125 protein-coding genes (2 of these 125 only partly in view) are annotated in these 115,343 nt (G+C 42.0%); 39 read left to right on the forward strand and 86 right to left on the reverse strand.

The window, feature by feature from the left end; translation table 11 throughout:
- The 4 genes from ACXAEY_RS13170 to addB all read right to left on the reverse strand — a co-directional run.
- On the reverse strand, positions 1-650 hold the start of the coding sequence (locus ACXAEY_RS13170) for an AAA family ATPase (protein ID WP_474812458.1). 2,692 nt of this gene lie to the left of the window's left edge; 650 of the gene's 3,342 nt are visible here — the first part of the coding sequence; the start codon lies at positions 648-650; the stop codon falls past the left edge of the window.
- Positions 651-668: 18 nt separating this feature from the next.
- Positions 669-1,829: an exonuclease SbcCD subunit D gene (locus ACXAEY_RS13175; protein WP_270181570.1), complete on the reverse strand. Its 1,161-nt coding sequence runs from the start codon at positions 1,827-1,829 to the stop codon at positions 669-671.
- Positions 1,830-1,904: 75 nt separating this feature from the next.
- Positions 1,905-5,624 (reverse strand): helicase-exonuclease AddAB subunit AddA, encoded by a 3,720-nt coding sequence (gene addA, locus ACXAEY_RS13180; protein ID WP_474812461.1) that lies wholly within the window; start codon positions 5,622-5,624, stop codon positions 1,905-1,907.
- Entirely contained in the window at positions 5,608-9,114 is a 3,507-nt protein-coding gene (gene addB / locus ACXAEY_RS13185) for a helicase-exonuclease AddAB subunit AddB (protein WP_474812463.1), read from the reverse strand. The genes addA and addB overlap by 17 nt, the downstream gene beginning before the upstream one ends.
- Positions 9,115-9,303: 189 nt before the next feature.
- On the opposite strand from addB, the gene ACXAEY_RS13190 reads away from it, so the two are divergent.
- The 5 genes from ACXAEY_RS13190 to ACXAEY_RS13210 all read left to right on the forward strand — a co-directional run bounded on the left by ACXAEY_RS13190 (position 9,304) and on the right by ACXAEY_RS13210 (position 11,007).
- The gene (locus ACXAEY_RS13190) at positions 9,304-9,501 is read left to right on the forward strand and encodes a hypothetical protein (protein WP_474812465.1); all 198 of its coding nucleotides are present in this window, start codon (positions 9,304-9,306) and stop codon (positions 9,499-9,501) included.
- A 114-nt stretch (positions 9,502-9,615) separates the two neighbouring features.
- Positions 9,616-9,825: a spore coat associated protein CotJA gene (locus ACXAEY_RS13195; protein ID WP_270181566.1), complete on the forward strand. Its 210-nt coding sequence runs from the start codon at positions 9,616-9,618 to the stop codon at positions 9,823-9,825.
- A gap of 2 nt (positions 9,826-9,827) precedes the next feature.
- Positions 9,828-10,094 carry a spore coat protein CotJB gene (locus tag ACXAEY_RS13200; RefSeq protein WP_270181565.1) on the forward strand — a complete coding sequence of 89 codons (267 nt, stop codon included), beginning with the start codon at positions 9,828-9,830 and terminating at the stop codon, positions 10,092-10,094.
- A gap of 20 nt (positions 10,095-10,114) precedes the next feature.
- A complete protein-coding gene (gene cotJC, locus ACXAEY_RS13205; RefSeq protein WP_270181564.1) occupies positions 10,115-10,684 on the forward strand; it encodes a spore coat protein CotJC in 570 nt (189 codons plus the stop codon).
- A gap of 176 nt (positions 10,685-10,860) precedes the next feature.
- The gene (locus tag ACXAEY_RS13210; RefSeq protein WP_474812468.1) at positions 10,861-11,007 is read left to right on the forward strand and encodes a hypothetical protein; all 147 of its coding nucleotides are present in this window, start codon (positions 10,861-10,863) and stop codon (positions 11,005-11,007) included.
- 330 nt (positions 11,008-11,337) lie between these two features.
- On the opposite strand, the gene ACXAEY_RS13215 is transcribed toward ACXAEY_RS13210, so the two are convergent.
- The 5 genes from ACXAEY_RS13215 to ACXAEY_RS13235 all read right to left on the reverse strand — a co-directional run bounded on the left by ACXAEY_RS13215 (position 11,338) and on the right by ACXAEY_RS13235 (position 15,152).
- On the reverse strand, positions 11,338-11,952 hold the full coding sequence (locus ACXAEY_RS13215; protein WP_270181563.1) for a TVP38/TMEM64 family protein: 615 nt from the start codon (positions 11,950-11,952) through the stop codon (positions 11,338-11,340).
- Between the two features lie 121 nt (positions 11,953-12,073).
- Positions 12,074-12,529: a pyridoxamine 5'-phosphate oxidase family protein gene (locus ACXAEY_RS13220; RefSeq protein WP_474812470.1), complete on the reverse strand. Its 456-nt coding sequence runs from the start codon at positions 12,527-12,529 to the stop codon at positions 12,074-12,076.
- Between the two features lie 210 nt (positions 12,530-12,739).
- Positions 12,740-14,095, reverse strand: a complete 1,356-nt coding sequence (locus ACXAEY_RS13225) for a hypothetical protein (protein WP_474812472.1) — start codon at positions 14,093-14,095, stop codon at positions 12,740-12,742.
- An 84-nt stretch (positions 14,096-14,179) separates the two neighbouring features.
- Positions 14,180-14,698, reverse strand: a complete 519-nt coding sequence (locus tag ACXAEY_RS13230; protein WP_270181560.1) for a hypothetical protein — start codon at positions 14,696-14,698, stop codon at positions 14,180-14,182.
- A gap of 235 nt (positions 14,699-14,933) precedes the next feature.
- The gene (locus ACXAEY_RS13235; protein WP_270181559.1) at positions 14,934-15,152 is read right to left on the reverse strand and encodes a transcription initiation factor IIE subunit beta family protein; all 219 of its coding nucleotides are present in this window, start codon (positions 15,150-15,152) and stop codon (positions 14,934-14,936) included.
- Positions 15,153-15,335: 183 nt separating this feature from the next.
- On the opposite strand from ACXAEY_RS13235, the gene ACXAEY_RS13240 reads away from it, so the two are divergent.
- The 3 genes from ACXAEY_RS13240 to ACXAEY_RS13250 all read left to right on the forward strand — a co-directional run bounded on the left by ACXAEY_RS13240 (position 15,336) and on the right by ACXAEY_RS13250 (position 18,226).
- The gene (locus ACXAEY_RS13240; protein ID WP_270181558.1) at positions 15,336-15,782 is read left to right on the forward strand and encodes a protease complex subunit PrcB family protein; all 447 of its coding nucleotides are present in this window, start codon (positions 15,336-15,338) and stop codon (positions 15,780-15,782) included.
- Positions 15,783-15,817: 35 nt separating this feature from the next.
- Positions 15,818-16,585, forward strand: coding sequence for a DUF3891 family protein (locus ACXAEY_RS13245; protein ID WP_474812475.1), 768 nt, complete (start codon positions 15,818-15,820; stop codon positions 16,583-16,585).
- 177 nt (positions 16,586-16,762) lie between these two features.
- Complete coding sequence (locus ACXAEY_RS13250) at positions 16,763-18,226, forward strand: SulP family inorganic anion transporter (protein WP_474812478.1); 1,464 nt, start codon at positions 16,763-16,765, stop codon at positions 18,224-18,226.
- Between the two features lie 51 nt (positions 18,227-18,277).
- On the opposite strand, the gene ACXAEY_RS13255 is transcribed toward ACXAEY_RS13250, so the two are convergent.
- The 18 genes from ACXAEY_RS13255 to ACXAEY_RS13340 all read right to left on the reverse strand — a co-directional run bounded on the left by ACXAEY_RS13255 (position 18,278) and on the right by ACXAEY_RS13340 (position 31,467).
- Positions 18,278-18,415, reverse strand: a complete 138-nt coding sequence (locus tag ACXAEY_RS13255) for a hypothetical protein (protein WP_270181556.1) — start codon at positions 18,413-18,415, stop codon at positions 18,278-18,280.
- A gap of 113 nt (positions 18,416-18,528) precedes the next feature.
- Positions 18,529-20,391: a PAS domain-containing sensor histidine kinase gene (locus tag ACXAEY_RS13260; protein WP_474812480.1), complete on the reverse strand. Its 1,863-nt coding sequence runs from the start codon at positions 20,389-20,391 to the stop codon at positions 18,529-18,531.
- A gap of 110 nt (positions 20,392-20,501) precedes the next feature.
- A complete protein-coding gene (locus tag ACXAEY_RS13265) occupies positions 20,502-20,741 on the reverse strand; it encodes a hypothetical protein (RefSeq protein ID WP_270181554.1) in 240 nt (79 codons plus the stop codon).
- Between the two features lie 69 nt (positions 20,742-20,810).
- The gene (locus tag ACXAEY_RS13270) at positions 20,811-20,960 is read right to left on the reverse strand and encodes an aspartyl-phosphate phosphatase Spo0E family protein (protein ID WP_270181553.1); all 150 of its coding nucleotides are present in this window, start codon (positions 20,958-20,960) and stop codon (positions 20,811-20,813) included.
- A gap of 638 nt (positions 20,961-21,598) precedes the next feature.
- Positions 21,599-21,769, reverse strand: a complete 171-nt coding sequence (locus ACXAEY_RS13275; RefSeq protein WP_270182040.1) for an H-type small acid-soluble spore protein — start codon at positions 21,767-21,769, stop codon at positions 21,599-21,601.
- Between the two features lie 63 nt (positions 21,770-21,832).
- On the reverse strand, positions 21,833-22,465 hold the full coding sequence (locus ACXAEY_RS13280; protein WP_474812481.1) for an HD domain-containing protein: 633 nt from the start codon (positions 22,463-22,465) through the stop codon (positions 21,833-21,835).
- Between the two features lie 46 nt (positions 22,466-22,511).
- Positions 22,512-23,237: a SurA N-terminal domain-containing protein gene (locus ACXAEY_RS13285; RefSeq protein ID WP_270181551.1), complete on the reverse strand. Its 726-nt coding sequence runs from the start codon at positions 23,235-23,237 to the stop codon at positions 22,512-22,514.
- Positions 23,238-23,379: 142 nt separating this feature from the next.
- Positions 23,380-24,057, reverse strand: a complete 678-nt coding sequence (locus ACXAEY_RS13290) for an amino acid ABC transporter permease (RefSeq protein WP_270181550.1) — start codon at positions 24,055-24,057, stop codon at positions 23,380-23,382.
- A 16-nt stretch (positions 24,058-24,073) separates the two neighbouring features.
- Complete coding sequence (locus tag ACXAEY_RS13295; RefSeq protein ID WP_442865160.1) at positions 24,074-24,919, reverse strand: transporter substrate-binding domain-containing protein; 846 nt, start codon at positions 24,917-24,919, stop codon at positions 24,074-24,076.
- Between the two features lie 161 nt (positions 24,920-25,080).
- Positions 25,081-25,335 carry a hypothetical protein gene (locus tag ACXAEY_RS13300; RefSeq protein ID WP_270181549.1) on the reverse strand — a complete coding sequence of 85 codons (255 nt, stop codon included), beginning with the start codon at positions 25,333-25,335 and terminating at the stop codon, positions 25,081-25,083.
- Positions 25,336-25,403: 68 nt separating this feature from the next.
- Entirely contained in the window at positions 25,404-27,242 is a 1,839-nt protein-coding gene (locus tag ACXAEY_RS13305) for an LTA synthase family protein (RefSeq protein WP_270181548.1), read from the reverse strand.
- A 132-nt stretch (positions 27,243-27,374) separates the two neighbouring features.
- On the reverse strand, positions 27,375-27,647 hold the full coding sequence (locus ACXAEY_RS13310) for a hypothetical protein (protein ID WP_270181547.1): 273 nt from the start codon (positions 27,645-27,647) through the stop codon (positions 27,375-27,377).
- A 90-nt stretch (positions 27,648-27,737) separates the two neighbouring features.
- Positions 27,738-28,526, reverse strand: a complete 789-nt coding sequence (gene fdhD / locus ACXAEY_RS13315) for a formate dehydrogenase accessory sulfurtransferase FdhD (RefSeq protein ID WP_270181546.1) — start codon at positions 28,524-28,526, stop codon at positions 27,738-27,740.
- 5 nt (positions 28,527-28,531) lie between these two features.
- Positions 28,532-29,551 (reverse strand): GTP 3',8-cyclase MoaA, encoded by a 1,020-nt coding sequence (gene moaA / locus ACXAEY_RS13320; RefSeq protein WP_474812484.1) that lies wholly within the window; start codon positions 29,549-29,551, stop codon positions 28,532-28,534.
- Between the two features lie 119 nt (positions 29,552-29,670).
- The gene (locus ACXAEY_RS13325) at positions 29,671-30,153 is read right to left on the reverse strand and encodes a ribonuclease H-like YkuK family protein (RefSeq protein ID WP_270181544.1); all 483 of its coding nucleotides are present in this window, start codon (positions 30,151-30,153) and stop codon (positions 29,671-29,673) included.
- Between the two features lie 89 nt (positions 30,154-30,242).
- Positions 30,243-30,449, reverse strand: a complete 207-nt coding sequence (locus ACXAEY_RS13330; protein WP_270181543.1) for a DUF2188 domain-containing protein — start codon at positions 30,447-30,449, stop codon at positions 30,243-30,245.
- 48 nt (positions 30,450-30,497) lie between these two features.
- Positions 30,498-30,749, reverse strand: a complete 252-nt coding sequence (locus ACXAEY_RS13335) for a hypothetical protein (RefSeq protein ID WP_474812487.1) — start codon at positions 30,747-30,749, stop codon at positions 30,498-30,500.
- Between the two features lie 58 nt (positions 30,750-30,807).
- The gene (locus tag ACXAEY_RS13340; RefSeq protein WP_474812489.1) at positions 30,808-31,467 is read right to left on the reverse strand and encodes a DUF4397 domain-containing protein; all 660 of its coding nucleotides are present in this window, start codon (positions 31,465-31,467) and stop codon (positions 30,808-30,810) included.
- A 203-nt stretch (positions 31,468-31,670) separates the two neighbouring features.
- On the opposite strand from ACXAEY_RS13340, the gene ACXAEY_RS13345 reads away from it, so the two are divergent.
- The 6 genes from ACXAEY_RS13345 (at position 31,671) to ACXAEY_RS13370 (ending at position 33,641) form a co-directional block, all read left to right on the forward strand.
- Positions 31,671-31,892, forward strand: a complete 222-nt coding sequence (locus tag ACXAEY_RS13345; RefSeq protein WP_270181540.1) for a spore germination protein — start codon at positions 31,671-31,673, stop codon at positions 31,890-31,892.
- A gap of 71 nt (positions 31,893-31,963) precedes the next feature.
- Positions 31,964-32,575: a spore germination protein GerPC gene (gene gerPC / locus ACXAEY_RS13350; RefSeq protein WP_474812491.1), complete on the forward strand. Its 612-nt coding sequence runs from the start codon at positions 31,964-31,966 to the stop codon at positions 32,573-32,575.
- On the forward strand, positions 32,572-32,748 hold the full coding sequence (locus ACXAEY_RS13355; RefSeq protein WP_224881323.1) for a spore gernimation protein GerPD: 177 nt from the start codon (positions 32,572-32,574) through the stop codon (positions 32,746-32,748). Before gerPC ends, ACXAEY_RS13355 begins: the two co-directional genes overlap by 4 nt.
- Positions 32,745-33,152 (forward strand): spore germination protein GerPE, encoded by a 408-nt coding sequence (locus tag ACXAEY_RS13360; RefSeq protein WP_474812493.1) that lies wholly within the window; start codon positions 32,745-32,747, stop codon positions 33,150-33,152. Before ACXAEY_RS13355 ends, ACXAEY_RS13360 begins: the two co-directional genes overlap by 4 nt.
- Before the next feature lie 43 nt (positions 33,153-33,195).
- Positions 33,196-33,411, forward strand: a complete 216-nt coding sequence (locus ACXAEY_RS13365; protein ID WP_270181537.1) for a spore germination protein — start codon at positions 33,196-33,198, stop codon at positions 33,409-33,411.
- 14 nt (positions 33,412-33,425) lie between these two features.
- Entirely contained in the window at positions 33,426-33,641 is a 216-nt protein-coding gene (locus ACXAEY_RS13370) for a spore germination protein GerPB (protein ID WP_474812496.1), read from the forward strand.
- A gap of 73 nt (positions 33,642-33,714) precedes the next feature.
- Here ACXAEY_RS13370 and ACXAEY_RS13375 read toward each other — a convergent pair whose 3' ends face one another.
- The gene (locus tag ACXAEY_RS13375) at positions 33,715-36,579 is read right to left on the reverse strand and encodes a transglycosylase domain-containing protein (protein ID WP_474812498.1); all 2,865 of its coding nucleotides are present in this window, start codon (positions 36,577-36,579) and stop codon (positions 33,715-33,717) included.
- Between the two features lie 134 nt (positions 36,580-36,713).
- On the opposite strand from ACXAEY_RS13375, the gene ACXAEY_RS13380 reads away from it, so the two are divergent.
- Positions 36,714-37,553 (forward strand): superoxide dismutase, encoded by an 840-nt coding sequence (locus ACXAEY_RS13380; RefSeq protein WP_270181534.1) that lies wholly within the window; start codon positions 36,714-36,716, stop codon positions 37,551-37,553.
- A gap of 368 nt (positions 37,554-37,921) precedes the next feature.
- On the opposite strand, the gene ACXAEY_RS13385 is transcribed toward ACXAEY_RS13380, so the two are convergent.
- Both ACXAEY_RS13385 and ACXAEY_RS13390 read right to left on the reverse strand, forming a co-directional pair.
- Positions 37,922-38,248, reverse strand: a complete 327-nt coding sequence (locus ACXAEY_RS13385) for a hypothetical protein (RefSeq protein WP_474814825.1) — start codon at positions 38,246-38,248, stop codon at positions 37,922-37,924.
- Between the two features lie 112 nt (positions 38,249-38,360).
- Positions 38,361-38,564 carry a YuzI family membrane protein gene (locus ACXAEY_RS13390; RefSeq protein ID WP_474814827.1) on the reverse strand — a complete coding sequence of 68 codons (204 nt, stop codon included), beginning with the start codon at positions 38,562-38,564 and terminating at the stop codon, positions 38,361-38,363.
- A gap of 171 nt (positions 38,565-38,735) precedes the next feature.
- Here ACXAEY_RS13390 and ACXAEY_RS13395 point away from each other — a divergent pair, with 171 nt between their 5' ends.
- Together ACXAEY_RS13395 and ACXAEY_RS13400 are read left to right on the forward strand one after the other, a co-directional pair.
- On the forward strand, positions 38,736-39,209 hold the full coding sequence (locus ACXAEY_RS13395; RefSeq protein WP_474812500.1) for a glycine/sarcosine/betaine reductase selenoprotein B family protein: 474 nt from the start codon (positions 38,736-38,738) through the stop codon (positions 39,207-39,209).
- A 39-nt stretch (positions 39,210-39,248) separates the two neighbouring features.
- Positions 39,249-39,473 carry a hypothetical protein gene (locus tag ACXAEY_RS13400; protein ID WP_270181531.1) on the forward strand — a complete coding sequence of 75 codons (225 nt, stop codon included), beginning with the start codon at positions 39,249-39,251 and terminating at the stop codon, positions 39,471-39,473.
- A gap of 34 nt (positions 39,474-39,507) precedes the next feature.
- On the opposite strand, the gene aceA is transcribed toward ACXAEY_RS13400, so the two are convergent.
- The 9 genes from aceA to ACXAEY_RS13445 all read right to left on the reverse strand — a co-directional run bounded on the left by aceA (position 39,508) and on the right by ACXAEY_RS13445 (position 47,499).
- Positions 39,508-40,782, reverse strand: a complete 1,275-nt coding sequence (gene aceA, locus ACXAEY_RS13405) for an isocitrate lyase (RefSeq protein WP_474812501.1) — start codon at positions 40,780-40,782, stop codon at positions 39,508-39,510.
- A gap of 21 nt (positions 40,783-40,803) precedes the next feature.
- On the reverse strand, positions 40,804-41,718 hold the full coding sequence (locus ACXAEY_RS13410; protein WP_474812503.1) for an aldolase/citrate lyase/malate synthase family protein: 915 nt from the start codon (positions 41,716-41,718) through the stop codon (positions 40,804-40,806).
- Between the two features lie 17 nt (positions 41,719-41,735).
- Complete coding sequence (locus ACXAEY_RS13415) at positions 41,736-41,882, reverse strand: hypothetical protein (protein ID WP_270181528.1); 147 nt, start codon at positions 41,880-41,882, stop codon at positions 41,736-41,738.
- Positions 41,883-42,136: 254 nt separating this feature from the next.
- Positions 42,137-42,469 carry a thioredoxin family protein gene (locus ACXAEY_RS13420; RefSeq protein ID WP_474812505.1) on the reverse strand — a complete coding sequence of 111 codons (333 nt, stop codon included), beginning with the start codon at positions 42,467-42,469 and terminating at the stop codon, positions 42,137-42,139.
- 4 nt (positions 42,470-42,473) lie between these two features.
- Positions 42,474-43,316, reverse strand: coding sequence for a DUF1206 domain-containing protein (locus tag ACXAEY_RS13425; RefSeq protein ID WP_474812506.1), 843 nt, complete (start codon positions 43,314-43,316; stop codon positions 42,474-42,476).
- A 242-nt stretch (positions 43,317-43,558) separates the two neighbouring features.
- Positions 43,559-44,443: a metal ABC transporter permease gene (locus ACXAEY_RS13430; protein WP_270181525.1), complete on the reverse strand. Its 885-nt coding sequence runs from the start codon at positions 44,441-44,443 to the stop codon at positions 43,559-43,561.
- 2 nt (positions 44,444-44,445) lie between these two features.
- Positions 44,446-45,777 carry a metal ABC transporter permease gene (locus ACXAEY_RS13435; RefSeq protein ID WP_474812508.1) on the reverse strand — a complete coding sequence of 444 codons (1,332 nt, stop codon included), beginning with the start codon at positions 45,775-45,777 and terminating at the stop codon, positions 44,446-44,448.
- Positions 45,778-45,792: 15 nt separating this feature from the next.
- Positions 45,793-46,545 (reverse strand): metal ABC transporter ATP-binding protein, encoded by a 753-nt coding sequence (locus tag ACXAEY_RS13440; protein ID WP_474812510.1) that lies wholly within the window; start codon positions 46,543-46,545, stop codon positions 45,793-45,795.
- Positions 46,546-46,575: 30 nt separating this feature from the next.
- A complete protein-coding gene (locus ACXAEY_RS13445) occupies positions 46,576-47,499 on the reverse strand; it encodes a metal ABC transporter solute-binding protein, Zn/Mn family (RefSeq protein ID WP_270181522.1) in 924 nt (307 codons plus the stop codon).
- A gap of 395 nt (positions 47,500-47,894) precedes the next feature.
- Here ACXAEY_RS13445 and ACXAEY_RS13450 point away from each other — a divergent pair, with 395 nt between their 5' ends.
- The gene (locus ACXAEY_RS13450; protein ID WP_474812513.1) at positions 47,895-48,131 is read left to right on the forward strand and encodes a helix-turn-helix domain-containing protein; all 237 of its coding nucleotides are present in this window, start codon (positions 47,895-47,897) and stop codon (positions 48,129-48,131) included.
- A gap of 99 nt (positions 48,132-48,230) precedes the next feature.
- Here ACXAEY_RS13450 and ACXAEY_RS13455 read toward each other — a convergent pair whose 3' ends face one another.
- Positions 48,231-50,033: an ATP-binding protein gene (locus ACXAEY_RS13455; protein WP_474812515.1), complete on the reverse strand. Its 1,803-nt coding sequence runs from the start codon at positions 50,031-50,033 to the stop codon at positions 48,231-48,233.
- Between the two features lie 201 nt (positions 50,034-50,234).
- On the opposite strand from ACXAEY_RS13455, the gene ACXAEY_RS13460 reads away from it, so the two are divergent.
- Positions 50,235-50,519, forward strand: coding sequence for a hypothetical protein (locus ACXAEY_RS13460; protein ID WP_270181519.1), 285 nt, complete (start codon positions 50,235-50,237; stop codon positions 50,517-50,519).
- On the opposite strand, the gene ACXAEY_RS13465 is transcribed toward ACXAEY_RS13460, so the two are convergent.
- Positions 50,510-52,360, reverse strand: coding sequence for a helix-turn-helix domain-containing protein (locus tag ACXAEY_RS13465; RefSeq protein WP_270181518.1), 1,851 nt, complete (start codon positions 52,358-52,360; stop codon positions 50,510-50,512). The genes ACXAEY_RS13460 and ACXAEY_RS13465 overlap by 10 nt on opposite strands.
- A 30-nt stretch (positions 52,361-52,390) precedes the next feature.
- A complete protein-coding gene (locus ACXAEY_RS13470; protein ID WP_474812518.1) occupies positions 52,391-53,575 on the reverse strand; it encodes an amidohydrolase in 1,185 nt (394 codons plus the stop codon).
- A 231-nt stretch (positions 53,576-53,806) separates the two neighbouring features.
- Here ACXAEY_RS13470 and ACXAEY_RS13475 point away from each other — a divergent pair, with 231 nt between their 5' ends.
- Positions 53,807-54,424: an NAD(P)-dependent oxidoreductase gene (locus ACXAEY_RS13475; RefSeq protein WP_270181516.1), complete on the forward strand. Its 618-nt coding sequence runs from the start codon at positions 53,807-53,809 to the stop codon at positions 54,422-54,424.
- Here the strand turns inward: ACXAEY_RS13475 and ACXAEY_RS13480 are convergent, their stop codons facing one another.
- The 6 genes from ACXAEY_RS13480 to ACXAEY_RS13505 all read right to left on the reverse strand — a co-directional run bounded on the left by ACXAEY_RS13480 (position 54,425) and on the right by ACXAEY_RS13505 (position 60,580).
- Positions 54,425-55,513: a Ger(x)C family spore germination protein gene (locus tag ACXAEY_RS13480; protein ID WP_474814830.1), complete on the reverse strand. Its 1,089-nt coding sequence runs from the start codon at positions 55,511-55,513 to the stop codon at positions 54,425-54,427. It abuts the gene before it with no gap.
- A gap of 1 nt (position 55,514) precedes the next feature.
- The gene (locus ACXAEY_RS13485) at positions 55,515-56,600 is read right to left on the reverse strand and encodes a GerAB/ArcD/ProY family transporter (protein ID WP_474812520.1); all 1,086 of its coding nucleotides are present in this window, start codon (positions 56,598-56,600) and stop codon (positions 55,515-55,517) included.
- Between the two features lie 37 nt (positions 56,601-56,637).
- Complete coding sequence (locus tag ACXAEY_RS13490; protein ID WP_270181514.1) at positions 56,638-58,089, reverse strand: spore germination protein; 1,452 nt, start codon at positions 58,087-58,089, stop codon at positions 56,638-56,640.
- Between the two features lie 116 nt (positions 58,090-58,205).
- The gene (deoD, locus tag ACXAEY_RS13495) at positions 58,206-58,913 is read right to left on the reverse strand and encodes a purine-nucleoside phosphorylase (RefSeq protein ID WP_270181513.1); all 708 of its coding nucleotides are present in this window, start codon (positions 58,911-58,913) and stop codon (positions 58,206-58,208) included.
- Between the two features lie 423 nt (positions 58,914-59,336).
- A complete protein-coding gene (locus tag ACXAEY_RS13500) occupies positions 59,337-59,867 on the reverse strand; it encodes a DUF420 domain-containing protein (protein WP_270181512.1) in 531 nt (176 codons plus the stop codon).
- A 122-nt stretch (positions 59,868-59,989) separates the two neighbouring features.
- Positions 59,990-60,580 carry a putative periplasmic lipoprotein gene (locus ACXAEY_RS13505; RefSeq protein ID WP_270181511.1) on the reverse strand — a complete coding sequence of 197 codons (591 nt, stop codon included), beginning with the start codon at positions 60,578-60,580 and terminating at the stop codon, positions 59,990-59,992.
- 378 nt (positions 60,581-60,958) lie between these two features.
- On the opposite strand from ACXAEY_RS13505, the gene zwf reads away from it, so the two are divergent.
- Complete coding sequence (gene zwf, locus ACXAEY_RS13510; RefSeq protein ID WP_474812522.1) at positions 60,959-62,455, forward strand: glucose-6-phosphate dehydrogenase; 1,497 nt, start codon at positions 60,959-60,961, stop codon at positions 62,453-62,455.
- Positions 62,456-62,529: 74 nt separating this feature from the next.
- The gene (locus ACXAEY_RS13515; protein WP_270181509.1) at positions 62,530-63,153 is read left to right on the forward strand and encodes a cyclase family protein; all 624 of its coding nucleotides are present in this window, start codon (positions 62,530-62,532) and stop codon (positions 63,151-63,153) included.
- A 26-nt stretch (positions 63,154-63,179) separates the two neighbouring features.
- Here the strand turns inward: ACXAEY_RS13515 and ACXAEY_RS13520 are convergent, their stop codons facing one another.
- The 3 genes from ACXAEY_RS13520 to gndA all read right to left on the reverse strand — a co-directional run bounded on the left by ACXAEY_RS13520 (position 63,180) and on the right by gndA (position 66,574).
- A complete protein-coding gene (locus ACXAEY_RS13520; protein ID WP_270181508.1) occupies positions 63,180-63,797 on the reverse strand; it encodes a TetR/AcrR family transcriptional regulator in 618 nt (205 codons plus the stop codon).
- On the reverse strand, positions 63,751-65,019 hold the full coding sequence (locus ACXAEY_RS13525) for an MFS transporter (protein ID WP_474812525.1): 1,269 nt from the start codon (positions 65,017-65,019) through the stop codon (positions 63,751-63,753). The genes ACXAEY_RS13520 and ACXAEY_RS13525 overlap by 47 nt, the downstream gene beginning before the upstream one ends.
- Before the next feature lie 142 nt (positions 65,020-65,161).
- Positions 65,162-66,574, reverse strand: coding sequence for an NADP-dependent phosphogluconate dehydrogenase (gene gndA / locus ACXAEY_RS13530; RefSeq protein WP_270181506.1), 1,413 nt, complete (start codon positions 66,572-66,574; stop codon positions 65,162-65,164).
- A 226-nt stretch (positions 66,575-66,800) separates the two neighbouring features.
- On the opposite strand from gndA, the gene rpiA reads away from it, so the two are divergent.
- A complete protein-coding gene (rpiA, locus tag ACXAEY_RS13535) occupies positions 66,801-67,463 on the forward strand; it encodes a ribose-5-phosphate isomerase RpiA (protein ID WP_474812527.1) in 663 nt (220 codons plus the stop codon).
- Positions 67,464-67,493: 30 nt separating this feature from the next.
- Here the strand turns inward: rpiA and ACXAEY_RS13540 are convergent, their stop codons facing one another.
- Positions 67,494-67,928 (reverse strand): universal stress protein, encoded by a 435-nt coding sequence (locus tag ACXAEY_RS13540; protein WP_474812529.1) that lies wholly within the window; start codon positions 67,926-67,928, stop codon positions 67,494-67,496.
- 90 nt (positions 67,929-68,018) lie between these two features.
- Positions 68,019-69,290: a purine/pyrimidine permease gene (locus tag ACXAEY_RS13545; RefSeq protein ID WP_474814831.1), complete on the reverse strand. Its 1,272-nt coding sequence runs from the start codon at positions 69,288-69,290 to the stop codon at positions 68,019-68,021.
- 193 nt (positions 69,291-69,483) lie between these two features.
- On the opposite strand from ACXAEY_RS13545, the gene ACXAEY_RS13550 reads away from it, so the two are divergent.
- From ACXAEY_RS13550 to ACXAEY_RS13565, 4 genes are all read left to right on the forward strand, one after another.
- Entirely contained in the window at positions 69,484-70,761 is a 1,278-nt protein-coding gene (locus tag ACXAEY_RS13550) for an NCS2 family permease (RefSeq protein WP_270181503.1), read from the forward strand.
- A gap of 74 nt (positions 70,762-70,835) precedes the next feature.
- Positions 70,836-71,678, forward strand: a complete 843-nt coding sequence (locus tag ACXAEY_RS13555) for a polysaccharide deacetylase family protein (protein ID WP_474812530.1) — start codon at positions 70,836-70,838, stop codon at positions 71,676-71,678.
- A gap of 59 nt (positions 71,679-71,737) precedes the next feature.
- Positions 71,738-71,863, forward strand: coding sequence for a DUF6254 family protein (locus tag ACXAEY_RS13560; RefSeq protein ID WP_270181502.1), 126 nt, complete (start codon positions 71,738-71,740; stop codon positions 71,861-71,863).
- 77 nt (positions 71,864-71,940) lie between these two features.
- Positions 71,941-72,150, forward strand: coding sequence for a heavy-metal-associated domain-containing protein (locus tag ACXAEY_RS13565; RefSeq protein WP_270181501.1), 210 nt, complete (start codon positions 71,941-71,943; stop codon positions 72,148-72,150).
- 75 nt (positions 72,151-72,225) lie between these two features.
- On the opposite strand, the gene ACXAEY_RS13570 is transcribed toward ACXAEY_RS13565, so the two are convergent.
- The gene (locus ACXAEY_RS13570) at positions 72,226-73,071 is read right to left on the reverse strand and encodes a YihY/virulence factor BrkB family protein (RefSeq protein WP_474812533.1); all 846 of its coding nucleotides are present in this window, start codon (positions 73,069-73,071) and stop codon (positions 72,226-72,228) included.
- 478 nt (positions 73,072-73,549) lie between these two features.
- Positions 73,550-74,563, reverse strand: a complete 1,014-nt coding sequence (locus tag ACXAEY_RS13575) for an LCP family protein (RefSeq protein ID WP_474812535.1) — start codon at positions 74,561-74,563, stop codon at positions 73,550-73,552.
- A gap of 173 nt (positions 74,564-74,736) precedes the next feature.
- Here ACXAEY_RS13575 and ACXAEY_RS13580 point away from each other — a divergent pair, with 173 nt between their 5' ends.
- From ACXAEY_RS13580 to ACXAEY_RS13590, 3 genes are all read left to right on the forward strand, one after another.
- Positions 74,737-76,392 carry a PAS domain S-box protein gene (locus ACXAEY_RS13580; protein WP_474812536.1) on the forward strand — a complete coding sequence of 552 codons (1,656 nt, stop codon included), beginning with the start codon at positions 74,737-74,739 and terminating at the stop codon, positions 76,390-76,392.
- 111 nt (positions 76,393-76,503) lie between these two features.
- Positions 76,504-77,520, forward strand: a complete 1,017-nt coding sequence (locus ACXAEY_RS13585; RefSeq protein WP_474812538.1) for an SEC-C metal-binding domain-containing protein — start codon at positions 76,504-76,506, stop codon at positions 77,518-77,520.
- A 368-nt stretch (positions 77,521-77,888) separates the two neighbouring features.
- On the forward strand, positions 77,889-78,572 hold the full coding sequence (locus tag ACXAEY_RS13590; RefSeq protein ID WP_474812540.1) for a DNA alkylation repair protein: 684 nt from the start codon (positions 77,889-77,891) through the stop codon (positions 78,570-78,572).
- Between the two features lie 49 nt (positions 78,573-78,621).
- Here the strand turns inward: ACXAEY_RS13590 and ACXAEY_RS13595 are convergent, their stop codons facing one another.
- Positions 78,622-79,353: a CAP domain-containing protein gene (locus ACXAEY_RS13595; RefSeq protein ID WP_270181495.1), complete on the reverse strand. Its 732-nt coding sequence runs from the start codon at positions 79,351-79,353 to the stop codon at positions 78,622-78,624.
- Between the two features lie 300 nt (positions 79,354-79,653).
- Entirely contained in the window at positions 79,654-80,208 is a 555-nt protein-coding gene (gene lepB / locus ACXAEY_RS13600; RefSeq protein ID WP_270181494.1) for a signal peptidase I, read from the reverse strand.
- Positions 80,209-80,388: 180 nt separating this feature from the next.
- On the opposite strand from lepB, the gene ACXAEY_RS13605 reads away from it, so the two are divergent.
- The 3 genes from ACXAEY_RS13605 (at position 80,389) to ACXAEY_RS13615 (ending at position 81,847) form a co-directional block, all read left to right on the forward strand.
- On the forward strand, positions 80,389-81,051 hold the full coding sequence (locus tag ACXAEY_RS13605) for a haloacid dehalogenase type II (RefSeq protein WP_474812543.1): 663 nt from the start codon (positions 80,389-80,391) through the stop codon (positions 81,049-81,051).
- A 160-nt stretch (positions 81,052-81,211) separates the two neighbouring features.
- Positions 81,212-81,298 carry a YjcZ family sporulation protein gene (locus ACXAEY_RS13610; RefSeq protein WP_224882924.1) on the forward strand — a complete coding sequence of 29 codons (87 nt, stop codon included), beginning with the start codon at positions 81,212-81,214 and terminating at the stop codon, positions 81,296-81,298.
- Positions 81,299-81,511: 213 nt separating this feature from the next.
- The gene (locus tag ACXAEY_RS13615; protein WP_270181492.1) at positions 81,512-81,847 is read left to right on the forward strand and encodes a hypothetical protein; all 336 of its coding nucleotides are present in this window, start codon (positions 81,512-81,514) and stop codon (positions 81,845-81,847) included.
- Here ACXAEY_RS13615 and ACXAEY_RS13620 read toward each other — a convergent pair.
- On the reverse strand, positions 81,842-82,675 hold the full coding sequence (locus ACXAEY_RS13620) for an STAS domain-containing protein (protein ID WP_474812545.1): 834 nt from the start codon (positions 82,673-82,675) through the stop codon (positions 81,842-81,844). The genes ACXAEY_RS13615 and ACXAEY_RS13620 overlap by 6 nt on opposite strands.
- Before the next feature lie 597 nt (positions 82,676-83,272).
- On the opposite strand from ACXAEY_RS13620, the gene ACXAEY_RS13625 reads away from it, so the two are divergent.
- Positions 83,273-83,749, forward strand: a complete 477-nt coding sequence (locus tag ACXAEY_RS13625; RefSeq protein WP_474812546.1) for a sigma-70 family RNA polymerase sigma factor — start codon at positions 83,273-83,275, stop codon at positions 83,747-83,749.
- A gap of 34 nt (positions 83,750-83,783) precedes the next feature.
- Here the strand turns inward: ACXAEY_RS13625 and ACXAEY_RS13630 are convergent, their stop codons facing one another.
- The 4 genes from ACXAEY_RS13630 to ACXAEY_RS13645 all read right to left on the reverse strand — a co-directional run bounded on the left by ACXAEY_RS13630 (position 83,784) and on the right by ACXAEY_RS13645 (position 85,646).
- Positions 83,784-84,026 (reverse strand): type B 50S ribosomal protein L31, encoded by a 243-nt coding sequence (locus ACXAEY_RS13630; protein WP_270181489.1) that lies wholly within the window; start codon positions 84,024-84,026, stop codon positions 83,784-83,786.
- A gap of 359 nt (positions 84,027-84,385) precedes the next feature.
- Complete coding sequence (locus tag ACXAEY_RS13635) at positions 84,386-84,577, reverse strand: aspartyl-phosphate phosphatase Spo0E family protein (RefSeq protein WP_270181488.1); 192 nt, start codon at positions 84,575-84,577, stop codon at positions 84,386-84,388.
- Positions 84,578-84,759: 182 nt separating this feature from the next.
- Complete coding sequence (gene fbpA / locus ACXAEY_RS13640; protein ID WP_474812549.1) at positions 84,760-84,933, reverse strand: Fur-regulated basic protein FbpA; 174 nt, start codon at positions 84,931-84,933, stop codon at positions 84,760-84,762.
- Positions 84,934-84,950: 17 nt separating this feature from the next.
- Positions 84,951-85,646, reverse strand: coding sequence for a DUF421 domain-containing protein (locus tag ACXAEY_RS13645; RefSeq protein WP_474812551.1), 696 nt, complete (start codon positions 85,644-85,646; stop codon positions 84,951-84,953).
- Between the two features lie 147 nt (positions 85,647-85,793).
- Between ACXAEY_RS13645 and recQ the strand changes: the two genes are divergently transcribed.
- Positions 85,794-87,872, forward strand: coding sequence for a DNA helicase RecQ (gene recQ / locus ACXAEY_RS13650; RefSeq protein ID WP_474812553.1), 2,079 nt, complete (start codon positions 85,794-85,796; stop codon positions 87,870-87,872).
- A gap of 418 nt (positions 87,873-88,290) precedes the next feature.
- On the opposite strand, the gene ACXAEY_RS13655 is transcribed toward recQ, so the two are convergent.
- The 11 genes from ACXAEY_RS13655 to ACXAEY_RS13705 form a co-directional block, all read right to left on the reverse strand.
- Positions 88,291-89,478, reverse strand: a complete 1,188-nt coding sequence (locus ACXAEY_RS13655; RefSeq protein WP_474812555.1) for an ABC transporter permease — start codon at positions 89,476-89,478, stop codon at positions 88,291-88,293.
- Complete coding sequence (locus ACXAEY_RS13660; protein WP_270181484.1) at positions 89,475-90,164, reverse strand: ABC transporter ATP-binding protein; 690 nt, start codon at positions 90,162-90,164, stop codon at positions 89,475-89,477. Before ACXAEY_RS13660 ends, ACXAEY_RS13655 begins: the two co-directional genes overlap by 4 nt.
- Positions 90,161-91,279: an efflux RND transporter periplasmic adaptor subunit gene (locus ACXAEY_RS13665; RefSeq protein WP_474812557.1), complete on the reverse strand. Its 1,119-nt coding sequence runs from the start codon at positions 91,277-91,279 to the stop codon at positions 90,161-90,163. Before ACXAEY_RS13665 ends, ACXAEY_RS13660 begins: the two co-directional genes overlap by 4 nt.
- Positions 91,280-91,283: 4 nt before the next feature.
- Positions 91,284-91,958, reverse strand: a complete 675-nt coding sequence (gene yknW / locus ACXAEY_RS13670) for a YknW family membrane protein (protein ID WP_474812559.1) — start codon at positions 91,956-91,958, stop codon at positions 91,284-91,286.
- Between the two features lie 581 nt (positions 91,959-92,539).
- Positions 92,540-93,781, reverse strand: coding sequence for a DHH family phosphoesterase (locus ACXAEY_RS13675; protein ID WP_474812561.1), 1,242 nt, complete (start codon positions 93,779-93,781; stop codon positions 92,540-92,542).
- Between the two features lie 158 nt (positions 93,782-93,939).
- Positions 93,940-95,499, reverse strand: a complete 1,560-nt coding sequence (locus tag ACXAEY_RS13680; RefSeq protein ID WP_270181480.1) for a fatty acid--CoA ligase — start codon at positions 95,497-95,499, stop codon at positions 93,940-93,942.
- Positions 95,500-95,732: 233 nt separating this feature from the next.
- The gene (locus ACXAEY_RS13685) at positions 95,733-96,329 is read right to left on the reverse strand and encodes an LOG family protein (RefSeq protein WP_270181479.1); all 597 of its coding nucleotides are present in this window, start codon (positions 96,327-96,329) and stop codon (positions 95,733-95,735) included.
- Positions 96,330-96,472: 143 nt separating this feature from the next.
- Positions 96,473-97,183 (reverse strand): NAD-dependent deacylase, encoded by a 711-nt coding sequence (locus ACXAEY_RS13690; RefSeq protein WP_474812564.1) that lies wholly within the window; start codon positions 97,181-97,183, stop codon positions 96,473-96,475.
- A gap of 140 nt (positions 97,184-97,323) precedes the next feature.
- Positions 97,324-98,883, reverse strand: a complete 1,560-nt coding sequence (locus tag ACXAEY_RS13695; protein WP_474812566.1) for a glycine betaine uptake BCCT transporter — start codon at positions 98,881-98,883, stop codon at positions 97,324-97,326.
- 174 nt (positions 98,884-99,057) lie between these two features.
- Positions 99,058-99,342, reverse strand: a complete 285-nt coding sequence (locus tag ACXAEY_RS13700; RefSeq protein WP_474812568.1) for an HNH endonuclease — start codon at positions 99,340-99,342, stop codon at positions 99,058-99,060.
- A gap of 103 nt (positions 99,343-99,445) precedes the next feature.
- A complete protein-coding gene (locus tag ACXAEY_RS13705; protein WP_474812569.1) occupies positions 99,446-102,682 on the reverse strand; it encodes an SNF2 helicase associated domain-containing protein in 3,237 nt (1,078 codons plus the stop codon).
- A gap of 170 nt (positions 102,683-102,852) precedes the next feature.
- On the opposite strand from ACXAEY_RS13705, the gene ACXAEY_RS13710 reads away from it, so the two are divergent.
- Complete coding sequence (locus tag ACXAEY_RS13710) at positions 102,853-103,491, forward strand: LysE family translocator (RefSeq protein ID WP_270181474.1); 639 nt, start codon at positions 102,853-102,855, stop codon at positions 103,489-103,491.
- A gap of 21 nt (positions 103,492-103,512) precedes the next feature.
- On the opposite strand, the gene ACXAEY_RS13715 is transcribed toward ACXAEY_RS13710, so the two are convergent.
- Positions 103,513-103,707 (reverse strand): hypothetical protein, encoded by a 195-nt coding sequence (locus ACXAEY_RS13715; RefSeq protein WP_270181473.1) that lies wholly within the window; start codon positions 103,705-103,707, stop codon positions 103,513-103,515.
- A gap of 254 nt (positions 103,708-103,961) precedes the next feature.
- Positions 103,962-104,546, reverse strand: a complete 585-nt coding sequence (locus ACXAEY_RS13720; protein ID WP_474814833.1) for a kinase — start codon at positions 104,544-104,546, stop codon at positions 103,962-103,964.
- A gap of 138 nt (positions 104,547-104,684) precedes the next feature.
- Here ACXAEY_RS13720 and ACXAEY_RS13725 point away from each other — a divergent pair, with 138 nt between their 5' ends.
- Positions 104,685-104,816 (forward strand): hypothetical protein, encoded by a 132-nt coding sequence (locus ACXAEY_RS13725; protein ID WP_270181471.1) that lies wholly within the window; start codon positions 104,685-104,687, stop codon positions 104,814-104,816.
- A 33-nt stretch (positions 104,817-104,849) separates the two neighbouring features.
- Here the strand turns inward: ACXAEY_RS13725 and ACXAEY_RS13730 are convergent, their stop codons facing one another.
- The 5 genes from ACXAEY_RS13730 to ACXAEY_RS13750 all read right to left on the reverse strand — a co-directional run bounded on the left by ACXAEY_RS13730 (position 104,850) and on the right by ACXAEY_RS13750 (position 109,923).
- Positions 104,850-105,383 (reverse strand): GNAT family N-acetyltransferase, encoded by a 534-nt coding sequence (locus ACXAEY_RS13730; protein WP_474812572.1) that lies wholly within the window; start codon positions 105,381-105,383, stop codon positions 104,850-104,852.
- 58 nt (positions 105,384-105,441) lie between these two features.
- On the reverse strand, positions 105,442-106,158 hold the full coding sequence (treR, locus tag ACXAEY_RS13735) for a trehalose operon repressor (RefSeq protein WP_474812574.1): 717 nt from the start codon (positions 106,156-106,158) through the stop codon (positions 105,442-105,444).
- An 11-nt stretch (positions 106,159-106,169) separates the two neighbouring features.
- Complete coding sequence (gene treC / locus ACXAEY_RS13740; RefSeq protein ID WP_474812575.1) at positions 106,170-107,849, reverse strand: alpha,alpha-phosphotrehalase; 1,680 nt, start codon at positions 107,847-107,849, stop codon at positions 106,170-106,172.
- 108 nt (positions 107,850-107,957) lie between these two features.
- On the reverse strand, positions 107,958-109,361 hold the full coding sequence (gene treP / locus ACXAEY_RS13745; protein WP_270181467.1) for a PTS system trehalose-specific EIIBC component: 1,404 nt from the start codon (positions 109,359-109,361) through the stop codon (positions 107,958-107,960).
- A 61-nt stretch (positions 109,362-109,422) separates the two neighbouring features.
- Positions 109,423-109,923 (reverse strand): PTS sugar transporter subunit IIA, encoded by a 501-nt coding sequence (locus tag ACXAEY_RS13750; protein WP_270181466.1) that lies wholly within the window; start codon positions 109,921-109,923, stop codon positions 109,423-109,425.
- 250 nt (positions 109,924-110,173) lie between these two features.
- Here ACXAEY_RS13750 and ACXAEY_RS13755 point away from each other — a divergent pair, with 250 nt between their 5' ends.
- Positions 110,174-110,689, forward strand: coding sequence for a cupin domain-containing protein (locus ACXAEY_RS13755; RefSeq protein ID WP_474812578.1), 516 nt, complete (start codon positions 110,174-110,176; stop codon positions 110,687-110,689).
- 94 nt (positions 110,690-110,783) lie between these two features.
- On the opposite strand, the gene ACXAEY_RS13760 is transcribed toward ACXAEY_RS13755, so the two are convergent.
- The 4 genes from ACXAEY_RS13760 to ACXAEY_RS13775 all read right to left on the reverse strand — a co-directional run bounded on the left by ACXAEY_RS13760 (position 110,784) and on the right by ACXAEY_RS13775 (position 113,279).
- The gene (locus ACXAEY_RS13760) at positions 110,784-111,632 is read right to left on the reverse strand and encodes an aldo/keto reductase (protein WP_474812580.1); all 849 of its coding nucleotides are present in this window, start codon (positions 111,630-111,632) and stop codon (positions 110,784-110,786) included.
- 24 nt (positions 111,633-111,656) lie between these two features.
- Positions 111,657-111,935: a hypothetical protein gene (locus ACXAEY_RS13765; RefSeq protein WP_270181463.1), complete on the reverse strand. Its 279-nt coding sequence runs from the start codon at positions 111,933-111,935 to the stop codon at positions 111,657-111,659.
- A gap of 331 nt (positions 111,936-112,266) precedes the next feature.
- Positions 112,267-112,929, reverse strand: coding sequence for a type 1 glutamine amidotransferase domain-containing protein (locus tag ACXAEY_RS13770; protein ID WP_270181462.1), 663 nt, complete (start codon positions 112,927-112,929; stop codon positions 112,267-112,269).
- Positions 112,930-113,015: 86 nt separating this feature from the next.
- Positions 113,016-113,279: a hypothetical protein gene (locus ACXAEY_RS13775; protein WP_474812582.1), complete on the reverse strand. Its 264-nt coding sequence runs from the start codon at positions 113,277-113,279 to the stop codon at positions 113,016-113,018.
- A 191-nt stretch (positions 113,280-113,470) separates the two neighbouring features.
- Here ACXAEY_RS13775 and ACXAEY_RS13780 point away from each other — a divergent pair, with 191 nt between their 5' ends.
- Positions 113,471-114,271 (forward strand): peptidoglycan-binding protein, encoded by an 801-nt coding sequence (locus ACXAEY_RS13780; RefSeq protein WP_474812584.1) that lies wholly within the window; start codon positions 113,471-113,473, stop codon positions 114,269-114,271.
- 83 nt (positions 114,272-114,354) lie between these two features.
- On the opposite strand, the gene ACXAEY_RS13785 is transcribed toward ACXAEY_RS13780, so the two are convergent.
- Both ACXAEY_RS13785 and ACXAEY_RS13790 read right to left on the reverse strand, forming a co-directional pair.
- Positions 114,355-114,987 carry a VC0807 family protein gene (locus tag ACXAEY_RS13785; RefSeq protein ID WP_474812586.1) on the reverse strand — a complete coding sequence of 211 codons (633 nt, stop codon included), beginning with the start codon at positions 114,985-114,987 and terminating at the stop codon, positions 114,355-114,357.
- Positions 114,984-115,343: the 3' portion of a PadR family transcriptional regulator gene (locus tag ACXAEY_RS13790; protein WP_474812588.1), read on the reverse strand. 183 nt of this gene lie beyond the right edge of the window; only the last 360 of its 543 coding nucleotides appear in the window; its start codon lies beyond the right edge, outside the window — the gene reads right to left on this strand; the stop codon is at positions 114,984-114,986. The genes ACXAEY_RS13785 and ACXAEY_RS13790 overlap by 4 nt, the downstream gene beginning before the upstream one ends.

Below are 115,343 nucleotides of genomic sequence, written 5' to 3' on the forward strand. Positions count from 1 at the left end.
TTCGCTTCCTTCAGATGCTCTTTAGAAGCATCTCCAAGACCCGTTTGCTCTGCTGTAAGCTCATTCAACACGCTTTTTTCTTTATCGACTCGGGCCTTCAGTCTGCGGTTGAACTGATCGCCATATTTCTCTAACTGAAACAGCCTCTGAAGCATCTGACGCCTTTCAGTACCTTTTAACGAAAGAAACTCGGCAAATTTCCCCTGTGGTAAAACGACGGCACGAGTAAAATCATCGATCGTCAATCCAAGAATTTCTTGAATTCTTTGAGATACATCGCGATCTTTATCTGCCAAAACGCTTTCTTCATCAGTGATTTCTACTAAGCGAGAGGTCGTTGAGCGTACGGATATGTCTCCAGAACGCTTGTAGCTCCGCTCGACACGGTAATGAACCCCTTCACTGAGTTCAAAGGTAAATGACACGGACAGCGTATCTTCTGCATGATTCATGATTCCCTGCGTATTGTTCGTCGCACGTTCAACCTTCCCGTACAATGCGAGCGTCATCGCATCGAGCAAGGAAGATTTTCCACTTCCAGTCGGGCCAAAAATACCAAAAACGCCTCCTTGACAGAGCGCTTCAAAATCTACAACCTGTGGTTCTCTAAAACTATGAAGACCTGATACAGATAATCGTAATGGTTTCACAAGTGGTTTCCTCCTTTCCTACTCATCTTCATCACCGTGAGAAAGCTCTAAAAACAAGCGAACGAGCTCATCATCCGGCTCGCCTCCATCCGTTTGCTGTTCATAAAACCGTTTGAACAGTTCATCGATCGGAAGACTTGATTTTGCCGCAGTATCCTTCTTTTCACTTTTATTAAAAACGGGACGAATATGAATGAACCCGTCATGCTTGCTCCGAAGCCTATGAATTTCCTCGATCGAAAGCGTATCGTTTAAATGCACTTCAAGATCGACCCAGGCATCCTGATCTTTTCCTTCTTCAAGCCAGGTATAGACCTGCTCGATGCCTTGATCTGCAACCCATTTCACAAGAGGTTTCCCTGCATTAAGAGGAACTTCCTCAATATGTGCGAGCCCACCAGGCTCCACCTCGACTAACGTAACCGACTTCGCATGACTTGCTTCAGAAAAGCTGTAAGCAAGAGGTGAACCAGCGTAACGAGCAAGAGCAGAACCTCTTGTAATGGTTTGAGGACGGTGGAGATGTCCAAGTGCAACGTACTGCGCCTCCTTCGGTAACGAGTTCGCAGAGACGGTGTAAGCCCCTCCTACTTGAATTGGCCTTTCTGAATCCGTTTCTCTACTTCCTGCAACATAGATATGACTCATCGCAATGTGAACTGCATCGTCAGGAACATCTGAGGAAAGGTCATTAAACAACTTCTCCACCCGATCGTCGTAAGCGAGCTGAAGGACGCCTTCTTCCTGGCTTTCTGTTAAGCATTCGTTTAATCGTGATTCTGAAGGGTACGGAAGAGCAGCGATCGAAAGCGTTTGTCCATTACGCACTGTTAATTGAAGGCGTTCTGCTGTTGGAAAACCGATGATCGTGATCCCATTTCGATCAGCAAGTGGGCGAGATGCCGCTAGACGATCTGGACTATCATGATTACCTGAAATAATGATAAGCGGACGTTCGCCGTTTTGTGTGAGCTTAACAGCCGCATCGTAAAATAACGTTTCTGCAGCTGCTGGAGGATTGACCGTATCGAAGACGTCTCCTGCCATCAAGATCGCATCCACCTCTTCGTCATCAGCGATGGTGATGAGCTCATCAAGAAATGCTTTTTGTTCAGGTAATCTGCTTCGTCCTTCAAGCGTTTTTCCTAAATGCCAATCTGCCGTATGAAGCAACTTCATCGTTTTCACTCCTCTGCTAGTTGATTATGTATGTTTGAATAAATAAGCTAGCCGGACATGAGCCCGGCCAGCATGTTAATCGATCGTAATCGATCGTCCACCATCGAAAAAGTAAAGTACTTTTTCTTTACAAGGGAGATTCCATATTTCATCGATTGCTTTTTCGTATAATTTCAACTGTGTTGAATAGCGATTTTTCATGGTCGTTTCGACTTGTTCTTCTGAACTAAATCGGTTTTGAATCACATCTGTCTTATAATCGACTAGGATTAGGCCATCTTCTTCTTCGATGATACAGTCGATGACACCTTGTAAGACGACCGTCTCCTCTTCACCTTCAAAATCAGCATAAATCCAAGTGGAATCAACACCAAGGCTGAAAGGAACTTCCTTGTGAATCGCTTTTGCGTGTCTCATTTTCTTACCTAGAGATGACTGCGTGAACTGCAAAATCTGGTTTGCATCGATCGCATCTGTTTGTTCAGATGTTAATAATTCCTTTTGTTCTAGTCGAGCGATCAAATCTCTTACTGCATCTTCATCCGTTACATTCGTAACATTCAAGTGTTGCATCACAACATGCATCGCCGTTCCTCGTTCAGCCGGTGTGAGCTTTTTACTTTGTAGGAAGCGAGGGCGCTCTTTTAGCGACTGTTTAAACCCACTTACGATCGTTGAGTCACTCCGCTCATCAGAAAACACTTCCCTCTGCCTCTTCACTTCAGTGACAGACTGCTTGGATTTCGTTTCAGTCGCTGCCGTGTGGGGGTACGTCCAACTGAGTCGTTTTACGACTTCATCTCGATGTGTACTACGTTCAGGAATCGTCTCTTTTGACTGAAGTAATTTCTCATACTCTTCTTGCCTCGCAACATCTTCAGATTCCACTTCTGCAAAATCGGCTGCAGAGTGAATCGCTAGGTCCCACCTTGACGTATGATTAAAGACAGGAGTTGGCTTCTTAATATCTGCCACGTCATCAACGATTTGTGCTAAATCTCGATGACGAAGTAGCGAAGGGCCAATCCAGCTCAAGTATGATTTTCCTTTCGAACGTTCAAAATCAGAAAGCAACCATTCTTCTGTTGAAGCGCCTGTCCAGGATAAGAGCTCTTTTTCCCACTCTTTTACGGTACCGATCAAATAGAGCTTCTCCTTTGCTCTCGTCAATGCAACATACAACACACGCATTTCTTCAGCAAGCATCTCGAGTCGCATTCTCTTTTGAAGAGTGAAATACGGTAGCGTTGGATATGTGATGCGATTGATAGGGTCGATGAATTTGGAAGCTACCCCAAGCTCTTTATGCATCAGCATCGGATTGACCATATCTCTCAAATTGAACTGTTTTGCAATCCCAGCCACAAAAACGATCGGAAACTCAAGTCCCTTACTTTTATGGATGGTCATCACTCTCACAACGTCTTCCTGTTCACCGAGCGCTCTAGCAGTCCCAAGATCGCCACCTTGCTCTTTCATACGATCGATAAAGCGTAGAAATCGGAATAAACCTCGAAACGACGTTGCTTCATACTGTCTCGCACGATCGTAAAGTGCTCTCAGGTTCGCCTGACGCTGAAGGCCCGCTGGCATTCCCCCTACAAACTCATAATAATTCGTTTCACGGTACAACTGCCAAATCAACTCTCCAAGAGAAGACTGTCTCGCTTGATCCCGCCATTGATTTAGCTTCTCGAGAAATTCTGAAAGCTTGTCTGAAAGCTCATCTGACTCATCGTCTGCATACGTTTGTAATGCTTCAAAGTAATTCCCATTTTTCTCATGAATTCGAATCTGAGCCAGCTCTTCCTCTGTTAGACCGAAAATAGGAGAACGAAGCACGGATGCGAGCGGAATATCTTGATACGGGTTATCGATCACGTTAAGTAAGCTCATCATGACAGCTACTTCTGTCGCTTCAAAATAACCTGTTGCTAAATCGGAGTATGCAGGAATCCCTGCCTGTTTTAACTCTTCAAGGATGACCGGAGCCCAGCTCGCCGTCGCGCGAAGCAGGATGACCATATCTCTGTACTCAACTGGTCTCATGCGCTCTTCTTTTCGGTCGTATACTCTCGCACGCTCTCTTTCGCCTTTCCCCATCATCGTCTTGATGCGAGATGCCATCAATCGTGCTTCAAGCTGCACCTTCTCTACATCTTCCTCCTGATCTTCTCCTTCTGAACTCTGGTCGATCAGATGAACTTCTGGAACGACTGCTTCTGAAGAAGGGTAGCTGGCACCAGGAATCAACTCAGCAGCTTCATCGTACTCGATTTCACCAACACGCTCATCCATAATTTGCTTAAAGATGTAGTTCGTCCCGTTCAAAACTTCTTCACGGCTTCTAAAGTTACGTGCAAGATCGATTCGTTTTGAAGGGTCATCTGATGAACGCCCGAACGTCTTATATTTAGAGAGAAATAAACCTGGCTCTGCTAATCGAAAGCGATAGATACTTTGCTTCACATCGCCTACCATAAAACGGTTCCCCGCTTCTTCACCACTTCGACTGATCGCATTCAAAATCGTTTCTTGAACTGAATTCGTATCCTGATACTCATCGATCAACACTTCAGCAAACTGCGTTTGATATTCACGAGCTGCATTCGAAGGGATCGGATTTTCCGGCGTAGAATCCTTGTCGAGTAGTACGGCAAGACAATAATGTTCGAGGTCACTATAGTCGACGAGCCCTTTTTCTTTTTTCAGAAGCGTATACCGTTCTCTGAACTGCTTAACGAGCTCAGATAACGTCCCTAGAACAGGCGCTAACTGTTCAAGATCTTCCACGTACTCTTCAGAAGTTCTCTGGAACAACTCTTCCTGCAAACTCTGAATCGTCTTCTTAACTTTGTCCCTCATCCCTTTGACCGCATCGATTTTGGCAGGATCATACTGATCGCCTTTACATGGTTTCAACCGACCGAAATGAAAAGCTTCAAAGCTCGATGCTAATGACGACCAGGTTGCTTGAGCTGAGGATAAGGCATCAAGCACCATCTTATGCTCAGACTGTAACGTTTCGAGGTACGGTTCAGGACCATCTGATGAAGATGCGAGCTCGATCGATTTTTCTTGGAGCTCCTTCATACCTTCGAGCTGAAGAATGACATCTTTCTTTAATTCCTTCACCCAAACGAGTTCATCAAATGCCACTTTCCCGGCATTTTCATACTGAGCAACACTCTCATACAACCATTGATCTGGCCATGGATGACTCGAGGAGAAGTGATACAGCTTTTCAACGAGCTGTTGAAGGTCAACATCGCTTCGATCGCTGCTGTACCTGTCGACTAGGTCAAAGAACGCTTCGTTCTCACCGCTATACTGTTCTTCGAATAACTCCTCCATCGCTTCCTCTCGAAGAAGAGCGGCTTCCGTTTGATCAGCTACCCGAAAAGCAGGATCAAGATCGATTTCATAATAATAGCGGCGAAGTACTTCCATGCAGAAAGAATGGAGCGTTGAGATGGAAGCTCTGTTAAGCATGGATAGCTGTCTTCGTAAATAGAGCGAAGAGGGATCTTCTTTTAACCTCGCTTCGAGTGCTTCACCGATGCGGTGTCTCATTTCAGCTGCAGCAGCATTCGTGAATGTCACGACAAGAATCCGATCTACCTCTGCTGGGTCTTTCTCATCCGCGAGTCTTCGAATGATGCGTTCAACTAATACCGCTGTTTTTCCAGAGCCTGCAGCTGCTGCAACAAGCACATCCTGGTTTCTAGCCGCGATGGCATCCCACTGTGCATCTGTCCAGTGGGAACCTTCTGGCTTTTTAATGTCCTCCGTCATCCGTGTCTCCTCCTTTCTCTCTCATATTTCTTAAAATCGTTTCATCGTCTTTTACAGGAATCACTTTGTACGAATTATCTTCCATCGCCTGGTCAAACTGACAGAACGATCGGTATGAACAGAACGTACACGGAATCTTATCTTTCATTTTGTACGGATCGATATCGATTTTACCGTCCGAAATATCTGTTCCAATTCTTTGGATCGTCTTTCTCGTATATGCCCTAAGCGCATCAAAATCTTCCGATGAAAGGACAGATGAGTTCTTTGTAAAGTTCCCATCCTTTTTCAGCGCTGCAGGTACGATATCCGATTTATCTCTTTCAATCGTATCGTCCATCAAGCTGACAACGTCTTTATCTGCAAGTAACAAGCCTTTCATCTTAAACTTTTTGAAAAGCTCCCTTTGTATGGCTGATTGTGCTGGTGAAGACGTTTGAAGCATCGGATTATGGACATGGAAATAAAGCATACCAGCTGCTGCCGCTTCTCTTCCTAGCCATAGATGAGAATAAGAAATCACGACATCTAAATATGTGAGCATCTGTAGTGCAAGGCCAAAGTACACTTCTGACAGATCGAGCGAAGTTCCGCTCGATTTGTAATCGATGACCCTCAAGAGGAGCTGATCTTCTTTGAACGCCTGATCGACTCGATCGATCCGTCCGATGAGCTGCAGCGTAACGCCGTTCTTAAGTTTAAATTGAATCGGTGGTATCGCTTCTCCAGGACCAAAAGCAAGTTCAAGCCCCGCAGGCTGAAATCCGCTTCGCTTTGCCTGCTGTCCGAGTACAGACGAAGCTCTCCCAACGACTTGCTTTAACTTCCTCATAATATAGTGATAGCGATTCGAGCTAAGCAGAATTTCATTTTGAAGCCTTGGCGCGAGCTGTTCGACGATTTCTCCTGAAAGCTCATAGTATTGATTCGTCGAAAGCTTACTCCAATCCCAGTCTCGCTGCTTGATTGTTTCAGCAAGCATGTTTAGTGATGCATGAAAAAGCTGACCGATATCCGGCGCTTCTAGTTTAAAGGTGGAGCGCTCTTTTAACTTAAGGCCATGTGAAGCAAATTGAGAGAATGCACATGACTGATACCGCTCCATTCTTGAGACACTCGCCTGGATTTTCGAACCGTACAGCTCACGGCTCGTTTCACGAGAAAGGTTAGTCGCTTTGTTTCGATAAAACAAGCTTTCTACCAATCTCAGTTTACTACTCTCGCGATCGCTGTTTTCAACGAACCAGTTATACGCATCCCACCAGATCGCATCGATCGGATAGCCCCTGTGCCACTGTCTCAGTTGGCCAGTAAGCCTTCCGATCGTTTTTAGCGGATTCGTTATGAATGAGAGTTCGTCATCTGCTTCCTCGCCAGGTTCAGCAAACTTCAGTCCAATCGATAGATCTCTGAACATTTCCTGCATTCGATTCATAACGATCGAAGGCTGTAGGCCTTTCCCTTCGCCGTCCGCAAGTGGACAGCTCACCCATAAATTCTCTGATGGTGTTGAAAGGGCGTGATAGATTAGGAATTCTTCATCTAGTAATCGCCGCTTCAAGCCTGGAGCAAGCTGAATCCCTTGTTCTTCAAGCTTTTCTCGATCTTGTTCACTTAAAAGTCCATCATCCTGAAGTTTTGCTGGTAACACCCCGTCGTTCACGCCGAGCAGAAATCCACACTTTACATTTGTAAAACGGGTCCGGTCGATGCTTCCGATCACCACTTGGTCGAGAGAAGCGGGAACAAGAGCAAACTTCATACTTTCGATACCAGCTTCTAATAGTTTCGTAAACTGTTCGATCGATAACTCCTGGTCACCAATCAATTCGACCGTTTCATCGAGAAGAGCGATGACTGCATCCCAAACTTGATCATGCTCTCTCGCCTTCGTTAATTGTCCCGCTTTCTCAGCGTGTTCTTTTAGCCGATCTACTTTTTCAGCAGCATTACAGTTTTCAAGGAAATAGTATAGAACTTCACACTTCTCTCGTACTGTCTTTGCTTGTTTCATCTTACGCTCGAATTTTTCTAAAGGATTCGAAACCCATTCTTTTGTTTCGTTCAATCGTTCTTCCATTCGCTCGATTTCATCAGACGTTACGGTTTCTTTATCCTCTAGTTGACGATAGATATTCGCCTTCCACCGTTCTCCTGATCTCCACCGGTATCCTTTGATCCCTTTTGCAATCACATAATTTTCGAGCTCATCCATTCGATTTCTAAGATCTGCTTTACTATTCTCCGTGTCGTCAGGGAACAGAAGCTCTGTTTTCACACAGCGGAAAACAGCTTCATATCTCCAGTGATACTGAATGATATCGAGACTCGATCGTATAAGCTCGATCAAAGGATGATGGAGCATCGTCCGTTTTTGGTCAGAGAAGATAGGGATTCCATGATCTGTAAAAATCGTTTCAACAAGCTCGTAATACGTTGACATATCCCGGACCATCACAGAGATATCTTTGTATCGATAGCCTTCGTCTCGAACAAGCCTGAGCGTCTCTCTTGCTGCAGCTTCAACTTCTGATCGAATATTCACCGCATGATTGACTTTTAAATGCTGAAGCTCTCCTGCATAAAGGACAGGAGGGCGTTCTCCGTAATTTGCTTCTAAATGACGAAGCTCGTTGTTTTGGTACCTCTTTTGGTTGGTTAGTAGCTCTGGGGCCTTTACGTCGATCCCTTCTTCATTCGCCATTTGGAGAAGCGTCTGGTACGTTGTCGCAGGCTCGTGAAAAAGGTCTAGTTCATGGACAGAAGCTGGATTCATCTCGGTGTCCATCGTGATGGTAAACGTGATATCCGCACCTTTTTTCATCAAAGCTTGTAAAACGAGAAGCTCCTGAGGTGTAAAGCTATGGAACCCATCCACCCAAATCGCGGCATTCTCTAGATACTGTGATTCAGAGATTTTCTCAGCTAGCAGCTGAAGGTAATCTTCCGAATCTAAATAATGACCGATCATCGCTCGTTGAAATGCTTCGTATACAAGGTGAAGGTCATAGAGCTTGTCTCGTAGAAGACTTCGATCGTCGGTTGTATAATAATCATCAGCGTAACTTTTTATATGATCTGGCTCGAGGCAGTAGCGCTTAAATTCAGTGACCATATCATTCAACTGATCAATATAGCCTGTTTTGTCTGACGAGCGTTGATAAATTCTCAGTTGTGCTTTATTTTCTTCAATAATATGTCTAAGCATCATACTCGTACCGACAGACGTTAAATGCGGCCTCGCCATACCACCTGTCTCTTGAAGGACTTTCCATGCAAGACGTGTAAAACTGAACACTTGAGCACGAATCATGCCTTTTAAATTACGGTTATGTACGAGCTCATACTCTGACTGAAACGTCATCTGTTCTGGAACTAAGTAGATCATCGTCTCCCCAAGAGGACGTTCGGTCAACTCACGCTGAATGTCAGTAAGACAGTGATCGGTTTTTCCGCTCCCCGATCGACCTATAATAAATTGAACTCCCATTCGTTTCTCCTCCCGTACACGTGTACTAACTATCCCATTATCTCACGTTTTTTCGCAATTTAATAGACTTCATAAGAAGATACGTTCGCATTCTAGTTTCCAATTATTGAGTGATCGTCTCAGTAGGTTTCAGGGAAAACTGTAAGGGTATAGAGTACTAAGCACAACTTTTGAAAAGGAGTTTTGGACATGGAAAATAAAGAGATGGATACATTTAAATGGGAGCTCAACCGGATTACGAGAGATATGACAGAATTTGTGCATAGTTACGAAAAGCTCGATGAATCACAGAAAACGAGTGTACACAGCAACTACCCGTTCGAATTAGACCTTCACGACTTAAAAAACGCATTAGCAAAATGGAATGACACCGTAAACAAAATGTAAGCCAGCCGAGCACCTCCAATGAGTGGAGGTGCTTTTTTCATGGAGTGAACATCTTTTATAAGGAAAAAACATACATCTAGTAAGGTAGCCAATCGAATTTTTAGGAGGGGAACGATGTACACCAATAGGAAATATTACGAACCTTATATTAGCCCCTTTGACCCGTGTAAGCCGATTCGAGTGAAATCATACTCTACGCCTCCAAACCTTTACTTAGGTTTCCAACCTCCAGGACTCGAGCAGTTTTCGCCACGAGAAGCGCTCGCAGCAGGAACGCTCTGGAAAGTGTTCTATGACCCTTACGAAAAGAATAAGGAGGGCTAACGATGAAGCACAAACAGCTACCGAACGAGTATTACGAGTTACTCGAAGAGCTTCAGGCTACTGACTTTGTGCTGTTAGAACTAACGCTCTACCTCGACACCCACCCGAATGACATCGATGCGATCAAGCAGTTCAATGAGTTTGCAAAATTGAGGAAGCAATTAAGGAAGAGGTATGAAAAAGATTACGGACCTCTTCTACAGTACGGATTAAGCTACAGCAGCTATCCGTGGAACTGGAATGATACCCCATGGCCGTGGCAAGTTTAATTTGGAAAGGATGAGTGCTTTTGTGGGTTTATGAAAAGAAACTGCAATATCCAGTAAAGGTAAGCACATGTAATCCGATGCTTGCGAAGTTTCTAATCGAGCAATACGGAGGCGCAGATGGCGAACTCGCCGCTGCGCTCCGATACTTAAATCAACGATACACGATCCCAGACAAAGTCGTAGGACTTCTAACCGATATCGGTACAGAAGAATTCGCTCATCTCGAAATGATTGCAACGATGGTTTATAAACTAACGAAAGATGCAACACCTGACCAAATGAAAGAAGCTGGACTCGGCGCGCACTACGCAAACCACGACAGAGCACTCTTTTATCAAAACGCAGCCGGCGTCCCATGGACAGCAAGCTACATCGCAGCAAAAGGCGACCCGATCGCTGACCTTTACGAAGACATCGCCGCCGAAGAAAAAGCCCGAGCCACCTACCAATGGATTATCGACCTCTCCGACGACCCAGACCTAAACGACTCCCTCGCCTTCCTAAGAGAACGAGAAATCGTCCACTCCCAAAGGTTTAGAGAAGCTGTGGAGATTCTGAAGGAAGAGAGGGATAAGAAGAAGTACTTTTAGTGCGAAAAGCGGAGGTGGCCCGTTTAAATACGCAGGGAGTTGGAAGAGGAGCGAATGAGACGCTTTTTGTCTCAATCGCTCCTCTGAAACTACCGGAGTATTTGGCCACCGCAGCTGGACATACCGAAAAGCGGAGGTGGCCCGTTTAGGCTCGACAAGCGCTGGAAGCGTTGTGGATGAACACGCTTTTTGTGTTCAACCACAATGCTGAAGCGTCTCGAGAGCCTGGCCACCGCAGCTGGACATCGAAAAGCGGAGACGAGCGGGTAGAAACGGAGCTATTGGAACTCTTGAAATTGAACACGTTCTTTGTGTTCAGTTGAAAGAGTGAAATAGCGTAGTTTCTGCGAGGCGCGGCCTGTAAACCTCAGTTCGCCGATAAAATCCTCATTTTCGCTGATATATTTTAAAAAGCGCTGATATATCAGAAATTTCGCTGATATCCGTCCAATTATCGCTGATATCTTTACCAAAGCTCCCTGCGAAATAAGCAGTACACCCTAAAACAAACCTGTTATTGTCCAAAATCTCAATTTATTAGCTAAAATCACATTTTATTGTCCAAATTCAGATTTTATTAGCCAAAATCGCATTTTATTAGCCAGATTACCACCCTAAAACCAAAACAAAAGCCATGCCGCTACCGGCATGGCTTATCTTGATTGATCTTCCATTCTTGTTTTTCTTGGTCGCTGATTCAGCTTGAGCTCGATGATCTTCCCAGCACCCCATAATAAACCGATGGCGAGGACGATCAGCACCAATTGCAGTGGTTGATGGATTAACGAAAACACGTCATGTCCGATGAATGAAACGATGGCGATCATGACCATTTTTCCAAGAAGAACAGCTAGTACAAAACTTCTGATACTCATATTTGAAAGTCCAGCGACAACGTTGATGAGGGCTGATGGTGTGAATGGAAAGCACAGTAAGAGGAACACCATGCCAAACCCATGTCGCTCGATCCACCTTAGCGTCTTATCGATCTTCTTATGCCTTGTGATCAAACCCATGAACCGCTGTCTTGCAAGTTTTCTTACGACAATAAAAACGAGCAATGCACCTAGGGATGCACCTAACCATGAAAGAAGTGACCCGTACCAAAAACCGTAGGCTGCAGCATTACCGGCCACAAAAAGAAACAATGGCAATATCGGAAGCACTGCTTCTAGCATCGGTAGCAGGATGCCTGGCAATGGACCAAGTGCAGCATACTGGTTAAGCCATTCTTTTATCGTCTCTTCGTTTAAAGAATCAATAATCATTCCCCACTCCATATGGGAATCAACCTCGTTTCATGATGCGAGTGTCATTTAATGTGACAGCACGAATTGCATTTCTTACTCTATATTAAAGCATAAATAAAGATCGATAGAAAGTTGGAAGCTATTTCATCAGAGCTGTATAGACCTCAAGATCCAGCGCTTCTGCTTTATCTTTGTTGTATGTTTTTTCAAATCGTGGGTCTGCCGTAATTTTGGCTCCCCAGAACATAGACTCGATCACCTGCTCAACTTCAACGTTGATTTTAGCAAGTTTTAATGAAACGCCGCTCATCGCCTCTTCTAAAATGGATGCGTTCCCTTGAATAGAATATACCGTTTCTAAGCCGATGATGGATAGTACGACACCCTTGTTACCTTTTACATTTTCCACTGTTCTAGAGTTACTCGTCACGGAAAAACGTATATTCTTCTTATCCAACGCTTTCACCCAGGAAATAGCTGAAACATTCGGAGTGCTTGTTTCATAGTCGATCGTCGATAGCATGACGAGTTTTTCGCCATTAAGAAACGATGCTAAGTCTTCTGTCAATTCGGTAACTTTATCTTTCTTTGCCATTCGCTTCATCCTTTCACTTCTATCTCTACTCTTTCCTAAAAGATTAGCACGAATACTTCATTATGGAAACGCTTCAGAATAAGGAGGTTAACAAAAAAATTGCCGCACTCGAAGAGTACGGCAAAAAGGGGGAAAATCAATGTGAAACATCATTACTTAGGGGGTTTGATACTAACTATACCCGGTTTTCTAGTTTCAAAACCTTAAAATTTATTTTTTTAACAATTTTAATGAGGCGCTTACCTCTTCCCTTACACGCACAATGTCAGGAAGGTAAGATAGCTTAACGGTTACTGGAGATAACGATGTGGCATGGCCCATATCGAGGTTTATGAGAAAACCTGTATCTGACTCTTCAATATCATAGATGAGGATATCATCGCCATTCCGATCTTTAATGGTAAGAGTGATGAAATCTTCTTTATATGGAAACTGACTGATCTCGTTTTCATTAATCATATGTAGCATTCGAATGACATCGTGTTCAACGGAATCTTGTGCCTCTAAAGAAAGAGCAAGAGCGTGCGACGATCCTCTCGCTCTCATACTGATCCCATAAGAGACTCCACCATAATTACCTGCTTCTACAACACCGCCATCTTTTAGCTTCGTTAACTCTTCAGAACTTAATGTTGATTCAACCGAGCCAGTTTTATCCCTAAGAATTCCCGCTATTTCAAGATTCAACTTCTCTTGTAACTCTTGAAAAGGTTGCATCGTTATTGAGAAACGATCACCTTCATTTTCGACTTTGTACCGATTTTGAAAGGTATGGTCTCCAACCTGCTCATTAACTAAGATGTAGGAGAGATCATTTAAGTCTGATTCAAAATACAGCTTATTTTTTGTGTAGGAAGCTGTAAATTTTTCGAACTCAATGGTCCCATCTCCCACTTGCAACGCTTGATCTAAATCGGCTTCTGCAAAAGGTGTTCCTTTATAACCCTTTTCCACCTTTAACGTCACATCGTTCAGTGTTTTTTTCTTTTCACCATGGCTTACTACGATGTCTTTTAACGTTAATTCCTCCAAATTGAGTAAGTCCATTTCTTCTTCAGTAATAAAATTCAGGTTGCTTTCAGGGGTCAAGATAACGGCTTGATATAAACGGTATTCATTTACTATCGGTTTCTGTGATTGAATGAGATGTTGCTCCACATACTCTGATTTTTTTGCGCCTGATCCATCTCTATAGCTAATACTTCCAATGGAAAGCCGCGGGAGGTCGAACGGCATGTCTTCTTCTTTAAGCGAAAAGGAATAAGATAGGTAGATTCCACCGTATGCTACCACCATCGCTTCGTGTATGATCAACTCTCGATCCAAGTCGAGAATCGGAATAGATTTATTGTATGTATTGATAAGGTCGAGCTCTTTCGCTAATTTGAATTGGGGGATCATTTGATTCATGTGATCATCAAGTGCTTCTGCAGACTCAACGACATTAAATGCTTTTGAGTTCACTTCAAAATTCGGCTCTCTATTTTGCAGAAAGTTGAAGATCACCAGAAACAATCCGAATGTAATTAATATTCCGACTATTTTATATAGATTAAGTTTCTTCATTCCTATCCCCCTATGTGTTGTTCCTTCTAGTTTAGCATACGTTTTGAATTCAACTAAAAAAAAACAGCAGATGTTCTGCTGTTTTTAAGGTTGAATTTCAACAGGAATACGGAATACGAACTGTTCCTTTTCCCCTTCGTATTCGATTGGAACTGCGACTTCAATTTGGTATACACCGGGATCGAGTTCTGGCGTTAGCTGTGCTTGTCCTTCAATCACTTCTTTTGGTGTTACGTCGACTGTATCCGTTGGTTCTTCAGAGCCAAAAGGGATCACAACTTCATCCGTTTTATGCTTTGTAATTTGATAATTCAACATCTCACCATTGATCACTTTAAACGAACCATCTTTTTCACCGCTGTATCGAAGTTTAGCGACTAAAGAAACTTGGTTATCGATCAGCTTACTATTTAGTAATCCCCCTACTGGGATTTTTGGTTGTGTTTCAGATCGAGATACGACATCCTTTTGATCTTCACTTAGAACATACTCACTCGTGTTCATTTTGCCGTCACTCATCAAAACGTTTGTGGCTCCGACGATAACAAATACGATAAAGAAAACAATGATAAACGTTGTACCGTTAAACTTGATTCGTTTCATGCTGACATCCTTCCATCCCTTAACTCAATGCTATTAGTATAGCATTTTCTTTCTCTTGTTGGATGAAGAATCACACAAACTTTCTAAACAGTTTGTTACACTAAAAGGAAACCTTCACCTGAAAGGATGTCACACATGCTATCGATTGTAATGGACGTATTGATTGCTATCGGACTTTTTTTCTTTTTACTGTTTGGATTGTACTTAGTCGATGTGTTTCGTCGCAAGAAGTAAATTAAGCTTCTGGCCCAGCCTTATATAACACTGATGGTGCCGGATCCACCACGGATGCGTCGAATTCTGTTTGAATTTTTGTTGGCGGAATTTCTTTTATTGCCCTTACAAGTTCCTCTTCATCAGGGCTATACCCTTTGTTTGATAAATACTCCATGATTTCATGAGTAGAAACTGGTTCTTCAACATTTCTTAGAAATTCAAGAATTGCGTTCTGCATATCAAGTCCCCTTCCTTGTCATTTTAACTCTATGGTTGATTATTATCTCCATAGGTTCATTACCCATTCAATAAGTAATGTAACCGTATAACAAGGTAAACCCTTTCCATTTCATCTAATTTTCGCTAAACTTAAACATACTAGCACATGTATAGAGGCATGTGTAAGGAGGGAGAAAGATCAGTGCGTCACATTATTCTTTTACTTACAATTGTGATCGCTTTCGTTATCTCTGGCTGTCAGAACAATGCCGAGCCAACAGATACAAATGGGGGTGAAGAAGTGTCTGAGGAGATTGATTTTGAAATCGTCCAAATGAATAATGCACCAAACGATATACAGACCACTTTGCAACAAAAATGGATTGAAAGAGCGACCTTCGCCGTTCCTTCAGGAGATCACCTTTATATCATTATTACGCGAGGTGAAATGCCAACAGGAGGGTACTCGGTCACAATCGATAATATAACTAAAGAAGGAAACAAGTTGCTCGTTACATACTATACAACGGACCCTAAAAAAGATGACATGGTGACCCAGGCTATTACGAAACCTTTCACAATCGCTAAGATCGACCATACGAATGCACGTATTAACTTTCAGGAAATCAAAAAAAGCTCCCCTAACTAGGCGGAGCTTTCTAAACCTTTCGAAAGGATGAGTGGATGATCGTCTATGAACATAATGACTGCTTTGTCATGATCAGGCAGCACGAACATGCGCTTCTATCAGGACAGCTTGCCAAGAAGCTAAACCGAACGTACTGGCCAGACCTTTCATATCAATATGATGTTCTCTATGCGATTCACCATCACGATCGTGGATGGAAAACGCTGGATTCGGTTCCAATATGGAATGACGATGAAAAGTTCCCATTCTCTTTCATGGACTACCCTCTTTCGATCAAGCTCGATTACTACCAAAAGGGAATCGAAGAGGTTTTAAACTACAGCTCATACGCTGCATACCTTTGCAGTAAACATTATCAATCCTTCTTCAAACAAGCTACTTCGCGAAGAGGGGTCAGCTTTTACAATCATGAAAGCAAACGCCAAAAAGATTTGCTACATGACTTCGAGGTCCAGGAAGACCTCTTTACATTTCACTTTCAGCTCCTTCAATTTTTCGACGATCTTTCCTTATATGTATGCTTTCAAGAACCAGGTGTCACGAAAGAAAACGAACTTACGTGGTTTAAAGAAGGCTTTTCACAGTCGTTTTATTTTCTTGAAAAGGACGAACGCATACTCGCTAATTGGAAGGATGACCATACGATTCAATTATCACATCCACTGATTCCAACAGACGAGCGTTTTTCAATTCAAATAAAGCGCGTTCCAAAAGAGCTTGTTCAAAAAGATGGGATCGCATCAGCTTATGAAGCAACGTCTGTTGAACACCGCACATTTCAATTTTCACCCCCAAAAAGTTAAAATCTAATGAAAAACAGAGAAAACCGACGCATATTTAAGTATTATAAGCATGAGTTCGCTTACACGGCACTATTAGGGGCTCGTCACATTCCTATTTCCTGCGTATAATTCACCTTGTTTTGTCCGGTTCACCTTTCCGGGGAGGAAAGGAATACGCAGAAAAAGGAAGTGTATTATTTGTCAATTCAACAATTAAAAAGTGAATGGTTTGGGAACGTCCGTGGTGACGTGATGGCAGGCCTAGTCGTAGCGCTTGCTCTTATCCCGGAAGCCATTGCTTTCTCTATAATGGCAGGAGTCGATCCAATGGTTGGATTGTACGCCTCATTCTCTATCGCCGTCGTCATTTCGTTTACTGGTGGAAGACCTGGAATGATCTCTGCAGCAACAGGTGCAATGGCTGTATTGATGGTTACTCTTGTCGCCGATCACGGACTGCAGTATTTATTTGCAGCAACGATCTTAACTGGTATCTTGCAGATTGCTATGGGAGTCTTGAAAGTCGGTAAATTTATGAAGTTCATTCCTCGTTCGGTTATGGTAGGCTTTGTAAATGCCCTGGCTATCCTGATCTTTAGCTCACAGCTGCCACATTTCGTTGGAGAATCTTGGCCGATGTATCTCATGGTCGCTGGAGCTCTTGCAATCATTTACCTTTTACCAAGGTTTACAAAAGCTGTCCCTTCCCCACTCATTGCCATAATTGTGATTACGATCATCGCAATTATGTCAGGAAGCGGAGTACGTACAGTTGGAGACATGGGTGAGCTTACCCAAGCACTCCCAGCATTCTTTATCCCTTCTGTTCCATTTAACCTTGAAACACTAATGATCATCTTCCCTTACTCATTAGCGCTTGCTCTTGTAGGACTTCTCGAGTCGTTCCTAACAGCATCGATCGTTGATGATATGACGGATACAGATAGTAACAAGAACCGTGAAGCAAAAGGGCAAGGTGTTGCAAACATCGTAACAGGTTTCTTTGGCGGTATGGCTGGTTGCGCAATGATTGGACAATCTGTCATCAACGTTAAGTCTGGTGGTAAAGGCCGTCTTTCTGCACTAGTTGCCGGTTCGTTCTTAATGTTCTTGATCCTTGTGATGGGAGATATCGTGAGTCAGATTCCACTAGCGGCTCTTGTTGGGGTTATGATCATGGTATCAGTCGGAACGTTTGACTGGTCATCACTTACAAACTTACACCGCCTGCCAAAAACAGATGCAGCGGTAATGGTCGTGACGGTATTAACCGTATTATTCACGCACAACCTTGCAAACGGCGTACTTGCTGGAATCCTCTTGAGCGCTATTTTCTTTGCTGCAAAAATCTCTAAGATTCATGTTAACAGCACACTTGATGATGCGAATAATCGCAGAATCTATGAAGTTTCTGGTCAAATCTTCTTCGCTTCGGTCACTGATCTCGTGAAAGCATTTAACTATAAAGAAAACATCGACCGTGTTGAGATCTCACTATCAGATGCTCACCTCTGGGATGATTCAGCAGTTGGTGCGATCGATAAGATTCATGCAAAATTTGTTCAAAACGGCATTTCTGTTAAGTTCGTTGGCTTGAATGAAGCAAGTACAACATTGATGAACAAACTATCCGATAATAATTCAGATAAAGTTGCGTCTTAAATGGAAAGGCACTTCCCCTTTTTGAGGAAGTGCCTTTTTTATATACAATTTCTACAATAAGTATGTGATGCCATAAATCAGTACTGCAAGAGTTGCGATTGAATAATTAAAAAGGCGATTGTCTTCTTTCCAATTCTCAGCGTTGAACTTTTCAAAGGCAAGGAGTCGGTATTTCGTCTCGCTTCTCACTCTCAACACATCCTTTTATTTAACTATTCAGAAAATATCTTTCTTATATTGTAAGCGCTTACTTTATGTTTGTAAAGAATTCTTCTCATATAAATAAGCGCCCGCATGGACGCTTATTTGTGCAGCTCTATTGGTAGTTTGATGCAGACGGTTGTTCCGATCCCTTCTTCACTTTCAAACGTAAGCTCACCTTGATGGTTTTGAATAATTCTTCTACAGATCATGAGTCCAAGTCCATTCCCTTTTTTCTTGGTTGTGTAGAACGGTTCGCCTACATGAGGTAATTGATGATCTGGTATGCCTGTGCCGTTATCTTTCACTTCAATCATAATATCTTTAGAGTCCACATAAACGGATACAACGATTTCCCCACCGTCTGGCATGGCTTCTATCGCATTTTTCATCACATTGATCAAGACTTGCTTGATTTGATTTTCACTGCATGTAATGGATGGGGCTGTATTAATAAGCCGTGTGTAGATTTGTACATTGTTTAAGATCGCCTGTGTTTCAATTAATGTCAGCACATTCTCAATAAGATCGAGAATATTTGCTTTTTCAAAAGAAACGGCTTGAGGCCTTGCCAATACCATAAATTCGTTTACGATCATGTTGATTCGATCGAGCTCAGACATCATGATCTTAATAAATTCTTGATCACTTTCATCAGAAAGCCTAGATTTAAGAATTTGTGTAAACCCCTTCAATGATGTGAGTGGATTTCTGATTTCATGAGCGACTCCAGCCGCAAGTTCACCAATGACCGAGAGTTTATCAGATGTTCTTAGGAATTCTTCGGTTTGTTTTCGATTCGTTATGTCTTTTCGAATATAAACATATTGATAGGGTTCTCCTTTATCATCTAGAAAAGGGACCACTGTCGTATCGACCCAAAAGATTTCTCCATCTTTCTTTTGATTGTTTATTTCACCTTTCCAAACTTCTCCATTGGCGATCTTCTTCTCCATCTCATGGAAAAAAGCAGGGGGATGATACCCTGAATCTAATATCTTATGTTCTTTACCCATCAGTTCCTCTTTTGAATAGCCAGAGGTTTTACAAAACCGGTTATTGACAGATGTAATTCTTCCTTGCTTATCTGTAATCGATACGAGCGCACTTTCGTCTAACGCATACTTCATATCCTTCAGCTGTTTAAGGGTCTGCTTTAATTCTCGCTCCGCTTCTTTTTTCTCTGTAATATCTCTTGTTACGACAACGAGTGTTCTCTCACTGTCCACTCCTGCAGGAATAAGGGTTGCCCGATCCTCAAGACATAGCCACGATCCATCGGCATGTTTTCTTCGAAATTCTACAACAGCTGGTGAGTGATCAAGTGGATCATCCTTTAATAAATCAACGATACTTCTCTGGTCATCAGGATACACATCGAGTTCGATGGATTCACCCAGGTAATAATGTGGTGGATGACCAAGAATTGTTTCGTGGGAGGGAGATGCGTAGATCACACGATCACTCTCAACATTCACTAAACTTATGAGCTCTGAAGTATGTTCAGCAATAAGTCTGTATTTCTCCTGGCTTTCTCTTAGAGCTACGGCTGTCTCTCTTTCTGACGTAATATCTCGTACGATACTAAATGCACCATCAATTTTATTATCTATGTAGACTGGAATCGTAATGATCTCCACATCTACTGTAACTCTTACTTCGTGTAAGAGGGTCGTTTGAATTTGAGTGATCTGTCCTGCTAGCGTCTCTCTAAATGCTTTGTCGACTTCCTCTCGATCTTGATGAATAATAAATTCTGTATAATGTTTGTTAATAACAGTTTCACCACTTTTGTGAGCAAACTGTTCACCAAACTTATTCATATTTTTGACGAGTCCATCGAGGTTTAGAGAATAGATCATACCAGGATAATGGGTAAAGAGAGACAGATACTTCTCGTATTCTCGATGTAGCTCATGAAGCTGGTGTTTTTCTATGAGAATATTCTCTGACTGTTTGACCATTATTTCCTCCCCAATTTATGGTAAAATCATTATCTTCCTACACTTTTCTACAAGATTAGGTTTTTATCCTGCTTTTCTTAAAAAAATCCAACAAAAAAAGCCGTGTCTAATTAACGGCTTTTGCATTCGTTAAGTGGATCAACTTCGTCTTTCCACATTTGTTCATTTCGAAGAGCATACAACGTCCAATCATCGTTCCCATTATAATTAATATCATTGCATTCTCGAAATTGTACGATGGATTGAAAGATACTGCCTTCGATCGATTCTATTAATTGATTTCGCTTAGGGTGTTCTTGTATCCAATCAAACAACTCTTCGTTTAGAATTGCTTTAAGGTCAATTTTCATGATGATTTCCTCCTTAATTAACCCACACAGGAAGAAAAATATTTACCTCTAATTTCTCTAACCCGCTTATTACGTAGTCCGGCGTTGCATAAGAGCATTTAACAACCGGTCTAACTCCTGACTGCAGCGAATCGTTTTTTCAGAAGCAAATCCATACCGTCCAGCTATATCGAACATTTCTTTTCGTTTCTTCTCGATGATTGCTTCATACTCATACATTCTGCATTCCTCCTCAATCGAACACATAACCATTATGCCCAATAGTGAGTGGAATCAAAACGCATTCGACTAAACTTCTAATTACTTTGCATATAGTGCATAAATTAGACAAGCTTCGCCGCAACCTATTTATCAAGAATGTTATAAGAAAGTCATTTAAATTACTTATTTGTCTTATTCCCCAAAAAACAGGAATCCATGCATTTTGAAGTATAGAATTGCTTTATATGAACAAAACACATCAATCTTACTATATTATGAATACCTTCCTGATCATAAAAAAAGAACCAGGTGTGTTGGTTCTTTAGAGTGCCGAGAAAACTTTATTAGCTATCTACCGATAATGAGATTTCTCAAATACGCGTTGTATTAAGAGAAACATCAACTTGAAATGACGGCAAGTAAGGTTTGGTAGGGTAATCGTTCGGAAAGTTTATCTCATTTAACTGTATTCTAGTAGGAGTGAATACCGCTTGAATCCCCCGGAAGAACGGGCGTCAGAGACCCCGGACCGGACGTTCTTTGTCCGGGAGGAGGCTCGTCCGCAGGAAAGCAAGCGGTATTCAAACTCCTACGGTATAGGGAACAAAGTGACACGAGTTCAAGACACTGATCCTCTAGATCCTAGAAGCTCTCGATTACTGTTCAAATAGCTGATACAGCGAAACATCATGCTCATGATCTGGTCGATCTGTTTCATGAATTCTCGCTGTTTCCTTCTGCTCGTTTACGCTAGTCAACCAGACTGGGTTTCCGTTATGAAGGACTTGAATCTCTTCTTTTGAAGCTAATATTTGCTTGGCTCTCATTGCATCCACTAAAAACATCCTCTCGTCTTTTGTTTTCAGTTTGTACTAGTAAGAGTCAATTATTCATCCTTTTCCTTCCCACTCGTTATAAAATTGATCAAGAAATGCCTCCATAAATTTGTGGCGCTCTTCTGCTAGCTCTTTTCCTTTTTTCGTGTTCATCGTGCCTTTTAGCTTTAACAGCTTTTCATAAAAATGATTGATTGCTGTAGAACGTCCTTTCCGATAACTTGATACCGACATGGCTTCTCTAGGTGGAAGGTGCGGGTCATACATCTGATCCCCCTTGGATCCAGCGTACACGAACGTTCGTGCAATTCCGATCGCTCCGATAGCGTCCAACCGATCTGCATCCTGCACAACTTTTGCTTCAAGGCTCTCAACTGGCGGCATCCCTCCTCCCTTAAAAGAGATGGTGGAGATGATGTTTAAGATATGATCTGTTTCTTTAGTGCTAACTTTCTTTAAAAGATGTTCGACTTCTCGTATCCCTTCTTCAGGATCACCAAGCTTATCATCAACAAGATCATGAACGAGTGCGGCCACTTCACAAACGAATCCATCGGCACCCTCTGCTTCAGCAATCGTCTTTGCATACTTTGTTACACGATCGATATGTGACCAGTCATGGCCGCTCCCTTCATTTTCAAGCTTTTGTTGAACATACGCACGAATTTCTATAATTACATTCTCCACTTCATTACCTCCTGCTTCATAAAAAAAGGTCAGCTTGTTGGCTGACCTAGATCATCTCTTCTATTTCTGCTTTTTCTTTCAGCTCTTCTCTAAGCTCTTGAACTTCTTTTTGCAGCTTTGTTTCTTCAAGGTAGCTCTTGATTCGGTCTTTCATTTCATCATAAGATGGCGGGTTGTCCGCGTCCTTTGTAAACTGCTCATCGTAAAATGCCTTCATTTCTTCTTCAGTGACTTCTGGCGTGTTAATTTTCTCTTCTACATATTTATCGACTACAACAATGTTTTCATATTGAGTTTCAAGCTGTTCAAGTGTTAGCCCTTGCTTTTTCAAAGCTTCTTGTAACTGCTCTTCACTTTGAAACTGTGACTTCACTTGTTCAAGCTCTGTTTCTACTTCCTTATCAGATGCTTTATAGCCTTCTTCTTTAGCTTGTTGCAATAGAAGTTCCTGACCGATCAGGTTGTCCATCACTTCATTCTTAATCGTCTCGGCAGTTTCACTTTCAGAAGGGTCTTTTCCTTCCATCGTATAGCGTAGTTGCGTTTGCATCAACATTGAATTGTAGTCTTTCCCTTTAATTTCTTCACCGTTAACAGTCGCAACTATTTTATCTTCTTCAACCTTCATTGCTTCGAGTTGTTTTTGCGTTTCTTCCATAGACACCGTATCATTCTCGGAAGTTTCTTTCTCTTGCGTGTCCCCTTCATTGTTTGAACAAGCAGCTAGTAAGAGGGCTGCTAACAGGACTAGCATACTTATTTGTTTTTTCATGCTGTGTCGTTCTCCCTTCACGTTTGGCAATTTTCCTATGTAAATGGTATCACACATTCAATGACTTTTACGACATAGAAAAGAGTATTTTGGTAATTTTTTGATACTTTTCTCTAAAGAAAATCCCTGCTAATGCAGGGATTTAGTTCACATAATAATACCGCTTCTCTAGCAATTCTTGTATGAATGACACGGCGACACAAACACCCCAATAAATGAAGGCAACCAAAATATAAAGTGTCATGAAATCAAACTCGCGCCCTCCGACTCTTTGAGCATGATGGAGCAGCTCTGGCACTGTAATAACGGCCGCTAGAGAGGATGCCTTGATCAAATCTAGCATCACGTTCGATAATGGAGGGATCGCAATCCTGGTTGCTTGAGGTAGAATGACCTCTTTCATCGTTCGCCAGTAGGACATTCCGAGCGCTGTTGAGGCTTCCCATTGTCCTTTTTCAATCGAAGAAAGCGCAGAACGCTGAATCTCAGCCATGTAAGCTGCACTGTTCAAACTGAATCCGATCAACGCAGCTGTTATGGCCGAAAACTCAATTCCTGCCATCGGAAGTCCAAAGTACAATATATAGAGAAACACTAGAATCGGTGTCCCCCTCATGAACGAAATGTACAACCGAGCTGGCCACCGTAACATTTTGACCTTCGACATTCGACCGAGAGCTAGAAACAAGCCGAGGATCAGGCCGACGATCATTCCGACGACCGAAATCAACATGGTTAACCCTAGGCCTTGAATCACATAGGGAAACGATCTTATCGCAAGATCTGCATCAAATAGGTTTTCAGGTTGAAAATTCCCCATTTGTTACAACACCCTTCTACTGCTCAAAATCAACATCAGGCTCTACTGAAACATCTGCACCGTTGAAGAACTCTGCAGAGATCTCTTTCAGCGTACCGTCTTCTTTCATTTCCTTGATCGTTTCATTAACCTTTTCTAAAAGCTCGTCATTTCCTTTATTCATCACGATCGCTTGATTGTTTGGTAGATACTTGATGTCGGGGTGAATCGTGATATTTAGTTCAGGAAATGCAGCTAAAGCGAGCGTTTGAAGGTAATAATCATTTAAAATGATATCCGTACGACCTGTAGAAACGTCTCGTAAATATTGTTCGTTGGTAGCATTTGAATAGATTTTCTCTTCAGCACCATTCTCTCGAGCGATCTCCATATAAACTGTGGTAGATGCGCCTGCAGCGATCTTCCCTTCAAGATCGTCTAGTGATTCGATGCCTGACAGATCATCTTTACGAACGATCGCTGTTCCATAAGAATATTTTACAGGCTCAGAGAAAGTAAACTTTTCTTTACGTTCTTCCGTATCTGTAATGTCATTCGCTGCAAGGTCGACTTGACCTGACTTTAGACTTGTCAGCATGCCATCGAAGCCCATTTCCTTAAATTCAACTTCAAGCTCAAGGCGCTTTGCCATTTCCTTTACAACTTCTACTTCATACCCAGTGATCTCATCAGAACCTTCTTTATAATACGAAGTTGGGTAAAGCGTTCCTGAAGTTGCAACGACAAGTTTGCCCTCTTCCTTGATCTCATCCCACTTTGAAGTCGTTTCTTCGCTTTGTTCGTCATTCGAACAAGCACTTATCGCTAACACGAGTAGTCCTACAACAAACATAGGTACCAATCGTTTTATGTACGTAGACATACTAGTAATCCCCCTTTAATATACTAAACAGTTAAAAATATATCATTTTTTTACGACAAAATGCAACAAATTGTACAACTTCCTGCAACATACTAAGTATTCGCTTTTTTCACAAAATAAAAAGCACGACCGTTTTCTGGAAGTGCTTTCTTAGCTTAACTCTAATGATGACGCATTTGCTCATCGATCTTGTCATGAAGATATGCGGTAGCTTCGTCAAGGTGCTTGATCGCCTCACCAGGAAAGCGGTCGATCTCTTTCGCTCTCTTCACATGACCATATAGTACAAGATCTTGTGAGTTCATAATGATTTCAAGAACTTCACTACCGATCTCATCCTTCCTTTGATCCATATGAATCGCTGTTTTGTATTCTCGAATTACTTCAGCAAGTATTTGCAAACGTTGAATATCCATACACTCAAACTCCTTACCTTTAGTCCTATTAAAAAGGTTACCACGATTGGTAACCTTTTTACATCATCTTACTTCATAAATCGGAGAAGATCGCCGTAAATCACGCGATCAGAATAATCTAGCTCATCTTGTACGTGTTCGAAGTGTCTTGCACATTTGTTTCGATTCGTTTTCTCTCCCGTTTCTTTGTTGTAGCATGTGTTCTTCGTATACACATAATCCTGGGTCACAAAACTTCCGTCACGTAAGATCACAAGGTTTTTTCGATCAGGTGCTAAGAGACTTCTACCAAAATTCAAGCCATTCTCCTCTTCAACACCCAGGAGTTCAAGGATAGTCGGCTTAAGGTCGATCTGCCCTCCAACGGTGTCAAATACTTTTCCCTCTTGACCTGGAATATGGATGATCAACGGTACTTTTTGAAGCTGAATGTGCTCTACTGGACCGATTTCTTTACCGAGGTATTCACCGATCGCGTTATTGTACGTTTCAGATAACCCGTAATGATCCCCGTACAGAACAAAGATTGAGTCTTCATAAAGCCCTTCTGCTTTTAAGTCTTCAAAGAACTTTTTGATCGATTCATCCTCATACCGAACAGTTGCAAAATAGCGATTCACAACACTTTGGCTCGTCTCTGGTAATGGGATATACGTGTCTTCTTCTTCTAGCAAGAATGGGAAATGATTTGTGAGCGTGAGAAATTTTGCTGAGAAAGGTTCTTCAAGCTCTTTCAGATAAGGAATAGACTGTTCAAAGAAGGGGATATCCTTCAGTCCATAGTTGATTGAATTCTCATCTGTAACATCGTAATCTTTCTTTGAATAAAAACGATCATAACCTAGTGTTTCATACATTTCTTCACGATTCCAAAACTGGCGGTCATTGCCATGGAATGATGTCGTCGTATACCCTTCCTCCTTCAATACTAGCGGAAGAGAATGAAAGTTGTTTTCTGGTTTCCTAACGAAGACTGAACCTCCTGCAAGAGGATACAAACTATTATCGATCATAAATTCAGCATCTGACGTTTTTCCTTGTGCAGTCTGGTGATAGAAATTCGGAAAGTAAAAACTCTCATCTTTTAAGCTGTTCAAGAATGGCATAACTTCTTTGCCCTCAACTTCTTCTTCCATCATAAATGCTTGAGTGGACTCAAGTGAAATAAGAATAATGTTCTTATCTTCTGCAACACCGAAGAAAGAAGACCGGTCTACACTGTTCTTATCTACAAAGTCCTGTATTTCAGATATATCTGTATCGTCCGCGAAAACGCTATTTAAAGATGTGATCGATTGGTAAGCTACGTCGTACACGTGATAGGTATAAGCTCCTAACGACTTCACGAATAGCTCACGGTCGTAGGATTTCTCAAATAGTAATGGATGGAGCATAATCGCAAACACAGCTGTCACGAGAAACATTCCCGATGCAAGATAAGCTGTTCGCTTCTTTAGCTTGCTAGATAAGGAAGTCCCATGAATCTTCCACTTTTTCAATAGCCAAAACAATACGAATGAATCTAAGACAAGTAAAGGATCATACCAGTTGATCAGTTCGACCGTACTTTGACTCAATCCACCTACGTTACCAAACTGGAAAAGAACAGGCACCGTTATAAAATCTATGTAAAACCGGTAATAGAGCACATTTGCATATAAAATCACAGATAACAAAAAATAAACTGCTAACATCAGCCCTGGTTTTGAATGTTTCTTAAAAAGGCCGATCCCAAGCAGCAAAGAAATTGCTCCTAGTGAATTGATAAACAACAGCAGCTCTTCTCCAATACCGGTCATCGTTAATGAAAACTCAAAGCGGTAGACAACATATGTTTTCACAAATAACAGTGCTACTAATATAAAATAGAATTGCCATATTCGCTCTTTCCTTTTCTCTACTTCCATCTACTCCAACCCCTTACGTCTCCCTGTATCGTTCTATTCTATACATTAATACCACTAATAGAGGGAGACCAAACGGCTACCCTTGTTTTCACATTACTAGTTAAACGAATGATCTGCTGAGAAGGTTTCGTTTTAGTATGAAAAAACAAGTGCGATCACACCAAGTACGATGAGGATTAAGCCAGTAAACACACAAAAGAGCGTCACGATCCACCATGGTATCGCATCGAGTGCTTTCGTCTCAAGAAAGAACAGGATACTTTCTCCTCGATCAGAGTTTCTAGATGCTCTTGAATGATTGGCTGTATCTGATTTCTTTAATTCAAGTTTATGGAACAATACCCTTGGACTTGCAACGAACAATATTCCAAATGCCCAAAGAAGCATAGCAATCGTCCAACCCATCACCAATCCGCCTTTCATTACTCTATATGTATCGTAGTATGAGCCGATACACACAAGAACATGCGAAACAGATAGAAAAACGCTCAGAATTTACTCTGAGCGTAGCTTGATTCGGTCGGCTCTCGTATAAACGTTAAATCCGCCTCGTCTAATAAATCCGACTGTTGTAATCTCTAAATCTTCTGCAAGACGTAAAGCGAGATCTGTAGGTGCAGATTTAGATAAGAGAACTCCGATTCCCATTTTGGATAGTTTTATTACGACCTCTGACGAAATCCGTCCGCTGAAGGCTACTGCTAATTGAGACGGTGGCACCTCATTCTGAAGCATATATCCATATATTTTATCTAACGCATTGTGACGACCGATGTCTGTTCGAATCGCAATCATTTCTTCACGGTTAAAAAGAGCAGCATTATGAACACCACCAGTGGAATGAAAGGTCGAAGATTCATCTTGTAACGTGCTCATGTACTTTATACAATCTTCAGCCGACAAAGTAGGCGCGTTCATGATCGTTCTAGCAGTTTTCGAATCACTTTCAAAATAAAAATGTCGACTCTTTCCGCAACATGAACTGATTTTTCTTTTTGTATATGCCTTTGTTTCAAGCGAAACGTTCGTTTTAGCTTTCACATTCACTATTCCTTGTCCATCGTTGAAAAGCATTTCTTCAATCATTTTATGAGATGTCACAACACCTTCTGAAGCAAGAAAACCAATGACCAATTCCTCAAGATCATCAGGAGTACACACAACCGTTGCAAACTCCAAACCGTTCACTCTAATCGTAAGCGGCTTTTCTAACGCAATCGTATCTTCTTTCTCAACAAACGTTCCATCCTGATAGCTTACGATTCTTCTCTTGCTACTGTTCATCTCTTTTACCCACCTATGAAGGACATTTCGATCTTTTCTCGCTTTTCGACTCCTTCTTCCGTTCGTTCATCAGAATAGCGGTCGTCTCGTCCCTTCCAAACGGAATGGAGAAGATCTGCCATCTGACTGTCAGTCGCACCGTTTCGCAATGGATTTCGAAGACTTGTCCCCTTGGATGAAAATAAACAGGTATAAAGAGCTCCATCCGCTGATAATCTCGCACGCGTGCAATTCGCACAAAATGAATCACTTACAGAAGAAATCACACCGATTTCACCAGCTCCATCGAGGTATGTGAAACGATTCGCAACTTCTCCATAATAAGCAGGTTCAACCTCTTCCAAAGGGTACAGGTCAGAAATAACATCTACGATCTCTTTTTTGCTTACGACATGGTCAAATTTCCACCCGTTTGAATTTCCCACATCCATATACTCAATGAACCTCACGACATGTCCGCTGTGTCGAAAGTACGCTGCCATCGGGATGATCTCGTGGTCATTCACACCTTTTTGTACGACCATATTAATCTTTACTCCGAGGCCAGCATCCGTTGCTGCCTGTATCCCATCGAGGACCGGCTTGATCTTCGTTCCTCTTCCATTCATCTTCCCGAACGTTTCATCATGAATCGCATCGAGGCTTACGTTGACACGATCTAAGCCCGCTTCTTTTAAGCTCACAGCATGCTTCTTTAGTAAAGATGCATTCGTTGTAAGAGCAATATCTTTTATTCCATCGATCGATGAAAGCATATGTACTAAAACAGATAAGTCTTTTCGAAGGAGGGGTTCTCCTCCAGTAAGTCTGATCTTCTCGACTCCCATTCCCACAAATACCTTCGCAAGTCTTGTGATTTCCTCAAAACTCAATAAACTTGCTTTTGGTAAAAATTCGTAATCTGGACCAAACGTTTCCTCTGGCATACAATAGCGACAGCGAAAATTACATCGATCGGTTACAGAGATTCGTAAATCTCGTAGCGGACGCTGATAGCGATCATAAACCTTTTGCTCACGAGCCATAACCTCACTCCTTTCACAATGTGGTAGTAAGGTTAATGTTAAAGGGTTCGTGCATATTTTTCCAGCCATAACCCCAAATTTATCAGGATTGTCCAAAGAAAAAAACTGGCATGGCCAGTTTAACTTATGGATTTCGTATATCGATCAGCAACACTGCTCGCTCCATATGAGTACGGTTTAATACGGGCAATGTACCCTACTGCTGTTACCCAACCAACAACCTCTTGGATGATCTTACGCGTTTCACCTTGTTTTCCTACATCAAGATGAATTTCGATCGGCCATTTCTTTAAAAGTTCAGCGATTCCTTCTTCCTTTAACGATTCCATAAGCTCGAGACTCATTTCAGTTTCTTTATAGATACGATGTCGCAATTCATGAATGGGTTTGTGTTTTTCTCTTCGGTAGAAGATTCTTGCTCCTTTTCCTACCCGGTGGATGATCAAGGCAGTTACGAATTGCGTCGTTTTACGTGTTGTTTGAGAATCAGTACCTATAACAATGCGATAAGTCGCTTTAGGGTCTTCTTTCGTATATGACTCGATTAATCCGGTAACTTGTTCGACCGTCACTCTTCCAGCTGAGGGACTAATAAAATCCATCGCAGTTCCCTTCTTTCATCTAAAAGTAGTAGTTAGTACTACTATATTTATTCAAAAGCTGAAAAATATGTACGCCCGAACGAAATTTACTAGTCATTATAGAGGCTTTTATCCTCGATTTCACCGTCTAACTTATGGATGATAAGCTCTGAGGGTCTATTAGAATCACAAAGCTCTCTTCCAAACTGATAGGCCTCTTCTTTTGTAGAAAACGTTTTGGTAGCTTGTTCAGCTCCTTCTCGTTTCACTTGCCACTTCTCATCACGATGGCTCTGAACGTGATAAATCGTCTTCAATTAGAACCACCTCCTTTTTGAAAAGTTAATACCACTTCCGGCCCTTTTTTAAACGCTCTGCTTTCGCTTCGTGAATAAGAGAATTTCTGCAGGCGCTTTCTCTACTTTTATTACGAGCGTCTTATACCCTTCTTTTTCTTTAGCTTGAAAGGTTTTCCGCGTGATCGGACGCCTTGCCGACCATTGGATAGAAGAAGGATTTTGCCAGGAATCATGAGTAATGAGCTCCTGTTTATAATAATAGTGATTTCCGCTTTGATACTGTTCGCAAATATAACGAACGGTTTGCTTTGTGTGCATGCAATTCACTCCTAATATTGGATAGAAAGAACCGCAGCGGAATCGCTGCGGTCGCGTGTTAATTACCGTCTTTTACAAGAACAACGTTCAAACTAGGTTCATCTTCTAGGAAACCTACTGCTATCGCAGTATAATTCTGCCCACTTTCAACAGGAATATTCGGTAAATCTAAAACGGATTGACTACTCCCTGCAGGTCTAATCTCAAGATCATACGTCCCTGGGTCAACGGTCTTGTAGTCGGAAGATTTACCGAACGACAGATCGCTGATGATTGCATCTCCATCTTTTACAGCGATATCGACAGCCGGCGCGTCTGGCGAAGCATGAACAGCGCGGATACCCGCTTTCTCTGAAGTCGCTGTCTCATCCTCTAAAACAAGCAATGAAAGGTCAGAAAGCTTTCCTAAAGCAACAACAGAATAGTCTTTGCCGCTGCCGATCGTTAATGTTTTCTCGAGGACTGCATCCCCTTTTCCTCCCGCAGATGAAGGAAACACTTGTATTTTCCTTTCACCAGGTGTTACGGATGCATAGTCCGTTGCTGCTTGGAACGTCGCTCCTTCAAAAGCAGGTTTCCCGTCCACATAGACATCTACCTCTGGCGCATCTGGAGAAGCATGAATCACTCTTACGTTTGATTGTTCGCCAGCTTGAGTGATCTGGGTTAATCCCATTACCATACATGCGGTTAAGAGTAATGAGGCGATCATCTTCATACAAACACATCCTTTTTCTTCTATTATCTGACGAGACTATTTTTTATCAGAAGGAAGTCAAATATTCAAAGAAGAAACGATCTTTATTAAATATGCTGATGACCCTTCGATACAAGAGGATGGATCCGCCCAATCACTTGTCTGAACATCAGCCCGTTTTATCGCATACAGTAACAAGAGACGTTAGAAAAGGATGTGAAATCATGCCGGCATTAGTTGGAGCAATCAAAGTAAACAGCATCGGTAGTAGCGGAGTATTTCATGTCGGTGACGTGTTTATCGTATCTCCTATCAGCACAGCGAAAACATTTGCTGGTGCAGGTTCATTTAATACAGGAAACGGACTTAACGTAAGTAGTTCCTACAGCGTAACGACAGTAAACGATTCCGATGTTGCAGATCAGAACGTGGTTGCAAATATCTAAAATAGGGCGAACACCTATTATCGGTTACAGCATAGACTGAAGTAAGATTCCTATACGGGAGAGGATTGTCTATGTATCCAAACGATAACTTATACGCGATACTGCAACGGATGCAAGAAACTATTGCCCAACAAGACAATCGAATCAGCAAGCTTGAAAAAAAGATCAAGCGGCTCGAGTTAAAAATGCAAGAGCAAGCGCAATCTCCTAAAACAAATATTGAAAAAGTTGAATATAAATTTGACCAACTTAAAATAGAAAGGTTGGATGGTACCCTCAACATCGGACTGACGCCAGGCGCAAATGGAGAAATGTTAGAAGACTTTACGGTCAATGGTCAGCCACAAGGACCAAATGCTCCAGCAGCTTCACCAGAAGCCATTCAAGCCATTCAACAGAACGTCCAATCTTATATGCAGAGGGATGCGTTGCCTCAACTAATGGAATTGGAAAAACAATATAATTACCCTCTCGACGATCCTTATCGTCATTTTATATTAAACGATATACAAAAACAGCTCGATCAAAGAATCAATCATTATTTGAACGATTCGAGCACTCGTTCTTCTTCAGCAACGAATGAAAAAGTGACGGAAGAAATCGTAACAAAAATCAAGCGGGATGTCGTAAAGGGAATGGAAGCTTTCATTAAAAACTTACCGAAGGGGATGGAACCACAGTGAAGTACACCGTCATAAATAGAGGACTTTCAGTAGGTCAGCTTTCGATCATGGCCGTAGCGAGCTCATCAGTCGTATTGATTGGAGATACGCAAACTGTCGCATGCTCATCAATATTCGATACACCTCCCGAATCATTAATCGTCACAAGACCATTTGTGCCGATTACGACATGATCCCTTCTAGAGCTTCACTCGTTAACTGGATTCGCGTCGCGTCAGTAGACCTTGCTGCAACAGTGCAGATTGGGGATAGCAATCAAGTTACTCCTGAATCGCAGGTATACGCCGTGCAAAGAGAGTACCCCATCTTTAAAGGCGATGAAGCAAAGGATTTATCCGAATTTCCTATTTATTCTCAAGAGATTCCTCTCCCTGTAATTACGGAGTGTGTGGAACAAATAACGATACAAGAAAACCCTGTAATCAAAGTAGGCGGAATAGATATTATCGGTGTTGCAGCTTCTTCTGTTCTACACGTAGGTTCCACGCAATTCATTCGAAGCGAAGCGAGAGTAAAGAACGTTCGTGAATTCTTCTCTGATCCTGAAGAGGATAAGTCGAACATATCCCTAGATTAGACATAGTATACGGTATAACTATCACTGCAAAGGATGTTTATCCATGCCTTCTATTGTAGGTCCAGTAAAAATCAACAGCGCAGGGGGAGTCGTAAACTTCGGGGACAGCTTCAATACAACACCTAAATCGACTTCGAAAACATACGCAGGTTCAGGAGGGTTTAATACTGGAGATTTTCATGTTGTAAACAACGGATTCAGTATGACGAACTCATTTGATCCTGACATCGCTGACCAAGATATCACCGCAAATAATTAGGGAGCTGAAGAGCCTTGAATTTCTTTGTAAACCAAAACATCGTCATTCATCAGCTTAGAGTCGAAGGAATTTCAAACTCTTCAGTTCTTCAAATTGGTAGTGCAGGTGTCATCAAGCCACTTTCTAACCTTTACAATACTGGAGCGTATACAGAGCCAGCTCCAGAGTTTGAATCTCAACAGTTTCAGTCTGAATTCAGCCCATATGTACCGTTAGCTCCTCCATCTTAATACCGCCAAAGTGGCGGTATTTTACATATGAAAAACAACTAAACCTCCAGATGTAATCTGGAGGTTTTCAACATTAGCCGTTAGAAGACTGCTTCGTATTTTCAGTTGAGTCATCGTTTGATTCTTCATCCTCTTCATCAGTTTTAGAGCTTCCGTTTCCCGGTTCTGCTGAACCCTCTTCATTTCGAGTGTTTCCTGAATCTGAGTCATCAGTTTCTTCTTCACTTCCGGAGTCTCCTGATCCTGAGCCAGCACCTTCTTCACTTCCAGAGTCTCCTGATCCTGATCCATCACCTTCTTCACTTCCGGAGTCTCCTGATCCTGAGCCAGCACCTTCTTCACTTCCAGAGTCTCCTGATCCTGATCCATCACCTTCTTCACTTCCGGATTCTCCTGTTCCAGAGCCAGCACCTTCTTCACTTCCAGAGTCTCCTGATCCTGAGCCATCACCTTCTTCACTTCCGGATTCTCCTGATCCTGAGCCAGCACCTTCTTCACTTCCAGAGTCTCCTGATCCTGAACCATCTTCATCTCCGGAGTCTCCTGTTCCTGAGCCATCTTCACCTCCGGAGTCTCCTGTTCCTGAGCCATCTTCACCTCCAGAGTCTCCTGTTCCTGAGCCATCTTCACCTCCAGAGTCTCCTGTTCCTGAGCCATCTTCACCTCCAGAGTCTCCTGACCCTGATCCTTCTTCACTTCCGGAATCTCCTGATTCAGAACTCTCGGTGTCTTCTTCACTTTCGGTCTCTTCTGAACCTTGTTCACCGCTGTTCTCTTCGTTTGCATCTTCAGAAGAATTACTCTCATCTGTTTCAGAGGACTCTTCAGGTTCATTCGTTTCTTTGTCTTTTTCTGCTTCCTTTTTATCGCTATTGTTAGGAGGAGCTGGTTTCTTTTTCTCTTCTTTTTTCGGTTTTGGTTCAGGCAGCTTTGCTTTTTCTGGTTCCTCACCCTTGAAGAATAGTTCTGTAATCGTTTCTGAACTAGGAGTCTTTGAGTTTGCTCGCAAGCCTGAATTCTTGTCGATCTTTAACTCTACAACAGAATCTGGTTTCTCAAAAGCTGCTGTTTCTACATCGGTCGATACTGTTGCCATCACATGCTTAAACAACAATTTTGCGATGTCGTCATCCTTCTTTTTTATAAACGTTTCTGCCGTTGTTTGATCATAACCCGTCCATACTGCTGCCGTAAAATTAGTCGTATAACCTGAGAACCACGAATCTGAAGTTCCTTCAGCATTGATTTCTTCTGGTAAGTTCGTCGTACCAGTTTTTCCAGCTACGTCAAGACCTGGAATGCTCGCTTGCATACCCGTCCCATCTTTTACTACGGTGCGAAGCATATCTGTGATCATGTAAGCTGTTCCTTCACTCATGGCACGGCTTCCCTCAGATGCTAGATTCAACTCTTTCCCATTTGGATACACGACTTTCTCTACGCTATAAGGTTCATGAAAAACTCCTCCAGAGCCAAAGGATGCGTATGCTCCAGCAAGTTCTAATGGAGATATCCCTTTATTGAACCCTCCAATCGCATATGAAGGATAAGTATGGTCGATCGAGATTCCTAGATTTTCAGCGAATGCTTTCGCTTCTTCCCCACCGACTTCCATGAATGCCTTGATGGCTGGGATATTATATGACCACTGTAATGCAGTCCTAATGGATACACTGCCATGGTACTCATCGTTCCAATTGCTAAATTCTTTTCCATTTAGTTCAAGCTCTTCATCCACGAACTGTTTGTTCGTAGACCACTTTTGTTTTTCAATACCAGGAGCATAATCTAATATAGGTTTAATCGTCGATCCAGGCTGACGCTCTAATTGTGTTGCATAGTTGAACCCTTTTTGAACATCTTTCTTCTCAGAGTTACGATTTCCACCTATAGCTCTGACCTTACCTGTTTGTGTATCGATCAACGCAATACCAGCTTTAAACTTCTCATCTGGATACGCTACTGCCTTATCCGTTGTGAGGGCATCATCAACAACTTGCTGTGCATTTTGATCGAGTGTCGTATGGATCTCCAAGCCGCCTGTAAAAAGTGCTGTCTCAGGTATTCCTGCTTTCTTCAAATCTACGATCACTTGATCAATAAACACGTCATTGGTCGTAGAAGGTGCTTTCTTCTCGACAATCAAGTCAGATACTGCTACAGATTCTGCTTCTTTTCGTTCCTCTTTACTAATGAAACCGTGTTTCTCCATCAGATAGAGGACGGTTCCTCTTCTCTCTTCAGCAAGATCTTCATGTTTGTATGGATCATATCCAGAAGGTCTTTGTGGTAATCCGGCCAATAGAGCAACTTCACCAGTCGTTAATTCATCCAAATTCTTATCAAAGTATGTATCAGCTGCGGTTGCGACACCGTATGCTCCATTACCAAAATAGATTTTGTTCACATACATTTCGAAGATTTCTTCTTTCGAATACTCTTCTTCTAACTCAATTGCAAGATAAGCTTCTTGGACTTTTCGCTTCATCGTTTTCTCAGGTTCAAGAAGCATGTTCTTCACGACTTGCTGTGTGATCGTACTCGCGCCTTCTGCGCCGAAACCTTCTTTGATATTCGCAAGAATCGCACCGCCTATTCGTTTCACGTCGACGCCGCTATGATCCCAGAACCTCACATCTTCTACTGCGATAAACGCGTTCACGACGTGGTCTGGAATGTCTTCAAATGCTACTGTTTTTCTATGCTCCTTACCGATAAGATCTTTTATCTTATTTCCATCTCGATCGTAAATCGTTGAAGACTGAGCAAGGTTTAACTCTTTCTCATCAAGTTTAGGTGCATCATTGATATAAGCATACGTATTATAGCCACCAAAAGATAATACAAATATCATGATAAACACCATGCTCAATGCTATGTATCTTAAGAAAGTACGTTTTCTAGGCTGCTTCGTCCCCTTATTCGTGCTTTTCCCCATTATAATCCCACCTTAAAGGTCTTAGTCTATAAGGAGGAATACCCACATACTACTTGTAAAAAACATTAAATTTTGATGATAAAAGTTCTATTCCCTTTCATATAGTAATAACGGCAAGTAAAGGAGGATGAAATATGGACAGTTCCACACCTGATGAGCTATTGATATGGGGAAATCATTTTTACGAAAAGATTATGAACAATGAGCGGTACGAATCACTCATCCCGTTAACAGAAAATTGGTTAAGGGATTTAGAATATCATGTAGAGCTCCAGGACCCATCTCCTAACAATTCTCTTTATATAAGAGCCGCAGAGCTATACAACGAATGGAGAGCGATTCGCCGTGAGAGTGTACCGATCGGTGGTCATACACTGCCTCCTCTGCCTTATGCGTACGATGCATTAGAACCTTATATCTCTGCACGTATTATGAAGCTTCACCATGATAAACATCACCAGAGCTATGTAGATGGCTTAAACCAAGCAGAAACGGAGCTCGAAAAGGCTAGAAAAAAAGGAAAATACGAGCTCATCAAACACTGGGAGAGGGAGCTAGCTTTTAACGGTGCAGGGCACTATCTACACACGATCTTCTGGAAAGTGATGACGCCACACGGAGGAAAACCTTCTGGTGTATTGCTTGATGAAATCAATAAGAGTTTTGGCAGCTTCAAGCAATTTAAAGAACAGTTTACGAACGCTGCAAATAAAGTCGAAGGTTCAGGGTGGGCGATTCTCGTATGGTCACCCGTTTCGAGACGATTAGAAATTCTCCAAGCCGAAAAGCATCAGAACCTGAGTCAATGGGATGTGATCCCTCTTCTTGTTCTCGATGTATGGGAGCACGCCTACTACCTTCAGTATGAGAATAATCGGAAAGAGTATATTGATAACTGGTGGAATGTTGTAAACTGGCTTGAGGTCACCCATCGCCTTGAAACAGCACAACTTGTGAAATGGGAATCGTTTTAAATAAAAGAATCAAAGACCATGGTCTTTGATTCTTTCTTATCGAGAAGCTTATATCATTATTCGGTGTTCCCGATGCCGTAGTCGATGACGATCGCATGCTTTCCGCGGACGAACGGCCAAGCCCGAGGTGAAACCCACACCCCGGTCTAGGCCGACCGTTCAACCGCAGGAGTCCGCGATCGTCTCTCCTACTTAATAAGAGTAATTACATAACGAACATTCCGTCTCAATGGTTTAACATATGGGGGTTGTGACCTTCCAATCATCACCCAAGTTAATTGGAGTGGAAATAATTGATTAATCTTATCGCAACACTTAAACTCCCTTAACACTCTAAAGAAGCAAAGACAGCGTCTTTGCTTCTTTACTTATCTATAAGAACCTTGCCAGTATGGTGAACTATACTGACTTCCATATCCTCCGTAACCACCTGGGTATCCCCCGCTTTGGTAGCCTGCTCCATATTGTCCTGGGTAGTTTTGATATCCATACGGCGGATAGCCATAACCTCCACCGTAATAAGGAGGCCTTGGACCAGGATAGCCGTATCCGGGTGCTATGGCACTTCCGATAAATCCTCCAGCAAGCCCACCTGCCAAACCGCCGAGAAAAGGATATCCAAGGCCAAACTGTCTCATTTGATGATTGTATCTCGTGTGTAGACGCGGATCATAACAATTCATATGATGTCCCATATACCTCACATGTCATCTCCCTTTCCATTACCGTTCGATTGCCTACAGTATAGGTTATGGAAAGTGCTCGATTATGAAAGGGACATTAGCGGAGATATTGGGATTTCACACATTAAAACTTAGGCCAATATACACTTACCCAAATCACAATGATTCCAGATGCAAATAAAAACATCTCCGGTCGTCGTGATACATATTGTAAATATTCTAAAACAGTGTGACCGATGATAATAAAGTTTAGTTCGAGTATTAAAGTAACGCCACCTGCGACAGAGAGACCAAAGCCAACTAGAAAAATGAAAAAACGAAAGATCATGTCACATAGGCAAACGTCTTTTTCATTCCTGCCTGTCCCTCCCAACGTTTTTATTACCCATCATATTAACTTGTCCTTCTAATTATGAGTGTTAGAGCATATATCTTTTCATCTGTTGGCATAAATGATAAAACGGAATGGGGATATTACATACGAAAGGAGGAGAAAAAGTTGATCGAAAAAGTTGAACAAGCAGTAAGGCAAAACTGGGTTCCATCGTTTCGATACGAAAAGAACGAAACTACACCTTTCACACCTTTTACAAAAGATCTAAGTAATGCAAAAGGTGCTATCATCACAACAGGTGGGGTTTATGTAAAAGGACAAACACCTTTTACCGATCATTTCGGATTAGGTGATCCTTCTTACCGAGAAATACCTGCAACAACACCAAATAAAGATCTATCTTTCTCTCATGAACATTATGACCAAACGAACGTGAGGCAGGACCCTAACGTCCTCTTCCCGCTCGAAAGAATGAATGAACTGGTGGAGGAAGGAAGAATTGGGGGGCTCGCAGATACCCACTATAGTTTTATGGGCTATATCCCAACTCCTCATCCACTAAAACAGGTTACTGCACCTGAAGTAGCACAAAAACTACTTCAGCAAAACGTTGATTTCGCATTGTTGGTTCCTTCCTGACCAATTTGCCAACAGTCGGCCGGTCTGGTCGCTCGCATATTGGAAGAACACGGAATTCCAACCGTTACACTCTCGATGTCAAAAGAAATTGCAGACTATGTGAAAATCCCCCGCACGCTATATAGCAGATTTCCTTTTGGTAGTGCTGTAGGACAACCTGGTAATAAAGAACAACAACAACAGGTTCTTCATAAAGCACTCGATTGCTTGAAAGAGGTAACTGAAGGCGGAACGATCGTGGAGTCTAACATAAAGTTCAAGTAACGAAAAAACCGGCTGAAATCAGCCGGTTTTTACTTTAATTCGTCGAAAACTGTTCTTCTTCTGTTGACCCTTTGAGAGCTGTCGTGGAAGAAGTTCCTCCTGTAATCACTTGAGAAACCGCATCAAAGTAACCAGTCCCTACTTCCCTTTGATGCCTTGTCGCAGTGTAGCCATCCGCTTCGCTTGCAAACTCAGCTTGTTGAAGCCTCGAATAGGCAGCCATTCCATGATCTTTGTAATCCCGAGCAAGCTCGAACATGCTATGGTTGAGCGCGTGGAATCCAGCAAGTGTTACAAACTGGAACTTATAGCCCATCTTCCCTAATTCTTTTTGGAATTTCGCAATGGTTTCGTCATCAAGCTTCTTCTTCCAGTTGAACGATGGAGAACAATTGTATGCAAGAAGTTTTCCAGGGAATTTCTCATGAATCGCTTCTGCAAATCGTTTCGCTTCTTCAAGGTTTGGTTCAGATGTTTCACACCAGATCAAATCAGCATAAGGTGCGTATGCAAGCCCTCGAGCGATCGCTTGATCGAGTCCAGCCTTCGTGTAAAAGAAGCCTTCCGGTGTTCGTTCGCCTGTTAAAAACTCTCGGTCATAGCTGTCTACATCGCTTGTGATCAAGTTAGCAGCGTTCGCATCTGTTCTAGCGATGATCACGGTTGGTACACCCATCACGTCAGCCGCTAGTCTTGCGGAGATAAGGTTCCGCACAGCTTGCTGCGTTGGAAGCAGCACTTTCCCTCCGAGGTGCCCACACTTTTTCTCTGAAGATAGCTGATCTTCGAAGTGAACACCTGCAGCACCTGCTTCAATCATGGACTTCATCAGTTCAAATACATTCAGTGCACCACCGAATCCAGCTTCAGCATCTGCTACGATCGGAACAAACCAATCACGATTAAAGCTACCTTCTGAATGCTCAATTTGATCTGCTCTTTGAAGAGCCTGGTTGATTCGTTTTACAACTTGCGGCACGCTGTTCACTGGATATAGACTTTGATCGGGATACATTTGCCCTGAAACGTTTGCGTCAGCAGCTACCTGCCATCCGCTTAAGTATATAGCCTTCAAGCCCGCTTTTACTTGTTGAACGGCTTGATTTCCTGTCAATGCACCGAGCGCATTCACAAAGTCTTCTTCGTTTATGGATTTCCAGAGCCTTTCAGCACCTCTACGTGCTAATGTATATTCGATCTGAACCGATCCTCTTAACTTCATTACGTCTTCAGGTGAGTACGGTCGCTCAACACCTGTAAAACGGTCTGATTTCCAGCTATCCAGTAACTTTTTTCCTTCATTCATCATTAATTCCTCCCCTAATGTAAGTTAACAAGTGATTCCTTTTCGTTTCTTCCATAACTGATTTGCTTCTGGCATAATATGATTCCAAATGGTTACCATACTTTCGATGGCTGTATGATTGCTAATACTAATTCCGTCAAATCCAGTTATCGCTTCTGATTCGGCTGCTTTCTCGGTGAACGTTCGCTCTTTAAGTGCGATGACATGAGTACCTCGCGCATGGCCGATCGCAATGGTGTTTTGTACGATCTCGCTATCAACGTGTCGATCATCAGTCACCACCCTAAGACCAGCACAATGGTCTTTAAACTCATAAAGAATGTGTTCGCAGTCGGTATAATTCACAGCGTCAATTTCAACCGCCACTTTGACAGTACCTCTTATAAGTGATAGTTCAGCTTCAGCGAAGGAGATAAGCTTTCTCCATACCCTCGCCATCTCACAAGAAGCAATCCCTCTTAGTGAAAAATATGGTGCTGACCGCCTATGTAATAAGGCTTCAGCATTTTGAAACAAATACTTTCCAACGATTAAGACCGATTCCTTTTCGTTTGCTTTTACATCGCACATTATCGCTGGAATTTGGCTCCTGCTTCTCGTTGCTTCTTCGATAGCGCTTTGAATATAGCTAAATGAGGAATGACGATCTGATGAGTCTAAAAAGTCGACCGTAATCACCTTCGCCCTCGATTCAAGGCATCTCTTCATTTCTGAATGATGTCTTACGATCAAACCGACTCTTTGATCTTGCAGATCTTTTCTCACCGGCTTAACGTGCCAGTTGCTGTCGATACGATTTACGTTTGTGTTCAATCCGCTGTTTCTTGGCTCATGGATCTGGGAGCGTTCTACATCGAATGTATGAATGAGCCTCGATAGGAACTTTGCTTCTTCATCTGACCGTGTTAGTGATACAGTTTTTACATTCACCGTTCCCATTTGTAGCCCCCTTTCAATTAATCCAAACGTCCGTTGCCACTGCAGCGGTGGCATCCAACACAGCCTTCTCCGCGACAATGCTTGCATTGTTCAGCCGTTCTTTCCTTACCGTGACAATGAGGACAAGAAAGTTCACCATTTCCAGAACACGTATAACAATTCATTATTTACTTCCTCCTATCTGTTATAGTACAACTAACTGAATATGTTAGTATTATATAACAATAAAACAAAAAGGTTCAACCTATTTTTCAGAAAAATAAAAAATATTATAAACACCCAAATTTCAAAGAGTTTATCGAGTGATTTTTGTGTGATAACACAGAAAAGCACAGCATCCTGCGGGATGCTGTGCGCTGTTTTCTTATTTTCGTGTTATGATACAGAACTTCCCTCCTAGCTGTGAACCCGAAAAGCCTTAACCTTTTATAAGAGTCGTGATTCTCTCGATACTTGAAGCAAAGGAATCCATGTTAACAAATCGTGCTTCTCGGATCGTTTCTTTTCCCTCCACATATAAGAGGAGAACAGGAATCGTAAACACGGAGAACTCACCTGCCGCTTCAGGAACCTCATGTACGTTTAATTTTCCACACTGTATTTCTGGATACTGCTTCATCACTTCTTCTACCTGTGGTAGTAATGCATGGCAAACTGAACAGTTCGTTCCATACAGGTATAAAAAGAACAATGTTTCATCCTGTATCGCTACTTGTGCATCTTTCAACGAAATCTCTTTCAAACATTCCACCTACCTATGAAGAAACGGTTACTCTCCTATTCTTCGCCTTTACAAACATAAATAATCCATATGCGATGAAACCGAGAGCAACAATAGCTAATAGAACTGTACCATATGGCTGCTGTGACAATTCTGAAAGGGCGCCATCGAGTCCTTTTGTTTTATCAGGATCTGCTGTGATCGCTGTTTGAATAAAGAAGATTCCCATCAAAGCGAACACAACACCTCGAGCACTCAAGCCAAATTGACCGAAGCGCTTGCCCCACCACTGTTCCTGGTCATGCATATTGTGATTTTTTAAACTCTTCATAAACGACTTCTTATATGCTCGAACAACTTGAGAAATGCCGAATATGATGAACCCAACGCCAATTAATGCGATGATCCATTGTCCAAAAGGCTTACTTAATAACATAGCAGACCATGACTGTTTTCCGCCAGAAGAAGAACTCCCAGCTCTTGAGATGATCTGAACAGCGTTGTAGGCTAAAAATACATGAACGATCCCACTTCCGACAAATCCAACGCGTAAGAAGATTTCCTTCGTCCCATTTCCCTTTTTCTCAGGATCTTTAATGCCTTGAATACACTTCCACATCGCATACCCAAGCAATCCAACAGCTAAGACCCAAAGAAGTGCTTCTCCAAACGGTTTTGAGGCGACCGCTGCGAAAGCTCCCTTCGAATCAGTCGTTTTTCCTCCCGTACCAATTGCGGCTTGAAAGGCCAGAACACCAATAATCAAATACACAACGCCTTTTGCAATATAGCCCATCCTTGCCAGTCCTCTGATCCAGGGCTTTACATCGTTTTTTGCTTGCTGAGCCTTCACTCTTGATTCTGTACCTACATCCATCTCGATTTCTCCTCTCAATCAATTCCATTCCACAGGTATATTCCCTATGAAATTTCATTTCAATCTAAAAATAAAAAAAGAAATAGCCATCCTAACGAATCCAGCATTCGTTAGGATGGCCCTTCAATTGAGGAGATAGACCCGTGGGTACAGTCTATCGATATGAACTTACTATACTATAAGTCTCTAAATTTTCATATAGTTTCGAATCATTTCTTCTATAATTTATCGCGTTAAATGGATTATGAGTGCTGTGTAGATATCGACCTTCTAGCAAGCACCTTACCTAAGAGTCCATGTTTCGGAGATAAAATAAACGTAAGACCAAAGATCAAACCAGCGATCGAAGCCATAGAACCTGAAATCGAAATGTTCCATGCAAGCGCCGCGTAATAGCCTCCGACTGCAGAAGCGACCCCGATTACAGCACTGATACAAAGCATGATGATCAATCGATCTGTTAACAAGTACGCAGTGGCACCAGGTACGATCAACATCGCAACAACTAAGATCGCACCAACACTATCGAAAGATGCTACCGTCGTAATGGATACCATCGACATCAAAAGGTAGTGGATGAAGATGACCGGAATCCCGATCGCTGTTGCCATAGCAGGGTCGAATGAGCTGATCTTAATTTCTTTATAAAAGAAAAAGATTAAGATAAGGTTCAGTATCAGGACAAAACCAAGCATCCATACAGCAGATGGTCCAAGATCCATTCCATTGATCGTTAACGTATCCCATGGAATGAATGTAATTTCACCCATCAATGCATGGTTGACGTCAAGGTGAACTTTTCCTGCAAAAGCTGATAATAAGATAACTCCAAGAGCAAACAACGATGTGAACACAACGCCGATCGCTGCATCAGATTGAACGCCAGACGTATCGAGGACCTGTACTAAGAAGGCCGTCAAAAGTCCGATTATTCCAGCCCCTACAAGCATATATATTCCTTCGAGGGAGTGACTTACAAGGTATGCAAGTACGATTCCTAATAAGACGGTGTGACTGATCGCATCAGCTAACATCGCCATCTTCCTCAATATTAGAAAACAACCAACGATTCCACATGATACTCCTACGAGTGAGCCTGTTAGGATAATCCATGCGCCATAGCTCATGATCAGTTCACCTCCCTTTTCTGCTCATCATGATTTCCAAAAGTCGCAAATAACTCTGGATCTAATTTTGGCGTTCGGTCGTGAACTGCCATGTATCCCTTAAGTTCGTTTAACGTTTCCGCTGGAAGTTCTTTATAATTCCATGAATCGTTTGCGGCTAGTTGAAGATGTGCGAACTTCATTTCATACATCAAGTACGTTTCGAACAATCGATTGTTTAATGTGATTTCATAGCTCTCTACCGCACCGTTAGATGTTAATTTCCATTTGTCTCCCGAATTGACAACCAAGCCTTCTTTTTCAAGTGATAAAAGATTCGCTTGAAGTTTTCGATCACTCATCGGTCTGCGTTCAGCAATCGCTTGCGGTGTAAATTCGATTTCTCCACCGCTCGTGGTTGTCGACTCCGTTAAATCATAAAGCGTTTGGAGAACCGTTTCACGAGCGACCTCCTTACGTAGTTTATATAGCTTCACACCTTTTGAAACCAAACCGCGTTTTGGAGCGAAGACGAGTGAAAAAAGAAACATCAATGTCGCAGCAATGACGATGACTGGACCAGTCGGAAGACTATTCGCCATCGAACTCAAAATCGTGCCGAGAGTTCCTGATAGCGCTCCGATTCCTCCTGCAATGATAACCATGCGATCAAGACGATCCGTCCAATAGCGAGCGGATATTGCTGGCGTAATCAGCATCGCAGCCATCAAGATAACACCTACTGCTTGAAGACCGATTACAACAGCACTAACGATCAACGTCATCAATAGAGCGTTCAACAGCCCTGTCGGTAATCCGATTCCTTTTGCGAATTGACGGTCGAACGTAAACAGTTTTAGTTCTTTAAACAAGAGATACGTGATGATCAGTAGTACAATTGCGACACTAGAGATGACCTTTACATCATTTCCAACTAATGATGCCGCCTGCCCAAAAATAAAATCATCTAGACCACTTTGATTTCCGTTTTCCGATTGTGCAATTTTCGTTAAAAGTACGATACCAAAACCAAAGAACACGGAGAGCACTAGACCGATCGCCGTGTCTTCTTTGATTCTTGAATGATGGATGATCGATTGTATGAAATAGGTCGCTAACAAACCTGATAGCGCGGCACCAATAAGAAACCAACCGATCGACTTCGTACCGTATAGGAGAAAAGCGATACAGATCCCCGGCAATGCCGCGTGGGCCATCGCATCTCCGATCAAGCTTTGTTTACGAAGCAGCGCAAAACTACCGAGCACGCCGCTCGCTATACCGAGAAGTATGGATCCAAAGAGGACCCATTGTGTATTAGCATCCTGTAGAGTCAGGAGTATCTCATTCCACATTGCCGGTCCTCCTTATCACTGTTGAACGAACGGTTGATTCACTTGCTGATCTAGAAACGCAAGTCTTCCTCCGTACGTTTTCTGTAAATTATCGATCGTAAATACTTCTTCAGTCGGCCCAAGTGCTACCTGCCTTTTATTCAATAGAAGGGTCCAATCAAAATATTCTTTGACTGTTTGGAGGTCGTGATGGACCACCAACACCGTTTTACCCTGGGCTTTCAACTCGTTCAATAGCGCGATGATCGCTTTTTCTGTAGCAGCATCTACCCCAACGAACGGTTCATCCATAAAATAAACGGTTGCATCTTGAGCGAGAGCTCTTGCAAGAAACACGCGCTGTTGCTGTCCACCTGAAAGCTGGCTAATCTGTCTATCCGCATACTCTTTCATTCCAACTTTATCGAGTGCCTGCATTGCGATTTTAGTATCCTTCTTACCAGGTCTCTTAAACCATCCGATGTGGCCATATCTCCCCATCAGAACGACATCAAGCGCATTCGTTGGAAAATCCCAATCGACAGAGCCTCTTTGAGGAACGTATCCAACGAGTTTTCTCTGTGCCTTGTAGGGTTTGCCGTATATCTGAACAGTGCCAGAAGCTGTTGGAACCAGCCCTAAGATCGCTTTGATCAATGTAGATTTGCCTGCACCGTTAGGACCTACGATTCCAATAAGCTTTCCTTCAGGGACATTGAATGTCACTTCCTGAAGAACTGGCTTTCTGTCATATGCAACTGTTACGTTAGATATATCAACGGGATTCATTCCTGAAACTCCTTTCGACTTCTTACATCCTTATTTTAACGAATTCGTGATCGTATCGATGTTGTGTCGGTACATTCCTGTGTACGTACCTTCTGGCGTTCCCTTTTCTCCCATTGCATCTGAGAACAATTCACCGCCAATTTTCACATCGTGACCCTTTTCTTTTGCACCTTCGACTACTGCATTGATCGAGCGTTCTGAGATACTCGTCTCGATAAATACTGCTTTAATGTTTCTGTCAACAAGAACGTTCACAAGGTCTTGCACATCGCGCAAGCCGTATTCTGAATCCGTGCTTAGTCCTTGAAGCCCTTTTACTTCCATTCCATATGCCTGACCGAAATACTGAAATGCATCGTGTGCAGTTACTAGCACGCGGCTTTCTTCAGGAATCTCGTTGATCTTCTCCTGAGCTTCTGCCTGTACTTCTTCTAATTCCTTAATATAAGCTTCCGTATTCTTCATATATTCTTCTTTATTCTCAGGATCGTATTCGATCAAACCATCGCGCACTTCTTCAACTGCATATTTCCATAGATCGATGTTAAACCAAACGTGTGGATCGATTGCAGATGCGTCAGCTTGATCTTGAAGAAGTTTTTCTTCCGGAATGGCTTCAGCAATCGGATATGTTGGCTTATCTTTCTTCATTTTTGCGAAGATGTCTCCCATCTTTCCTTCAAGATGAAGACCGTTGTAAAAGATAATATCAGCTTTTGAAAGTTTATTGATGTCTCCCTGTGAAGCATTGTATAAGTGAGGGTCAATACCTGGTCCCATTAGTCCATCCACTTCTACGTGCTCTCCACCTACATTTTCAACGATATCTGCAATCTGACCGATCGTAGTTGTAACAACGATCTTTTCGTTCTCGCTCCCTGCATCTGTGCTGCCACAAGCTGAAAGAACGACCGCAAGTACCGCCCCTAGAAATAGTCCTATAAATTTCTTCATGATTTGTTCCTCACTTTCGATTAGTTAAAATAGTATTCTTCGGTTGTGATATTGTGCATAGCGGAAAAAAAGGTGGCTTGGTGCATTTGTGACAAGTAATCTTGGCCACGTTTATATTTGTTTCCCCCGGGCAAAACTTGGTTAAAAAAAAGGAAGTCAGTTATGACTTTCAACTTTTTATCACACTATGCATTCACACACAAATGTTTCCTTAGTACAAAACTATCGCGTTCTGCCATCTTTGTCAACATTATTTTATTCATTTTATAGCCGTTTAGAATCATATGCGTGATGAATGTCACAGTTTTCTTTCAAATCAGTCTATACAATAGCACTATAAACTGCTACTCGATAGGCAAATGCCCGCAATAAAAATTTGATAGGAGGAAGAGAAAATGAATGGATTATCTGAAATTATCCGAAGACATAGACTTGAAAAAGGGATGACGATTGAAGAGCTTGCCATGAAAGTCCGCATTGGAAAAGGTGTGATGAAGGCGATCGAAGAAAACCGCAAATCTCCTGACGGGCAAACGCTTTTAAAAATTTCGACCGCTTTGGATATTCCCGCTTCAGAATTCAAAGGATTTGATCATCCCCATCTCGAGCAGCCGACGAAAAATGGAAGTTAGATCGCACAAGCGTTACGCCCTGGAACCGATTTTTGGTCAAATAATAAAGAAATGTAATATGTTTCTACAATAGGAAAAGCGCTGACAACTGTCAGCGCTTTAATTGACTATTATTAGATTTTCTTCAACAGAAGGCAAGACGACTTCGACAGTGGTTCCTTTTCCCTCACTACTTGTCAGCTGAAGCGTACCACCATGATTCTCGATGATGTTGAAGCTTACCATCATCCCTAGACCCGTACCGTTTTCCTTCAACGTGTAGAACGGTTCACCGATCCGTTTCAGCTGTTCATCTGAAATCCCCACACCTTGATCTGTTATACTAACTAACGCTTCGTTCTCCTCATTCAGCAAAACCTTCACCGTGATGATTCCGCCATCAGGCATCGCCTCGATCGCATTCTTAATAAGGTTAACAAATACTTGTTTGATCTGGTTCTCTTCACATGTGATCAGGAGACGATCAAATTCGTAATGCGTTCGAATCACAACGTCATTTAAAATTGCTTGTGTTTTTAGCAATGTAACCACATGCCTTAGGAGTGAGATCAGGTCACATCGAGCGAACTCTTTATCGTGAGGTCTAGCGAGGAGCATGAACTCACTAACGATCACATTGATCCGATCGATCTCAGAGAGCATGATCTGTAAAAACTCTTTCGACTTCACGTCTGTCGTAGAAGTTGAAAGGATGTTTGCAAAACCTTTTAACGATGTGAGTGGATTACGAATCTCATGTCCTACACCAGCAGCTAATTCACCTACTGCAGTTAATTTCTCAGATTTTCTGAGAAGCTCTTCTGTTTCTTTTATCTCAGTGATATCTTCTACAATGACGATAACCCCTTTAATGCTAGCATCGATCACATGAGGAATCATTATCAACCTAACTTTGACAGAGTGTCCCATCTTGTGCAGGATCGCTGACTCACATTTTTGTGAAACTCCTCTCTTTACTTCTATAAAGCACTTCATAGTTCTTTTTTTCGTTCCACCTGAAAGGATGTTATAACAGTTGAGATTTGTTGCCTCTTTTAAAGTATAGCCTGATATTTTCTCTAAAGCAGGATTGATGTTGATGATCATTCCCTCAAGATCAACGAGCATGATGCCATCTGGGTTGTTTTCTACAAGAGAAAGATAGCGTCGTTCACTTTCCCGCAGCTGAGCTGTCTTTAATGCTAACTTTCGATCTCTAACGACACTAATTAGAAGAAGGACCGTTACGATAAAAACAGCAGTTAAAACAAGATATTGCATCATAGAGTTTTCACTGTAGTTTTCAAGGTTAAACGATGTTGATGAAGAAGCATAAGAAATCGAGAAGTAATGAACAGATGCGATCCCTAACCCTATTACTAGAGCACCGACTAAGTTATTAATAAACTGACGCTTTTCATTCCTCATACCGTATACGATCCAAAAGCTACTAAACGATGAAAATAAAGCAATAAAAGCAGTCACGACCAATTGCCAGACGTTACCTAAACTATAAGATATGCCTAAAATATAAACAGAGCTCAAAAGCTGAAGAGCTAGCAAAGTCATCGTTAAAGAGATACTGCACAACAAAACAGTAATAAAACGACCGAGCTTTAATGAAAGTAAAAAAAACGTCGCGATCGAACCGAGCAACGGTAGCATAAAAGAAAGCATAATGAAACGCGGTGTATCGAACTGTGATGTAATATTGCTCGAGTACCCATGCAAGCCTATATAATAAAGAATCCAAATACCAGAACCAAGCGTAATCGAACTTCCGATCACCCATAGCCTCTTCGCTCTGTAAGTAGCATTTAATGATCGCTCATGAAAGTCGAATGCCGTATAGGCATAGCTCACCACCATGAAGATAGACAGTGCAACAATAAAGAAGTGAAATGTATAGGTGAAATTCCCCATAGAATACCCCGCTCAAATTGTGGATGATTGCAACACAATGTAAAAATAGAATTGTTATGTAATCTATTAGACATTTCTTTGTAATACCCTTCCATCTTTCAGCAAAATATCCTAAATTTCTCAAAGCAGCGCATCCATTTATAGGCACGACTTCTTGAGTGTTTTATAATAACAGTACCATCATAGAAGAGGAGGCTTCTCATGGATCAACTACTATTCAAAGTACAGAGAGTCATACGACTCGAAAACTATCATATACCAGGCACGCTTGAAGCGGAGGTAGAAGTAGAGTTGATCGATCGCAAATCAGGAGATTTGCTCAAACAAGCTGTCCTACCAGTCCGCTTCAATGAACATGGTGCCTTTCCTTCGATTTCACACGTTCGCTCATTTACAAGCGATAAAAAAACGCAGACGAAGCTATTGTTTGATATTAGAAGATACATTAGAAAACTTCGTCCATTCTTAGAACCTGATCAAGATTGATTCACATCATAAAGGTATTTATAGATGTTGCATGCGACCTGAATATTTAATAAATCCCCAGGTGAGTTAAAATCAACAGATAAGATTTCTTGTATTCTTTGTATGCGATAGTTCATCGTATTGACGTGGATATGAAGTAATTCAGATGCTCTTCTTAAATCCTGTCCAGTAGAAAGATAGATGAAGAGTGTATGAAAAAGGTCGCCTTTCCTACGTTTCTCGTACGTCAATAGTGGACTTAGATAGTCGAGGGTGTAATCGGAAAGCTCTTTTTCATTATTGTTCAGCAACAACCTTAGTGCTCCGATATCTGCATATGAAGCAACACTTCCCTCAAAGGCGAACCTTCGTAAAAACAGTACGGTTTTCTTGGCTTCTTTAAACGTTTCAAACAGCTGCTGCATTCCTTTAACAGTTTTTCCTATTCCGATTCTGTATTGCGGGTCATCGATCACTGTGTTCAGTAGCGATGTTAGCTTTTTAACAAAAGTGTCGACTTTCTCTATTGCATCGTGACGCTCTATCTCCTTGTCAAAATAGAAGAGCAGAACGATTTGCCTTCCCCACTCCGTAACGTGGATGTTTTTACATTGAGATTGAGAAATAGAATACTGAATCGCAGCATGAACACACTGCCTCAACCACTCTTCCTTATCTGGACCCGTTTCCTTAGGAAGATCGATAAGTGAGATCGTATATAAGCCGTCTTCACTCGTATGTAGTCGCGTGGCAAGATAGTCAACATCAGCATCCTCACCTTCGACTGACATCATGTTGATCAATAGCTCATTCGTAAGCCGATGCTTTTCCTTCTCATCCCCTTCTTTCTTCATTAACTGCAATCCAGCAACGGTACAAGAATGCCAAATAGCAGAGTGTTCAAACCTTGTTAGTTGAGTGCCGTTCGATAAGATCGCTAGATAGCCTGTTGGAAACGTTAACCTTCCTAAAGCGAACAGCATAAAGCCGTCTCCGTGGAACATACTCTTTCCAATGCTTCTCTCAGTAGAACGTATATTACAATGAATGGCTTCCCTTATTTCTTCAACGTGAGGAAACTCCTCTATGCTCGTTGCTTGAACATCTCCAAAAGCACTAAACAACACGACTGGACGGTCGATTGAATTTGCTAGGAAGGTACAGATATTCTGAAAAGAGTTCTCTTCCATCCCAAAATCAGAGAGAGATTGATGCGTTTCAACCGATTTTGATAGATTTTCGTTTTGTTCAACGACTGTTTTATTAAACGTCTTTAATTTCTCGATCGAAGCTTTTTTATTTTCATAAAGCCCTGCATTTTCAATAGCGATTGCAGCTTGTGAAGAGATCGCTTCAACGAGCTTGATATCCTCCTCTTCAAACTGCTTCATCTCATTAAAATTATCGAGTACGATCACACCTGTACAAGAAGATTCTTTCTTGATCGGAACACAAACTGTACTCATCGGTAAGCGGATTGCCGACTCATGATACAGCTCCTTATTACGTGAGGTCATCGTGCTCATCGCCTCGGCTGCTTTTTCACTCGTAGGAAAATGCATTGTCTTCTTTCTTTCAAACGAAAGCCCCGTCATCGATTCTCCAGGATACAAAACGACTTCATTCAGGCTCGTTTTATTGAACCCTGTTGAAGCAGCGACTTTCAGCCCCTCCTCGTTTTCGTCTAACAGAAAAAGAATGCCTCCTTCAGCGGCATCGATCGCAGAAACTGCCTCTTCAATCACCGACTGTATAACAGAGTAAAAATTTAAAGATGAATTTAAAATCGTGGAAACTTCCATGAGTAGATGAAGTTGACGTTTACTTAGTTCAGCTTCATTGTTTAGTAACCCTTTCGACATACGTCCACTCCCAATCCGTGTAAACTCTCTCTATCTATGAGTCTTCTCTAAATATTTTAATGTAACATCACAAAGCGTTTTCGCTGCGATCAGCATCGCTTTCTCATCGATATCGAACATCGGATGATGATGCGGATAAACGGCATTTATTTCTTCACTTCTTGCTCCAGTTAAAAAGAATGTGCCTGGGACTTGCTGTAAGTAGTATGATACATCTTCCCCTACCATCAATGCGTCTGTTTCAATCGTTTCGTTCACATCATCAATCTTTTCTGCAACTGATGCGAGCAGCTTTGTTTCCTCTTCATGAGTAACGACAGGAGGATACCCTCTTTTATATGTGAAGGAATAGTCGGCTCCAACTGCGTCACAAGCTGCTTTGATCATTCTTTCCATTCTTTTTACGATGTCTTCACGCACTTCCATATCAAAGGTTCGAACAGTCCCTGTTAACGTAGCCGATTCAGATATGACGTTGTACGCAGAGCCAGCATGAAATGACCCAACAGAAAGGACTGCTGTTTTAGAAGGGTCGATCGAACGGCTGACGATTTGCTGTAGACTTCCGACGAGCTGACTCGCGATGACGATGGAATCGATCGCCTCATGCGGAATACCGCCATGGCCACCTTTACCTTTTATGACGATTTCAAATGAGTCTGCTGCTGCCATCAGTTCGCCCGCTCTGTGAGCGATCGTGCCTGTAGGAAATCCAGACCAAAGGTGCGTTCCAAATAAAGCATCTACTCCGTCGAGGCAACCGTCTTCTATCATCGGTTTTGCTCCGCCTGGTGCAAGCTCTTCAGCAAACTGATGGATGAAAACGATCGTTCCTGTCAGGTTCTCTCTCTGCTCATAAAACGCTTGGGCTAAATAAAGCAATGTTGAGGTGTGGCCATCGTGTCCACAAGCGTGCATGACGCCTGGAACCGTAGACTTATACGGAACTTCTTTTTGATCATGAATCGGAAGAGCATCGAAATCTGCTCGAAGCGCGACGGTTTTTCCGGGTTCTCTTCCTTTCAGCGTCGCCACGACCCCTCTTCCTCCTACTTTGGTTCGCACTTCCATCCCGAGACTTTCGTAAAAGGATGCGATCAATTCAGGAGTTCGAATTTCTTCGAATGAAAGTTCTGGATGCTGGTGAAGATCTCTTCTGAGTGACACCATATCTGGGTATAGTTCTTCGAGTCTGTTATGTAACGTTTCCTTCATGTCGTTAACCCCTCTCCTGTGTTCAAAGTTGATTAGACTTATGAGTAGTTTAACAAAAAAGACTGGTAAAAAAAGGCTAATTACAATAATTTTCTGTTAAAATCGCAAATTTTCTAACAGTTTACCATAACGATTCGAACGATGCGCGTCGTTTGTTACGGGAAGTCGGTTGCATTGCAATCATAATGGAACTTTTCTAAAATAATGGAAGAGTACAAGGAGGTTTATACGATGCACATTTTACTATTAGGTAGCACTGGGAGAGTCGGAAGTCACGTACTAAGATCAGCAGTCGAAGACGGACATGATGTGACCGTCCTCGTCCGTTCTAAAGAGAGGCTACAAATGAAGGAAGGGCTTACGATTATCGAAGGTGATGTGCTCGATGCATCGAAACTCGATGAAGCTGCACGTAATGCTGACGTGATCGTTAGTGCTCTTAGTACAGATAAGACAACAACGTTATCTGAAAGCGCTCCGCTCATCATCGATACGATGAAGAGGCATGATATTAAGAGGATCGTTACTGTTGGAACAGCAGGAATACTGAATAGCCGGACAAACCCGGAGCTGTTCCGATATGAATCACCAGAATCAAAAAGGAAAACGACGAGAGCAGCTGAAGAACACCGGAGCGTCTACGAAGTATTAAAAGAAACGGACCTAGACTGGACGATTGTTTGTCCAACTTACTTACCTGACGGTGAAGCTCTTGGACATTACCGTACGGAACAAGATGTTTTACCTGAAGACGGCAAGAAAATTACTGTAGGAGATACTGCGGACTTTGTTTACAAAGAACTCTTTGAAAGAAACCATCTTCATAAGCGAGTTGGGATTTGCTACTGATCATTGCATCATTCCAGTGTCCTTCACTTTCACATCGACCGATAACGTGATCGGTGTCGTTTGAAGGATACTGTCTTTATCTAACGCTTTCCATTCCTTAAAGGATAATGAATTTCGCACATACTGCTTTAACCCAAGGCTGTCTGTGCGATTCTCTTTTAAAATGGAAAGAACTTTTTCTCCATTCTGTGTGATATAGTCTTCTGTTAGCTTTTCAATCTTTTTACTTTCTTCAGGAGAGGAGATCACGCCCTCTTTTGTATCTTCAAGGACCGAGCCTTTTAAATCGATCTTAATCTCGATTCCAGTGATGTCCTTTCCCTTCTTCTTCACCTTAACGTCTCGATCACTTTCATTATAGTTAAAGTTAATATAGCGCATATGCTCTCCGTCTAGCATCTTCACCGTTAACTCACTCGAATTCACTTTGCCGTATAGTGTTAAGAAGATTCGAGATAACTCTGAATTCAAACTGCCTACATACCGATCGTCCTTAAATAACGCTGTCCCCTTTAGATTAGCTCTCCCCTCTGTCAGTCCTATTAAAGGCGTTACAGGGTCAATCCCATCATCGAGGAGATCTCTGTAAAAAATGTGGATGTCTGAATTAGGAACTAAATATTCCTCGGCAGCTTTCTTAATCATTTTTTCCATATAATCACCGATGTTTTCAACACCTGTTGACTTTAAGATGGCTACAGCTTCGCCCTCTGCAACCATCGCCTTCACACGTGAACCTATTTCTTGCTCCCTTTCCATCGCTTGAATGATATCCTTGATTCCCTTAGATGCTAAATCTTCTCCGAATATCACAGAACGAATTTGCCCATTCACTAATTTTTGGCGCGTCTGATTCGCCAATTTCTCTTCAGCTTCTTTCATAAGGCTTGCTTCTGCCTCAAGTATTTCTTGTTCTGATGTTGCTTCGATGGAGTAATCAGGAATCACAGCCGTTACTTTCATCTTGTGCTCTTCCGATTCACTAATATCGTCATAACTGATTAAACTAACGATCCCAAGTTGTTCGATGATTTTTTGGTCATTACAACCTGTCAGCAGTATGAAGGCAAGGATGACCACACAGCTCATTTTACGCACGATTTCTCCTCCTTATTTTCAGAATGCCTAACACTGTAAGCAAGATGAGAGGTAATGCTATTGCGATGCTAGCTCCTATCAGGCCAAATATATTCAACCACTCTCCTATCTCATACTCCAAGTTTGCATTAAAAGTAATGGCTAGTCCTGAGAAAATAAGAATGAGGGTTACCCATTTATCCGGAACGACTGGGAGAGCTCTCTTAAATAGGAGTTTTGCAACCCAAATATACATCACGATCGACACCACAATTTTCATCAAAAACAGCGTGAAGATAAAGCTTTCTATTCGCTCGATCAACTCTATTTCTATGAAAGCAATTAAGTTTAGGACGGGAAAACTCGTTAACTTTAGCTGCTCAAGTGAAAAGAACATATAGGAGACGATCGATATCGCTAAATAAATGAAGGTTGTGATCATATTTCCGATATAAACACTTCGAAACCACTTTTTCTTCGACCGATCGATATAAGGAAAGAGGAAGACCACAAGTTCAAAACCAAGAAATGCTGTGAAGAGATTGATAAATCCTAAGAGAAAGTTCTCTCCTTCTGCTAAAAAGAATGGCGTCATTCTTGTAAAAGACATATATGGAAAGTGATAGAACATAAGTAATGTCATCCAAACCGTAAAAACAAAAAACACAGCAGTCACCTTTGTAATGGTATACACGTCTTTACTTACTAGATAAATGACTAGAAGCAGCATGATGATGATAAAGTAATATGCGTTTGTATTTTGGAATGAAAGCACCTGTGTGATCACAACATAATCTTTTCCGATAAGAATGACTAACACGGAATAGATAAATGCGAGTAGAAGATAAAAAGGTGCCATAACACCTCGAGGAATCAGCGCTTCCATGATGTCGAACAGGTCCTTCCCTTCACCAATTCGATTCACAAGACCGATTAGAAAGATGTTACAACACGCAACGAATGAAACGAGGATGACCATGATCCATCCATTCGTTCCAAAATCAACAGCAAGCAAACGAGGTAGTTTTGTAAGCGTTACTCCCGATTGGATCATATAGATTAAGATAGCTAGATGAAAAGGAGCAATCTTTTCAGACATTCTCATCCCTCAGTTCCCTATGCGTTTCGTTATACACTCATCGTTTTTGTGAGCTCTTTGAAATTGTCGGCTTCGTTTTCATTGAAGAAAAAGGAGCTCTGATCAAAAAGTCTCTCCAGTCCTTTTTAAAAAAAGGAGATAGAGGTGCAGTATAAGGAGCACCAGCACTAGTTAACCCACAAATATGAATGATTAGAACAGTAAGTCCGACCATAATCCCAAAATTCCCAAGAATTCCAGCAAGAATAATTAAACCAAACCTCGTTAACCGAATACTTGCACTCATCACATAGCTCGGAATGACAAAAGAGGAGATCGCTGAACTTGCAACTACAATGATAAGAACGTTACTCGTAAAACCAGCTTGTACAGCAGCTTGTCCGATCACGATACCCCCTACGATTCCGATCGTCTGTCCGATTTTCGTAGGTAATCTCGCTCCAGCTTCCCTAAGAAGTTCAAGGGTAATCTCCATCATCAACGCTTCATAAATCGGTGCAAACGGTACGCGGCTCCGTGACTCAACGAGCGTCTGCAGAAGAGATTCAGGTATCATTTCATATTGATACGTTGTGACTGATACGTATAGAGCAGTTAATAAAATGGTGATAAGAAATGCTGCAAAACGTAATAGTCTTGTCGCTGAACCTGTAAGCCAGCGCTGGTAGTAATCATCACCAGCTTGGAAAAAATCAAAAAACGTAGACGGCGTGATGATGACAGACGGACTGCCATCAAAAAGGATGGCGACCTTCCCCTCAACGAGCTCAGCCGTTACTGAATCCGGTTTTTCGTTTAACACATGTTGAGGAAAGAGCGAGTATGGATGATCTTCAATTAACTGTGAAAGCATATGAGAATCATACACACCATCGATCTTGATCGACTGAACACGAGTTTTAAGTCTCTCGACGAGCTCCTCGTTCGCGATTCCTTGAATATAGAGTAAGGTAACCGTCCCGTTCGTAACTTCCCCAACAGAAACATCCAAAGCCTTTAAATCTGAACTCTTCAATCTTCTTCTAATCAGGGAGAGGTTCGTAGAACTGCTTTCAACAAAAGCATCATGTGGGCCGTTTATCGTTCCCTCAGTCTCAGACGGTTCAATGCTTCTCTCTTTTGGACCGTAGAGATCGATCAAATACACCTTGTCTTGAAACAAGATACCGGCATAACCGTTTAAAATCTTTTGAGTGATCTCATGTATGTCGTCGGAAGCCATGTATGTAAAGCGATTAAAGACGGTCAACATCTCATCTTCTCTAACCTGATAAAGAGGTTTTAACAATTCTGTTTGAAACATCTCGTCATCAAGTAAATGTTGAAAATAAAATAGATGCAGCTGTAAATCAGGCAAAAACCTCTTAGAGAGATCTGCACATCCTTCAAACTGATGCTCAATTTGCTCTAGAAGAGTTGCTTCATTGGTAAGATCCTTTTCTTCTGATTCTTGTAATTTTCTTCTTCGCTTTATCGACCTTCTAACCATAACGAATCCTCCAACTGTTAGCTCTTCTTAGCATGACGCTAAACAATAAGAATATGCGTTGGACGTTGTGAGCCATAAAAAAAGAGGCTGTCGTTTGGACAGCCTCTTACGATGTATTATTTTTTTAACGATGCTTCAAGCGCAATGACCATCATATCTTTGAACGTCGTTTGACGTTCTTCAGAAGTTGTTTCTTCTCCTGTCACGATATGGTCGCTTACCGTCAATACAGTAAGTGCGTTCACGCCGTATTTCGCTGCGATCGTGTAAAGAGCAGAAGTTTCCATCTCTACACCTAGCACTTGATAATCAGATAACTTCTGGAAGATCTCTGGGTTGTCACGATAGAATGAATCACTAGTGAACACATTCCCAACATGTACGCTCATTTCTTTTTCTGCTGCAGCGTCATACGCATTCTTCAGTAGGTTGAAATCTGCAGTCGGTGCAAAGTCCATGCCGTCGAACTGAAGACGGTTCACGCCAGAATCAGTCGTTGCACTCATCGCTAGGATGACGTCTCTCACGTTTACTTCCTTCTTCAACGCACCGCAAGTCCCAACACGGATAAGATTTTTAACGCCATAGCTCTGGATCAATTCGTTTACGTAAATCGAGATTGACGGTACACCCATTCCTGTTCCCATTACAGAAACTCGTTCGCCTTTGTATGTACCCGTAAACCCGAGCATTCCTCTTACTTCATTAAAACAAACCACATCGTCAAGAAACGTCTCTGCGATGAATTTTGCTCTAAGTGGATCTCCTGGTAGTAAAATCGTTTCAGCGATATCGCCTTGTTTTGCTCCAATATGTACGCTCATTTGTGTTTCCTCCTTGAGTTTCATTCACTATCAAAAGTAGCATAAGATGACAAGACAATCCAGTATGAATCGCCTTTTGTTACGTTTCCATATTTTACAGAATGGTATGCGGATTTTGGGTAGTTTCCGCTAATAAAATTTGAAGTTTGGACAATAAAAAGCGATTTTAGCTAATAAATCTTGAATTTAGCTAATAACGTGTGCGGTTTGGACAATAAGTTGCGCTGAGGTGATGTATTGGAAATGCGGATTAGCAGATATCAGCGAAATGCAACTGGATATCAGCGAAAAATTCATTATATCGGCGATTTTTCAAATATATCAGCGAAAATCACATACTTATCAGCGATATTCCACTTTTATCGGCGAAACCGCCTCGACCACCCTCTCCCAAACAAAAAAAGCGCTCGAGTCAGCGCTTTTTTAATAATACGGAGAGATCATCAAGTAGACGATCACACCAGTCAGGCTGACATACAGCCAGATCGGCATGGTCCACCGTGCGATCTTACGATGTTTCTCGACTTGCATGTTCAAACCACGCGCTACGGTGATCAGCGCCAGCGGCACGATCGCTGCAGCAAGAATGATATGACTGATGAGAATGAAGAAATAGATCGAACGGATGATTCCTTCTCCACCGAACGAAGTCGATTCAGATAAACCGTGATACGTCACATAGGATAGTAAAAATAATGCCGTCGTCGTAAAGGCTGCAAAGATAAAGCGTCGATGCACTTTCACGTTTTTCTGTAAAATAAAAATCAGGGCAGCTAGTAAAAACACAAACGTGAAGCTATTTAAAATCGCGTTTAATAATGGAAGGATCGTAATATCAAATCCTACTTCACCGTTGTATTCTGGTAGTAAAAACAGAACGACAACGAGCACGTTGACAGCGATCGATAGCCCTACAATCCATGGTGTATAGTTACGTTGTTTTACTTCATTCATTGGGATTCTACTCCTTATCACTGAGATGTACATACTAAGGATAAGAAAGTTTACCTTATTGAGCAACTACTTGCAGTCAACTGTAGAAAGATATTTTCCTCTCCATTCACGTTTTGTTCACATTACGGCGTCCATTGATCGTGAACGATCGCGACTAAGTGCGGCTCACCTTCATAATCGCTAAAAACGAGTTTGAGACTTTTCCAGTCCATCCCTTCATACTCTTCAGATCCAGGAACAAAATATTCCACATACGTACTTTCCGGGAATGCTTCATGGATGTTCTCGACACTGTTTGTCTGTTTGTACATCCCGTCTTGTGTTACAAAATCTGTTTCTAGAAATTCAACATCATATACATATTGATCAAAATACTCACGTGGGGTCAACCGAATCGGATCTCCTTTCCCAGCACTCACACCCCACTCAAACTGTTTTTCAAACTCCAAGAGCTTTTCGACCTGGCCTTTCATGAAGACTTGCGCTCTCTTCTTGTCGATCGTCGTATAAGGTGAGAACAGCAATCCTTTCGTCGGATGAACGACGTTCGAAAGTGCCTCCATTTCTTCGTTCTTTATTGCGGAAAGGACGTTGTACGACCGCTCCATCACACTAACAGGTTTCTCTGCTTCCACAGGCTTTTCCTCAACGTGTCCGTTCGTACAGCCTACCAATAATACTGCAAGGAACAAACAGATGACTCCTTTACGCATCGTCAATCATCCCCCTTTTGTTAAGCTGATTCGTTGTTAACTATATTCGCCGTTCGAGCCCACAATCATTCATATCGTCTAAAAGACGGGAATTTTCCAAATAAATTTTATTCGTTCTGTCATCGCTTACATCTCTATGATAATAGGTTCAAACGGGTAACTAGAGAGTAATCCTCAATCTCACAATTTGATTTTAGTAGGAAAAAGCTATAAAATTTTTACTTGGGAACCCGATAACTCATAAGTTATGGGATCGTCGCACTAATCATTCGAATCAAATTGTAGTGTCTGTTTCGTGATTAACGATACAAATGTCGCACTGTTCCGTTTGAATCCGTTCCCTCTGGAACAGCAATAATGAAAAGTGAGGTCAGAAAGATGAATCAACCATCCAAAAAGGCTTCTGTTATCGTCATATTTGGAGCTACGGGAGATCTAGCAAAACGTAAACTTTTCCCTTCGTTGTATAACTTATATTGCAAAGGTGAACTTGAAGAAGATTTTGCTGTTGTTGGTGTAGCTCGCAGAAAGCTTTCAAATGAAGAATTTCGTTCTCGTGTACATGATGCAGTGATCGATACGGCATGCATGGACAAGGATGATAAGCATAAACAATTCAGCGATCACTTTTTCTATCAACCTTTCGATGTGACAAAAAGTGAATCGTATCAAGATTTAAAAGCGTTGACTGAATCGCTTGATACAGAATTCAATATTCCAGGAAACCGTATTTTCTACATGGCGATGGCGCCAGAGTTCTTCGGAACGATTGCACTTAACCTTGATGCTGAAGGATTGATCGAAGGCGATGGCTGGAATCGTCTTGTGATCGAAAAGCCATTCGGTCATAACTTCTCCTCTGCTCAAAAGCTTAACGATGAAATTCGCCAAGTGTTCTCAGAGGATGAAATCTATCGTATCGACCATTATCTAGGAAAAGAAATGGTACAAAACATCGAAGCGATTCGTTTTGCGAACGCACTGTTCGAACCGCTTTGGAACAATCGTTACATATCAAATATCCAGATCACCTCTAGCGAAACGGTTGGCGTTGAAAACAGAGGCGGCTATTACGAAAAATCAGGTGCCTTACGAGACATGGTGCAAAACCATATGCTTCAGATGGTGTCCTTGCTCGCTATGGAGCCACCAGCTAGTTTATCGACAGAAGAAATTCGTAGTGAGAAAGTAAAAGTTTTACGTGCTCTTAGAGCCGTTATACCTGAAGAGGTTAGCAAATACTTCGTTCGCGGTCAGTACGATGCTGGTGAAGTGAACGGTACCCATTTACAAGGCTACCGTGAAGAAGAAAACGTCGATGAAGCATCGAATACAGAAACATTTGTTGGCGCGAAACTGATGATCGATAACTTCCGCTGGGCTGGCGTACCGTTCTATATCAGAACTGGTAAACGTATGACGAGTAAATCTACTAAAATCGTCATCGAGTTCAAAGATATGCCGATGAACCTCTACAAGGAACAGAGCGGAAAGCTCGGTCCAAATCTTCTTGTGATTCACATTCAACCTGAAGAAGGCATGACTCTTCACTTGAATGCGAAAGACACAGGAGATATGCGTAAAACGACGCCAATTCAATTAAACTTTAACAACAAACAGGAGAACTACATCAACTCTCCTGAAGCATACGAGCGCCTGCTACACGATGTGATGCGAGGAGATGCAACAAACTTTACTCGCTGGGATGAAGTAGCGCTTTCTTGGAAGTTCATCGACCCGATCTCGATCGCTTGGGCAAATGAGAAGGAGCCTACCTTCCCTAATTACGCTTCAGGATCGATGGGGCCACAGGCATCTGATGACTTGCTTGAAAAAGACGGCTTCCACTGGTGGCCGTTACCAGAAAACAAATAAGAATAGAAAAAGATACGTGCACAGCGTATCTTTTTCTTTCTCATATTCACTACTATGAAAGGAAGTGCAATGCGATGAAAATGTATGATGTAAGCGCACCAATTTTTAAAGGAATGGCAGTTTATAAGAACAAAGAAGAAAAGCAGCCAGAAATCGAAACGAAGACGAATGGTCATGTTACGGAATCTCGCCTTTCACTTGACGTTCATACTGGTACACACGTTGATGCTCCTCTTCACATGATGAACGATGGTGCAACGTTTGAAACGATCAATCAAGAAGACCTCGTCGGTACGGTAAAGGTGATCGACGTTACAAACGTTAAAGGGGCAATCACAAAATCTGATATCGAGTCTGAAGATATTCAAAAAGATGATTTCATTCTATTCAAGTCACAGAACTCGTTTGAAGAAGAATTTAACTTCGAGTTTGTATTCGTAGGTGAAGATGCAGCACGTCACCTTGCAGAATGCGGTATTAAAGGTGTAGGTGTCGATGGTCTTGGAATCGAAAGAAGCCAGCCGGATCACCCAACGCACCGTTCCCTCTTCGAGAAAGATATCATCATCATGGAAGGTCTTCGCCTGAAAGATGTCGATGCTGGTCAGTATTTCATGGTTGCAGCACCACTGAAACTTCAAGGCACGGATGCATCACCTGCACGTGTGCTATTGTTCGAAGGCTTAAAAGAAGCATAATAAAAAGCCGGGGATACTTCCCCGGCTTATTCTTTTACCTCAAGCGCCATCTTTAAATACTCGATGAACATGATCGACTGCTCTTTTAGCTTGATATCTTCTCGGTCTAGGATCGCGTAATCGAGCGCAAGTCCATCAACGAATGAAATGATTGACCGCGCGATCATCTCACTGTCGAACTTCGAGCTGAACTCACCACTCTCCTGTCCTTTCTTAATCACGTCATGATAAATGCTTAACCCATAAAAGTAGCGCTCTTTTCCATACTTCCTTCGTCGTTCATCGTTACGACCCGTGATGAAGAATTCAAGATTCGATGGTGCCATCGGATCCATCTCATCTAGCTCTTGCTCTTCTCCGAATAACCGTTTCATAAGAAGTGCCCAGTGAGTGAGCTCCTCTTTCTTAAGAACTTCCTCAGTGTCCTCCATAGCCGTTTCTAGGCCTTCTTTTAGAATTGCCTCATAAACATCCTCTTTACTAGAGAAGTACTGATAGAGACCCCCTCTGCTTACATTCGCTTCTTCCATGATGTGTTTCATCGTTGCACGCTCATAGCCACGTTCTATGAAAACAGTTTTAGCCGCCTCTAACAACTCAGCTCGACGCTGCTCCTTGTGCTCCTTGCTCACCTTTGGAGACATCGTTCTCACTCCGTTCTATTTTTGATCTAAACAGCAGTCCTACTAATGACATGATAACAAGTAATGATGCAGTTGTGATAAACATTGGGATCACCCCGAATACCGTTACGAGAATTCCGCCTAATAATGGACCGATAATCGTAGCTGTTGTTGTTGTGCTATTGATCACCCCAAATACTCTTCCCGTTATGTGTACCGGTGTATCCGTTTGAACAGCAGCTTGGAAAGGAATAAATACGATCCCAGCCGAGAAACCGGCTACGAGTCCAAGACCAGGTCCCCATAAAATTGAGTGTGCGAGGTCCATACCAGTAAAGACTGCTAATAAACCAAAGCTTACGCCCATTCCAAAAACACCAAACAGCATGAGGAGAATCGGTTTATAGTCTGTCTTTTTTGAGAGGATCCAACCGGAGAAAAACATTCCGAGACCAGAACCTGTCACAATGATACCGAACAAGTCAGGAGATGCGTTGGTTAACTCTCTGATCAAGACGATGATTTGTGAATCCGATAGTTGCAAAATAAGGAGGCTGATCGTGAGAATCGAAAGGCCGACTAACAAGAACTGATTCCCTTTCATGAAATTCACACCTTCTACAAAATCCTTTCTAAACGATGAGCTCTTACTCTTTTCACTTTCTAAAGGTTCAGCCAATGCGCTAGCAGGCAACGTGATGAGAAGGATTGCGGATAAGATAAAAGTTGCTGAATCGATGACGAATACAGGTGTAGAACCAAAAGCTGTTACGAGCAATCCACTGAGTAGTGGTCCAAGCACTTTCGTTCCAGAATCGATCATCGATGTAATCGACATCGCACTCTTCATTTGATGATTAGGAACTAGTTCTTTTAACTTTCCATTTTTTGCAGGGATGAAGAGTGCAGCAAACAACCCGATACCAAATAAACAAATGTAAACCATCCAAATCGTTGTAGCAAAGATCAGCATGATGACGAGGCCTGCTCTAACGAGATCCGAAACCACCATCAATGTTTTTCGGTTGAATCGATCAGCAAATGTACCAGCAAACGGCCCAAACAACGCCATTGGCACAGCAAGACAAAGGATGATAAGTGATACTTCGATCGGTGATGCGTTCCACTTTAATCCAACCATCGTGATGATGGCAACGATACTTAACCAGTCGCCGATGCTTGAGATGAGTTGTGCAACCATAAGCGTAATGTACCCTTTGTTACGTAGTAGTGATCCTTCCATACGAACGCCTCCTCAAAACGACACTAGTGTCTTTTTTGTTACTCTCATTATAACGACACCCGTGTCTTTTTTCAACCCTCTTTTTCAGAACATAAAAAACACGCCTGACCTTAGTAGGTCAAGCGTGTTATTTCGATTACGATTAATCTTCAAGCCACTCTGTGTGGAAGACGCCTTCTTTGTCGATACGCTGATACGTATGAGCACCGAAGTAGTCGCGCTGTGCTTGTAGTAAGTTCGCTGGCAATGTTTCGCTACGGTAGCTATCGTAGTAAGCAAGTGCACTAGATAGACCAGGAACTGGGATCCCACGCTGTACAGCAAGTGATACAACGTCACGTGCAGCGCTCTGGTACGATTCAACGATCTCTTTGAAGTAAGGATCTAGTAGTAGGTTCGTTAAGCCAGCTTCACGGTCATAAGCTTCTTTGATGTTTTGTAGGAAGCCTGCACGGATGATGCAACCACCACGGAAGATCATAGCGATGCTGCCGTAGTCGAGGTTCCAATCGTACTCATCTGAAGCAGATCGCATTTGAGCAAAACCTTGTGCATACGAACAGATTTTACTTAGGTAAAGGGCTTTACGGATCTTTTCGATCAACTCTTTCTTATCGCCATCAAATGGTTTTACATCAGGACCACTCAGAATCTTGCTTGCTTTCACACGCTCGTCTTTCATTGCAGAAATAAAGCGGGAGAATACAGATTCTGTGATAATCGATAGAGGAACACCTAGGTCAAGCGCACTTTGACTCGTCCATTTACCAGTTCCTTTTTGACCAGCAGTATCAAGGATTACATCTACAAGCGCTTTGCCTGTTTCAGGATCTTTCTTTGTAAAGATGTCAGCAGTGATCTCGATCAGGTAGCTATCGAGTTCGCCTTCATTCCACTCTTTGAACACTTCATGAAGCTCGTCAGTTGATAGTCCTAGCACGTGCTTCATCATATAGTAAGCTTCACAGATCAACTGCATATCACCATACTCGATACCATTATGCACCATTTTCACATAGTGACCCGCTCCGTCTGGACCGATATACGTGGTACACGCTTCGCCGTCTACTTTTGCAGCGATATCTGTAAAGATATTTTCAACTTCACGGAAAGCATCAGGCTGTCCACCAGGCATGATCGATGGGCCGTTAAGCGCCCCCTCTTCTCCACCTGAAACACCTGCTCCGATGAAACGGATGCCTTTTTCCTTCAATTGCTCAGAGCGAGCTTGCGTATCCTTGAAGAATGCATTTCCTCCGTCAATGATGATGTCATCTTTATCAAGATGAGGAATAAGCTGTTCGATCGTTCCGTCTGTTGGTCCGCCTGCTTTGACCATCAGCAAGATTCTTCTTGGTTTTTCTAGTGATTGAACGAATTCTTCAATGCTATATGTATCTTGGAAGTTACGTCCTTCAACTTCACTCATCATTTCTTTTGTTTTACCTTCTGAACGGTTATAGACAGAAACAGAATAACCGCGACTTTCGATATTCATGGCAAGGTTCTTTCCCATTACGGCAAGACCGATTACACCGATTTGTTGTTTTGACATGTTTTACCCTCCAACTTTATACTGTAATACTCTACTCGGGTGACTGCACTTGAAAGTATACCATAAACAGTGTTTTATAGTATGCACGCCTTACGGTTACTCATACAGCCTGACAGTATGCATTATACGTCTTTCATGCTTTTGGTGCAAAGGTTACAACCTCAGGGTGAGTAATTTTAGAATGAATGGGAAAATAAAAGAAGGTAACAAAAAAGGAGTGACTAGAGTGAATGAGAAAAAAGTAGCTGGTGAGCGTGCTGCTCACCTCGTTCAAGATGGAATGGTCGTCGGTCTCGGAACGGGGAGTACTGTTCATTATACAATATTGGAGCTTGCATCAATGGTAAAGGATGGCCTTTCGATCACAGGTATCCCAACATCTAAACAAACAGAATTATTAGCTCGTGAGCATGGCATTCCACTCGTCACGTTAGGTGAGGTAGAGAAGATCGACTTAACGATCGATGGTGCTGATGAACTGGATGGACAGCTAACGCTTATTAAAGGTGGCGGTGGCGCACTACTCCGTGAGAAAATGATCGCCTATCACTCAAAGAAGATGATCGTCGTTGCAGATTCAAATAAACTTGTGAGACAGCTTGGAGCATTTCCCCTTCCCGTCGAGGTAGTTCCGTTTGGCTATCAGAAGACGATGGACGCTCTTTCAAGACTTGGCTGCAGAACTAAGCTACGAATGAACAGAGAAGAAATATTCATTACAGACAACGAGAATATGATCGTGGATTGTTCGTTCGACAGTATTCCTTCTCCTCCTAAGCTCCATGAGTGGCTCAACGCCATTCCAGGTGTCGTTGAAAACGGGCTATTCATCGGAATGGCTGAACAAGCCTTTATCGGTCGCGATGGCGGGGTCACGGTTATCGAATAAAAGAAATCCCGGCTGATGAGCCGGGATTTCCTATTTAATGACGAGTACAGGGCAGTTTGCTCTCTGTAAGACGTTATGACTTACACTACCAAGGAAGATCTCTTTGATTCCACTGAGCCCTCTGCTCCCCATCACGATAAGATCACATTCATTTTCCTCTGCATACTTGACGATCTCTTCGCCAGGATTTCCTTCAAGCACCATCGTACTTAAATCATCCTGTGGAATTCGCTTTTTCACGCTTTTACTTACTTCGTCCAACATCTCAACAGCATCTCTCCTTAATTCGTTCAATACGCTCGCATAAATGACCGCTGAACTGATTTGAGCTGTAGGATTAAGAGCCGTTACGATGTTGAGATGAAGCTCTGGGTTCTCCTGAGCCATCTTAATGGATTCTTCGAGTGCTTTTACGCTCAATTCAGATCCGTCAAAAGCAACCAGGACTCTACTATATTGTTTCATACGTCATTCTCCTTTCCTGATCTGCTTATAACATACCAAGTCTTACGTCCGGAGTCTGTGACAATGATCACAATAGGCAACCCTTTATGCTTATTTCTTATACAACACTTGCTCAGTGACGATCGCAGTGATCGAACCTAATATTAAACCATTATTTAAGATTGACGCCATGATAGGCGGCGTGTTTTGAAAGGCTTCTGGCGGTATGAACATCGTACCGATACCAACCATAAAGGAAATGCCTATTATAAATGCTTTTCCCTCTGAAGTGTCCTTATTAAACTCATTGAAAGCAATTCCCACCATTTTCACAAAAACTAGAAAGATAACGGCATATCCTACAGGTTCAGGAAGAGCCGCAAAAAAGGCCATCACGGCTGGAAAGAGACTGATGAGCACGATCAATGCACTCCCAATTATAAGCGGAAGCCGCTTTTTAATGCCTGTTGTGATAATAAATCCAGCAGCACCTGATATTGGAACACTTCCTACTGCTGAGAATACGCCACCAAGGAGCTGGTTGATTCCTGAAATGAACCCTGCTTGCTTATACCGAGACTTCGGCCGCTCGTTATTCAGATTACTCAATACCTCTTCGACTACCCTGATGCTCGCGATCATGTTCGTAAGAAGCAATAGCGTGACGAGCGCTGCTGTTACGATCATACCGGAGTCCCAAATCGGCATACCAAAAGCAAAGATTTCAGGTAGCTTTAAGAGTGACTTTTCTGATAAAACGACCGGTTTAGCTAAGCCTAACAAAGCAAAAATCGCCCACCCTACCATCATAAGGATCAGGATGGAATATTGCTGAATAACGGGTGGCATTCTGCGTGAGAACCAAATCGATAGAATCACAAGGACGAGTGACAAACCTGCAATTCTTAGATCGAGCCCTTCTTTTAAATAGCCAACTCCCATCATGCCGTTTAGAAAAGACCCGCTGAGCTGTGCTACAAGAAGTAATAGGTACACCCCCGTTACAACAGGTGTAAAAAGTTTTGATAGTTTCTCAACTAGTCCTAGCCCGCTCAATAGAATAAAAAGAATTCCACTTGCAATCATGGCTAGTTCAAGTGCTTGTAGTGTTTCGATTTCAGAACCAAACAACGTTCCGCTTAATCCTGCATACAGAACAAATACTCCCCACCATAATCCAGCAGGTCCTTCGTTAATTGGCAGGCGATGTCCGACGGTAACTTGTAAAATTCCGGCTACACCTAGGACAAACATTGTTCGCTGTACAAATCCCGCTGCTGCAGTGGGATCTAAATGAAACAAACTCGCAATCGCAACTGGTGCAACAATCGATCCTGCAATCATAAAGACAGCCCATTGAAGAGCAGATAACGTGTTTCTCATCATATTGAATCCTCATTTCTTGGTGATACGTTCCAAACTTCCTTTTCCATCATAACAAACGGTACTTGAGCGGTCATTACGAATTTTTCCACTGGGCAACGTACCTTCCCTCTGTTATACTGTTTTCTTGGTGATTTGATTTTTTATCAAAGTCACGGGTGGGAGAGGGATAAAAAAGTAAGAAGGGAATATAGTGAAAACGAAAATTAATTTTGATTTTCAAGCTCACGATACTTCACTGAAAAAGGAGATACTCGCAGGTTTAACATCGTTCTTTACGATCGTTTACATCGCAGCTGTCAACGCTTCGATCCTCGCAGATGCAGGCATTCCGTTTGAAGCTGGGATGATCGCAACGGTCATCACCTCGGTCTTTGGGTGTTTGCTCGTTGGTCTATATGCAAACGCACCGATCATACTCGTTCCAGGAATGGGCGTAAATGCGTTCTTCACGTTCACGATGGTACAGTCGATGGGCTTAAGCTGGGAAGTTGCGCTTGCCTCCGTGTTTATTGCAGGAATTCTGTTTGCGATCACGGCATTCACACCACTAGCAGGGTTACTTTCAAAAGCAATTCCAGTTTCACTTAAAGAAGCAATTACAGTTGGTATAGGACTTTTCCTTACCTTCATCGGTCTTCAAAAAGGTGGAATCGTGGTGTCGAGTGACTCAACGTTCGTTGCACTCGGAGATATAGGATCAGCCCACGTTCTTGCAACGCTTGCAACATTAGCAATCGCAGCCTTGCTTTTCATTCGAAACATTAAAGGTCATTTCTTGATCAGCATGCTGATCGGTACTGCTATCGCATGGAGCATGGGATTGATCGAAACAGGTCAACAACAGGAAGGCTTCTCGTTCAGTTCATATGCATCGGTTTTCGCAGCGATGTCTTTTGAAGACTTCTTAGTATTACCGTTCTGGATCGCAACGTTTTCGATGGCGATGATCCTCGTTTTTGAAAACATGGGTCTTCTTCATGGACTGCTTCCAGATCAGTCTAAGTTCTCAAAAGCCTACAAAGCGAACTCGATCTCTGCTATATCAGCTGGACTCTTCGGAACAAGCCCGACTGTATCGACAGTAGAGAGTGCTTCTGGAATCGCAGCAGGCGGTCGAACAGGCATGACGTCCGTGACAACAGGACTACTGTTCTTAACCTCGCTGTTTTTCATACCTGTCTTCAAGATGATTCCTGATTCAGCGATTGCACCAGTGCTCATTATCATTGGTGGCTTGATGATTACGTCGATTCAAAACATTTCGCTGCAGGATTTCTCAGAAGGCTTTCCAGCATTCTTAATCATCGTGATGATACCACTTACGTACAGTATCGTTGACGGAATTGCGTTCGGTTTCATCGCTTATCCTTTCATGAAGCTAGCGCTTGGTAAAGGAAAAGATGTACCGGTTCCAATGTATGTAATCGCGAGCTTGTTTTTCATCAACTTCTTCCTCCACGGAATTTAACAAAAACGTCCCCACCGGGGGCGTTTTTTTGTCTAACGTTTCCTAAAAACCTGTGATATTCTGGTAAATAGGTGATGATATTGAAAAAAATGACTTTCGCTTTGCTTTGTTTCTTGCTTGTTGGCTGTGAGCAGGAAAACGTTGTATTCCATTCCAATATCGAAAATACGATCCCTAATGAGAAAGAGCTCCCGATACGTTCAACACTAAAAGATAAAGAAACGATCCTCTCCTCCTTCATCAATAAAACGCCTAACGAATGGGGAGAACATGTGACGGGTGTGAAATCGTCCTTTCAAACGAATGATCGTGAACTTGCGCTAACGTTCGATGCATGCGGAGGTCCATTCGGAAGTGACATCGACCACGAGCTTCTCTCTTATTTGAAGGATGAACGGGTTCCAGCAACCCTTTTTGTGAACAGCCGTTGGATTGAAGAAAACAAGCAGGAGTTTCTAGAATTAGCAGAAGATCCACTTTTCCAAATTGAAAACCATGGGACTGACCACAAACCGCTATCCGTTACAGGGCAAACTGCCTGGGGTATTCATGGTACCTCTTCCGTTGAAGAAGCTTTTGATGAAATCGCAAAAAACCATGAAAAAATCACTGAGCTAACAGGACGGTCTCCAAACATGTTTCGCTCAGGGACTGCTTATTATGATGAAGTGGCAGTTGAAATCGCAGATGACTTGGGGATTAGCGTTGTGAACTACTCTATTCTTGGAGATGCCGGTGCGACCTATTCGAGTCATCAAGTAAAGACCGCTTTGTTGAGTGCTTCACCTGGCGATATTGCCCTATTACATATGAATCAGCCGAATAGCGGAACAGCTCAAGGTGTGATTGAAGCGGTACCGCTTCTTAGAGAAAAGGGCTTCTCGTTCGTCCAGCTTTCTAACCATAAATTACGTTAATAAAAGCAAGGTCCTCTGGCTATGTTAATTATCATCAACTGAAAAGGGGTGATGATGAGATGAGTCAATCAAAAGGACAGCGCGAGCGTCAATTCCGAAAACGGAAAGAAGCACAGAATCCTCACGGCAAGATCAAGTCTCTTGAGCAGCTATCTAACGAAACGGATTCTAAAAAAACACCATAAACCAATCTAGCCGATTAAACTCCACTCATATCGGGTAACTACGCAAAGAGTGAACAATTTGAAGGGAGTTTATCCATATGAACGAAATTAAAGTGTCAGTAGCCGGCATGAAGGGCGAGGACTGTATACAAGAAATCGAACAAGCTCTACTTTCTCTTAGTGGAGTGGAAAGAGCTCTAGCTGATTTAAAGGAAGAGATGGTATCGATCGAATATGATGAAGAGGCGATCGACGTATCCGTGATCATCAATACAATCGAAGGAATCGGCTTCGAGCCTGCACAATAGCCTGCATCCATGCAGGCTATTTTTTTCCATCAAAAAAGAGTAGGCAAGTGCCTACTCTTCAGAATACCAGTACCCCTAAACATCTAAAGAACTTCCATCATTAGGAGCACTTACACCAATTTTTCGCTTATGGATTAGGGCATTGATTTCTCCTCCAACAAGAAGGATGAGTCCCGTTAAGTAAAACCAAAGCATTAAGATGATGACGCCCCCAAGACTTCCATATGTTGCAGAATAGTTCCCAAAATTACTTACATAGAAAGAGAAAGCGAGTGAAATCACCTGCCATCCAATTGTAGCGACGATCGATCCGATGAACACTTCTTTAAAGGGAAAATGTTTGTTTGGAGCATAGCGATACAACACAGAGAGCACTAATGCCATAACGGCTACTGCTATGACCCAGCGAAGAACTCGAAACAAAATTTCCGTTGATTCAGGTAAATACAAGGACCTCGTTACAGTGTCGATGATGAGATCACCGAATACAGGTAAAACGAGTGTGACAACAAACGCTAAGATAAGTCCGATCGTAAGAAGAATGGAAAGTAGGCGAGCTTTAATGAATGACCTCGTTTCTTCCACATCGTACGCCAAATTCAATGCTCGTATAAGCGCCATAATTCCGTTTGAGGCAGACCAAATCGTACCAAGAATACCGACCGTCAACAGTCCTCCCTGTGGTTCACTAATAATCGATACAACATTATCCTGCAGGATGCCTCCGATCTCTCCTGGGGCAAATTTCGTGATAAAGTCAACCGCCTCCTGCTTTTCTATCGATAAGTATGGAAGGATTGAGATGACCAATATGAGCAGAGGAAAGATGGATAGCATAAAGTAGTAGGCAAGTTCAGCTGCTAGACTTGTTACCCGATCTTCTCCAATTTCTTTTCCGAGTTTCTTAACAAAAGACATCATGTCGCTTTTCCCCTTTCTCTCAGTCTTTAATTTTCATACCCTCATTGATCGCTATGTAATCTTTCAAAAGAAAAAGAGCAGGCTGAATGCCTGCTTTATACTGTAGAGAAAGGTATAAGAACTATTTACTAAAATATGGGGAGAGTTTTAGCCCACGCCACGTTTCATTAAGGTTATTATATTTCAAAGATAAAAATTATCTAAAATGATCAAGCGCCAAGAAAGATTTGTTAGCATAATCGGTCGGAAAGTTTTATTTGATTTAAATGTATTCTAGTAGGAGTGAATACCTCTTGACTCCGTGGTCCAACGGGCGTTCGAGACTCGGAGTGGACGGTTTTTGTCCACTTTGAGGCTCGGGCGTTCGTCCACAGGAAAGCAAGAGGTATTCAAACTCCTGCGGCATAGGGACCACATCATCTTGGTTTTGTTAACAGCAAAAGAGCAGGCTATTTACCTGCTCCTTTTCGATCAGAGATCAACTGTGACCTTCTTTATCTTCCCCATCTTGATGTTCGATCGCATTTAAGCTATCGTTCGCCCCTTCAATATTCAAATGATCCCTTAACTCCATTCTTGCATTACTTAGCGTTGGTTCATCTAATTTTAAATAGTATGTGGAGCCAGGTTGATAATTTTCACCTGAAAGCTGAATCTTATCGATCGAATCAAGGTTTGAAATAAACGGATAAAGGCTTAGTGCTTCTTTAAACGTCATGCTCATCGTGAGGTTTTCACCTATTCGCTCGAGTACGCCACCGTACTTTGGAATCGACGAAAGCGAACTTAGTTTATCGATCGAAGACGTAATAACTTCCATCTGTCGCTGTCCACGCATAAGATCAGAATCCGCTTTACGAGTTCTTGCGAATGCCAAAGCCTCTTTTCCATCGAGCGTATTTTGCCCGACTTTTAAGGCCACCTCACCTTTTGATTCTTTATATAATTGATCCACTATACTTTGTTTCTCGATCGCAACATCGATACCACCGATCTCATCGATGACCGTTTTGAACGCATCGAAGTTGACTCGGACCACTTCATCGATCGGAATGCCGAGCATCCCTTCAACCGTTTGGATCGTTAAATCGATGCCACCATATGCATGAGCATGTGTGATTTTATCCATCCCCTGCCCTGGTATCTCAACATATGAGTCTCGAGGGATACTCAATAACTTCATCGACTTATCATCCTGGTTAAACGTAGCGACCATCATCGCATCGCTTCTCCCATCAGATGATGCTTCTCGATCATCCACACCAAGAAGCAGAACAGAGAAATGGTCTTTCCCGATGTCCACATCCTCTTCTCTTAAAGTGGATTGTGCCCCTCTATCCGGCTCCATCACAGACTGTTTTGAAACCGTTGAAACTTTATAAAATAAGTAACCCCCGTAGCCGGTGACTCCGATTAAGAGCAGTGATAATACGAGGATAACGCTTCTTTTTAATCTTCTCTTTCTTCTACGCTTTCCATATCGGTTGTTCATTGTTCTAAATTCCCCTTTAAAACAGTCTCATTTCGAAACATTTAGATCATTCGAAAGTAGCAGGTGAAAAAAGACGGTACACGCTCTAAATGTTGAGATCACTAAGTTTTTTGTGTTTCACGCTTTATAGCTGTAAAATACATAAGTAGGCCAAATAGAAGGGATGGAGCGCAGTGGAGATAAAAATTAAATATGTACCGTGGATTATTATTGGAAGCTATTTCGTATTCGGTTCTCTATGGATCCTGCTCTCCGACACCATCCTTTATCAGATTACAGATAATTTCATGGTCAGTAAACAGATCGGATTGTATAAAGGCTGGTTTTTTGTCTTAATCACCTGTCTTCTACTTTACTTTCTATTGAAACAACTTCTTTCCATAAATAAAAGCACGCAGGATCGATTGACTGAAAGTGAAGAACGATACAGAAGACTTGTAGAATCGTCTCCTTACGCGATCGTACTCTATCAGGAGGGGAAAATCGTTTATTCGAATCAAGCGGGACTAGATTTGGTTGGCGTTCGATCGAAGGATGTATTAGATGACCCAACTCATCCGCGAGTCGTTGACCCTGTCGATCTTATACATATAAGAGAGATCCTAAAACGGTTGCAGGAAAAGGATTTTGGTGTCGCAGAAAGCTTTGAATACCAAATTTTTAAGGACGAAGGATATGTAATCGATGTGGAATCAACGTTCACCCCTATTTCTTTTAAAGATAAGAATGCGGTTATCATTCAGACAAAAGATATCACAGAACATAAATCAGCTTTGAAGGAACTGTGGGAAGCAAAGCAAATGATTCAAGCCATCATATCCGCTTCACCGATCGCGATCGTGACGCTCGATTTAAACTCGACCATCCGTTCTTGGAACCCTGCCGCTGAAAAGATTTTTGGCTGGAGTAGTTTTGAAATCATCGGAAAACCGAACCCCATCGTTCCAAAAGATGAAAAAGATATTACGATCGCTGAAATCGTTCAGCATGGCCATATCGTAAATAAAGAAGTGAAACGAAAAAGAAAAGATGGCTCGATTGTCTACACCGTTTTATCAACTGCTCCTATCGAAGACGAAATGGGAGAGATCAACGGAATCATGGCTGCTTTTATGGATGTGACCGATACGAAGAAAACCGAAGAAGCCTTGTTGAAGACGGAGAAGCTTTCTGCTGTTGGGCAGCTCGCTGCAAGTGTTGCTCACGAAATACGGAACCCGCTCACTTCTGTAAAAGGATTCATTCAATTACTACAGCGTGATGAAGAGATTGCAAAGAATGCGCCATATCTCAGTATCATTCTATCTGAAATCGATCGGATGGATAATATCATTAAAGATCTTTTAGTCCTTGCAAAGCCTCAGGCTGAACGTTATACGACTCTCTCGATAAACGATTTACTCTCATACGTCGTCCAGCTATTGAACAGTCAGGCTTCCCTATATAACATCTCTTTCAAGATGGAGTTAACAGATGAGTGTCTATGTATTTACGGAGAAGAAAATCAATTGAAGCAAGTATTCATCAACTTGATCAAAAATGCGATCGAAGCAATGCCGACTGGCGGGACGGTAACACTTGAAACAAATCATGTTGATGACGAGGTAACGATAACGATTCAAGACGAAGGAGTAGGCATTCCTGCTCATAAAATCAAAACACTCGGTGAACCCTTTTATACAACGAAAGATGACGGTACAGGCCTTGGCCTTCTATCTAGCTTCCGTATCGTAGAAAATCACAAAGGATCTCTATTTTTTGATAGCACAGAAGGCATCGGTACAAGGGTAACAGTAAAGCTGCCCCTCGCTGAATCGGCGTGTGAGTAGCCCAAACTAGTCGTTTCAATTTGAATTTTTTTGTCCTTCCTTCCCAATCTATGCTAAAATATCTTTCGTCTCTTATGTTCGAATAAGGTTCACCTGAAGGAGGAAGCAACATTGGATAAAATCAAACGTAATGATCCGTGTCCTTGTGGAAGCGGAAAAAAATATAAAAAGTGCTGTATGGGATCAGAAGCAGCACAAGGTCAAATCGAGGAACAGCTCTACACACAGGAGCTCTACACGATTCAAGCACAGCTTGTTGAATACGCGATGAGCGAACATGATTATAAGATGGTCACACTTGCAAATGAACTATTCATTCGCTATAACATACCAAAAGAGTTAGAAGAAACGTACATGCACGGCATTTTCCCATGGGCGATCTTCCATCAATCTGTTAATCAGTGGAATAAAACGATCGTAAAAGAATACATTCAGCGCTACGCTAGCACGTTTTCAACTGATACAGTTAGAGAAGCTGTTCAAAATTGGCGCGATGCTTACATGTCTGTCTATCTAGTTGAAGAAACAACAGGGAACACGGCAGTGGTAAAAGAATACAGTGCTTCACAGCCATTTAGTATCTTACTTCCAGATGGCGCAGATCTTACAAGAGGAGAAATCGTAGCAGGTATCATGCTACCTGTAAAAGGCGGAGCAATGCCATTCATCGAGCTACTTAAGATTTCAAACGAAGCGATGAAGACGATCATCATGAAACTTGAGCAAGATCAGCAAACGATCCGCACGCTCATGCATACTGCATTCCCTGAAGTTTTGAGCAACATTGTAAAACTGAAAAGCGGTAGCAAAGAGAACGAAAAAACAGAGCTTCAATGGGCACGAGAAGAAGATCAGGAAGTGGCATCCCTCTTTACTAAGCTAAGCGATGAAATAAGTACTGATCAGCGAGATGAAATTCTCTCATTCTGGAAGAGATACAGTGAAACAGAATCTCCTGCAATTAGAAAACCTGCGATTTTCGCAGCTGCACTCGAGTATTTAGCAGCGAAACAATACGGCATTTCAGTAAGCCAAAGCGCACTTGCTAAAAAATATGAAACGTCAGCATCTAGTATTTCAAGTAAGTATAAAGCGATGGCAAAAGAATTTGAGCTTGTACCACAGTAATAAAAGGCTGCCAACCGGCGGCCTTTTTTATTGCCAATGAATCATATTTGTAACATTATCGAAGATTTTGTAATGGTTATCGAAAATAACACATAAAGACCAAATCCTCTTCCCTCCCCTGCTATACTGATATCAATCCAGTTAACCTTTCTCTCAACCCGGAAAGGAACTGGTGTTGATAGGAGAAGTAAGTAAGTGCATCCCTTTCCCCCCGGAAAAAACCTCCTTATTCTTAAAGCTAGAAAGAGGCGCGTCGCGAGACGCGCCTCTTTCGTATTTGTAGAAGGCTCGTTCCGTAAACATTTTCTCTTGCAACAAAGATTCCCCTTTCTATTTCCTGTATGATAGACATTAGGAGGGTGATGAAGATGCTTACGGCAGAACATATTTATTCCACTTTCGAACCACTTAGAAATCGTGAAAATGCAGAGAAAATGGAGAAATACATGCGGAACCTCTTTCCTTTTCTGGGTGTTAAAACTCCTGAAAGAAAACAGGCTTATCGATCTGTCTTAAAAGAATATGGCGCACCTGCTAAAGAAGAGATCATTCCGATTGTAAAGGAACTATGGCATGCAGAAGAACGAGAATACCAATACGTAGCTCAAGAACTACTTGCTCGTAAAAAACAGCTCGAGGTAGATGACGATGAACTGATCGAATTTCTTGTTACGACAAAATCATGGTGGGATACGGTCGATGGACTTGCTTCCAACACAGCCGGTACATATTTTATGCAATACCCAAAACGGACAGAAGAGCTTACGGGAAAATGGATTCATCATGAAAACATGTGGCTGAATCGAACAGCTATCCTTTTTCAATTAAAGTATAAAGAGAAAACAGATTTTGAACTTTTAAAAGACTACTGTTTAATTCACGCTGAATCAAAAGAGTTTTTTCTACAGAAAGCGATCGGATGGGCGTTGAGAGAATATTCAAAGACAGACCCTGGTGCTGTCGAGCTGTTTATTGAACAGTATGAACTCGCTCCACTAAGCAAGCGTGAGGGGCTGAAAGTGATTAAGAAACAAGCTACTATTAACAGATAAAAAAAGGCTGTTGAGAACATTGTCTCAACAGCCTCTTCTATGCAAATCGTTATTTTCCGATAAATTGTTGCGTCCAGATGTTTCCTTCTTCAACATAACCTACACCGATATGAGTAAAGCTTTCATTCATAATGTTCTTACGGTGTCCTTCACTGTTCATCCAAGCATTTACAACTTCTTCAGGAGTTTGCTGTCCTTTCGCAATGTTCTCTCCTGCTGTTCGATACTCAACGCCAAACTGGTCCATCATGTCAAATGGAGAACCGTAAGTTGGGCTGTTATGCGCAAAATAGTTGTTCGCTTTCATGTCTTCAGACTTCGCTTGCGCTACTTTACTAAGTTCAGTATCAACTTCTAGTGCTGGCAAACCAGCTTTCTGTCTTTCAGCGTTCGTCAACTCGACTACTTCTTGTTCAAATTGAGAAAGCTCATTTCCTTGCTTTGATTCGTTGTTTTGAGATTTGTTGTTTTGAGCTTCATTCTTTGAAGCTGACTCACTCGGTGCCTGCGGTGTAGCTTTTTCTTCATTCTGCTTCGGAGCAGGCTTTTGCTCTACTTTTCCATTTGAAAAGTTGATTGAATCCTGGATCGATATATTATATTGGTTTTCGAATCGCTCGATGAACGACTGAAAATCCTTCATGTTATCAAATTGATAAGACTGTGTCTTCACGTCGATGTTGGAGTTTTGTTCAGCTCCTGTACTCGCTGAACTTGTTGCTGGGTTTGCTGCCAACAGAGCTGCTGCCGCTGTGACACTTAGCAAAATTGATTTCTTCAATGGTATTCCTCCTTGTTTTGGTGAAAATGTCTTGCACATTGAACGTACCATATGAAAACGAGCATGTAAGACCGTAAAAAATTCCTGCGAGGGAAATCTCTGGTAAAGACTATTAAACTCATAAATACGAAAAAACCCCTTAACATCAAGGGTTCAATCCATTTCTCGGCCATTTTATAGCGAACGTTACTTGGAATTCATTCCATATTATAGGATATAACTAGCCATTAACTATTCTTTTCAACTATTTCAAAATCGTAACAAAAAAGAGAGACCTGTAACAGCATCTCTCTTAAGCACTCAATTTGTTGACCTAAAGTCAGTGAACGGATACCAAACCATCTCCGCTCGCCCTACTACATCATCCGTTGCAATCTTACCGAGACCGTTTCGACTATCCATGCTTCTAAGCCGGTTATCACCCATGACAAACAATTGGCCTTCTGGTATTTCGATAGGTCCGAAATCTTCAGTTAACTGCATTCCCATCGTTTCCGCTTTATTTCGGTTCGTCGTAAGATAAGGTTCCTCTAATTCTTTTCCGTTCACTAAGAGGCTATCATTCTTCATTTCTACCGTATCACCAGGCAAGCCGATTACTCGTTTGACATAGTGTTTGTCTTTCTCAGGATCTTCTATAATGACGATATCACCTCTTGCAGGTTCGTCTTGTACATATGAAATCAATTTATTTACTAATAGACGATCACCGTCATGCAAGGTTGGATCCATCGAAGCACCTTCCACGATATAGGGGGCTACGATAAACATTTTCAACACAAAGGCTAGAGCGACCGCAAATAATAAAGGACTTGCCCACTCTTTTACCCATTTTGTTTGAGATTCTTTCTCCATGTGATCCTCCTAGTATGCATAATATCCTAACCTTATGAGATTCCCAGTATATTCTAGCATGATTTTCCTATAATTTTCTAGTCTATGCCACCGTCTAACTGCCTATTTTTTGAGCATTAGATTTCATTTTTACACCAGTTTATGATGAACTTAACGTATCACACGTTTAGGAGGATATCTATGGATACTAGCAAAGCATTCGTTTTCGATGCTTATGGAACGTTATTTGATGTATTCTCAGTCATAGAGAAATGTGAAGAGCTTTTCCCTAAGAGTGGAGAGGCAATAAGCCAAACATGGCGGAAAAAGCAGCTAGAGTACAGTTATTTAAGACAGATGATGGGAAAGTATCGGCCTTTTTCTGAAGTCACGAGGGATGCGCTTCGCTACGCCGTTGCAGAAGCTGGTCAGGAGTTAACGCATCAAAATGAACAAGCGCTATTGGATGCATACAAAGAGCTTCATGTATACGAAGAAGTAGCTGAAGTATTAAAAGAGCTTAAAGCACATAACGCAACGATTGCAATATTCTCCAATGGGTCCCATGATATGTTAGACCCTCTCGTAGAACAGTCGCCTCTTTCTGAATATATCGATCATATTATTAGCGCTGATGACGTCAAACAGTATAAGCCAACCCCAGCATCATACACTCATGTGATCGATACTTTAGGGATTAAAAGGGACGACGTTTTATTCATGTCTTCAAATGGTTGGGATATTTCTGGTGCAGCGAACTTCGGCTTCCACACAGCCTGGATCAACCGAAAAGAACAGCCAGTCGAAGAACTGAGCCTTCCACCTACATCGATCTATCATGATTTAACTGGATTAAAGAAATGAATGTAAACGACAATCCTATATAGGAATACGAAACTGCCGAGAGAAAACATCGGCAGTTTTTTGATGACTTTTTTCATTCTTAATTGCCCAAACCATTTATAACTTCTTACATACAATACTATTACAGATCAACAAAAGCTTGTTAAAGGAGGTGACTAGAATGGGTTACGGCTATGGCCAAGGATTCGCGCTTATCGTAGTTCTTTTCATTCTGCTTATCATTGTAGGTGCTGCTTTCGTTTATTAATCTGTGCTAAAAGAAGAGGGAAACTCCCTCTTCTTTTTATTACTTCTCACGTTGCATCATTATAGTAACATAGGTTCTCCAAAAAGAACGGGTCTTTAGACCTAAATGGGACGAGCTAACTTCCCATTTTATACCCATTGATTCTTTCACCTCTTAGCCTTATAATCTTCGCATAGTACAAGTTTTGATGAAACGTGGTAAGGAGGGATGGGTATGATGCAAGAAAACGGTTTATTCAAAAGCGAAATCATTCGTTATCAGGAACATTTGAAACAATATCGAATTTCTTTTCAACAGCTAAGTGTTCACACACCCGTAGAACCATCTGTACGAAACTGGTGCAAAGGCGTGGCATACAAGCTGATCGAACTTCCTAAGCTTTCAGACCGCGTCATCCAAACACGAAAGCTCCCATACCGAGAGCTTGTGCAGCACTATTTATTTAATAAATCGACCCTTAAGCGCTATCATAAATACATCTTAGCCATTTTCTTATTAAAGCACGGTAACTACGAACACTTAAGTGGCTATCTTACCTTTTCATTATAAAATTTCATGTATGGCTTGGTGCAAATGGGCGTATGTTTTAACGCGATCAAAATCCAGCCCCAAGCTCACCGTTGTTTGTGCAATCTCTGGTCGAATTCCCGTGACCGTTGCATCGATACCTGATAGCTCTAGTATCTTAATCAGCTGAAAGATTTCATTCGCTACCATCGTGTCCATGATCGGGACGCCGGATAAGTCGATTACTAAGTGAGAAAGACCAAGCTCAGCACTTTTCTCAATTCCTCTTCGTTGAATGAGAGACGCACGGTACGTATCGATTGTCCCAATCAAGGGGAGTACAGCAACGTTTTTTGATAGTGGAATAATCGGAACGCTCAATTCTGAAATTTTCGTATCCTGTGCATTCATCCTCTCTTCATTAAGCTGATTCGTATAAACCGTCACTTTATGAAGAAGTAGGTCAAAGGACTTGTTCATGAAGCTGCCCCATTCAGCCAGTTGGCTCGCTTGGATATTTTCTGTTGTTTCTTGACTAAATTCAACCATAACATCCCATAGAATCTGTCTTAAATACGTAAGACTCGCGACAGATTGTTGCAAGGAAAACGTATGGTTCACAAATATTTCTACAATCCGACTCGCCCACTGCATAACATCACGTTCATTTGATTCGAGGAAAATCATTTGACGCACAAAATCTGAGCAAAACGCTTCGATTTCTCTTTTAAGCTCTACATCATCGATGACTCCCGTATCAGTCGCCTCATTTTCGTTAACAAGCAAATGAAGTCTTGCAATCCACTTTTCACCGATTTCTCCTATGTGATCTTGGAAGAAATCTACATACCTTCGTTCAACTTTGTTCATGATCTCTTCTCCCATTTTTTAGAATTTATTGTTAGTACATTGATTCCCCCTTTTTTCATTTTATACACTTTACTATCATGAAGAATGTGCCATTTTTTTAAAGGTATTAGCCTATTAAAGTGGAATAGTATAAGGTGGAGAGTTTATTTCATATCGATACGTTTAGTAATTGCAAGCAAAGGGAAACAGTATTTTGACATGATAATCGGAAGTCAACGGCTCTTGCCCTGTATCATACATTCTCCCGGAGGTGCCACATGCTAAAAGAAAAACTATTAACGAAAGAGGAACTTCGACGAATCGTACGTGACCTTCAAGGAAAAGGTGTTAAAGCACAGCTCTGCTACAGAAAAGCATAGGACACTCTGAGCGATCTTCCAAAAGGTCGTTTTTTTTTGTCCTAAAATAGACACAAACGGCGTATTTGAACTCTTCCACTTCCTCAATATTCCTCATTTGCTTCGGTGAAACATGCCATTTGAGACCTTTATCTCGATCAAACATTCTGTTTACTAAGGTGAAGATCAAATTGAAATACACTAAAGTTGCCTTACCGACGGAATTTGAAAAGGGTGCACCCTCACTGGAGAAGTATAGGTGGAAGATCATGAATTCGAAGTGCTCGTTACGCAATACACGCCTCTCATAAAAAGTCAGATTGCTAAACTGCGTCTTACGAAAAACTATGCGTACTATGAACAGATGGCTATGATCGCTTTATGGGAGTGCGCAACTCGGTATGACGCATCAAAAGGCAGTTTTTCATCATTTGCTTATGTAAAAATACGAGGGGCATTGATCGATGAGATAAGAAGAGAAGCAACGCGATCTACCCGATTCGTTAGTTCTGATGATATCACTGAGTTTCCTTCTGCCGAAGCTTCTGTTCGCTCTGAGTATGAATTGTCCCACTACCTTACTTTATTAACGCCGAATCAGCGGAAGTGGATCGAACTGTCACTTGTCGAAGAACTTTCCGTTAGCGACATTGCAATGAAAGAAGGCGTGACGGTTGAAGCGGTAAAATCGTGGCGAAAGCGTGCGATCATGAAACTGAGGAAAGCACTAAAGTAAAAAAACACCCCGTGGGAACGGGGTGTTTTCATGTTTAGCGGTTGTATTTCTTCTTAAACTTCTCAACACGACCACCAGCATCGTTAAAGCGCTGCTGACCAGTGTAGAACGGGTGAGACTCAGAACTGATATCAACTTTGATTAGTGGATATTCGTTACCGTCTTCCCACTCGATTGTTTCGTTTGATCCTTGAGTAGAACCAGTTAGAAACTTAAATCCGCTACTTACATCTAGAAAAACAACTTTTTGGTATTCAGGATGAATTCCTTGCTTCATTAGTAGACCTCCTTTATCGATCGAATCATCATTTACGTTTAAATGAAGGGTATAACTTAAGAGATTTTGACTTCAACATACGATGAGTTCAAAACCCGTCCTTCCTAGTATATAATCTTTGAGCAATTTGTTCAAACATTGAATCACAGATTTTTAATAAAAATTTATTTTATGGTATGTAACGATCTTATCAACTCGTGTATACGGACGACACCTTCTAATAAAAACCGTATGAAAAAATCGATAGAGATTCAATGGAATAGTTATGATAAGCTTATCGTGGAGGTTGTTGAGCGACGTAGCTCTAGAAGTAGAAGTGATTGTGTATAACGCGTCTTGATGAATAGAAGAACCGATATCTATCGAACTGCTTCTTTCTGTTGAAACTGAAATCTTTGATAAGACGTTAACAAACTATCTAACTCTTGACTACACTGTAACGTTTCCTCATGCGATATTCCTTTTTTTACCCCGATCTCAATCATTTCCTCCTGTTTACGTTTTATCCAATCAAGCAAAACTTCCCTAGCATCATAGTCAACATACAACAATCCAGGTCCCTCCTTCAATTTGTACAAACTCTATTATCCAAATTTTCACTCGACTTGTGAACCCTTTCGCCAAAACTAGACAAAAACTCCTGCTGTGTTTAATCTCTATACATTCATTCGCACAAACTTCCAATTTACGACCATATTTTTGAAATAAAAAACAGCTTCAAAATGAGAAGCTGTTAAGAACTAACCTTAGAATTTAACACCTGAAGCGTTTCTTTAGTAAGCGACAAGTAGTAATAAAATAATTCTGTAGTAGAACATTCGTATAATTGCTTATGCTTTATCTTGTATATTCCCTTTTCTAATAAAAGGGAGATAAGCTCATCTTTCGAGCGTGTAACCTTTGCCACGTTCATTCCTCCAACTACTAGGTATCAGGTTTAGCATCATCAAAATAATCAAGTGTCAGCCTTCCATCAGAGTGCAATTGCGCTAAATAGACCTCTTCTATGCTGACTTCTTTCTCTTTAAGTTTTGCATGTAACCATTCTTCCGATTTTCCAATATTAGCAAGCACTTCTGTCATGACGTCTCCGTCCATGATCAATGACTTCGGCTCCTTTTCTTTAGGAAGGTGTAGCCATAATTCTGACGGTCGTACTGGACGATAGTCCCGTTTCAAGAGAATGCTGAGCTCACCGTCTGCTTCTAGTAATGCAAACTCAACTTCACTTGCTGAAAAAACATCTTTCTTACGTAACATCTCTAATAGTTCATCTGTAGAGATGCGCTCCTTCCTTAAGTTCTTCTCAAGAATCTTTCCATCCTTGATGAACACAGTTGCTTTCCCTTCAACGATATCTCGAAACTTTTTGTTTTTTAGGGAGATGATACTGATCACAACAGATGCTCCTGCCCAAATAAACAGACTCGTTAGTCCATTGAACAGGTTCGCTTCTTTACTCATCGTCAACGTACCTGCGATATCACCGATAATGATACCGACGATGTATTCAAAATAAGACAGTTTTGAGAGCTGCTTTTTACCAAGAAATTTTGTTAATAAAAATAAGACGATCAGCGTAAAAAATGACCTTCCAACGATTTCTAACCAATCACTCATCTCATTTTCCCCTTTTTTTCAACTTGAAACATCTCATTAACATTTTCTACTAGTTTGCATATCTGAATTAGAATTTATGTGTCCTGTACAGCTACCGTGGTGTACGATAAGATAAAAGTTGTCCGATCTGACAGAAAGGAAGATACCATGCTCGATCAAGCAAAAAGTCAGCTGAAACATTATTTTGGATATAATGAGTTCCGATCCGGTCAAACGAACATCATCAAAAGTATTCTTACAAAACAAAACACCCTAGGAATCATGCCAACTGGTGGAGGTAAATCCATCTGTTATCAAATCCCCGCTCTTATGAACGATGGGTTAACGATTGTGATTTCACCGTTGATTTCTTTGATGAAAGACCAGGTAGATGCGCTATCTGGTTATGGTATCGATGCTGCCTATATAAACAGTTCATTAACAGAAACAGAAATACGAGCGACAATGCAAGAAGCAGAATACGGTGAGATAAAACTTCTTTATATCGCACCTGAACGATTAGAAGCACCTTCTTTCCAACAAATGTTGAATCGAACGTCGGTTTCATTGATCGCAGTTGATGAAGCGCACTGTATCTCTCAGTGGGGACATGATTTCCGTCCTAGCTATATGAAGATCAGCCACATGATGAACGCCTTTTCTGAACGCCCTCCGATCATCGCGCTAACCGCAACCGCTACTCCAGAAGTCGTTCATGATATTCAGCGCATCCTTAACATTACAGAAGAACAGACGTTTATCTCTGGCTTCGAGAGAGAAAATCTGCATTTTTCCGTTGTAAAAGGAGAAAAGAAAAAAAGCTTCATTACCTCGTACTTGAAACAAAATGCTTCTCAATCGGGCATCATCTACACGGCCACTCGAAAGGAAGCAGATCAGCTGCATTCCTCACTTGAGAAGCTTGGAATAAAGGTTGGCAAATATCACGCTGGATTATCAGAAACCGAGCGAAAGGCCGCTCAAGAAGCGTTTTTATTCGATGATATTGTGGTAATGGTTGCTACGAACGCCTTTGGTATGGGGATCGATAAATCCAACGTGCGATTTGTCATACACCATAACCTTCCTAAGAACATGGAGTCTTATTATCAAGAAGCGGGACGTGCTGGAAGAGATGGGGAGGAAAGTGACTGTTTTCTTTTATTTTCACCAGGAGACATTCATATTCAGAAATTCCTCATTCAAGAAAACCAGCATGACGCTGTAAGAAAGTCAGCGGATCTTGCAAAATTAAAAGCGATGGTGGATTACTGCCATACTGAAAAATGTCTGCAAGGCGCGATCCTACACTATTTCGGTGATGAGCGTCCGAACTATCGCTGTGGAAAATGCAGCAACTGTGTTGATGAGCGAGAAGCTGTCGATATTACGAAAGAAGCACAAATGATCTTCTCTACGATAAAGCGAGTGAACGAACGGTTCGGGAAAACAATCATCGCACAGATTCTAAAAGGCTCTAGATCAAAACGAATAAAAGAACTTCAGCTTGATCAAGTTACGACGTTCGGTCTCCTTGCACGTCGAACGCAACAGGACATCATTGATATGATTGATTTTCTCACGGCTGAGCAATTCATCACGTTAACAGATAGTAAATACCCTACACTCATTCTCCAAGAGAAAACCTTGCCCGTGCTTAAAGGACAAACCGCTATCCATAAGAAAGTATCGAGAACGCCTGAAGCGATCGAAGGAAACGATGAGCTGTTTGAAAAACTCAGAATGCTCCGGAAGCAAATTGCTGACCGAGACGGCGTTCCACCGTATGTCGTTTTTGCTGATAGTACGTTAAGAGAATTAAGCGAGGTGCTCCCTACATCACGTGACGAGATGCTGAAGGTCAAAGGTGTTGGGGAAATGAAGTATGAAAAATACGGAAAAGCATTTCTTGACCTATTAGACTCTCTCTCTTCTCGTCATCAAGATGAAAAGCCCAGCCACCTCGCAACGTTCGAACTATTTCAAGATGGAGAAAAGATTCCGATGATCGCTGCTTCAAGAGGACTAAGTGAATCAACCGTCGAAGGTCACCTTTTAAAAGCAATCGAAGAAGGGTTGTTGGAAATCGATCGATTAGTAGCTCCTGAAACGGAAGAACTCATCTTGAATGAAGCAGATCGAATTGGAGTAGAGAAACTCAAGCCATTGAAGGAAGCACTGCCAGAAGAAATCACCTATACGCAAATTAAAGCTGTATTGACGAAAAAGAGAAAAGTAACGAAATAAAAAGAGGAAGAGCGATTTGCTCTTCCTCAGCTTGTCGAGAACCTATTTCATTATTCGGTGCTCCCGATACCGTAGTCGATGACGATCGCATGCTTTCCGCGGACGAACGTCCAAGCCCGAGGTGAAAGCCACACCCCGGTCTCGGCCGCCCGTACGACCGCAGGAGCCCTCGATCGTCTCTCCTACTTGATGAGAATTTATCCAAAACGAACGTTCCGTCCAATGGGTTTAACAGGCGGATATTCACTATCCATCAACATAATTAGAATGGAAATAATCATCTACTTTCATCTACCTTGGAGACTTTCTCTACACTCTGAGGAAGAGCAGAGGTGCTCTTCCTTTGCTATATATAAAATCACATCTGAAACACAGCAAAAAAAAGGAAGAGCAAATCGCTCTTCCTCTTTCATTACCTTTATTCATAACGCAACGAATCAATCGGATCGAGTCGTGACGCTTTGTTTGCTGGTAAGATGCCAAAGACGATACCGATCAGCATCGAGAACACGAGGGCTCCTACGACAACTTGCCATGAGATGAGTGATGGCCAGTTCGCAAAAAACGATACGAGGTATGCCGTACCTGCACCAAGCAAAATTCCGATCGTGCCACCGATCAACGTCAAGATGATCGACTCCACGAGAAACTGAAGCAGAATCTGCTGTCTCGTTGCGCCGAGTGATTTTCTTATTCCGATTTCTCTTGTTCGCTCCGTAACGGAAACGAGCATGATATTCATGACTCCGATTCCTCCAACGAGCAGCGAGATACCTGCAATACTACCGATGATCGTTGTCATGATCGTCGTGACCTGACCGATACCTGCAGCGATTTCCTCCATGTTCATTACTTGATAGGAATCCTCAGTATCATGCAACCGATTCAAAACTTCTGTCGCCTGCTCTCCTGTCGGCTTAAGGTCATCTGTATCTCCTACTTGCAACGTTACCTGACTATAACTATTCGTTCCAAACATGTTCCGCATTGCAGACCATGGGAGATACGTATCGACAGATCCAAATGCAAACAATCCAGTAGGCTTTTCAAGTACACCGATGATTTCGACCGGCTGAACACCTACGCGAATGATTTCTCCGATAGGCGATTTTCCTTCAAAAAGTTCTTCCTTCATGGCAGCACTAACTACCGTCACTCTTCTCCCGCCAAGGAAATCAGCAGAAGTAAACCCACGCCCTTCTGCAATATCAAGTTTATTGACGTCCATGTACGCCTGGTTGATGCCGATGATCGATGTATCGGTCGATTCTTCTCGGAGCCGAACAGTGGAGTATTCTGAAGTCGATGCTACGACCTTCGTTACTTTTTCAATCTTTTCAAGCTCTCTGATATCATCGTTAGTAAATGGGTTCTGCTCCCAGTCGCCACGCTGCATCTCTTCTTCTGAAGGCTGATAAAAGACTTCGATCGTATTTCCATCTCCAGCGATTTGAGACTTTAGCATCGCTTCGCCACCCTGACCGATTGCAACGACGACGATGACAGCGGCTACACCGATGATGATGCCGAGCATCGTCAAAATCGATCGCATTTTGTGAGCCTTAACGGACATCAGAGCCATCTTAATATTTTCTAAGAGACTCATGAAGGGAAACCTCCAGTCGTAGGCTGTTTTCCGAGCAAACCATCTCGAACGTAGATCACACGATTCGCATACGCCGCTACTTCTGGTTCATGTGTTACGACGATGATCGTTGTACCTTCCTTGTTCAGTTCAACGAAAAGTTCCATGATCGCGACACTCGTTGCCGTATCGAGGGCACCTGTAGGCTCATCCGCAAGAATGAGAGATGGATCATTAACAAGCGCTCTTGCAATCGCGACACGCTGCTTCTGCCCACCAGATAACTCGTTTGGAAGATGCCCCATTCGATCTCTAAGGCCAACGCGTGTCAATGAATCACTAGCACGTTCTTCTCGCTCTTTCTTCGAAGCCCCTGCATAGACCATTGGAAGTTCAACATTCTTTAAAGCGGTCAACCTCGGCAGAAGCTGAAACTGCTGAAAAACGAATCCAATCGATTTATTACGGACCTTCGCAAGTTCAGGATCAGAGTGTTTCGAAACATCTTCTCCTTCTAAATAATAGGATCCAGCCGTCGGACGGTCTAGGCATCCGATGATATTCATCAACGTTGATTTTCCTGAACCAGACGGCCCCATGATCGCAACAAACTCACCTTTCTCAATATCAACGGAAATTCCTTTTAATACTTCGACCGTTTCTTTACCTAGCGCGTAGCTTTTGACGATTTTTTCTAGTTGGATCATTTAACACTCACATCCATCCCATCCTTAAGTTTACCAGGAGGGTCGATGACAACCTGATCATCCTTCGTAACGCCGCTTGTTACTTCGATTCGTTCAGCGGTAGAAGAACCTGTTTTGATGTCTTTTCGAACAGCTTTTCCACCTTCAACAGCGTAGACATACTGATTATCACCGTCCTGAAGGACTGAACTAAACGGCAGCGTCATTGCTTGATGTGATTCGGTTTCGATTTCTACAATCATTTGAAAGCCCGGTTTAAGGTTAAGCTTTTGCCCATCATCGATTGTAACCGTGACAGGGAACTGAACAGCAGAAGATCCGCTCTCTGTTGCAGTGGTTTCCGGTAAATAAGCGACTTCAGAAACTTTTCCTTTCCATTCCTGATCTGGAACCGCATCTGACGTAAGTGTTACACTCTGGCCATCATCCACGCTCAACGTGTCATATTCAGAAAGCTTGCCTTTTACAACAAGATCGTTTATACTCCCGAGTCGAATGAGCGGCTTCTCACCCTGAGTCGTTGGCGAGCTACTTTCGTTCACTTCAATCACGACACCATCGATTTCGCTCGTCACTGTTAATTCAGACATGCGTTCTTTCAGACGATCACGCTGCAGCAACGCTTGACGAAGGTCAAGGTTTGCCATGCGAATATCCATTTGTATTTGGTCGAGCTCAGCTTCCATCGTCTCTTCTGCTTCTTCTCTTCCTACGTCGTCTGCTAGTTCATCTTCTTTTTCTTGTAATCTCGTTTTTTGTTTGTCGAGTGAATTAATGCGAAGGTAGAGCGATTCGATGTTAATATCGTTCTGCTCTTTCTCCATCTTAAGATCAGGATTCTCGTACGTTAATACGTTATCACCCTTCTTAACAGCGTCTCCCTCTTCTACATGGACCGTCGTTAGTTCACCTTTCGATGGGTCTTCAAACAAAAGACTTTCATTTGCGAGGGTCAATGTTCCTGGAGTCATGACCGTCGTATTGATGTTTTCACTTACTAATGTTCCTGTTTCAACCTCAGCTGATTTACTAGCTGACGTTCTGTATACGTTAAATCCTATTATCAGAACTAATACTGCTACTACAGAAATCGAAATCCATACTTTCTTCTTCATTTGATTACATACCTGCCATGCTGTTCATAATCGCACCGATCGCTGCGAAACCGATACCGATCAAGAAGAAGATGATTGGAATGATCCATGCAAGTGCTTTTGGCCATCCAGCTGTAATTCTAAGACCGATTACCGTTAGGATTGTTGTCCAGATTCCGAAGATTTCAAAACCATTCAAGATGCCGCCTGCAGCTCCATCTGCATTTACTAGACTACCGATACTCGTATACATCGAATCGATGGATCCGCCTAGTAATGCCATCAAACCACCGTTCAATAAAAGTCCGATCGTACCAACAAAAGTAATGAATAAGTTCATAGAAAATAACTGCTTGAATGTCACTTCAGAAGGTGTGGCTTTTGAAATCAACCAGTAAATAAAGCTTCCGATCAATACACCGAATATTGGGGAGAGACCGATCGAAATCGCAGTTGATATCTTAATGAAAGTCAGCATGCCTTCCATGCCTTCCATACCTTCTGCGCCGTTCATGTTACCAGCCATCATTTCTTGTTCAAAGTCAGGACTCATCACCATCAACCAGCCCGCAAAAAGTGAAGCGAGCACTACGATCAGAAGTGGTACCCATACCTTTGGCTTTTCGCGGATCCTCTCAAATTGTTCACCTGGGCTAAAGATCATCCCTAGGATTGATGGATTTGTTGAGTTCTCGTTCATCTCGTCACAACCTTTCTAATTTACTCACCTGTATATACGCACAAGGATTTTGAAAGGTTCCCAAAAATTATAAAAAAATGTTTTGATTTTCCTTCACTCTTTCTCATATTCGGCATCTTTTAGAACACGTTCATACTTCCTGACCGCGTTAAAGATAAATCCAGCAACACTCAATAGTGTGAGCGATAGAACTCTTTTCATGAGATGCTCTCCTTTAGATATGATTCCTTCATCGTATGATGGCATCGATGTTCAGTTACATGTTAAAAAAAGACGCTCAACTTAGAGCGTCTTCCTAAAAAGTTAAGAAAGTACCAGTGTTGTGGATTAAATTAACGTTGAAGGACAGATGGAAAGTCAGAACTCCCATATTCGTCCGTTATACCATTGGGACGGAATGTTCGTTTTGGATTCGTTCTCCTCAAGTAGGAGAGACGATCGCGGGCTCGTCGTACGGGCGGCCGAGATCGGGGTGTGGGTTTCACCTCGGGCTTGGACGTTCGTCCGCGGAAAGCGTGCAATCGACTACGGCATAGGGAGCACCAAATAATGACTTAGGTTTCTCGACAAGCTGAGAATCTTTAACTAAGAGCGTCTTCCTTCTGATGATTTAGTACAGTCAATAGTTCATCGTAGCGTTCAAAGAGCTGTTCTTTTGAAAGAGGTAGAACTCTTGTAAGGTCTTCCACAACACGCTCATCTGACCTTAACCATGCGTGATACTGTCTCTTAACGTATCGTTCTGCGTCATCGAACGTATGGAACGTGCAGTCTTCCACTTCACCTTGTCTTACTACCTCAAATGTCTCATCGACTTGTCGAATAAAAATGATGTCACCTTCATGATTTTCATAGAATGAACCACTTTCACCATCTCTTTGGTTTAAACGATTACGATCAGCATCGCTTTTTAACGGTTTTAATTGAAATGGTTTTGCGATAAAGATTTCGAATGTCTCTTCTGTTAGTTCGCATCCAGAAGCTTTTGGATGGCCACCGCCTCCGAATCGACCGGCAAACTCCGAAGCATCCACTTCATCATGAATTGTTCGAAAACCAAGACGCTTGCTTCCAATGTTGATGATCGTGATGAGGTCGAGATGAGGATGGCGTTTGTTCAGTTCGTTTCCTAACTCAGAATGATAAGATTCAGCATGCACCATTCCTACGCAATATTCGTCTATGAACGTTTGTACGATTTGAAAGTTCTTCTTATGAATATACCGACTGATCTTTCGCTCTTCTAAATCGAGAATCATTTCTTCTGATTCGCTCAATGAAAATGAGTCCGGATCACGAGTCAAACGTCTTATCATTTCTGCTTTGAACGTTTCTCTCCCTAATATCGAAAACAAATCGTTCAGGCGTTTGGCATCCGTATCATCGTCTTCTTCCCATTCCCACGTATCATATTTACGTACGAGTTCTAGGAAAAGTTCTAATCCCTCACTTCGTTCAATCTTTTCACGGTCTACTAAGTATTGATAAAACAATGTAGCTGCGCACGTTTTTTTTTCATCACCAGGCTCTACATATCCCCATTCGTACTCATTAAAATGCATAGCGCTCGCATGATGATCGATCATTTGTACATGTTTGCCTTCTTGAAAACGCTTCTCCAACAGTTGTTCGATCTCTTCGTTCACAGAGAGGTCTGTAATAAAAAGTGGACTTTCATCGTTTTTCTCTAGAAAAGATTCTACGCGTTCATTTAAGTTTCGATATGTACAATGTGTAATGTCAGCACTTTTCTCAAACGCAAGTTCTGCAATGAGTGCACATGCTGATCCATCTAGGTCACTATCTGTAAAAAGTTTTATCATCGCCCACTCCTCCTATTCCACGTTAGTATGTGCTTGGTGTTTAAAATCATTACGAAAATCCACCTCATAAAAAAAAGCGAGCACGGTAGCTCGCTTTTTCTGACAACCTGACAACCCGTTAAATTATACATCTGAACGGTTTATGACACAACAGGTGGTCATGCGTTAGTTTTTGTTTCAAAACGTTCACGGAGCATGAACTTTTGAATCTTCCCACTTGCATTCCTCGGTAGTTCATCAACAAAAATATATTTCCTTGGTCTCTTATAAGTCGCTAGATTAGGACTTTCTTGACAGTGACGATCGAGATCTTCTTCAGTGATAGATGCGTCTTTTTTCACGACGATCGCCGTTACGACCTCGCCCCACTTTTCATCTGGCTGCCCAAGCACCGCTACATCTAAGACACCATCATGGGCATGCAAAACGTCTTCGATCTCTCTTGGGTAAACGTTCTCACCACCAGAAATCACCATATCATCTACTCGATCGGAGACGTATAGATAGCCTTCAGCGTCCATATAACCAAGGTCTCCAGAGTGGTACCACCCTTTATAAAGGGCCTGTTCTGTCGCATCCGGACGGTTAAAGTAGCCGATCATCATACATGGTCCCTTCACGATGATTTCTCCTACTTCTCCCGGCGGAAGAATGGCTTCTGGATCTGATGGTCCTTCTTCAGAAGGGCGCACGACTCGCACCTCATGGTTGATCGCGGCTCGCCCAGCTGAACCAACTTTAGATAACTGTTCATGCTGATCAAGGAACGTCACTGCAGGTCCCATCTCTGTCATGCCATAAGCCTGAAGGAGATTGATACCGAGTCGTTCTTTAATGATCTTCACCATCGCCGGCGCCATTGGGGCAGCACCATATAGCCCTATTCGAAGGCTGCTAATATCATACAAAGCAAGGTCTTCTTGAAGAATCATGTTCCACATCGTAGGTGCACCAAAGAAGATGCTTACTTTTTCTTCTTGAATCGTTTCTAACACTTTCTTTGGTTCGAAATGATGAAGGATGACGTTAACCGCTCCAAAATGTACACGAGGCAAGAAATTACAATGAAGTTCCGCACAATGAAACATCGGAGCAGCGACAAGTCCAATGTCATGATCTTTCACATGTAAGCTAGCTCCACATATTAAACTTTGCTCCACCATGCTTCTATGCTTATGAAGCACGCCTTTAGGTCTTCCTGTCGTTCCGCTCGTATACATGATGGCATACGTATCGTTTTCGTCTACCTCGATTGTTGGCTCTTCTACAGACGAAAGGCGTACAAGCTTTTCATAGCTTTCAGAAAACGCTTGTGGCTCTCCTTCTGTTAACCAGAACGAGACGTTAGGAAAATTCTCTTGCACAGCTGTTATGACAGGTTCAAGCATCTTTTCATAAACAACTACGGAAGGCTCAGCGTCTTTCAAAATGTAAGCGACTTCATTTGGCTTCAACCTAAAGTTGATCGGGTTAAGAACGGCACCGATCTTAGCACAAGCGAAAAACAGACAAGCGAGCTCAGTATTGTTAAACAGCAGTGTAGAAACACGGTCACCCTTTTTTACACCTGCATCCAAAAGCGCATTCGACACTCGATTTACTTCGACATTCCATTGCTCATATGTCCACCGTATCCCCTTTGTCTTATCGACAAGAGCTTCCTTAGGACCGAACTTTCTTACCGTTTGCATAAATAGAGAACCGATCGTTACGTACATGTACATCCTCCTCATTTGAATAGTGTGACGATGATTGGTCTCGTATGTATGTGTCCACTGTGTATAGTTCCGTTTTCTTTGCTAAAAATCCTTCTTATATCTGAAAATTCTGATATAAATGGAGCCTAAGACTGTCGAAAAGACTTTTGAGACCCATGACAGAATAGAGAGGATTTTCCCTGAGACCGCATCAACAAATTAAAAAGACTGTCGTAAATCGACAGTCTCAATAGTTATATTCGATCGGTCAGGTCGTCCTGACTCCACTTGTTCATCTTAGGTACATGATGATGCTTGATCATCTCTAGTAATTGAACGGGGTCTTCGTGTGAAAGGAGAGGTTCCATATATTGTTTCGCTAGGAAGCCTTCGCTTACCATGTGTTCTAGCATGGAATGATAAGGCGCGTAGTAATTTTTTGTATTTAACAACGCGATCGGCTTGTTATGGTATTCGAGCTGGTACCAAGTGAATATTTCTGTTAGCTCTTCTAATGTACCGATCCCACCAGGCAGTGCTAGGAACGCATCACCGTGATCATACATTTTTGCTTTCCGTTCATGCATCGTTTCTACGATGATCAGTTCCGATAACTCTATGTGTGCAACGTTATCATAGATTTTTCTCGGAATGATGCCAGTTACTTTCCCACCGTGTTTAATCACCGTACGAGCTAGTGCTCCCATCAGCCCGACGTTTCCACCGCCATAAATAACTTCGATTCCTTGGCGTGCTAGTTGCTCTCCAAGTTTTTCGACAGCCTCATAGTAGAGCCTGTCTACATTCTCACTAGAACCACAAAATACAGTAATACGATTTAAGTTCGTCATTCACAGCGCCCCTTTCGTAAGATTTTCCCAACTACATCGTAATCGTACTATTTTATATGAAAGAAAAATAGAGGAAATACTCACAAAAAAAGTGATGCCTAATAATCCAAAAGAAGAGACTGCCAACGTTGGCAGTCTCCCCATTACCCTTTCTCTTCTGCTAGCTCTGTTAATACATCTTTGATTTTCCGATTGATGACGAGATCAGCCATCGTATCATATTTTGTTTCTTCATCGTTAACGATGATCACTCTGGCACCATGGCGCTTCGCTTCTACCGGAAACAAGTTTGCTGGTGAAACACTTAAGGATGAACCTAGCACAATGAAAAGATCCGCTTTCCTTGTTTCTTGCTTCGCTAAGTGGATCGCGCTCATAGGCAACGGCTCTCCGAACAACACCACTCCCGGTCGTTTAAATCCCCCACACTCGCAAATATTGTCATCGTTTAAGAAATGAGCGTTTTCGAACGATTCACCACAATCGTCACAATACACTTCACATAATGTGCCGTGCATTTCTGCGACGTTTTTACTACCAGCTTTTTTGTGAAAACCATCAACATTTTGAGTTAGTATCGAGCTAATATGACCGCTTTTCTCCCATTCTGATAAATAGTAATACCCTTCATGAGGCATTGCAGATTGTAATTTTTCAATTCGATTTTTATAAAAACGAACGAACAGATCGCGTTCATATGTCATGGCATCTCGACTAGCAAAGAGCAATGGATCATACTCATTCCACATGCCATCGAGTGCCGACCTAAAATCAGCTAAGCCACTCTCAGTGCTCATCCCAGCACCTGTCAGCACAACAGTATGTTTCGCTTCATAAAACCATTTTGCAAGCATTATCATTCACCTGCCTTAGAAGTACGAATAATTAACCATTCACATATTTTCGATTGTTCAAACCTTTTTCCCCATATTTTGTTATTTCTTTGTAATAAAAAAAACAATGAGGCGAGTGTGCCTCATTGTTTTGTCAAATGTTACGATTTTGCAGGAGATGGGTCTTCTGAAACCTTTTGATCTCGCTTCTTATCCTTTTTCGGCTTAGGACTTTTGGCAACAAGATGCTTCTCTTTCGTTATCGCCTTATAGAAGGAGACGGTCATGAGAATCATAATGATTGAGAACGGCATCGCAGCGAGGATGAGTACATTCTGCAGTGCCTGTAACCCGCCACTATAAAGCAACACGGCTGCCATAGCTGACTGCGTTATTCCCCATGTGAGCTTTACACTAGTACCAGGATTGAGTGACCCATACGTTGTCTGCATTCCAAGAACAAATGTTGCAGAGTCTGCAGACGTTACGAAGAATGTTCCGATCAATGTAATCGCTATGATGGAAAGTACTACACCAAACGGATAGTTCTGAAACGTTCCGAATAACGCTTCTTCTGTCGCAAGGGACGCGATATCTGCTGTTCCATTTTGTTGAAGGTTAATCGCAGAAACACCAAAAGTTGAGAACCAAAGGAAACCTACGATAGAAGGAACTAACAATACCCCAACAAGAAATTCTCTGATGGATCTTCCGCGAGAAACACGCGCGATGAAGATTCCAACGAACGGAGACCACGAAATCCACCATGCCCAGTAGAAGATGGTCCAGTTGTTGATCCACTCTCTATTCTCAGGGTTTAGCGGAGCAATGCGGAAACTCATTGCTAAAAGGTTTGTTAAGTACGATCCGATCGTATCTGTAAACATGTTCAAAATGTAAATCGTTGGTCCTAGGATGAACATTGCGAGGAATAAAAATCCAGCAAGACCAATGTTCGCATTACTTAAGTACTTAATTCCTTTACTGATGCCTGTCCATGCTGAAATCATGAATAGCACAGTTACGACTGCAATGATAATTAATTGAGAGGTAAAATTGTTAGGAACGCCTGTTAAGTAAGAAAGTCCACCGTTAATTTGGACTGCACCAAAACCAAGTGTTGTTGCTACCCCAACGATCGTAGCAAAGACAGCTAACGTATCGATTACTTTACCAAGCAGACCGTTTACGCGATCACCAAAGATCGGGTAAAGTGTCGCACTGATCAACCCTGGCTTATCATGTCTAAATTTAAAATAAGCGAGCACGAGTGCAACGATCGCATAGATTGCCCAAGCATGAACTCCCCAGTGGAAGTACACATACTGCATGGATTCCTTTACTGCTGCTGGTGTTCCTGTTTCAGCTGTTGGAGCATTCACAGCATAATGATAGATCGGTTCTGCTGCTCCCCAGAAAACAAGTCCGATCCCCATACCAGCACTGAACAGCATGGCAAACCAACTTAGTGTTGTAAACTCCGGCTTTTCATCCGGCTTACCAAGCTTGATCTTACCGTACGGTGTAAAAATGATAAATACACAAAAAATGACGAGAAGCGTTACTAATATTAAGTAGTACCAACCAAACTTATTCGAAATAAACGTTTGGGCACTGGCCGACATGGACTCGAGACTGCCAGGAGAAATCGATCCCCATACGACCATCAATAAACTGATAACCAGCGTACTCCAAAACACTGATGAAATTTTTCCTGTCACAGTAGTCACCTCAACTTCATTTAATTTTTCTGTTTATAACAGAATATAGTACGTTTTTACCTCTATCTATCTATACCACTACAAAATAGGTCGAAACACCGAATTTCAAGTTAAGGCGATCTCTTTTACCCACTATTTACTAAAAACCCTAATAACATGCGACCTATAGCGGGACTATTTTTTTCTATTTTTTTCGTTCGATTTCGACACTTTGACTCGTTTTGTGGGAGGTTGTTTTTTTATCCACTTTAAAAACCGTCGAATTTGGTCGTCCTCTTTTAACTTTTTTATCGTATTGAGTCTAATTGCTAACTCTTGATTTGTGTATAACGCATGAATTTGCTTGTGACATGCAGGACATAAATTTGCAGTTGGTCCAAAGGTCCCTCCCTCTTCTTTTGGTGTTAAATGATGAACCGTACTAGATACTCCTTTTCGCCCGCACAGTTCGCATTCCATTCCTAACCACCTCTCAACTCTTCGTTATTATTTGTTCTTTGTTATTACGTATACCACTTAATCAAAAGAAAAAAGCCTTCCGAGTTTCGGAAGGCTTCTTGCGCTATATACTTAAAATCTCTTTAATTTCTTCCTCAGACAGGCTTGAGATCATCGTTTCACCAGGCTGTATGACTTTTTGAATCAACTCTTTCTTCTTTTGCTGGAGCTCATATATTTTCTCCTCGATCGTTCCTTGCGTGATCAACCTCAGAACTTGAACAACTTTCTTCTGACCGATTCGATGTGCTCTTCCAGCTGCCTGCTCTTCAACGGCTGGGTTCCACCATAGGTCATATAAGATAACAGTGTCGGCACCCGTTAAGTTGAGTCCAGTTCCTCCAGCTTTTAATGAAATAAGAAAGATTTCCTTTTCTCCGTCGTTAAATCGTTCCGTCATCTCAACTCGCTCTTTAGACGGTGTTTGACCATCTAAATAAAACACTTCGTGTCCCGCGGCCGTAAGATGATCCTGAATGATACGCAGCATGCTTGCAAATTGAGAGAAGATCAGTATCCTCTGCTTGTTTTGAATAGACGTTGCTACGATATCCATAAGCTGTTCTAGCTTACCTGAGTACCCATCATAATTTTCAAGAAACAATGACGGGTGACAGCATAGTTGACGCAGTCTTGTCAGTCCTGCAAGAATCTTCATTCGGTTGCGTTGGAAGCCTTCTCCTCTGAGACTCTCCTTTGTTTCCTCCTGAATTCGATGCAAGTAACCGAGATAAAGTTCTTTTTGCTGCTTTGTTAATTCAGAAACTTGAACAGTCTCGATTTTGTCTGGCAGTTCTTTCAACACATCCTGCTTCACACGTCTCAAGATGAATGGGCGAACCATTCTAGATATTTGTTCATGTGGTAGCTTTTTAAAAGAACTTAAGTCTTGAAAGAATCCCGGCATGATCGAATGGAACAATGCCCACAGTTCATCTAATGAATTTTCGATCGGCGTACCACTGAGCGCAAACCTTTTTCTTGCTCTCAACTGCCTAACGGCTTGGGACGTTTTTGTAGCAGGATTCTTAATCGCCTGCGCTTCATCTAGAATCACTGAATCAAACTCCATCGCTTCATAATGAGAAATATCCTGCCTAAGCGTTGGGTAAGATGTAATCCACACATCTGGCTCCGATTGAGACAACAATTCTCTCCGTTCAGGAGGTGCGCCGGCATTGACAGCTACTTCCATGCCAGGTGCGAATTTCTCAAATTCTTTCTTCCAGTTATAGATGAGCGAAGCAGGTGCGATAACAAGTGCTTTTGCATTCGGATTTTCTTCCTTCTCTGAAAGGAGATACGAAATGCTCTGCAGCGTTTTTCCTAGCCCCATATCGTCAGCAAGAATACCGCCTAAATGATAATATCCAAGCGCCTTCAACCACTGAAAGCCCGTCAGTTGATAGGAACGCAATTCAGCATCCAGCCCTTCTGGCAAACTGAACTGAAGGTCTTCAGGATGTTTCAGTCTCGATAACAGTTCACGAAACGCTTTTCCATAACGCGAGCTTCGCTTCTCTTTCCCCATCGTCTCATCGATTTGCAAGCCACGATAGAGTGGAAGCTTGATATCTCCACGACTGATTTCACTTTCTTTAATGTTCAATTCGTCCAAAAGCTTACCAACGTGCTGGAATTCTTCATCTTCAATTGAAACGAATGAGCCGTTTTCAAGCCTGTAATACCTTTTCCTCTCTATCATTGCTTTCAGAACATTAGAGATTTCTCCCTCATCAATGCCCTTCATATCAAAACTAACATCGAGCCACGTTCCTGTACCATCCACGTCAACGGACGTCACGGGAACAGACTCTTCATCAAGTAACCATTTCTTTGCAGAATCTGTTAAAAGCACTTCTGCAAGTTCGTCAAGCCGAGGAAGCGTCCAATATAGGAAATCAAAGATTAATGCTTCATCGTCTACGTACAGTTCTCGGCCATTGAATTTTAAAGATGCTTGCTCGACTAGCGCCATGATCTGCTGTTCTTTTTCACTATCTCTTAAGATGATCCCTCCATCCTTGTTCTCAATACGCGAAGCGCTGTCGAACGGATCGATTCGATCTTCCCCATATTTGTACGTGACGTTAACGAGAAGACGCTCACCCTCTGCATTCACATAGACCTTCCCTCGAAGCGCTGGACTTTCGATCTTCTCTGAAATATCTTCTGATAACGTGACGTCCCCTAGTTTCTTTAAACGCGGGACGACCTGAGATAGGAATGGTTCGATCTGGTCACCAGAAATCGATACAGAACTTGCAGCTGAATTTCGAAAGGGAGCTAACTCTCTTAGAAGTTTCTGCTGCCTTTGGCTCACTTTGTAAAGCGATTCATCGTGAAACACCCATCCGTATGTTCCAAATACAGCAGCTTCTTCAAATCCATTCAAGTGTAAAACATAGTCAGACTCTACTTGCTCAACAGCAAAATCAAAAGGATGCTTATCTTTATAAAGCGTAACACCTTCAAATAATTCACGATTAAATTCAAAACGTAGCGAACGGTCCTGTCTATAAAGCTCTTCTAAAAACTCGTTCGCCGTCAAAGGAGGCAGGATCAACTCTCTGTTATCTGTAAATCTTCCCCAGTTATCCGGAATGCTTAAATATACTTTCTCGTTACTTCGAACAGCTAGCAACAGCTCGATAAAGGGGTAATCTCGCTCATCGAATTCTTGTTCATGAGGCTCATAACTAAACTTTTTAGTAAAATATAGCGATTCTTCTGCTAGCACTGCATCTAGGAATGCTCGAATATCCTTTACAATATATAAGCGATCGACCCCAACTTTCATCTCAATCGTCCACGGGGCATCTCCCCTCGATCGTCTAAGCGATGGATAGGAGGTTCCTTTAATCGTAAACTCCACCTGCAGGCGATCTTTTTTGGATGAAGGGATATCAGACAAATCCACATCATAGTCGCTCAAAGCCCTGATCAACTGATCAGTTTCATCGTAGTTCTTGGGTGGCGCAGTGCTTTTTTCTTTCTTCTCTTCTTGATCCGGTGGATGAGAGTCGCTGATCGCGATTAGAACAGCGGCGATATGCTTACACGTTCCATACGTATCGAATGCGGCACATTCGCACGAGCCGAACCAGTTATCGCTCAAAAGCTCGATAACGACTTCATAATCATCCGTTCCGTGTACGTGTGCCGTATACGATTTTTTCTCTGTATCATAGTTCAGGACATGCACGCGACCGTCCTGATAGTAAGTGAGGCCTCTTTGATAGAAGCTCACCGGAAACCGTTCTTTTATTTCACTCTTCGAAAACATTGAGTATTGGTTCATCTCGATATCACTTCAATTCTCAGCGTAGTAGTACCCTTCATTATACAATCTTCTATGCATTCCACAAAATCTTAACCGCTTCTTCAGATATTTTTTCATGCATCACTTCTATTTTTCTACTTTGGGACATGTATTTAATTAGAGACATGCCAAAAAGGAGAATGCTATCGATGCTAGAAACTGTGGTAGGTCATATCATTCTTGGTTTATCGATTGCAGCACCGATCGGTCCTATTAATATTGAGATCATGAAGCAAGGAATACATAAAGGATTCTGGTCTTCCCTTCTCGTAGGCGGAGGCGGGATGAGTGCAGATCTCATCCTGATGTGTTTGATGTACTTTGGAATCGCTGCTTTTGTGAAAATATCTTATGTACAAATAGCTTTACTCGTACTCGGGTGTGTGATTCTTACATTATCTGGTCTTCAGGGTTGCTTGTCTTCTGTCAGTATTGATGAGGCGAGAGACAAAGATAAGTCGGGACTTTTCAACTCATATGCAACAGGCTTCATGATCGCTGCCTTCAATCCGATGAACCTTCTATTTTGGCTTGGGATTTACGGTTCAGTTCTCAGTCAATCCTTGCAGCGCCCTGACAAATGGGAAGCATTCTTTCTTTCCACACTCGTTTTCGTCGGGATCGGTCTTTGGAACTTGAATATGTCGTTGACCGTCCATTTCGGCAAGACACTTATGAAACCAGCAACGCTAAGAGGAATAAGCGTTGTTGCAAGCCTTGTCTTACTCTTCTTCGGTCTTCGATTTGGTTACCTCGCTGCAGAAATGCTATTTGTAGCTTCAAAATAAAAAGAGCAGCTTTAGCCGCTCTTAAATCATGTACACATAAATTGCGATTCCTGCAACAGCTAATATACTCACTACAACATAAATAGAAAAAATCGTAATGCTAGTATTTTTCGCTTTCTTATCGTACCCACTATCACTTTTTCCTGCTACCATAAGCGTACCGATCAAAATTAACACGATAAAAAATATGATTAAACCAGTTGCTACCTGTATCATATCTTTCCCCCCTCTTCTTTATCATACATTGGATTGGAGATATGATGGAACAAGGAATTTATCGATTTTCTTACAAAATCCCCGGGCATTTTTCAGCCTTACAACTTGAGCACAAAATTTAATTATTTTTTTAACGTATTTGATTCCGGATTTATGACAACACTTTTTTATACAGTCGGTCATTATCTTTCATTACAATGAAGATGCTGTCAGATGGCCGGCCGTACCACAAGCAAGTCCCTTGAAAAGCCCCTCTACTTAGAGGGGCTTGTTCCATTGTCTAAAACGAAGTCTGCATGGAGAACGGGGTCTACTTTTTCAAAATAGTAGTCTTCAGCTTTCCAATAACGATCATAAAACTTTTTAAGGTTCTTTTTCGTTTCCTCACTCTCTCTTTCAAACCTCGCTCTACGAGAACATTCAAGATAAATAACGTAATCGAGATATCCTCTCCACTCTTCCCGCTGAATGAAAACTCCTTCAATAAGGACAAGTGCATTTTCTGGAATCTGTTGAACGTAAGAGGTGTGAGTATCACTCTTTTCATCATAACGCTGAAGGGTTAATTCAGAATTCTGTTTAACCTTATCAAACAAGTGATCTCGTAAGTAGGAAACATCCCATTGAAGATAGTAATATTCGAACCACTCCTCATAGCCTGTTCCATATCGTTTATTCCTTGACACGATAAAGTCATCAATGTGGATCACGATGACTTCTCGTTCAGTAACCCTCTCACACATGTTATTCACAAAAGTCGTTTTCCCTGATCGACTCAATCCATCGATGCCTACTACCACCCTGTTTTGTTTTGGAAACTTTGATAAAATATCGTCCATTACTTCCTTCACGCTTCACTCACCTCATAAATTTTGCTAATTTTCAACATTTTTCACAAATTCTATTGCTTTCCAACAAGGCAATGGATAAACTGATAGTACATTCGATAAAAAGAACAGTTTAGGGGGATTGAACGAATGCATAAAACCAAAACGCTGCCAGAAGACTGGCTACCTCTGGTGGAAGAAGCGATGAATTCATCCACTACGAAAGAAGAATTTGCTGCTTACTTAAAAGAAATAGAGACTTCACTTAAAAAGTCTTCATAAATAAGAAACCCCAACGGAAAGACGCTGGGGATTTTATAGAAACAAATGAAGAATGGACATAGGCCCTGATCTGCCTTCTTTCTTTTTACCTAAATCCACATATCCTTGTTCAAGGTAGATCGATCGAGCCACTCCGTTTTTCACATTAACGGCTAATACCACTTCATCAATTTCAGGGAAGTTAGATTTTACATAGTCTTTAACAAGAAACATGGCATGTTTTCCATACCCTTTTCCCTGCTCCTTCTGATCGATACTGAGCGCTCTTAACAGCATAGCGTTTTTGTTTGAAGTGTATTCCTTCGCACCTTCACCACTATGTAATACAAAAAAACCAACGACTCTCTCTCCTGATAAAATGACGACTGGATGCCGTTCATGATCTTTCATACACGTTTCAAATGCTGGCATCGGCAGAGAAGTGTACCTCATCTGATCATCTGAAAGAGTGAATTTCCGTAGTGCTTCAAGGTGAAATCCTTGTGTTCTTGCTAGTTTTAGTTGATCTGTAGCCTGCTTTGTCATCACTTCTCTCTCCTTTCGCACCATACTCATTCTATTTAACATATCGAAAAACCTTCTTCTAATAAAAAAAGCAGCATACGAGATGTATGCTGCCAACATGTTATTTCTCTCTTCTTGCAAAATCAACGAACCGAAATTTATCTAACCTGTGACGAGATTCGGTATACTCGATTAAAGTCGTGTCGTTTAAATACACATAGTTACGCACGACAACGACGTGCTCATAATGTTTTAAATCTAGATAGCGCCTGTCATCTTCGTGTGCATCCTCAACAATGATTTCTTTCTTCGCATAGCTGATCGATAATCCAAGATCGTTTTCCAAATAATCATAGATCGAGTTCTCACAGATCTGTTTTGTTAATTCGGGAACGGATTGTACAGGAAAATAATCTCGATCCAAAATGATTTTTTCTCCGTCTATTTCTCTTGCTCTGACTACATGCCACACAGAATCGCCACTACGAAGACCAAGTTGCTCTCTCACCCATTCTGTGGGCTGTTCTTTTTCCAGGTAATGAACGATTGTTTTAGACGTTTTGCTCATTCGCTTAGATACTTCTTTAAAACTGACGAGACCCGAAACAGGAAACTCATATCGATTGACATCGATCACAACGGAACCTCTCGCTTTGATTTTTTGAATCAATCCATTTTGTGAGAGGAGGTTCAATGCCTTTCGAATCGTTTCTCGAGATGTTCCATACGCTTCTGCTAGTTCGTGTTCAGAAGGTAGTTTACTGTTCGGTTTGTACGTCCCATCTTGGATTTTCTCTGATAGCTCTTGATAAATCTGAGCATATTTCGTTTGTTTCATTCCACCATCACCTATGACTTTTTGACATAGTACACGACGGATTCAAATGGTCTTAGCACCTTACCATCGATCTCCTCATGTGGATCTTCGGAGTAATTTGAAAGCAAGCGTTCGAACCCGTCAACCTCTACATGATCAGGAAGTTCAACCGTCGCTTCAGTTTCATAAAAGTTGTTAATAACAAGCAGCTTTTCTCGATCGGTTTCACGTACGTAAGCGAAAATCTGTGGATCTTTCGCTAAGATGAGTTCATAGCTACCTTCCGTTACAACCTCAACGGTCTTACGTAGCTCGATCAGCTTCTGATAATGTTCAAAGATCGAATTCTCTTCTTGAAGCGTATCTTCTACGTTGATTTGCTCATAGTTTTTTGCGACCGGTATCCAAGGTTCACCTGTCGTGAATCCTGCTTGAGAATCTGAGTTCCATTGTACAGGCGTACGAGAATTATCTCTCGACTTGTGTCGTAAAATCTCAAGGATTTCTTCTTCACTATACCCTTTTTCCTGAAGAATGGAATAGATGTTCAACGATTCAACGTCACGATAAGAAGAAATATCGTCGAACTTCGGATTGGTCATTCCGATCTCTTCGCCTTGATAAATGTACGGCGTTCCTTGCATCATGTGCATCGTCGTAGCCAGCATTTTTGCTGACTCTTTTCTGTACTCACCATCGTTCCCATAACGGGAAACGATTCTTGGCTGGTCATGGTTGCACCAGAATAGCGCGTTCCAGCCTCCTCCTTCATGCATCTCTTTCTGCCATGTCGACAGGATGTTTTTTAATTTGAGGAAATCAAAGTCTGCGACCGACCACTTCTCACCGTTAGGATAATCCACTTTCAAATGGTGGAAGTTAAACGTCATGCTTAGCTCATTACGTTCTGGATTAGAATACTTAATGCAATCCTCTATCGTTGTTGACGACATCTCACCGACTGTCATCGGATTGTACTTCATAAACACTTCTCGATTCATTTCGTTCATGAATTCATGAGCACGAGGTCCATCTGTGTAAAATTTACGCCCATCTCCAGGGGCAACCGATCCATCATCGTTTGGAAAATCTTGATCTTTCGAAATCAGGTTGATGACGTCGAGACGGAACCCATCAACACCTTTTTCAAACCAGAACGTCATCATGTTATAGACTTCATCACGTACTTTTTCATTTTCCCAGTTCAAATCAGCCTGTGTCACATCGAATAGATGAAGATAATACTGTCCTGTTTCCTCATCAAATTGCCATGCCGAGCCACCAAATTTGGATTGCCAGTTCGTAGGTTCCTCACCGTCCACAGGATCTTTCCAAATATAATAATCACGGTATGGATTATCCTTTGATTTACGTGATTCAACAAACCACTGATGCTCTGTCGACGTATGGTTTACAACGATATCCATGATGATTTTAATGTCACGTGCGTGAGCTTCCTCAAGCAAACGATCGAAGTCTTCCATCGTCCCATATTCTTCATAGATACTGAAATAATCACGGATATCATATCCATTATCATTTTGAGGGGAATCATAGATCGGCGTTAACCACACTACGTCCACACCTAGTGTTTTTAAATAGTCTAACTTCTCAATGATTCCGTTGATATCTCCTGTACCATTTCCTGTCGTGTCATTAAAACTCTTTGGATAGATTTGATACACGACTGACTTTTTCCACCATGCTTGCACGCAACTCAACTCCCTAATTCAATTTCAATGATTTCAATACGAAAAAACGATATCACCGGAACTGTCATATGAACCGGTAGACATTCCAGGTGATATCGTACGTCCTAATTAATTCTCTACTTTTCTTATCTTCCCATACATGAGTGTAAGAAGGAATGGTAGAACAAGAACGATTGCCATTCCTAGGAAGAATGCTCCCCAATATTCTTTAAAGATCGATAAGAATCCAGGAACGCCCCCAACTCCGATCGACTGTGCTTCTACTCCCATTACCGTAATAACGAGTCCTGCGATGGCAGAACCGATAATTGCTGCAAAGAATGGGAAACGATAGCGAAGGTTTACACCGAAAAGTGCTGGCTCGGTTACACCTAGGAATGCAGAAACTGCAGATGTTCCTGCGAGACCTTTCGTTTTCTCCTGCTTCGTAACGAGCATCATCGCAAGTGCTGCTGCACCTTGAGCGATGTTAGAAAGAGCTAGCATCGGCCACAAGAACGTGCTTCCTGTACTTCCGATCAATTGAAGATCGACTGCTAGGAATGTGTGATGCATACCAGTAATAACGAGAGGAGCATACAGTGCACCATATACAAGACCGCCGATCGCTGGTACTGCATCGAACAAGCCAATAAATCCATCAGTCAAGAGGTTTGCAATCCAGAACGTAACAGGTCCGATCAACGTGAACGCAAGGAATCCAGTTACGAGCAATGCGACTGGTGCAACAACAAGCATCTGTATGGAATCATGCACCCGTTTATTTAAGAACGTTTCAATTTTCGCTAATATATACGCGGATACAAGAACTGGTAAGACCTGCCCTTGGTAACCGATTTTTTCAATTTCAAGACCAAACAAGTTCCAAGTTGGAATGTCATCTGCCTGACCATACGTCCAAGCGTTAAGTAGATCAGGATGGACTAAGATAAGACCAAGAACGATTCCGAGTAACGGACTACCACCAAACTGTTTCGCTGCTGACCAACCGATCAGTCCGGGTAAGAACACAAAGGCGGTGTTCGCGATCAAGTTGATGATACTTGCAAGGTCAGCCCACTGAGGATATACCTCAACGAGTGGTGCGCTGAAGAAGATATCTTCAGCAGTTAGAATGTTGTTGATACCGAGTAACAAACCTGCAGTTACGATGGCAGGTAAAATTGGGATAAAAATATCTGCTAGCGTCTTAACAGCACGTTGTAACATATTTTGTTTCTGTGCTGCAGCGTTCTTTACATCCTGTTTGGATGCGCTCTCAATTTCTGTAATTTCAGCGAAGATCTTAAACACTTTATCAACAGTTCCTTGCCCGATGACGACCTGAAACTGACCGTTAGCCGAGAAAGAACCTTTTACGAGATCATTTTGTTCAAGTGCTTCCTGATCGACTTTGCTTTCATCATGTAATACGAGTCGTAGTCTTGTTACGCAGTGTGTAGCAGTTGATACGTTTTCTTTACCACCGATCGCTTCAACGATCTGCTCGACAGACTTTCTGTCAATAGCCATGCTTCTTCCCCCTATTCATAACCAACAGGTCGCCTACGAACGACCTGTTGTCATTCATCAATTACTTCTTAACCTTTGTATGCATAATTTCGACTTCACCACGAGTAGCGCCATCTGTATAAGACTTCTCAACATTCTCAAGAATATCTGCATTCGTGATGATGACAGGCGTGATCGTGCTTGCTGCTTTTTCCTTCACAAGATCAAGGTCTACTGAGATCAATGGGTCGCCGACCTTAACTTTGTCGCCTTCCTTCACGTGTCCTTCAAAACCTTCTCCACCCATACCAACTGTTTCTAAACCAACATGGATGAGTAGTTCTAGTCCAGATTCAGACTCGATGCCGACAGCATGTTTCGTGTGGAAGAACTGAATGATCTTTCCGTTTACTGGTGAAACAACTTCACCATCAGTCGGTTCGATCGCAACACCATCACCCATCATTTTTTGTGCGAACGTCGGATCCGGTACGTTTTCAAGTTCAACGACCTTTCCGTTCATCGGAGCAAGAATTTTCTCCTCTGTAGGCGTTTCCTTCTTACCGAATAATTTCTTAAGCATCATGTATTCTCCTTTCAACCGCTTTCATTTATTGTTTAACTTGTCTATACATGTTCAATACAATTCGTAGTTTACCTTGTATATACAAGTTAGTCAACTGGAACGTTTTTTAATCGATAATCGGGGGAAGAAGCAATTTCCAATGAAATCAATAATCCTTTTCCCTTTTATCCTCCTGCTAAACGAAAAGATGTTTTATGTTGTGTGAAATCGTTTAATATATGTATTAGACATGAAGGAGGGATAATGAATGAACAAAGTGGATGTTGAAACGCTCTATTTAAAGGAGAATGGGGACATACCGAACAACCCAGATCTTCCTCTTATCCTTTATCGTGGAAGTTTAGTAGATCTTGAAAACCAATGCGTGGATCAATTCAAAAGGAACAACTGGACGAACAGCTGGCAAAACGGCGTATTCGATTACCATCATTATCACAGCAATACGCACGAAGTCCTTGGTGTTGTAAGTGGAGAAGCTACCATCACGTTCGGTGGCGAAAACGGTGAAAAAGTAGACGTTAAAAAGGGCGATGCAGTCGTTATTCCTGCAGGCGTCGGACATAAAAGAGAAAGCGCATCTTCAGATTTCCAGGTCGTTGGTGCGTACCCGAATGGAGTAGATCACGACTTGAAAACCGGTGATCCGAACGAACGAGATGCTCTTGAAACAATCCAGCACGTTCCGTTTCCAGAGACAGATCCGATCTTCGGTGGCGATGGTCCGCTTATAGAGATATGGTCGAATGTAAATAGAGGGTCGTAAGGAAGCCCGTTCAATAGACGTACACAAAAACCGACCAGTGGCAAATGCCTCTGGTCGGTTTTGTTGTTATAGAGTCATGTTATTTCAAATACGTCTACCCTTTTCTTTCCGGGACCGTTTCATCATAAAAAGGTTTATGGTCCGGATGATGAGCAAGCCTGCTATCTTCATTGCAAGCATCGATCTTCTTCATTTGTTCAGATGTTAAGTTAAAATCGAACAAGTCAGCGTTTTCTTTTATCCGCTCGGGCTTTGATGACTTTACGTTCACAACAACATCGTGGTTTAGACACCACCTCAATACAACTTGAGCCGGTGACTTTCCAACACTCTTACTGATCTCTTTGATCGCCCTGTTCGATAATACCTTGCCTCGTTTCAGAGGAGACCATGCCGCCACTTGAATATTTTTCGCATCGCAATAGGCTCTAAGGTCTTCTTGAATCAGTTCAGGATGAAACTCGATCTGGTTCATGACAGGCGTCACACTTGAATTCTTAAGGATCGTTTCGAGGTGATGCTTCTCGAAGTTACTTACACCGATCGCGCAAACTTTCCCTTCATGATACAGCTTCTCTAGAGCCTGCCATGTCTCTTGGTACAGCTCAGGAACGGGCCAATGGATTAGATAAAGATCTAGATAATCAGTACCGAGCCGCTCGAGTGATCGGTCGAACGCGTTTAGTGTTTCATTATAGCCCTGCTCATCGTTCCAAACTTTTGAGGTTATAAAGAGTTCTTCACGAGGAATCCCTGATTGCTTGATCGCCTCGCCAACTGCTTCTTCGTTTCCGTAGTAAGAAGCGGTATCGATACCTCGGTATCCGAACTGAAGCGCTTCGGTTACAGCTTGAACAGCTTCGTTTCCATTTAGCTTAAAAACACCAAAACAAACCTGTGGCATCTTCACACCGTTTGAGAGTGTTACGCGTGCTATTCCCATCCCCTCTTCATCCTCCCCCTATGGTTAAATCAACTTCTTATATTCTTCAACAAACGAACGAGGATCTTCTTTTATCATAAAAGAGATGACGCCTCTGTTTGTGTGGAGATAAAGAAAACCAAAGCTTTCCGATGTGAAGCGATACGATACATCGAACACATCGTTCAACCGATAATACTGAGACGTGGAGCGAATGCTATCTTCATAGAGCTCTAATTCATATTTTTCTTCTACCGTATGCTGACCGGTCCGCTCGATCTTACGAACCATCTCTATAAACGGATGAGAAGTGATAAATGTCATGTTCGTCACTGCTTTCTTTACATAATCTCAGTTACTACTATATGCCTGTTATACCATGTTTTAATCCTGCAGTAAAAATCCACTTCTACACCGTGCCCTCTAGCTCCTTCTTTTGGAACACATGTAACACGGTTTCGCTGATATAAGGTAGATTTCGCCGATAAAATTCATTTTTCGCCGATATCCACCCATGTTTCGCTGATAAAAAGCAAAAACCGCTGATATTCTTTCGTTTTTCACCGATATGTCTGTTATTCCCTTATTTTCCGTCATTGAAAACCCACGATAACAAAGAAAGAGCGAATCTCGAGGATTCGCTCTCCATATATGCTTATGCTTCTAATGCTTCGACGACTTTATTTGCTGCGCTAGCACTTGATTGAGGGTTTTGCCCTGTTACGAGCTTGCCGTCACGAACTGCATAGTCAGCCCAGTTGTCTTTAGAAGTGAAATCTGCGCCCTTAAGACGGAGCGTGGATTCAAGCAAGAACGGCATCTTTTCGACTAGCTGCATCTCTTCTTCTTCAGAATCTGTAAATGCAGTCACTTGCTTACCTTGTACGAGTGGTGAGCCGTCTTTGTACGTTACATTTACGAGTCCAGCTGGACCGTGGCAAACAGCTCCAATGACCTTGTCATTCTCTGCTTGTTCCTGAAGAACGTGAAGAAGCGTTTCGCTATCTGGGAAGTCGAACATCGTACCGTGTCCACCAGGCAGGAATACTGCATCGAACTGATTCGCATCTTCATTCGATAATTGCGTCGTATTCGTTAGCTTCTCCTGCGCTTCCTCCCACTCTGCTGGGTTCTCTTCAGGAATACTGTTTGGATCCAGTTCTACTCGTCCACCTTTTATTGACGTTACCTTAATATCGTAACCTTTTTCTTTGAAGATATTGTAAGGAACTGCAAACTCTTCAAGCCAAAGGCCTGTTTTATTTTCTGCATCGATTTCTGTATGGTTCGTTACGACCATTAGTACTTTTTTACTCAATGAAATCCTCTCCTTTATCTTCTATGATCTAACCACTTTTGTATATTACCCGATGATATTATTTTTAATCATACGAAGTGGCTAGACTAATACAGTACCTTTGGAATGATAAAGAACATATAAAAAACATTCAAGAAAACTGCTCCGAAGACGAGTAACGTGTTTTGCTTTTTCACTTGTATGATGTACAAAACAAGCCAAATGAGCAAAAGCCCGATCGGAATCAAGCTGTACACGTTATCCGATCTTAAGACAATAACGCCGATCAACTCGAGTATCGAGTAAGGAACGATGATGATTCCAAGAATTCCGTTTATAATATGTATCCATTTCTTTTCAAGCGGCTTCAATACTAATTCTCCTTTCGCTATCCCTACTATTCTCCTTTTCTAGTATATAACAATGCGTCACCTTCTTTGTAAAACCATTTTCTGGTCGTTCTCTGGTTAAAAGGTAGTGTTTTCCTCCTCGATTGTCGTTACATAGCGAACATTGCCGAATACCTTTCTGTGAATACAATTGCAGAAAGTGAGGAAACATGATGTTTCGTAAATCAAAAATAATCATGATGTTCGTAGTTGCTGCATTCGTAATGATGGCAACGCCTGCGCTTGCATCGGCCGAGCTTGGGGATCGAACATTAAACAAAGGAGACAGAGGTTCTGATGTTGTGGAACTCCAAAACTATCTCCTAACAAAAGGTGTGTTTCCGTATCATACGGCAACAGGGTACTATGGAGAGATCACTAAGAATGCAGTGAAAGAATTTCAAGAATCTCGTAATCTGAAAGTAGATGGCATCGCTGGACCGAACACGAACAGTAAAATCAAAGTGCTTCGCTATGGTGATATCGGAAAGCAAGTCATACATATCCAGAGTCAGCTTGAAAAAACAGGCTATCACACGTCAGGCCTTGACGGAGTTTATGGAAGTGGAACGAAATCTTCTGTGAAGAGCTTCCAAAAAGCAAAAGGGCTTACAGTCGATGGAATCGCTGGACCAAGCACCCGCTCAGCTCTTGATCAAGCTGCTTCAAAAAGTACAGCTGCTGGAAAAGAACTTACCGTAGAAAGCACAGCTTATACAGCTCATTGTGACGGCTGCTCAGGCGTAACGCGTATGGGTGTGAACTTAAAGAAATACCCTGAAGCAAACCTGATCGCCGTTGACCCTGAAGTGATTCCAATGGGATCGATCGTTGAAGTAGAGGGCTACGGCCGTGCGATTGCTGCTGACACAGGCGGCGCGATCAACGGAAAGAAAATCGATGTCTTTATTGAAGATCAAGACGATGCAATGGCTTGGGGTCGTAAAGACGTAAAGATAAAAGTAATCAAGTAACCATAAACCGTACCGCTTCTGGAAGTAGAGGCGGTACGGTTTTTTATATGTGCTATTAGAAGCTGTATATCCACTAAATTTTTCTAATGATTGTAATGTTCATTAGCATTAGGCTGTTTCAATTGAATTCTTTGATTGATCACATAAAACCCATAGAAACATAGACCGTACATTCCCCAGCTGATCAAATTTTCTAAAACAACACCTTCATCAAATGCTTCTACACCATAATTTAAAATCAACCAAGCTTTTGTACCCGCTAATATTCCGCTTCTAAGCCCAAAACCTAATGTAATGAATTGAAAGATCCTGAAAATGTCTCTTTGGTAAAACCTCAATTTAGTATTAGTCCTATTAAATCCTTGTAATTCTGCAAAATCTAACGAAAAAAATAACACGATCGGTTTCTTTATCAAAATAGAACTAATAAAAAATATTGCTAATGCTATTTGATAATAAACATTATTCCAAAGGAGCTTTATCCCTGTTCCTGACAATAGATCAACCAATGTACTTATGGTTAGGGTCGACAGAATGAACACTCCAAAAAAATTAATCCGTTTTGTTTTGATTGTTCGATATACTGTATACAAGAAACCTGGTACAGCAGATAGTAACATTGCATGGTAGATCCCTATAGGCTCTTTAACAAGGTTCCAAATTGCTACCGGAAAGATAAAGTAAAAAAGAACATCCAACAAAACAAGGTTCTTCATTCGTTCCTCCCCGTTATTAGTTTGTTAACTTCTTTCAGTAGGTTCATATTCACTTTCATATGCTCAATACCATTTTGAAGAATTAGATGGTACATTGACGATTCAAATTCATCATCAAAGCCCTTATCTACACCTAACCCATCTTCCCATTTTGAAATAACAGTGTGTAACTCTTCGATATGTTCCGAAATATATTCTTTAGCATCTTTTGGAGCAAGGTCTTTTATGAAAGATAAACTAGCATATAATTCTGAAGGTACGTTCTTGGTTGGTTGCTTTATTGACGCCTCTAATAACGTATTAAATCCACGTTCACCTTCTTCAGTTATCGTATAAACGACTCTTACTCTTTTTCC

The sequence above is a fragment of the Anaerobacillus sp. ABA4_114 genome (genome assembly GCF_056159065.1).

Coding starts and splice junctions, on each gene's coding strand:
- ACXAEY_RS13435 (WP_474812508.1), bottom strand. CDS start 45,777: ATGTGGAATGAGATACTCCTGACTCTACAGGATGCTAATACACAATGG.
- ACXAEY_RS13505 (WP_270181511.1), bottom strand. CDS start 60,580: ATGCGTAAAGGAGTCATCTGTTTGTTCCTTGCAGTATTATTGGTAGGC.
- ACXAEY_RS13260 (WP_474812480.1), bottom strand. CDS start 20,391: ATGGTCAAACAGTCAGAGAATATTCTCATAGAAAAACACCAGCTTCAT.
- ACXAEY_RS13325 (WP_270181544.1), bottom strand. CDS start 30,153: ATGGATTTTATTAGTCCCTCAGCTGGAAGAGTGACGGTCGAACAAGTT.
- ACXAEY_RS13655 (WP_474812555.1), bottom strand. CDS start 89,478: ATGAGTCTCTTAGAAAATATTAAGATGGCTCTGATGTCCGTTAAGGCT.
- ACXAEY_RS13440 (WP_474812510.1), bottom strand. CDS start 46,545: ATGAATCCCGTTGATATATCTAACGTAACAGTTGCATATGACAGAAAG.
- ACXAEY_RS13215 (WP_270181563.1), bottom strand. CDS start 11,952: ATGATTATTGATTCTTTAAACGAAGAGACGATAAAAGAATGGCTTAAC.
- ACXAEY_RS13610 (WP_224882924.1), top strand. CDS start 81,212: ATGGGTTACGGCTATGGCCAAGGATTCGCGCTTATCGTAGTTCTTTTC.
- ACXAEY_RS13345 (WP_270181540.1), top strand. CDS start 31,671: ATGCCGGCATTAGTTGGAGCAATCAAAGTAAACAGCATCGGTAGTAGC.
- ACXAEY_RS13450 (WP_474812513.1), top strand. CDS start 47,895: ATGAATGGATTATCTGAAATTATCCGAAGACATAGACTTGAAAAAGGG.
- ACXAEY_RS13270 (WP_270181553.1), bottom strand. CDS start 20,960: ATGTATGAGTATGAAGCAATCATCGAGAAGAAACGAAAAGAAATGTTC.
- ACXAEY_RS13710 (WP_270181474.1), top strand. CDS start 102,853: ATGCTAGAAACTGTGGTAGGTCATATCATTCTTGGTTTATCGATTGCA.
- gerPC (WP_474812491.1), top strand. CDS start 31,964: ATGTATCCAAACGATAACTTATACGCGATACTGCAACGGATGCAAGAA.
- recQ (WP_474812553.1), top strand. CDS start 85,794: ATGCTCGATCAAGCAAAAAGTCAGCTGAAACATTATTTTGGATATAAT.
- ACXAEY_RS13490 (WP_270181514.1), bottom strand. CDS start 58,089: ATGGTTAGAAGGTCGATAAAGCGAAGAAGAAAATTACAAGAATCAGAA.
- ACXAEY_RS13245 (WP_474812475.1), top strand. CDS start 15,818: ATGATCGTCTATGAACATAATGACTGCTTTGTCATGATCAGGCAGCAC.
- ACXAEY_RS13305 (WP_270181548.1), bottom strand. CDS start 27,242: ATGGAAGTAGAGAAAAGGAAAGAGCGAATATGGCAATTCTATTTTATA.
- ACXAEY_RS13380 (WP_270181534.1), top strand. CDS start 36,714: ATGGACAGTTCCACACCTGATGAGCTATTGATATGGGGAAATCATTTT.
- ACXAEY_RS13615 (WP_270181492.1), top strand. CDS start 81,512: ATGATGCAAGAAAACGGTTTATTCAAAAGCGAAATCATTCGTTATCAG.
- ACXAEY_RS13705 (WP_474812569.1), bottom strand. CDS start 102,682: ATGAACCAATACTCAATGTTTTCGAAGAGTGAAATAAAAGAACGGTTT.
- ACXAEY_RS13295 (WP_442865160.1), bottom strand. CDS start 24,919: ATGTCTACGTACATAAAACGATTGGTACCTATGTTTGTTGTAGGACTA.
- ACXAEY_RS13310 (WP_270181547.1), bottom strand. CDS start 27,647: ATGGGTTGGACGATTGCTATGCTTCTTTGGGCATTTGGAATATTGTTC.
- ACXAEY_RS13730 (WP_474812572.1), bottom strand. CDS start 105,383: ATGTTAAATAGAATGAGTATGGTGCGAAAGGAGAGAGAAGTGATGACA.
- ACXAEY_RS13605 (WP_474812543.1), top strand. CDS start 80,389: ATGGATACTAGCAAAGCATTCGTTTTCGATGCTTATGGAACGTTATTT.
- ACXAEY_RS13410 (WP_474812503.1), bottom strand. CDS start 41,718: ATGGGAACGGTGAATGTAAAAACTGTATCACTAACACGGTCAGATGAA.
- ACXAEY_RS13725 (WP_270181471.1), top strand. CDS start 104,685: ATGCATAAAACCAAAACGCTGCCAGAAGACTGGCTACCTCTGGTGGAA.
- ACXAEY_RS13660 (WP_270181484.1), bottom strand. CDS start 90,164: ATGATCCAACTAGAAAAAATCGTCAAAAGCTACGCGCTAGGTAAAGAA.
- ACXAEY_RS13520 (WP_270181508.1), bottom strand. CDS start 63,797: ATGTCTCCAAAGGTGAGCAAGGAGCACAAGGAGCAGCGTCGAGCTGAG.
- ACXAEY_RS13430 (WP_270181525.1), bottom strand. CDS start 44,443: ATGAGCTATGGCGCATGGATTATCCTAACAGGCTCACTCGTAGGAGTA.
- ACXAEY_RS13645 (WP_474812551.1), bottom strand. CDS start 85,646: ATGAGTGATTGGTTAGAAATCGTTGGAAGGTCATTTTTTACGCTGATC.
- ACXAEY_RS13480 (WP_474814830.1), bottom strand. CDS start 55,513: ATGAGCTGTGTGGTCATCCTTGCCTTCATACTGCTGACAGGTTGTAAT.
- ACXAEY_RS13230 (WP_270181560.1), bottom strand. CDS start 14,698: ATGAAACGAATCAAGTTTAACGGTACAACGTTTATCATTGTTTTCTTT.
- ACXAEY_RS13275 (WP_270182040.1), bottom strand. CDS start 21,769: ATGAGAGCCAAGCAAATATTAGCTTCAAAAGAAGAGATTCAAGTCCTT.
- fdhD (WP_270181546.1), bottom strand. CDS start 28,526: ATGAACAGTAGCAAGAGAAGAATCGTAAGCTATCAGGATGGAACGTTT.
- addA (WP_474812461.1), bottom strand. CDS start 5,624: ATGACGGAGGACATTAAAAAGCCAGAAGGTTCCCACTGGACAGATGCA.
- ACXAEY_RS13560 (WP_270181502.1), top strand. CDS start 71,738: ATGAGTCAATCAAAAGGACAGCGCGAGCGTCAATTCCGAAAACGGAAA.
- yknW (WP_474812559.1), bottom strand. CDS start 91,958: ATGAACGAGAACTCAACAAATCCATCAATCCTAGGGATGATCTTTAGC.
- ACXAEY_RS13225 (WP_474812472.1), bottom strand. CDS start 14,095: ATGAAGAAACTTAATCTATATAAAATAGTCGGAATATTAATTACATTC.
- ACXAEY_RS13460 (WP_270181519.1), top strand. CDS start 50,235: ATGGATCAACTACTATTCAAAGTACAGAGAGTCATACGACTCGAAAAC.
- ACXAEY_RS13555 (WP_474812530.1), top strand. CDS start 70,836: ATGATATTGAAAAAAATGACTTTCGCTTTGCTTTGTTTCTTGCTTGTT.
- ACXAEY_RS13335 (WP_474812487.1), bottom strand. CDS start 30,749: ATGCACACAAAGCAAACCGTTCGTTATATTTGCGAACAGTATCAAAGC.
- ACXAEY_RS13715 (WP_270181473.1), bottom strand. CDS start 103,707: ATGATACAGGTAGCAACTGGTTTAATCATATTTTTTATCGTGTTAATT.
- ACXAEY_RS13360 (WP_474812493.1), top strand. CDS start 32,745: ATGATCCCTTCTAGAGCTTCACTCGTTAACTGGATTCGCGTCGCGTCA.
- ACXAEY_RS13570 (WP_474812533.1), bottom strand. CDS start 73,071: ATGATGTCTTTTGTTAAGAAACTCGGAAAAGAAATTGGAGAAGATCGG.
- ACXAEY_RS13720 (WP_474814833.1), bottom strand. CDS start 104,546: ATGGACGATATTTTATCAAAGTTTCCAAAACAAAACAGGGTGGTAGTA.
- ACXAEY_RS13485 (WP_474812520.1), bottom strand. CDS start 56,600: ATGTCTGAAAAGATTGCTCCTTTTCATCTAGCTATCTTAATCTATATG.
- treR (WP_474812574.1), bottom strand. CDS start 106,158: ATGAAACAAACGAAATATGCTCAGATTTATCAAGAGCTATCAGAGAAA.
- moaA (WP_474812484.1), bottom strand. CDS start 29,551: ATGGCTCGTGAGCAAAAGGTTTATGATCGCTATCAGCGTCCGCTACGA.
- ACXAEY_RS13425 (WP_474812506.1), bottom strand. CDS start 43,316: ATGGATGTAGGTACAGAATCAAGAGTGAAGGCTCAGCAAGCAAAAAAC.
- ACXAEY_RS13300 (WP_270181549.1), bottom strand. CDS start 25,335: ATGGATATTCAACGTTTGCAAATACTTGCTGAAGTAATTCGAGAATAC.
- ACXAEY_RS13750 (WP_270181466.1), bottom strand. CDS start 109,923: ATGCTTAAGAAATTATTCGGTAAGAAGGAAACGCCTACAGAGGAGAAA.
- ACXAEY_RS13190 (WP_474812465.1), top strand. CDS start 9,304: ATGGAAAATAAAGAGATGGATACATTTAAATGGGAGCTCAACCGGATT.
- addB (WP_474812463.1), bottom strand. CDS start 9,114: ATGGGAGTTCAATTTATTATAGGTCGATCGGGGAGCGGAAAAACCGAT.
- ACXAEY_RS13465 (WP_270181518.1), bottom strand. CDS start 52,360: ATGTCGAAAGGGTTACTAAACAATGAAGCTGAACTAAGTAAACGTCAA.
- ACXAEY_RS13500 (WP_270181512.1), bottom strand. CDS start 59,867: ATGAATGAAGTAAAACAACGTAACTATACACCATGGATTGTAGGGCTA.
- ACXAEY_RS13525 (WP_474812525.1), bottom strand. CDS start 65,019: ATGGAAGGATCACTACTACGTAACAAAGGGTACATTACGCTTATGGTT.
- ACXAEY_RS13375 (WP_474812498.1), bottom strand. CDS start 36,579: ATGGGGAAAAGCACGAATAAGGGGACGAAGCAGCCTAGAAAACGTACT.
- ACXAEY_RS13475 (WP_270181516.1), top strand. CDS start 53,807: ATGCACATTTTACTATTAGGTAGCACTGGGAGAGTCGGAAGTCACGTA.
- ACXAEY_RS13265 (WP_270181554.1), bottom strand. CDS start 20,741: ATGAAAATTGACCTTAAAGCAATTCTAAACGAAGAGTTGTTTGATTGG.
- ACXAEY_RS13290 (WP_270181550.1), bottom strand. CDS start 24,057: ATGGGGAATTTTCAACCTGAAAACCTATTTGATGCAGATCTTGCGATA.
- ACXAEY_RS13755 (WP_474812578.1), top strand. CDS start 110,174: ATGAACAAAGTGGATGTTGAAACGCTCTATTTAAAGGAGAATGGGGAC.
- gndA (WP_270181506.1), bottom strand. CDS start 66,574: ATGTCAAAACAACAAATCGGTGTAATCGGTCTTGCCGTAATGGGAAAG.
- ACXAEY_RS13390 (WP_474814827.1), bottom strand. CDS start 38,564: ATGATCTTTCGTTTTTTCATTTTTCTAGTTGGCTTTGGTCTCTCTGTC.
- ACXAEY_RS13200 (WP_270181565.1), top strand. CDS start 9,828: ATGAAGCACAAACAGCTACCGAACGAGTATTACGAGTTACTCGAAGAG.
- ACXAEY_RS13540 (WP_474812529.1), bottom strand. CDS start 67,928: ATGAAACAATATAGTAGAGTCCTGGTTGCTTTTGACGGATCTGAATTG.
- ACXAEY_RS13760 (WP_474812580.1), bottom strand. CDS start 111,632: ATGGGAATAGCACGCGTAACACTCTCAAACGGTGTGAAGATGCCACAG.
- ACXAEY_RS13285 (WP_270181551.1), bottom strand. CDS start 23,237: ATGAAAAAACAAATAAGTATGCTAGTCCTGTTAGCAGCCCTCTTACTA.
- ACXAEY_RS13445 (WP_270181522.1), bottom strand. CDS start 47,499: ATGAAGAAATTTATAGGACTATTTCTAGGGGCGGTACTTGCGGTCGTT.
- lepB (WP_270181494.1), bottom strand. CDS start 80,208: ATGGAGAAAGAATCTCAAACAAAATGGGTAAAAGAGTGGGCAAGTCCT.
- ACXAEY_RS13575 (WP_474812535.1), bottom strand. CDS start 74,563: ATGAACAACCGATATGGAAAGCGTAGAAGAAAGAGAAGATTAAAAAGA.
- ACXAEY_RS13630 (WP_270181489.1), bottom strand. CDS start 84,026: ATGAAGCAAGGAATTCATCCTGAATACCAAAAAGTTGTTTTTCTAGAT.
- ACXAEY_RS13235 (WP_270181559.1), bottom strand. CDS start 15,152: ATGCAGAACGCAATTCTTGAATTTCTAAGAAATGTTGAAGAACCAGTT.
- ACXAEY_RS13690 (WP_474812564.1), bottom strand. CDS start 97,183: ATGCTTGCAAAATGGTTTTATGAAGCGAAACATACTGTTGTGCTGACA.
- treP (WP_270181467.1), bottom strand. CDS start 109,361: ATGGCTATTGACAGAAAGTCTGTCGAGCAGATCGTTGAAGCGATCGGT.
- ACXAEY_RS13455 (WP_474812515.1), bottom strand. CDS start 50,033: ATGGGGAATTTCACCTATACATTTCACTTCTTTATTGTTGCACTGTCT.
- ACXAEY_RS13470 (WP_474812518.1), bottom strand. CDS start 53,575: ATGAAGGAAACGTTACATAACAGACTCGAAGAACTATACCCAGATATG.
- ACXAEY_RS13665 (WP_474812557.1), bottom strand. CDS start 91,279: ATGAAGAAGAAAGTATGGATTTCGATTTCTGTAGTAGCAGTATTAGTT.
- ACXAEY_RS13765 (WP_270181463.1), bottom strand. CDS start 111,935: ATGACATTTATCACTTCTCATCCGTTTATAGAGATGGTTCGTAAGATC.
- ACXAEY_RS13220 (WP_474812470.1), bottom strand. CDS start 12,529: ATGGCAAAGAAAGATAAAGTTACCGAATTGACAGAAGACTTAGCATCG.
- ACXAEY_RS13545 (WP_474814831.1), bottom strand. CDS start 69,290: ATGAGAAACACGTTATCTGCTCTTCAATGGGCTGTCTTTATGATTGCA.
- aceA (WP_474812501.1), bottom strand. CDS start 40,782: ATGATGAATGAAGGAAAAAAGTTACTGGATAGCTGGAAATCAGACCGT.
- deoD (WP_270181513.1), bottom strand. CDS start 58,913: ATGAGCGTACATATTGGAGCAAAACAAGGCGATATCGCTGAAACGATT.
- ACXAEY_RS13675 (WP_474812561.1), bottom strand. CDS start 93,781: ATGATAAAACTTTTTACAGATAGTGACCTAGATGGATCAGCATGTGCA.
- ACXAEY_RS13385 (WP_474814825.1), bottom strand. CDS start 38,248: ATGGGACATCATATGAATTGTTATGATCCGCGTCTACACACGAGATAC.
- ACXAEY_RS13195 (WP_270181566.1), top strand. CDS start 9,616: ATGTACACCAATAGGAAATATTACGAACCTTATATTAGCCCCTTTGAC.
- zwf (WP_474812522.1), top strand. CDS start 60,959: ATGAATCAACCATCCAAAAAGGCTTCTGTTATCGTCATATTTGGAGCT.
- ACXAEY_RS13365 (WP_270181537.1), top strand. CDS start 33,196: ATGCCTTCTATTGTAGGTCCAGTAAAAATCAACAGCGCAGGGGGAGTC.
- ACXAEY_RS13415 (WP_270181528.1), bottom strand. CDS start 41,882: ATGAATTGTTATACGTGTTCTGGAAATGGTGAACTTTCTTGTCCTCAT.
- ACXAEY_RS13785 (WP_474812586.1), bottom strand. CDS start 114,987: ATGAAGAACCTTGTTTTGTTGGATGTTCTTTTTTACTTTATCTTTCCG.
- ACXAEY_RS13685 (WP_270181479.1), bottom strand. CDS start 96,329: ATGACGAACTTAAATCGTATTACTGTATTTTGTGGTTCTAGTGAGAAT.
- ACXAEY_RS13210 (WP_474812468.1), top strand. CDS start 10,861: ATGAACACGCTTTTTGTGTTCAACCACAATGCTGAAGCGTCTCGAGAG.
- ACXAEY_RS13515 (WP_270181509.1), top strand. CDS start 62,530: ATGAAAATGTATGATGTAAGCGCACCAATTTTTAAAGGAATGGCAGTT.
- ACXAEY_RS13780 (WP_474812584.1), top strand. CDS start 113,471: ATGTTTCGTAAATCAAAAATAATCATGATGTTCGTAGTTGCTGCATTC.
- ACXAEY_RS13680 (WP_270181480.1), bottom strand. CDS start 95,499: ATGTACGTAACGATCGGTTCTCTATTTATGCAAACGGTAAGAAAGTTC.
- ACXAEY_RS13590 (WP_474812540.1), top strand. CDS start 77,889: ATGCTTACGGCAGAACATATTTATTCCACTTTCGAACCACTTAGAAAT.
- ACXAEY_RS13175 (WP_270181570.1), bottom strand. CDS start 1,829: ATGAAGTTGCTTCATACGGCAGATTGGCATTTAGGAAAAACGCTTGAA.
- ACXAEY_RS13700 (WP_474812568.1), bottom strand. CDS start 99,342: ATGGAATGCGAACTGTGCGGGCGAAAAGGAGTATCTAGTACGGTTCAT.
- ACXAEY_RS13340 (WP_474812489.1), bottom strand. CDS start 31,467: ATGAAGATGATCGCCTCATTACTCTTAACCGCATGTATGGTAATGGGA.
- ACXAEY_RS13620 (WP_474812545.1), bottom strand. CDS start 82,675: ATGAACAAAGTTGAACGAAGGTATGTAGATTTCTTCCAAGATCACATA.
- ACXAEY_RS13565 (WP_270181501.1), top strand. CDS start 71,941: ATGAACGAAATTAAAGTGTCAGTAGCCGGCATGAAGGGCGAGGACTGT.